This window comes from Nonomuraea sp. NPDC001831, from assembly GCF_042892035.1.
In the GTDB taxonomy this organism is placed as follows: domain Bacteria; phylum Actinomycetota; class Actinomycetes; order Streptosporangiales; family Streptosporangiaceae; genus Nonomuraea.
Genome location: NZ_JBIATU010000019.1, coordinates 107,972 through 198,064 on the forward strand (window position 1 = coordinate 107,972; position 90,093 = coordinate 198,064).

Annotated in this window: 104 protein-coding genes and 1 tRNA gene; 58 read left to right on the forward strand and 47 right to left on the reverse strand. The window is 71.4% G+C overall.

Features of this window, described 5'->3' with window-relative positions; genetic code table 11:
* Position 1: 1 nt before the first annotated feature.
* Together ACFYYW_RS41270 and ACFYYW_RS41275 are read right to left on the reverse strand one after the other, a co-directional pair.
* Positions 2-229: a hypothetical protein gene (locus tag ACFYYW_RS41270; protein WP_352327393.1), complete on the reverse strand. Its 228-nt coding sequence runs from the start codon at positions 227-229 to the stop codon at positions 2-4.
* 41 nt (positions 230-270) lie between these two features.
* On the reverse strand, positions 271-1,158 hold the full coding sequence (locus ACFYYW_RS41275; protein ID WP_387657957.1) for a maleylpyruvate isomerase N-terminal domain-containing protein: 888 nt from the start codon (positions 1,156-1,158) through the stop codon (positions 271-273).
* Between the two features lie 168 nt (positions 1,159-1,326).
* Between ACFYYW_RS41275 and ACFYYW_RS41280 the strand changes: the two genes are divergently transcribed.
* The gene (locus ACFYYW_RS41280) at positions 1,327-2,085 is read left to right on the forward strand and encodes an NAD(P)H-binding protein (RefSeq protein WP_387657960.1); all 759 of its coding nucleotides are present in this window, start codon (positions 1,327-1,329) and stop codon (positions 2,083-2,085) included.
* A 5-nt stretch (positions 2,086-2,090) separates the two neighbouring features.
* Here the strand turns inward: ACFYYW_RS41280 and ACFYYW_RS41285 are convergent, their stop codons facing one another.
* Positions 2,091-2,222, reverse strand: coding sequence for a hypothetical protein (locus ACFYYW_RS41285; RefSeq protein WP_387657963.1), 132 nt, complete (start codon positions 2,220-2,222; stop codon positions 2,091-2,093).
* On the opposite strand from ACFYYW_RS41285, the gene ACFYYW_RS41290 reads away from it, so the two are divergent.
* Together ACFYYW_RS41290 and ACFYYW_RS41295 are read left to right on the forward strand one after the other, a co-directional pair.
* Positions 2,196-2,486 (forward strand): hypothetical protein, encoded by a 291-nt coding sequence (locus tag ACFYYW_RS41290; protein WP_387657966.1) that lies wholly within the window; start codon positions 2,196-2,198, stop codon positions 2,484-2,486. The two genes, ACFYYW_RS41285 and ACFYYW_RS41290, sit on opposite strands and share 27 nt — an antisense overlap.
* A 113-nt stretch (positions 2,487-2,599) precedes the next feature.
* Positions 2,600-3,043 carry a diadenosine tetraphosphate hydrolase gene (locus ACFYYW_RS41295; protein ID WP_387657969.1) on the forward strand — a complete coding sequence of 148 codons (444 nt, stop codon included), beginning with the start codon at positions 2,600-2,602 and terminating at the stop codon, positions 3,041-3,043.
* A 24-nt stretch (positions 3,044-3,067) separates the two neighbouring features.
* Here ACFYYW_RS41295 and ACFYYW_RS41300 read toward each other — a convergent pair whose 3' ends face one another.
* The 3 genes from ACFYYW_RS41300 to ACFYYW_RS41310 form a co-directional block, all read right to left on the reverse strand.
* Positions 3,068-3,874: an inositol monophosphatase family protein gene (locus ACFYYW_RS41300; protein WP_387657971.1), complete on the reverse strand. Its 807-nt coding sequence runs from the start codon at positions 3,872-3,874 to the stop codon at positions 3,068-3,070.
* A 10-nt stretch (positions 3,875-3,884) separates the two neighbouring features.
* Entirely contained in the window at positions 3,885-4,220 is a 336-nt protein-coding gene (locus ACFYYW_RS41305) for a hypothetical protein (protein WP_352327400.1), read from the reverse strand.
* Between the two features lie 122 nt (positions 4,221-4,342).
* Positions 4,343-4,846 carry a hypothetical protein gene (locus tag ACFYYW_RS41310; RefSeq protein ID WP_387657974.1) on the reverse strand — a complete coding sequence of 168 codons (504 nt, stop codon included), beginning with the start codon at positions 4,844-4,846 and terminating at the stop codon, positions 4,343-4,345.
* Between the two features lie 138 nt (positions 4,847-4,984).
* Here ACFYYW_RS41310 and ACFYYW_RS41315 point away from each other — a divergent pair, with 138 nt between their 5' ends.
* The 4 genes from ACFYYW_RS41315 to ACFYYW_RS41330 all read left to right on the forward strand — a co-directional run bounded on the left by ACFYYW_RS41315 (position 4,985) and on the right by ACFYYW_RS41330 (position 8,100).
* The gene (locus ACFYYW_RS41315) at positions 4,985-5,659 is read left to right on the forward strand and encodes a response regulator (RefSeq protein ID WP_387657978.1); all 675 of its coding nucleotides are present in this window, start codon (positions 4,985-4,987) and stop codon (positions 5,657-5,659) included.
* A complete protein-coding gene (locus ACFYYW_RS41320; RefSeq protein WP_387657981.1) occupies positions 5,656-7,038 on the forward strand; it encodes an ATP-binding protein in 1,383 nt (460 codons plus the stop codon). Before ACFYYW_RS41315 ends, ACFYYW_RS41320 begins: the two co-directional genes overlap by 4 nt.
* Entirely contained in the window at positions 7,035-7,481 is a 447-nt protein-coding gene (locus tag ACFYYW_RS41325) for a hypothetical protein (RefSeq protein WP_387657984.1), read from the forward strand. Before ACFYYW_RS41320 ends, ACFYYW_RS41325 begins: the two co-directional genes overlap by 4 nt.
* Positions 7,482-7,578: 97 nt before the next feature.
* Positions 7,579-8,100, forward strand: a complete 522-nt coding sequence (locus ACFYYW_RS41330) for an EF-hand domain-containing protein (protein WP_387657987.1) — start codon at positions 7,579-7,581, stop codon at positions 8,098-8,100.
* Between the two features lie 9 nt (positions 8,101-8,109).
* Here ACFYYW_RS41330 and alc read toward each other — a convergent pair whose 3' ends face one another.
* Genes alc through ACFYYW_RS41385 form a run of 11 tightly spaced genes read right to left on the reverse strand, consistent with a single transcriptional unit; the run spans position 8,110 to position 20,367 of the window.
* A complete protein-coding gene (gene alc / locus ACFYYW_RS41335; RefSeq protein WP_387657990.1) occupies positions 8,110-9,324 on the reverse strand; it encodes an allantoicase in 1,215 nt (404 codons plus the stop codon).
* A complete protein-coding gene (gene allB / locus ACFYYW_RS41340) occupies positions 9,321-10,661 on the reverse strand; it encodes an allantoinase AllB (protein WP_387657993.1) in 1,341 nt (446 codons plus the stop codon). The genes alc and allB overlap by 4 nt, the downstream gene beginning before the upstream one ends.
* Positions 10,661-11,443 carry an aspartate/glutamate racemase family protein gene (locus ACFYYW_RS41345; protein WP_387657996.1) on the reverse strand — a complete coding sequence of 261 codons (783 nt, stop codon included), beginning with the start codon at positions 11,441-11,443 and terminating at the stop codon, positions 10,661-10,663. Before ACFYYW_RS41345 ends, allB begins: the two co-directional genes overlap by 1 nt.
* Position 11,444: 1 nt before the next feature.
* Complete coding sequence (locus tag ACFYYW_RS41350; RefSeq protein ID WP_387657999.1) at positions 11,445-12,710, reverse strand: DUF6986 family protein; 1,266 nt, start codon at positions 12,708-12,710, stop codon at positions 11,445-11,447.
* Positions 12,707-14,161, reverse strand: coding sequence for an amidohydrolase family protein (locus ACFYYW_RS41355; RefSeq protein ID WP_387658002.1), 1,455 nt, complete (start codon positions 14,159-14,161; stop codon positions 12,707-12,709). Before ACFYYW_RS41355 ends, ACFYYW_RS41350 begins: the two co-directional genes overlap by 4 nt.
* The gene (locus ACFYYW_RS41360; RefSeq protein WP_387658005.1) at positions 14,158-14,943 is read right to left on the reverse strand and encodes an ABC transporter ATP-binding protein; all 786 of its coding nucleotides are present in this window, start codon (positions 14,941-14,943) and stop codon (positions 14,158-14,160) included. Before ACFYYW_RS41360 ends, ACFYYW_RS41355 begins: the two co-directional genes overlap by 4 nt.
* A gap of 16 nt (positions 14,944-14,959) precedes the next feature.
* Positions 14,960-15,889 (reverse strand): ABC transporter ATP-binding protein, encoded by a 930-nt coding sequence (locus ACFYYW_RS41365; protein ID WP_387658008.1) that lies wholly within the window; start codon positions 15,887-15,889, stop codon positions 14,960-14,962.
* A complete protein-coding gene (locus ACFYYW_RS41370) occupies positions 15,886-16,686 on the reverse strand; it encodes an ABC transporter permease (RefSeq protein WP_387658012.1) in 801 nt (266 codons plus the stop codon). Before ACFYYW_RS41370 ends, ACFYYW_RS41365 begins: the two co-directional genes overlap by 4 nt.
* Complete coding sequence (locus ACFYYW_RS41375) at positions 16,683-17,615, reverse strand: ABC transporter permease (protein WP_387658015.1); 933 nt, start codon at positions 17,613-17,615, stop codon at positions 16,683-16,685. The genes ACFYYW_RS41370 and ACFYYW_RS41375 overlap by 4 nt, the downstream gene beginning before the upstream one ends.
* Positions 17,612-19,237, reverse strand: a complete 1,626-nt coding sequence (locus ACFYYW_RS41380) for an ABC transporter substrate-binding protein (protein ID WP_387658017.1) — start codon at positions 19,235-19,237, stop codon at positions 17,612-17,614. Before ACFYYW_RS41380 ends, ACFYYW_RS41375 begins: the two co-directional genes overlap by 4 nt.
* Entirely contained in the window at positions 19,237-20,367 is a 1,131-nt protein-coding gene (locus ACFYYW_RS41385) for an amidohydrolase family protein (protein ID WP_387658020.1), read from the reverse strand. The genes ACFYYW_RS41380 and ACFYYW_RS41385 overlap by 1 nt, the downstream gene beginning before the upstream one ends.
* A 76-nt stretch (positions 20,368-20,443) precedes the next feature.
* On the opposite strand from ACFYYW_RS41385, the gene ACFYYW_RS41390 reads away from it, so the two are divergent.
* Complete coding sequence (locus ACFYYW_RS41390) at positions 20,444-21,112, forward strand: FadR/GntR family transcriptional regulator (protein WP_352323932.1); 669 nt, start codon at positions 20,444-20,446, stop codon at positions 21,110-21,112.
* Between the two features lie 68 nt (positions 21,113-21,180).
* Positions 21,181-21,642, forward strand: coding sequence for an NUDIX hydrolase (locus ACFYYW_RS41395; protein ID WP_387658023.1), 462 nt, complete (start codon positions 21,181-21,183; stop codon positions 21,640-21,642).
* On the opposite strand, the gene ACFYYW_RS41400 is transcribed toward ACFYYW_RS41395, so the two are convergent.
* Positions 21,594-22,322 (reverse strand): histidine phosphatase family protein, encoded by a 729-nt coding sequence (locus ACFYYW_RS41400; RefSeq protein WP_387658025.1) that lies wholly within the window; start codon positions 22,320-22,322, stop codon positions 21,594-21,596. The two genes, ACFYYW_RS41395 and ACFYYW_RS41400, sit on opposite strands and share 49 nt — an antisense overlap.
* 138 nt (positions 22,323-22,460) lie before the next feature.
* On the opposite strand from ACFYYW_RS41400, the gene pyrH reads away from it, so the two are divergent.
* The 4 genes from pyrH to ACFYYW_RS41420 all read left to right on the forward strand — a co-directional run bounded on the left by pyrH (position 22,461) and on the right by ACFYYW_RS41420 (position 24,657).
* Entirely contained in the window at positions 22,461-23,174 is a 714-nt protein-coding gene (pyrH, locus tag ACFYYW_RS41405) for a UMP kinase (protein WP_358289523.1), read from the forward strand.
* Between the two features lie 16 nt (positions 23,175-23,190).
* Positions 23,191-23,484, forward strand: a complete 294-nt coding sequence (locus ACFYYW_RS41410) for a hypothetical protein (RefSeq protein ID WP_387658030.1) — start codon at positions 23,191-23,193, stop codon at positions 23,482-23,484.
* A gap of 34 nt (positions 23,485-23,518) precedes the next feature.
* Complete coding sequence (locus ACFYYW_RS41415) at positions 23,519-24,070, forward strand: SMI1/KNR4 family protein (RefSeq protein ID WP_387658033.1); 552 nt, start codon at positions 23,519-23,521, stop codon at positions 24,068-24,070.
* A gap of 332 nt (positions 24,071-24,402) precedes the next feature.
* Complete coding sequence (locus tag ACFYYW_RS41420; protein WP_352323926.1) at positions 24,403-24,657, forward strand: hypothetical protein; 255 nt, start codon at positions 24,403-24,405, stop codon at positions 24,655-24,657.
* Positions 24,658-24,759: 102 nt separating this feature from the next.
* Here ACFYYW_RS41420 and ACFYYW_RS41425 read toward each other — a convergent pair whose 3' ends face one another.
* Positions 24,760-25,038 carry a hypothetical protein gene (locus ACFYYW_RS41425; protein WP_387658036.1) on the reverse strand — a complete coding sequence of 93 codons (279 nt, stop codon included), beginning with the start codon at positions 25,036-25,038 and terminating at the stop codon, positions 24,760-24,762.
* 467 nt (positions 25,039-25,505) lie between these two features.
* Here ACFYYW_RS41425 and ACFYYW_RS41430 point away from each other — a divergent pair, with 467 nt between their 5' ends.
* From ACFYYW_RS41430 to ACFYYW_RS41445, 4 genes are all read left to right on the forward strand, one after another.
* The gene (locus tag ACFYYW_RS41430; protein WP_387658039.1) at positions 25,506-26,171 is read left to right on the forward strand and encodes a hypothetical protein; all 666 of its coding nucleotides are present in this window, start codon (positions 25,506-25,508) and stop codon (positions 26,169-26,171) included.
* A 182-nt stretch (positions 26,172-26,353) separates the two neighbouring features.
* Positions 26,354-27,442 carry a hypothetical protein gene (locus ACFYYW_RS41435; protein WP_387658042.1) on the forward strand — a complete coding sequence of 363 codons (1,089 nt, stop codon included), beginning with the start codon at positions 26,354-26,356 and terminating at the stop codon, positions 27,440-27,442.
* A gap of 318 nt (positions 27,443-27,760) precedes the next feature.
* On the forward strand, positions 27,761-28,045 hold the full coding sequence (locus ACFYYW_RS41440; protein WP_387658045.1) for a hypothetical protein: 285 nt from the start codon (positions 27,761-27,763) through the stop codon (positions 28,043-28,045).
* Positions 28,046-28,140: 95 nt separating this feature from the next.
* Entirely contained in the window at positions 28,141-28,377 is a 237-nt protein-coding gene (locus ACFYYW_RS41445; protein ID WP_387658048.1) for a hypothetical protein, read from the forward strand.
* Between the two features lie 238 nt (positions 28,378-28,615).
* On the opposite strand, the gene ACFYYW_RS41450 is transcribed toward ACFYYW_RS41445, so the two are convergent.
* A complete protein-coding gene (locus ACFYYW_RS41450) occupies positions 28,616-28,852 on the reverse strand; it encodes a hypothetical protein (protein WP_387658051.1) in 237 nt (78 codons plus the stop codon).
* A gap of 163 nt (positions 28,853-29,015) precedes the next feature.
* Here ACFYYW_RS41450 and ACFYYW_RS41455 point away from each other — a divergent pair, with 163 nt between their 5' ends.
* The 5 genes from ACFYYW_RS41455 (at position 29,016) to ACFYYW_RS41475 (ending at position 31,527) form a co-directional block, all read left to right on the forward strand.
* On the forward strand, positions 29,016-29,642 hold the full coding sequence (locus ACFYYW_RS41455) for a DUF6518 family protein (protein WP_387658054.1): 627 nt from the start codon (positions 29,016-29,018) through the stop codon (positions 29,640-29,642).
* A 161-nt stretch (positions 29,643-29,803) separates the two neighbouring features.
* On the forward strand, positions 29,804-29,953 hold the full coding sequence (locus tag ACFYYW_RS41460) for a hypothetical protein (RefSeq protein ID WP_387658201.1): 150 nt from the start codon (positions 29,804-29,806) through the stop codon (positions 29,951-29,953).
* On the forward strand, positions 29,895-30,290 hold the full coding sequence (locus tag ACFYYW_RS41465) for a class I SAM-dependent methyltransferase (protein ID WP_387658057.1): 396 nt from the start codon (positions 29,895-29,897) through the stop codon (positions 30,288-30,290). Before ACFYYW_RS41460 ends, ACFYYW_RS41465 begins: the two co-directional genes overlap by 59 nt.
* A gap of 293 nt (positions 30,291-30,583) precedes the next feature.
* Positions 30,584-31,096 carry a hypothetical protein gene (locus ACFYYW_RS41470; RefSeq protein ID WP_387658060.1) on the forward strand — a complete coding sequence of 171 codons (513 nt, stop codon included), beginning with the start codon at positions 30,584-30,586 and terminating at the stop codon, positions 31,094-31,096.
* Between the two features lie 149 nt (positions 31,097-31,245).
* Positions 31,246-31,527: a hypothetical protein gene (locus ACFYYW_RS41475; RefSeq protein WP_387658063.1), complete on the forward strand. Its 282-nt coding sequence runs from the start codon at positions 31,246-31,248 to the stop codon at positions 31,525-31,527.
* Between the two features lie 410 nt (positions 31,528-31,937).
* Here the strand turns inward: ACFYYW_RS41475 and ACFYYW_RS41480 are convergent, their stop codons facing one another.
* Positions 31,938-32,498: a creatininase family protein gene (locus ACFYYW_RS41480; RefSeq protein ID WP_387658066.1), complete on the reverse strand. Its 561-nt coding sequence runs from the start codon at positions 32,496-32,498 to the stop codon at positions 31,938-31,940.
* 43 nt (positions 32,499-32,541) lie between these two features.
* Between ACFYYW_RS41480 and ACFYYW_RS41485 the strand changes: the two genes are divergently transcribed.
* Positions 32,542-33,060 (forward strand): tyrosine-type recombinase/integrase, encoded by a 519-nt coding sequence (locus ACFYYW_RS41485; protein ID WP_387658069.1) that lies wholly within the window; start codon positions 32,542-32,544, stop codon positions 33,058-33,060.
* A gap of 104 nt (positions 33,061-33,164) precedes the next feature.
* Here the strand turns inward: ACFYYW_RS41485 and ACFYYW_RS41490 are convergent.
* Positions 33,165-33,235 (reverse strand) — tRNA-Gly (locus tag ACFYYW_RS41490).
* A 100-nt stretch (positions 33,236-33,335) separates the two neighbouring features.
* Between ACFYYW_RS41490 and dcd the strand changes: the two genes are divergently transcribed.
* From dcd to ACFYYW_RS41505, 3 genes are all read left to right on the forward strand, one after another.
* On the forward strand, positions 33,336-33,911 hold the full coding sequence (gene dcd / locus ACFYYW_RS41495; RefSeq protein ID WP_352327958.1) for a dCTP deaminase: 576 nt from the start codon (positions 33,336-33,338) through the stop codon (positions 33,909-33,911).
* Positions 33,912-34,147: 236 nt separating this feature from the next.
* Positions 34,148-34,765: a DUF47 domain-containing protein gene (locus tag ACFYYW_RS41500; RefSeq protein WP_106243913.1), complete on the forward strand. Its 618-nt coding sequence runs from the start codon at positions 34,148-34,150 to the stop codon at positions 34,763-34,765.
* A 5-nt stretch (positions 34,766-34,770) separates the two neighbouring features.
* Positions 34,771-35,775 carry an inorganic phosphate transporter gene (locus tag ACFYYW_RS41505; protein ID WP_352327959.1) on the forward strand — a complete coding sequence of 335 codons (1,005 nt, stop codon included), beginning with the start codon at positions 34,771-34,773 and terminating at the stop codon, positions 35,773-35,775.
* Positions 35,776-35,787: 12 nt separating this feature from the next.
* On the opposite strand, the gene mshD is transcribed toward ACFYYW_RS41505, so the two are convergent.
* Entirely contained in the window at positions 35,788-36,696 is a 909-nt protein-coding gene (gene mshD / locus ACFYYW_RS41510) for a mycothiol synthase (protein ID WP_387658073.1), read from the reverse strand.
* A gap of 107 nt (positions 36,697-36,803) precedes the next feature.
* Here mshD and ACFYYW_RS41515 point away from each other — a divergent pair, with 107 nt between their 5' ends.
* Complete coding sequence (locus ACFYYW_RS41515; protein WP_387658076.1) at positions 36,804-38,612, forward strand: bifunctional metallophosphatase/5'-nucleotidase; 1,809 nt, start codon at positions 36,804-36,806, stop codon at positions 38,610-38,612.
* A gap of 109 nt (positions 38,613-38,721) precedes the next feature.
* Here the strand turns inward: ACFYYW_RS41515 and ACFYYW_RS41520 are convergent, their stop codons facing one another.
* A complete protein-coding gene (locus ACFYYW_RS41520) occupies positions 38,722-40,062 on the reverse strand; it encodes a sensor histidine kinase (RefSeq protein ID WP_387658078.1) in 1,341 nt (446 codons plus the stop codon).
* 256 nt (positions 40,063-40,318) lie between these two features.
* Between ACFYYW_RS41520 and ACFYYW_RS41525 the strand changes: the two genes are divergently transcribed.
* Entirely contained in the window at positions 40,319-41,206 is an 888-nt protein-coding gene (locus tag ACFYYW_RS41525; protein WP_387658081.1) for a cytochrome c oxidase assembly protein, read from the forward strand.
* A 54-nt stretch (positions 41,207-41,260) separates the two neighbouring features.
* On the opposite strand, the gene ACFYYW_RS41530 is transcribed toward ACFYYW_RS41525, so the two are convergent.
* Positions 41,261-42,664 carry an MFS transporter gene (locus tag ACFYYW_RS41530; RefSeq protein ID WP_387658084.1) on the reverse strand — a complete coding sequence of 468 codons (1,404 nt, stop codon included), beginning with the start codon at positions 42,662-42,664 and terminating at the stop codon, positions 41,261-41,263.
* A 113-nt stretch (positions 42,665-42,777) separates the two neighbouring features.
* On the opposite strand from ACFYYW_RS41530, the gene ACFYYW_RS41535 reads away from it, so the two are divergent.
* Positions 42,778-44,172 (forward strand): purine-cytosine permease family protein, encoded by a 1,395-nt coding sequence (locus tag ACFYYW_RS41535; RefSeq protein WP_387658087.1) that lies wholly within the window; start codon positions 42,778-42,780, stop codon positions 44,170-44,172.
* A gap of 18 nt (positions 44,173-44,190) precedes the next feature.
* Here the strand turns inward: ACFYYW_RS41535 and ACFYYW_RS41540 are convergent, their stop codons facing one another.
* The 3 genes from ACFYYW_RS41540 to ACFYYW_RS41550 all read right to left on the reverse strand — a co-directional run bounded on the left by ACFYYW_RS41540 (position 44,191) and on the right by ACFYYW_RS41550 (position 45,730).
* The gene (locus ACFYYW_RS41540; protein WP_387658090.1) at positions 44,191-44,472 is read right to left on the reverse strand and encodes a hypothetical protein; all 282 of its coding nucleotides are present in this window, start codon (positions 44,470-44,472) and stop codon (positions 44,191-44,193) included.
* Between the two features lie 35 nt (positions 44,473-44,507).
* Positions 44,508-44,900 (reverse strand): CoA-binding protein, encoded by a 393-nt coding sequence (locus ACFYYW_RS41545; RefSeq protein WP_352319836.1) that lies wholly within the window; start codon positions 44,898-44,900, stop codon positions 44,508-44,510.
* Between the two features lie 65 nt (positions 44,901-44,965).
* The gene (locus ACFYYW_RS41550) at positions 44,966-45,730 is read right to left on the reverse strand and encodes an SDR family oxidoreductase (RefSeq protein ID WP_387658093.1); all 765 of its coding nucleotides are present in this window, start codon (positions 45,728-45,730) and stop codon (positions 44,966-44,968) included.
* Between the two features lie 90 nt (positions 45,731-45,820).
* Here ACFYYW_RS41550 and ACFYYW_RS41555 point away from each other — a divergent pair, with 90 nt between their 5' ends.
* The 3 genes from ACFYYW_RS41555 (at position 45,821) to ACFYYW_RS41565 (ending at position 49,248) form a co-directional block, all read left to right on the forward strand.
* Positions 45,821-46,645 carry a helix-turn-helix transcriptional regulator gene (locus ACFYYW_RS41555; protein WP_387658096.1) on the forward strand — a complete coding sequence of 275 codons (825 nt, stop codon included), beginning with the start codon at positions 45,821-45,823 and terminating at the stop codon, positions 46,643-46,645.
* A 33-nt stretch (positions 46,646-46,678) separates the two neighbouring features.
* Positions 46,679-47,620: a DNA polymerase domain-containing protein gene (locus ACFYYW_RS41560; RefSeq protein WP_387658099.1), complete on the forward strand. Its 942-nt coding sequence runs from the start codon at positions 46,679-46,681 to the stop codon at positions 47,618-47,620.
* A 122-nt stretch (positions 47,621-47,742) separates the two neighbouring features.
* Positions 47,743-49,248 carry a M28 family metallopeptidase gene (locus ACFYYW_RS41565; protein ID WP_387658102.1) on the forward strand — a complete coding sequence of 502 codons (1,506 nt, stop codon included), beginning with the start codon at positions 47,743-47,745 and terminating at the stop codon, positions 49,246-49,248.
* A 37-nt stretch (positions 49,249-49,285) separates the two neighbouring features.
* Here ACFYYW_RS41565 and ACFYYW_RS41570 read toward each other — a convergent pair whose 3' ends face one another.
* A complete protein-coding gene (locus tag ACFYYW_RS41570) occupies positions 49,286-49,894 on the reverse strand; it encodes a hypothetical protein (protein ID WP_387658105.1) in 609 nt (202 codons plus the stop codon).
* Positions 49,894-50,670 carry a MerR family transcriptional regulator gene (locus ACFYYW_RS41575; RefSeq protein WP_387658108.1) on the reverse strand — a complete coding sequence of 259 codons (777 nt, stop codon included), beginning with the start codon at positions 50,668-50,670 and terminating at the stop codon, positions 49,894-49,896. Before ACFYYW_RS41575 ends, ACFYYW_RS41570 begins: the two co-directional genes overlap by 1 nt.
* Positions 50,671-50,844: 174 nt before the next feature.
* Here ACFYYW_RS41575 and ACFYYW_RS41580 point away from each other — a divergent pair, with 174 nt between their 5' ends.
* Positions 50,845-51,786 (forward strand): hypothetical protein, encoded by a 942-nt coding sequence (locus ACFYYW_RS41580; protein WP_387658111.1) that lies wholly within the window; start codon positions 50,845-50,847, stop codon positions 51,784-51,786.
* Between the two features lie 121 nt (positions 51,787-51,907).
* Positions 51,908-52,195: a hypothetical protein gene (locus tag ACFYYW_RS41585; protein WP_387658114.1), complete on the forward strand. Its 288-nt coding sequence runs from the start codon at positions 51,908-51,910 to the stop codon at positions 52,193-52,195.
* 74 nt (positions 52,196-52,269) lie between these two features.
* On the opposite strand, the gene ACFYYW_RS41590 is transcribed toward ACFYYW_RS41585, so the two are convergent.
* The 3 genes from ACFYYW_RS41590 to ACFYYW_RS41600 all read right to left on the reverse strand — a co-directional run bounded on the left by ACFYYW_RS41590 (position 52,270) and on the right by ACFYYW_RS41600 (position 53,970).
* Positions 52,270-53,076 (reverse strand): type II CAAX prenyl endopeptidase Rce1 family protein, encoded by an 807-nt coding sequence (locus ACFYYW_RS41590; RefSeq protein ID WP_387658117.1) that lies wholly within the window; start codon positions 53,074-53,076, stop codon positions 52,270-52,272.
* Positions 53,077-53,194: 118 nt separating this feature from the next.
* Positions 53,195-53,551, reverse strand: a complete 357-nt coding sequence (locus ACFYYW_RS41595) for a hypothetical protein (protein WP_352319816.1) — start codon at positions 53,549-53,551, stop codon at positions 53,195-53,197.
* Between the two features lie 5 nt (positions 53,552-53,556).
* Entirely contained in the window at positions 53,557-53,970 is a 414-nt protein-coding gene (locus ACFYYW_RS41600) for a VOC family protein (protein WP_387658121.1), read from the reverse strand.
* A 92-nt stretch (positions 53,971-54,062) separates the two neighbouring features.
* Here ACFYYW_RS41600 and ACFYYW_RS41605 point away from each other — a divergent pair, with 92 nt between their 5' ends.
* Positions 54,063-54,989 carry a helix-turn-helix transcriptional regulator gene (locus tag ACFYYW_RS41605; RefSeq protein WP_387658124.1) on the forward strand — a complete coding sequence of 309 codons (927 nt, stop codon included), beginning with the start codon at positions 54,063-54,065 and terminating at the stop codon, positions 54,987-54,989.
* Positions 54,990-54,995: 6 nt separating this feature from the next.
* On the opposite strand, the gene ACFYYW_RS41610 is transcribed toward ACFYYW_RS41605, so the two are convergent.
* Both ACFYYW_RS41610 and ACFYYW_RS41615 read right to left on the reverse strand, forming a co-directional pair.
* The gene (locus ACFYYW_RS41610) at positions 54,996-55,442 is read right to left on the reverse strand and encodes a GNAT family N-acetyltransferase (RefSeq protein ID WP_387658127.1); all 447 of its coding nucleotides are present in this window, start codon (positions 55,440-55,442) and stop codon (positions 54,996-54,998) included.
* Between the two features lie 26 nt (positions 55,443-55,468).
* Positions 55,469-55,972, reverse strand: coding sequence for a peroxiredoxin (locus tag ACFYYW_RS41615; RefSeq protein ID WP_387658130.1), 504 nt, complete (start codon positions 55,970-55,972; stop codon positions 55,469-55,471).
* A 167-nt stretch (positions 55,973-56,139) separates the two neighbouring features.
* On the opposite strand from ACFYYW_RS41615, the gene ACFYYW_RS41620 reads away from it, so the two are divergent.
* Positions 56,140-57,030, forward strand: coding sequence for an SMP-30/gluconolactonase/LRE family protein (locus tag ACFYYW_RS41620; protein WP_387658134.1), 891 nt, complete (start codon positions 56,140-56,142; stop codon positions 57,028-57,030).
* On the opposite strand, the gene ACFYYW_RS41625 is transcribed toward ACFYYW_RS41620, so the two are convergent.
* Positions 56,996-57,919, reverse strand: coding sequence for a LysR substrate-binding domain-containing protein (locus tag ACFYYW_RS41625; protein ID WP_387658136.1), 924 nt, complete (start codon positions 57,917-57,919; stop codon positions 56,996-56,998). The two genes, ACFYYW_RS41620 and ACFYYW_RS41625, sit on opposite strands and share 35 nt — an antisense overlap.
* A gap of 79 nt (positions 57,920-57,998) precedes the next feature.
* Here ACFYYW_RS41625 and ACFYYW_RS41630 point away from each other — a divergent pair, with 79 nt between their 5' ends.
* A complete protein-coding gene (locus ACFYYW_RS41630; protein WP_387658139.1) occupies positions 57,999-59,204 on the forward strand; it encodes an MFS transporter in 1,206 nt (401 codons plus the stop codon).
* Positions 59,205-59,222: 18 nt separating this feature from the next.
* Here the strand turns inward: ACFYYW_RS41630 and ACFYYW_RS41635 are convergent, their stop codons facing one another.
* Together ACFYYW_RS41635 and ACFYYW_RS41640 are read right to left on the reverse strand one after the other, a co-directional pair.
* Complete coding sequence (locus ACFYYW_RS41635; protein ID WP_352319799.1) at positions 59,223-60,809, reverse strand: Coagulation factor 5/8 type domain-containing protein; 1,587 nt, start codon at positions 60,807-60,809, stop codon at positions 59,223-59,225.
* Positions 60,810-60,930: 121 nt separating this feature from the next.
* Positions 60,931-61,362 carry a MarR family winged helix-turn-helix transcriptional regulator gene (locus tag ACFYYW_RS41640; protein WP_387658141.1) on the reverse strand — a complete coding sequence of 144 codons (432 nt, stop codon included), beginning with the start codon at positions 61,360-61,362 and terminating at the stop codon, positions 60,931-60,933.
* A 57-nt stretch (positions 61,363-61,419) separates the two neighbouring features.
* Between ACFYYW_RS41640 and ACFYYW_RS41645 the strand changes: the two genes are divergently transcribed.
* The 5 genes from ACFYYW_RS41645 (at position 61,420) to ACFYYW_RS41665 (ending at position 64,760) form a co-directional block, all read left to right on the forward strand.
* Positions 61,420-61,791, forward strand: coding sequence for a VOC family protein (locus ACFYYW_RS41645; RefSeq protein WP_387658143.1), 372 nt, complete (start codon positions 61,420-61,422; stop codon positions 61,789-61,791).
* An 82-nt stretch (positions 61,792-61,873) separates the two neighbouring features.
* Positions 61,874-62,524 (forward strand): hypothetical protein, encoded by a 651-nt coding sequence (locus tag ACFYYW_RS41650; protein ID WP_387658145.1) that lies wholly within the window; start codon positions 61,874-61,876, stop codon positions 62,522-62,524.
* Between the two features lie 171 nt (positions 62,525-62,695).
* Entirely contained in the window at positions 62,696-63,190 is a 495-nt protein-coding gene (locus tag ACFYYW_RS41655) for a sigma-70 family RNA polymerase sigma factor (protein WP_352355860.1), read from the forward strand.
* Positions 63,187-63,894 carry a zf-HC2 domain-containing protein gene (locus tag ACFYYW_RS41660; protein WP_364413879.1) on the forward strand — a complete coding sequence of 236 codons (708 nt, stop codon included), beginning with the start codon at positions 63,187-63,189 and terminating at the stop codon, positions 63,892-63,894. The genes ACFYYW_RS41655 and ACFYYW_RS41660 overlap by 4 nt, the downstream gene beginning before the upstream one ends.
* Before the next feature lie 17 nt (positions 63,895-63,911).
* Positions 63,912-64,760 (forward strand): PHP domain-containing protein, encoded by an 849-nt coding sequence (locus tag ACFYYW_RS41665; protein ID WP_387658147.1) that lies wholly within the window; start codon positions 63,912-63,914, stop codon positions 64,758-64,760.
* 37 nt (positions 64,761-64,797) lie between these two features.
* Here the strand turns inward: ACFYYW_RS41665 and ACFYYW_RS41670 are convergent, their stop codons facing one another.
* Positions 64,798-65,394: a dienelactone hydrolase family protein gene (locus ACFYYW_RS41670; RefSeq protein WP_352319787.1), complete on the reverse strand. Its 597-nt coding sequence runs from the start codon at positions 65,392-65,394 to the stop codon at positions 64,798-64,800.
* A 103-nt stretch (positions 65,395-65,497) separates the two neighbouring features.
* Between ACFYYW_RS41670 and ACFYYW_RS41675 the strand changes: the two genes are divergently transcribed.
* Positions 65,498-66,688, forward strand: coding sequence for an aromatic acid exporter family protein (locus tag ACFYYW_RS41675; protein WP_352319786.1), 1,191 nt, complete (start codon positions 65,498-65,500; stop codon positions 66,686-66,688).
* Positions 66,689-66,751: 63 nt separating this feature from the next.
* Here the strand turns inward: ACFYYW_RS41675 and ACFYYW_RS41680 are convergent, their stop codons facing one another.
* The 3 genes from ACFYYW_RS41680 to ACFYYW_RS41690 form a co-directional block, all read right to left on the reverse strand.
* Positions 66,752-67,120: a hypothetical protein gene (locus ACFYYW_RS41680; RefSeq protein ID WP_352319784.1), complete on the reverse strand. Its 369-nt coding sequence runs from the start codon at positions 67,118-67,120 to the stop codon at positions 66,752-66,754.
* Positions 67,121-67,221: 101 nt separating this feature from the next.
* On the reverse strand, positions 67,222-70,668 hold the full coding sequence (locus tag ACFYYW_RS41685) for a tetratricopeptide repeat protein (protein WP_387658150.1): 3,447 nt from the start codon (positions 70,666-70,668) through the stop codon (positions 67,222-67,224).
* 104 nt (positions 70,669-70,772) lie between these two features.
* Positions 70,773-71,465 (reverse strand): response regulator transcription factor, encoded by a 693-nt coding sequence (locus tag ACFYYW_RS41690; protein WP_352319780.1) that lies wholly within the window; start codon positions 71,463-71,465, stop codon positions 70,773-70,775.
* Between the two features lie 176 nt (positions 71,466-71,641).
* On the opposite strand from ACFYYW_RS41690, the gene ACFYYW_RS41695 reads away from it, so the two are divergent.
* From ACFYYW_RS41695 to ACFYYW_RS41740, 10 genes are all read left to right on the forward strand, one after another.
* Positions 71,642-71,893, forward strand: a complete 252-nt coding sequence (locus tag ACFYYW_RS41695; protein ID WP_387658198.1) for a MoaD/ThiS family protein — start codon at positions 71,642-71,644, stop codon at positions 71,891-71,893.
* 72 nt (positions 71,894-71,965) lie between these two features.
* Complete coding sequence (locus ACFYYW_RS41700) at positions 71,966-72,631, forward strand: DUF2993 domain-containing protein (protein ID WP_387658152.1); 666 nt, start codon at positions 71,966-71,968, stop codon at positions 72,629-72,631.
* A gap of 37 nt (positions 72,632-72,668) precedes the next feature.
* A complete protein-coding gene (locus tag ACFYYW_RS41705; RefSeq protein ID WP_125643242.1) occupies positions 72,669-73,181 on the forward strand; it encodes a sigma-70 family RNA polymerase sigma factor in 513 nt (170 codons plus the stop codon).
* Positions 73,181-73,996 (forward strand): anti-sigma factor family protein, encoded by an 816-nt coding sequence (locus ACFYYW_RS41710; RefSeq protein ID WP_387658154.1) that lies wholly within the window; start codon positions 73,181-73,183, stop codon positions 73,994-73,996. Before ACFYYW_RS41705 ends, ACFYYW_RS41710 begins: the two co-directional genes overlap by 1 nt.
* 27 nt (positions 73,997-74,023) lie before the next feature.
* Complete coding sequence (locus ACFYYW_RS41715; protein ID WP_387658156.1) at positions 74,024-74,482, forward strand: thioredoxin family protein; 459 nt, start codon at positions 74,024-74,026, stop codon at positions 74,480-74,482.
* A 174-nt stretch (positions 74,483-74,656) separates the two neighbouring features.
* A complete protein-coding gene (locus ACFYYW_RS41720; protein ID WP_387658158.1) occupies positions 74,657-75,070 on the forward strand; it encodes a DUF4395 domain-containing protein in 414 nt (137 codons plus the stop codon).
* Positions 75,067-75,906, forward strand: a complete 840-nt coding sequence (locus ACFYYW_RS41725) for a sulfurtransferase (RefSeq protein WP_352319771.1) — start codon at positions 75,067-75,069, stop codon at positions 75,904-75,906. Before ACFYYW_RS41720 ends, ACFYYW_RS41725 begins: the two co-directional genes overlap by 4 nt.
* Positions 75,906-76,208: a DUF1416 domain-containing protein gene (locus tag ACFYYW_RS41730; RefSeq protein WP_352319769.1), complete on the forward strand. Its 303-nt coding sequence runs from the start codon at positions 75,906-75,908 to the stop codon at positions 76,206-76,208. Before ACFYYW_RS41725 ends, ACFYYW_RS41730 begins: the two co-directional genes overlap by 1 nt.
* Positions 76,209-76,312: 104 nt before the next feature.
* Positions 76,313-76,873: a sigma-70 family RNA polymerase sigma factor gene (locus ACFYYW_RS41735; protein ID WP_352319767.1), complete on the forward strand. Its 561-nt coding sequence runs from the start codon at positions 76,313-76,315 to the stop codon at positions 76,871-76,873.
* Positions 76,870-77,622: a methylated-DNA--[protein]-cysteine S-methyltransferase gene (locus ACFYYW_RS41740; RefSeq protein ID WP_387658160.1), complete on the forward strand. Its 753-nt coding sequence runs from the start codon at positions 76,870-76,872 to the stop codon at positions 77,620-77,622. The genes ACFYYW_RS41735 and ACFYYW_RS41740 overlap by 4 nt, the downstream gene beginning before the upstream one ends.
* Here ACFYYW_RS41740 and ACFYYW_RS41745 read toward each other — a convergent pair.
* Entirely contained in the window at positions 77,598-78,152 is a 555-nt protein-coding gene (locus tag ACFYYW_RS41745) for a helix-turn-helix domain-containing protein (protein WP_387658162.1), read from the reverse strand. The genes ACFYYW_RS41740 and ACFYYW_RS41745 overlap by 25 nt on opposite strands.
* Before the next feature lie 225 nt (positions 78,153-78,377).
* Here ACFYYW_RS41745 and ACFYYW_RS41750 point away from each other — a divergent pair, with 225 nt between their 5' ends.
* Positions 78,378-79,619, forward strand: a complete 1,242-nt coding sequence (locus ACFYYW_RS41750; RefSeq protein WP_387658165.1) for a hypothetical protein — start codon at positions 78,378-78,380, stop codon at positions 79,617-79,619.
* Here ACFYYW_RS41750 and ACFYYW_RS41755 read toward each other — a convergent pair.
* From ACFYYW_RS41755 to ACFYYW_RS41765, 3 genes are all read right to left on the reverse strand, one after another.
* On the reverse strand, positions 79,606-80,355 hold the full coding sequence (locus ACFYYW_RS41755) for a hypothetical protein (RefSeq protein WP_387658167.1): 750 nt from the start codon (positions 80,353-80,355) through the stop codon (positions 79,606-79,608). The genes ACFYYW_RS41750 and ACFYYW_RS41755 overlap by 14 nt on opposite strands.
* 595 nt (positions 80,356-80,950) lie before the next feature.
* Complete coding sequence (locus ACFYYW_RS41760) at positions 80,951-81,604, reverse strand: hypothetical protein (RefSeq protein WP_387658170.1); 654 nt, start codon at positions 81,602-81,604, stop codon at positions 80,951-80,953.
* A complete protein-coding gene (locus ACFYYW_RS41765; RefSeq protein WP_387658173.1) occupies positions 81,601-82,269 on the reverse strand; it encodes a hypothetical protein in 669 nt (222 codons plus the stop codon). Before ACFYYW_RS41765 ends, ACFYYW_RS41760 begins: the two co-directional genes overlap by 4 nt.
* Positions 82,270-82,438: 169 nt before the next feature.
* Here ACFYYW_RS41765 and ACFYYW_RS41770 point away from each other — a divergent pair, with 169 nt between their 5' ends.
* Positions 82,439-84,382, forward strand: a complete 1,944-nt coding sequence (locus ACFYYW_RS41770) for a hypothetical protein (RefSeq protein WP_387658176.1) — start codon at positions 82,439-82,441, stop codon at positions 84,380-84,382.
* Positions 84,383-84,455: 73 nt separating this feature from the next.
* The gene (locus ACFYYW_RS41775; RefSeq protein ID WP_387658179.1) at positions 84,456-87,425 is read left to right on the forward strand and encodes an ATP-binding protein; all 2,970 of its coding nucleotides are present in this window, start codon (positions 84,456-84,458) and stop codon (positions 87,423-87,425) included.
* A gap of 45 nt (positions 87,426-87,470) precedes the next feature.
* On the opposite strand, the gene ACFYYW_RS41780 is transcribed toward ACFYYW_RS41775, so the two are convergent.
* On the reverse strand, positions 87,471-87,881 hold the full coding sequence (locus ACFYYW_RS41780) for a YjdF family protein (RefSeq protein ID WP_387658182.1): 411 nt from the start codon (positions 87,879-87,881) through the stop codon (positions 87,471-87,473).
* Between the two features lie 181 nt (positions 87,882-88,062).
* Between ACFYYW_RS41780 and ACFYYW_RS41785 the strand changes: the two genes are divergently transcribed.
* Positions 88,063-89,292, forward strand: a complete 1,230-nt coding sequence (locus ACFYYW_RS41785) for a MurT ligase domain-containing protein (protein WP_352319747.1) — start codon at positions 88,063-88,065, stop codon at positions 89,290-89,292.
* On the forward strand, positions 89,282-89,995 hold the full coding sequence (locus ACFYYW_RS41790) for a glutamine amidotransferase (protein ID WP_352319745.1): 714 nt from the start codon (positions 89,282-89,284) through the stop codon (positions 89,993-89,995). The genes ACFYYW_RS41785 and ACFYYW_RS41790 overlap by 11 nt, the downstream gene beginning before the upstream one ends.
* Positions 89,996-90,093 lie beyond the last annotated feature (98 nt).

Below are 90,093 nucleotides of genomic sequence, written 5' to 3' on the forward strand. Positions count from 1 at the left end.
CTCAGAGTTTGTACAGCTTGTTGAACGGCGTCGTGATCCGTTCCTGCCGGGATCCGAAGTCGACCAGAACGGCGACGTCGTCCTCCACACCGATGACGACACCGAGGCCGAATCGGTCGTGGCTCACCCGGTCGTGCATGTCGAACTGCTCCGCGGGTGGCGCCGGAGGCGGCGGTTTGAAGGGACTTGTGGGCAGGTGACGACGAGAATCGCCGCTGGCTCGCTTCATCTCCTCCAGTATGCGCCCACTGGGTGAATACTTTGTGGCGTTCACACCTGTATGGACTCGGCGCGCGAGCGCGGGACCGTCGTCGTGGGCAGGCGTACGAACCGCAGAAAGGCCGGCAGCAGCCACGGACGCCGCCCCCAGACCGCCACCTTGCCCGTGAGTGCGGCCCGCGTCCTGGACATCCGGCCGAACAGCAACAGGTTCAGCGCCGCCGGGTCGAACCGCACGTGCGCGTCCACCTGCGGCCCCAGCTCGGCCACCGACACCCGCCCGTGGTCCAGCGCCAGCGCCGCCGGCGCGGTGTGCGCCGAGTGGAACCCGACGGTGATCCGGCGGGGCGGGGCGGGCGTCCCGGTGTCCATCAGGCGTCCGTAGTCGTTCCTGATCATCCCGATGAGGAACAGGTCGAAGAACAGCCCGGCGTCCCGCGCGGGCACCGACCAGGGGGTACGGGTCGCGCGGGCGATGTCCCAGCCGTGCAGCAGCAGCTCGTTCAGCAGGTGGGCCAGCACACCCGCGACGGGCACCCGCGCGTCGCCCAGCCAGGGGACCGGGGTCGCCGGATCGACCTCGGCGCCGGCGCGCAGGATCTCCCGGACGTCGCCGCGCAGCCGCTCGGCCAGGACGGCCGGGTCACGCTCGGGGAAGTGCTCGAACGCCAGCTCGTTCAGGGCGCTCACCGTGTCGACGTTGGCCCCGAGTATCGGCTCGGCCAGCCCCGGGAACGGCGTGGTCACGTCGCCGCGCACCACGCAGGTGTAGAGCGAGGCGATCGCGGTGACGTGGGCCGCGGTCTCGGCGACGGTCCACTCCCTGGTCGCCATGGCGTGGGGATCGACGATGGAGACCAGCTTCGCGAACCGGTCGGTGGCCGCCTTGAGCGAGCCGCGCACCGACGCCCATTTGCCGTACGTGATGAGCTCGTCCATGTTCTCTCCAGAGGTCCACGATCACGCTAACCCGGGTGACCTGGGCGGTCTTCTCCGGAAATGCTCCTCTGGGCCCCTCGTGCGCCCGCCGCCCCGGCGAAAACCGGTGGCGTCGCCGGGCGTCCCGGCAGTTCACTTTGAGCACCCGTCCTGATCAGAGGGAGCTTCATGATCGTCATCTCGGCGGCGTCGGGCGCGCTTGGCCGTCTCGTCATCGACCGGCTGCGCACCAGGGCGGACGTCGTCGCCGCCGTACGCGATTCCGCCCGCGCGCCCGAGGGCGTACCGGTGCGGCGGGGCGACTACGACGACCCGGCGAGCCTGCGCACGGCGTTCGAGGGCGCCGCCCGCCTGCTCCTGATCTCGTCGCCGGAGCTCGACCCCGGCCGCCGGATCGGCCACCACCTGGCCGCCCTCGCCGCCGCCGCGGACGTGGGCGTCGGCGCCGTCGTCTACACCAGCTTCCTGGACGCCGACACCGTCGCCACCGGCATGACCGAGGCCCACCATGCCACCGAGCAGGCCCTCCTGCGCAGCGGCCTGCCGTACACGATCCTGCGCCACCCCTTCTACAGCGACGCGTTCGTCCCCCGGGTCTCGGACGGCGAGCTGACCGGGAGCGGCGGAGGGCGCGGCCTGAACACCGCGTTCCGGTCCGACCTGGCGCAGGCGGCGGCTGACGTACTGACCGGCGAGGGCCACGAGGGCCGCGCCTACGACTTCACCGGCCCGCTGTGGACCCACCCGGAGGTGGCGCGGGCGCTGGGCGTGCCCTACCGCGAGGTCCCCGACGCCGCCCCCGGCCCGATGGCCTGGCTGAACGCCCGGATCCGCGCCGGCGCCCTGGAAAGGCAGACCCCCGACCTGGAGAACATCCTCGGCCGCCCGCCCCGCACGATGCTCTCGTACCTCAACGCCACCCTCTGACCGCCCTACTTGCGGCCGCGTGACAGCACCACGGTGATCCAGACGATGGTGGGCAGCAGAATCAGGAACACCATGATTCCGGCGACGACGGCCATGCCCGCGTCGGAGAGGTGCTGAGACGGCAGATCATCTTCCATCCGGCGATTGTCCCCGGCCCGCCAGGCGCTCCGACGGGCGACACCCTGGAAACCTTCTCGGGACGCACGTCCGCCGCCCAGGCGCCCAGCCTGAAGGCCGAGGAACTCACCGCCGTCGATTCCCCGTTCCCCGGTGAAGGCTCCCTCGGCTCCTCCTGGCTGCTGCGCTACGACAAGAGCTTCTCGCCGTACTTCGACGGCGAACTGCGCGGGGTCTACTCCGACGCGGTCACCCAGTGGAGCGGCTCGATCGTCCTGCCGTAGGAGAGGCCCGAGCCCCCGCGGATCCGCGGGGGCTCGTGTGTAGGGTCGGGATCATGAGTGGTGACTGGCGGCGGGACAGGGTCGGTAGTGCGTTGGCGGGGCGGAATCCCACGGTGCTCAGGCGGCTGGACGCCGGCTTCGCCGTGATCGGTGACACTCAGTTCCTGCCGGGATACTCGGTTCTCCTGGCGGACGAGCCCGGCGTGCAACGGCTGTCCGACCTGCCCCGGGCCAGGCGGATGGCCTTCCTGTCGGACATGGAGCTGCTCGGCGAGGCGGTCGAGCGGGCCTGCGGCGCGCTGGACCCGGCGTTCCGGCGGGTGAACCTGGAGATCCTCGGCAACACCGACCCCTTCCTGCACGCGCACGTCTGGCCGCGGTACGAGTGGGAACCGGCCGAGCTGGTCGGCCGGCCGGTGTGGCTGTATCCGCCCGGCAACTGGACCGACCCGCGATACGCCCTCGGCCCGCGACACGACCCGGTGCGTACGGAGATCGACCGGCAGCTCGGCGTCCTGTACGCGGCCCACGGAGCCCAGGACCGCGCCGGCGGCTGACGCGGGGCCCCGGACCGGACGGACCTACTCAGAAGCCTGGGAGAGGGCGGCGGTGAGGAGTTTCAGCAGGTCGGCGGCGAGGGCGGGGCTCGTCGCGATGGTCGCCCGGGAGGTCATGTCGTGGGGGCTGCCGTCGAGGTCGACCACGACGGCCCCGGCCTCGCGGGCGATGACGACGCCCGCCGCGGTGTCCCACGGGTTGTTGCTGAGCATGACGCTGGCGTCGACCTTGCCGTCGGCCACCCACACGAGGTCGATCGCGGCCGAGCCGAGCATCCTGACGCGCTGGACGCGCGCGGCCAGTTCCTGGGTCAGGGCGAAGCGGGGACGGTTGCGTTCCGGCGCGTCCGCGCCCACCGCGTAGTCGCCCAGGGCGACGACGGCGTCCTGGAGTTCCGCGGCCCCGCTGACCTGGACAGGCGAGCCGTCGGCCGTCGCGCCGGCGCCTCGGGCGGCCGAGTAGCGGACGCCGAGGAACGGCAGGCCGACGACGCCGAGCAGCGGCACGTCCCCGTCGACCAGGCCCAGGGAGACCCCGCACAGCGGGATGCCGTGCAGGAAGTTGGCCGTGCCGTCCACGGGGTCGAGCACCCACGTCAGGCCCTGGCCCGGCCGGCTCGCGCCTTCCTCCTCGCCGAGGAAGCCCAGCTCGGGCGTCTCGTTCGAGAGGAACTCGCGTACGGCGTGCTCGACGGCGAAATCGACCTCGGTGGCCATGTCGCGGTCGCCCTTGGCGGTGACGACGCCGGGCGCCCGGGTGGTGATGATCTCGCCGGCGATCGACGCGGCCGCCTCGGCGACGGGCAGCAGCGTCCGGACGTCGATGGTCATGCGGGCCGTCCTAGGGCAGTTCGGGACGCGTCAGGGCCTTGGCGAACGGCTCTCCGGCGGCCCGTGCGTGCGCCATCCGCGCGCGGGCCTCGCCGAGCGTGCGCGGCCGGTAGCCGGGCCCGCCGCAACAACTCTTGTGGAAGCCGACGCCCGCGTGCAGCAGCAGCGACAGCACCCGCCAGGCCGCGGTGTCGCGCCGCCGGGGAGCCGCGAAGGCGGAGCCCACGTGGATCAGCGGCTCGCCGCAGCGCGGGCACGACCGGCCCCGGTCGCCGGGCAGCGGGTAGGGCTGCTTGTACGAGGCCCGGCACGGCAGGCAGACGAACGACGTCTTCGCATGACCCATGCGCCCAGCCTAGCCCCCGTGACCGGCCGGACACCGGGCCCGGCCCGGAGCCCCGCCAACCCTCCCCTCATCCAGCAGCGGGACGGCAGAGGGAAGGGCATGGCCTGGCGGGGGCGGGGTGGCTAGTTCTCCTCGTACGGGGCGGCCGGCCGGAGCAGGTCGCAGCCCTCGAAGACCTGCTTCTCGGCGGCCGAGCCGGGCTTGACCCGCTTGAACCCGGCCGGCATCTCCTCACCCTTGGTGACGGGCTGCCAGACGCCGCCCTTGCGCAGACACTGCGCCCACGCGGCGAACTTGGCGTCCTCCTCCGGCGTGGCCGGCTCGGAGCCGCCGAGCAGCGTCGAGTCCCACTCCTTGCACGCCTTCATGGCGGCGTCGAGCTTGGCCTGGGTGACCTTGCTGACGGCGCTGGTGTCGAGGTCCTGGCCCTTGACCGGGTCCGGGATGTCGATCCCGTTCTCCCGCATGCATCCGGCGAACTTCACCGCGGTCTCGTGCCAGCTGGGCTTGCCGGAGTCGGGCGCGGGGCTGGACGAGCTGGCGAAGCTCTGCGTCCCGCACGCCGCGCTCAGGGCCAGGACGGGCAGGGCGGCCAGGACGGCGAGACGCCGCTTGCTGATCAACACGGTTTCCTCCAATGGGTTCGGCTGGCGGTCAACACCGTGGCCCGCCGTTGTGAGGAGCCCGTCCGCTCCATGTCATGAACGTGTAATAGCTTCCGAAGGCGCACAAACCGGCACGCCAGGCCGCCGATACTGGAACGCATGGCCCGTGTCTTGCTGATCGAGGACGATCCCCACGTCAGGGACGCTCTGACACTCGCCCTCAAGGGCCGGGACCACGAGGTGCGGTCGGCGGCGTCCGGGGAGGACGGGCTGGCCCGGCTGGCCCGCTTCGCCCCCGACGTGGTGGTGCTCGACCTCATGCTGCCCGGCATCGACGGGTTCGAGGTGTGCCGTCGCATCCGCGCGACCATGTCCACCTCGATCGTGATGCTGAGCGCGCGGGGCGACGACTTCGACGTGGTCGGCGGGCTGGAGGCGGGCGCGGACGACTACGTGGTCAAGCCGGTGCGCCCGCAGGTCCTGGAGGCCCGGATCAGGGCGGTGCTGCGCCGTACGGACGGTGTGCCCTCGCCCGTGGAGAGGTACGGCGGGTTGTGCGTGGACCGCGCCTCACTCACCGTGAGCAGGAACGGCCGGGAGGTCGCGTTGCCGCCGATGGAGTTGCGGCTGCTGCTGCACCTGTCGGCCACGCCGGGCCAGGTCTTCAGCAGGCAGCAGTTGCTGGAGTCGGTGTGGGAGCACGACTACCTGGGCGACTCGCGGCTGGTGGACGCCTGCGTGCAGCGGCTGCGGTCCAAGATCGAGGACGTGCCCGCCGAGCCGAGGTACGTGCAGACCGTGCGCGGATTCGGTTACCGCTTCGGGCCGGTATGAACTGGCTGCGGGGGTTGCGGGTCCGGCTGGTGATCACGTTCGTGCTGGTGGGCGGGCTGAGCGCGGTGGGGGCCGCGGGGTTGACGTACTACAAGGCGCGCACCAACCTGCTGGCCGGAGCGCAGGACCGGTCGCTGAAGGACTTCAGGAGCCGGGTGCTGCTGCTGTCCCGCGACGTGGCGCTGCCCGCCGGCGACGAGGAACTGGCCCAGCTGGCCGAGGACCTGGAGATCGGCGACCGCAAGGTCTACGTCGTCAGGGACGGCGCCGTGCCGGGCGACGCGCGCGTCACCGCCGAGCTGCGCGCGACCGTCCTGCGGTGGCCGGAGCTGGCCTGGCAGCGGGTGGAGCGCGACGGCGTGCCGTACCTCGTGGCCGGCGGCAGGGTCATGCTCCGCGCCGGCGGCACGCCGTCGGGGATCAGCGTCTACCTCGTCGAGTCGCTCGGGAAGGCCGCCTCCGACGAGAGGGCCGTGCTGCGCGCCGCGCAGGCGGCGGCCGTGCCCGTCGTGCTGCTGGCGGTGCTGGCCGGGCTGCTGGCCGCGCGCGGCGTCCTGCGGCCGGTCGCCGACCTGGACCGGGCGGCCCGGCAGCTGGGCGAGGGACGGCTGGAGACCCGCCTGCCCGTGCACGGCGGCGACGAGCTGGCCCGGCTGGCCGGACGCTTCAACGAGACGGCCGCCGCGCTGGAACGTTCGGTCGGCGAGCTGCGCGAGATGGAGGCCAGGTCACGGCGGTTCGTCGCGGACGTCTCCCACGAGCTGCGCACGCCGCTGGCCGCCGCCACCGCCGTCACCGACGTCCTGGAAGCGGGCGCCGCCCGGCTGGACGCCGACGCCGGAACCGCCGCCCGGCTGATCACCGCCGAGGTCGCCCGGCTCAGCACGCTCGTCGACGACCTGATGGAGATCTCCCGCTTCGACGCCGGAGCCGCCGCGCTCAACCTCAACGACGTGGACGTCGGCGCCGCCGTCGCGGCCTGCCTGCGGTCCCGCGGCTGGAGCTCCGACGTCGTCGCGGACCTGCCGTCCCCGGACGTCCGCGTTCCCCTCGACCCGCGCCGCCTGGACGTCATCGTCGCCAACCTCGTCGGCAACGCGCTGCGGCACGGCGCGCCGCCCGTCGCCGTCCGGGTGCACGCCACCGGCCGGACGGTCGCCGTCGAGGTCTCCGACCAGGGGCCCGGCCTGCCCGCCGACGTGCTCCCGCACGTCTTCGAGCGCTTCTACAAGGCCGACGTCGCGCGCGCCCGCTCCGAAGGCAGCGGCCTCGGCCTGGCCATCGCCCGCGAGAACGCCCTGCTGCACGGCGGTGACCTCACCGTCGCCCCCGGTCCTGGCGCCGTCTTCACCCTCACCCTGCCGAGGAACCGTCCGTGAGAGCCTGGCCGCTGGCCCTGATCCTGACCGTCTGCACGGCCTGCGGGGTCGGCCCCACCGACGTGATCCGCGCCGGAGAGGCGCCCCGCGGCTTCGTCCAGGGCACCAGCCTGTACTTCGTGCGGCACGGCCGGCTCGTGCCCGTCACCCGCCCGGAGGGCCCGCTGCCGGCCGCCGAAGCCGTCGTGCTGCTGACCGGCGGCCCCACCTCGGGGGAACGCGAGCGCGGCTTCGACACCGGCCTGCCGAAGGGCCTGGTCGTCCGGGCGACCGGCGACGCGTTCGTCCTGGGGGCGCCGGCGTCCCGTCTGCCGCGGATGGCCACCGGGCAGCTCGTCTGCACGATCGCCGCCGCCACCGCCGTCGAGCGCGGCGTGCAGGTGGACGACGTACGGGTGACCGTGCCGGGCAAGGGGCAGGCCCGCTGCGCCGACTTCACCTGACTCCCACACTACGTAACGGATTAGTCACTCAAACGACTATGGTCACGATAAGTGATCACTCGACAGCATTGAGGCTTCCCGAGGAGTGGAGGCAGATGTGGCCAGTGAGTTCCAGCGGAAGAAGGTCGGCGGCGTCTTCCGGGCGATGGACGTCGACGGCGACGGCCGGCTGACCCAGGCCGACTTCCAGGCGCTCGCCCACCGCTGGTCGGCCGTCGCGGGGCCGGCCGACCCCGAGCGGCTGACCTCCGTCATGACCGGCTGGTGGCCGGTGCTCCGGGCCGCCTCCGGCGGCGACGCCGGCGTCTCCCTCGACCAGGTGCTCAGCGTGGTCGACGTGCTCGGCGACATGACCGACGCGGTCACCGGCACCGCCGACGCGATGTTCGAGGCCATCGACCTCAACGGCGACGGCCTCATCTCCCGCTCGGAGTACGGCGCGCTGATCGAGACGTGGAACGGCGCGCCGTCGGCGACCGACGAGATCTTCCCCCGCCTCGACCTGGACGGCGACGGCCACCTGTCGCGCGAGGAGTTCCGCCGCCACTGGACCGAGTTCTGGGCCGGCGACGACCCGGACGCCCCCGGCTCGTACGTGTTCGGCGCGCCGCCCGAATAGACCTCAAGGTCAGAGGGGCGGCCCCACCGGCAGGAGCAGCGCCGGAGGCAGCACGTCGCCGTCGGCGAACGGCCGGCGGCCGACGAGCTCCTCGGCGGTCCCGCCGGGCACGCCGGCCCCGCGCAGCACCTCGACGGCATGCCCGGCCGGCAGCAGGTCGAGCCAGCGCAGCACGGCCGCCCGGTGGGCGTCGGCGTCCAGCTCGCCGTGCACCCTGAGCCGGGCCAGGCCGCCGTCGGGGAAGACGTCGAGGCGGACGTGCGTCACGGGCGCGGACGACACCGGGCGCAGGAAGTGCCGGGTGTCCGGCTGCAACCGGGTCTTCGGGATCAGCTCGAACCACTCCGCGCCCGCACCCGGATCACCCGCGCCCGGATCACCCGCGCCCGGATCACCCGCGCCCGGATGGCTCGCGTCTGGATGGCCCGCGTCCGGATGGCTCGCGTCGGTTCCGCTCAGCGAGGCCCAGCCGGCCGCGTTGCCGACGAAGTACGACGTGTCGATCTCCACCCGGCGCACCCGCCCGCGGCCCGCCAGCCGGACCGTCACGTGGTCGTTGCCGCCGTCGCGGCGGCGGGCGTTCTCCCAGCCGTCGCCCATGATCCGGGCCCGGCCGGGCAGCAGCAGCTGCACCGGGGAGGAGTAGAAGGTGTCGGAGCAGGCCACCACGTCCCCCCCGTGCTCCAGCGCGGCCAGGTCGATCGTGCCGTCCAGGAGGCGCGGGTCGGGCACCGGCTCGCCGTGCACCCGGAACCGGGCCACCCCGCCGTCGGGGTAGATGCTGAGGCGCACGTGCGTCCAGCGCCGCCGGTCCGCGACCTCGAACGCGTTCTCGGCGTCGCCCCTGATCGTGCTCTTCCCGACGATCGTCTCCCAGTTCGCCCGCTCCAGCTCGGCCGGCGACGGCACGCCCTCGACGCTGGTCGCCTCCACCGAGGCGTACGGCGGGTAGTTGCCCCTGAACCAGGCGGTGTCGATCACCACCCCGCGCACCACGCCGGGGACGCCGAGCCGGACGATCGCGTAGTCGTTCCCCGGCTCGCGCCGGCGACGGGTCTCCCAGCCGTCGTACACCTTGCCCTTGTGGCCGAAGTCCTCCGTCGAGAACGTCGCGGGGCCGGGTTTGATCAGGTTCTCCCGCTCGGCGAACAGCTCGTCGTTGGCGTACACGACGCTGCCGGCCAGCGCGCGCGAGGCCAGGTCGGGGAAATGGGTGAAGGTCATGCTTCTCCTCGGTTGAGCAGCCGGCCGCGCGGCGGGCCGTCGATGTCGACGCGTTCGCCGCGCAGCCAGCTCGCGCGGACCACGCCGGCCAGCGTGCGGCCGTGGTAGGGCGTCACAGGGTTGCGGTGGTGCAGCCGGTCCTGGTCGGCCACGAACGTCTCGTCGGGCGCGAACACGCAGAAGTCGGCCTGGTGGCCCGGCGCGATCCGGCCCTTGCCGGACAACCCGGCCACCTGCGCGGGGCGTCCGGCCATCCAGCGCGCCACGTCGGTCAGCGGATGGCCGCGGCGCCTGGCCTCGGTCCACACCGCGGGCAGGCCGAGCTGCAGCGACGCGATGCCGCCCCAGGCGAGGCCGAAGTCGCCGGTGTCGAGCCGCTTGAGCTCCGGCGTGCACGGCGAGTGGTCGGAGACCACGCAGTCGATCGTGCCGTCGGCGAGCCCCCGCCAGAGCGACTCCCGGTTGGCCGCCTCGCGGATCGGCGGGCAGCACTTGAACGGGGTGGCCCCTTCGGCGATCTCCTCGGCGCTGAACGTCAGGTAGTGCGGGCAGGTCTCCACGGTGATCCGCACGCCGTCGTCCCGGGCCGAGCGGATCATCGGCAGCGTGTCCGAGCTGGACAGGTGCAGAATGTGTACCCGGCAGCCGGTCCGCCGGGCCAGCTCGATGACGTGCGCGACCGCGAGGTTCTCCGCGCCGCGCGGGCGGGAGCGCAGGAAGTCGCGGTAACTCGGGCCGCGTGCGGGCGGCGCGTGGTCGATCACGTGCGGGTCCTCGGCGTGCACGATCATCAACGCGTCGAACGCCCGCAGCTCGCGGAGCGCGTCCGCCAGCTCGGCCGGTTCCAGGGGAGGGAACTCCGGCACGCCCGAGTGCAGCAGGAAGCTCTTGAACCCGAACACGCCCGCGTCGTGCAGGCCGCGCAGCTCGCGCAGGTTGCCCGGCACCGCGCCGCCCCAGAAGCCGACGTCCACGTACGCCCGGCCGCGGGCGGTCGCCCGCTTCACCCGCAGCGCGGCCGCGTCGGTGGTGGGCGGGACGCTGTTCAGCGGCATGTCGACGATCGTCGTGACGCCGCCGGCCGCGGCCGCCCGGGTGGCGCTCGCGAAGCCCTCCCACTCGGTCCGTCCGGGGTCGTTCACGTGCACGTGGCTGTCCACCAGGCCGGGCAGCAGCACCTCGTCGTCGCCGAGCCGGACGACCTCGGCGGCCGCCAGGTCGGCCTCCAGCGGCTCGACCGCGACGATCGTCCCGTCCCGCACGCCGATGCTGCGGGCTGCCTCTCCGGCGTCGGTGACCACGCGACGGGCCCTGAACAGCAGGTCCAGCCGGGCCATCAGGCGACACCTCCGTGGCCGCGCCGTCCCGCGCGGACCGGCCGGGCGACGGCCGCGGGGCCGCCGGTGATCGGCCATCCGGTCACGGTCTTGGGGCGCGGCGTCCCGTAGGTGCGCACCTTGCTCGTGGTGAGGCCGAGCCGGACGAGCCCTTCGGCGAGGGCGACCGCGGCGGCCACGCCGTCCACGACGGGCACCCCGGTGGCTGCGGTGATCTTCCGGTCGAGTCCCGCCATTCCACCGCATCCCAGGCAGATCACCTCGGCCCGGTCGCCGATGACCGCCTCGCGGGCCTGGGCGACGATCGCCTCGACGGCCCGGCCGGGATCCTCCTCCAGCTCCAGGACCGACAGCCCGCTGGCCCTGACCGACGCGCACCGGCCGGCCAGCCCGGCCAGCCGCAGCCGGTCCTCGATCTGCGGCACCGCCCGGTCCAGCGTGGTGACCACCGAGTACGTACGCCCGATCAGCATCGCGACCTGCGCGGCCGCCTCGGTGATGTCCACCACGGGGACGTCGAGCAGCTCCTGCAGCCCCTCGCGGCCGTGCTCGCCGTACCCGGCCTGGATCACCGCGTCGTACGGCTCGTCGTAGCGGACGACCCGGTCCATCACGGCGACCGCCGCCAGGTAGCTCTCGAAGTTCCCCTCCACCGACTCCGGCCCGAACGACGGGGTGAGCGCGACGATCTCGACACCCGGCGAGGCGTGCGCCGCCGCCTGGGCGCGGATCGTGTCGGTCATCGACCGGGTGGTGTTCACGTTCACGATCAGGATGCGCACGTCAGCCCCCCGTCCCGGCGCGCATGGCACGCAGCTCGGACGGCGTGACCCCGGCCAGGGCGTCCAGCTCGGCCGCGCCGATCGCGCCGCAGTCGAGGCCGCGGGCGAGGAAGCCGGCCATCGCGCGGGCGGTCGCCGGCTCGTCCAGGAAGCCGGACGTCTCGCGCCGGAGATAGCCGCGCAGCCGGGCCGCGGCGGCCGGCAGCCCCTCCCTGAAGAAGGAGTGGACGGCGGCGTACCGGCTCGGCAGCTGGGCCGGATGCAGGTCCCAGCCCTGGTGGAGGCCGCCCTCCAGGGCGCGCAGGACCAAGCTTGCGTGCGACCGCCAGGCGGCGCGGACGGCGTCGCCGTCGCCGACCGGCAGCACGTTGCTCGACCCGTCGCAGACGCGTACGCCGGTGCCGGCGGCGGCGACCTGCATCACCGCCTTGGCATGGTCGGCGACCGGATGGTCCGCGCTCTGGTACGCCGCCGACACCCCGAGCGCCGCCGAGTAGTCGTAGGTGCCGTAGTGCAGGCCCGTGCAGCGCCCGGCCGAGGCGCGGATCATCGACGGCAGCGGCGAGACGCCGTCCGCGCCCAGGATCGCCTGCGGCGTCTCCACCTGGAGCTCGAACCGCAGGCTCCCGCTCGCCAGCCCGTACGCCGCCTCCAGCCGTCCGGCGGCCAGCGCCATCGCCTCCACCTGCTCGACCGATGTCACCTTCGGCAGCGTGACGACGAAGCCGGCGGGCGGCGGTCCGAGGGTCTCCAGGAAGATCGCCAGGGTGCGCAGGCCGCGCCGCCGGGTCGGCGCCTCGAAGCTCTTGAACCGGATCCCGCAGAACGGCGAGCCGGCGCCGGCGGCGGTGGCCTCGGCCAGGGCCTTCGCGGCGGTCCTGGCGGCGGCGTCCTCGTCGGCGTCCGGGCGGTGGCCGTAGCCGTCCTCGAAGTCGATCCTGAGGTCCTCGACCGGTTCGTGGGTCAGCTTGGCCCGGACCTGGTCGTACACTTCCGCCGCCGTCCGCGGCGGCAGGCCGAGCGCGTCGGCGAACTCCGTGGCGGTCCCGCCGTGCTCGGCCAGCGCCGCCAGCGCCTGCCGGCCCCACGCCGGTACGGTGTCCGGCGTGTAGCGGTCGGCCGGGACGTACACGGTGTGCACCGGCTGCCGGGTGGCCGGCTCCCCGGGATAGGCCGTGCGCAGCCGCTCGTCCGCGGCGGCGAGCCGGACGTCGAGCTCAGCGGCGAGCCCGGAGACGAGCCCGGAGAGGAAGGCCGCGCCGCTCATGAGCCGTCCTCGACGACGCGGAAGGACGCCGGGAACAGCAGCGACGGGTCCCGGCGCAGGTGGTCGCGCTCGGAGTAGGCGGCCTTCATCGTCTCGAAGTAGGTCTGCGCGCGCCGCCGCATCGACTCCTCGTCCACGCCGGGGATCGTCCGGTCGCGCATCACCGGCCGGCCGTCGATCACCACGGTGGACACGTCGGCGCCCGTGCAGTTCATCAGCATCGTCCTGATCGGGTCGTCGACCGGGCCGGTGCGCGGGCCGGACAGGTCCACGACGACCAGGTCGGCCGTGGCGCCGGGGGCGAGCCTGCCCAGGTCGTCGCGGCCCAGCGCGCGGGCGCCGCCCAGGGTGGCGGCCCGGTAGTAGTCGGCGGCCGAGCCCGCGTCCAGCCGGCCGGTGACCAGTTTGGCCAGGTTGTTGCCGTAGTCCATATTGCGGATCATGTCGGGCGGGAAGGAGTCGGTGCCCAGCGCCACGTTCACGCCGGCCGCCCGGTACCGGTCGAAGTCGCGCAGCGCGTCGCCGTACCTGACGAAGGTGAGGGGGCAGTGCACGATCCCCGCCAGCGCCGCGAGCCGGTCCGGCGATCCCTCGAAGGGCGTGCCGGGGTCGCCGAGGTACAGGGCGTGCGGCACCAGCAGCCGCGGGCCGAGCAGGCCCACCTCGGCCAGCACGTCCAGGGGGTGCCGGTCGTACCACTCGCGCAGCAGCCGCAGCTCCGTCAGGCCCTGCATGCAGTGCAGGCGCACCAGGCAGTCCAGCTCCTGCGCGGCCTGGGCGGTGGCGCGCAGCAGGTCGAGGGTGACGGTCTCGATGCGGCACGGCAGCAGCGCCCCCCGGATCCGGCCGTCGTGGGCGCCGTCCACGTCCCGGACGAAGCGGATCGCGTCGGCTAGCCCCCGCTCACCGAGTCCGGGCTCCCAGTGCACGTCCCGGCTGCCGTCGGCGCGCAGCACCGGCACGCCGGAGCGGTAGGACGGCCCCAGGTACATGCGCAGGCCGAGCCGCCCGGCGATCTCCACGACACCGGCCAGCTCCTCGTACGACTCCGCCCACGCGCTGTGCGTCTCGGCGGCGATCGGCATCGCCGTGGTGACGCCGTTGCGGATGAGCTGGGTGAGCGCGTACTCCCGCATGAAGAGCGTGTCCTCCAGCGGGAAGACGGCCCGGCGCCGGTTGACGGCGTAGTCGTGCGACCAGTTCAGCCCGCTGGAGTCGGCGTGCCAGGTGTCGAGGACGGCGTGGTCGATGTCGGCCAGCGCGTCCAGGTCGATGAAGCCGGGCCCGACGATCGCCTCACCGGCGTCGATCACCTCCTCGACCGGGCCTTCGTAGGAACGTCCGACGTGGACGATCCGGTCGCCGTCGTAGACGACGCACGCGTCCCGGTGGATGACGTGGTCGTCGCCGTCGAAGCCGATGACGAACGACGCCCTGATCAGCGTGCTCACTGGGTGTTCCTCCTGGTCGGCTTCCAGCCGGGCCTGGGCACGGCGGCCAGCAGGGCGCGGGTGTACTCCTCCTGCGGCTCGCGCAGCAGGGTGCGGGTGGCTCCGCGTTCCACGACGCGGCCGTGCCGCATCACGACGGCGGTGTCGCTGATCTGGTTGACCACGGCCAGGTCGTGGGAGATGAAGACGTAGCTGATCGAGCGCCGCTCGCGGATGTCGGCGAGCAGGTTGAGTATCTGCGCCTGGATCGACACGTCGAGCGCGGCCACCGCCTCGTCCAGCACCAGCACCCGCGGCTCCACTGCCAGGGCGCGGGCGATGGCCACGCGCTGGCGCTGCCCGCCGGACAGCTGCCTGGGCAGCATCGCCGCGTGCCGTTCGGCCAGGCCCACGGATTCGAGCAGGTCCAGCGCCCGCTTCCGCCGCTCGGCGGAGGTGAGCGGGAACTGCAGGGCAAGGCTCGTCTCGACGACGTCGCCGACCCGCTGCAGCTTGTCCAGCGACGAATAGGGGTCCTGGAAGACGATCTGGATCTCCCGCGCCCGCCTGCGCCGCTCCGCCGCCGACACCCGGCCCGCCGCCCGCGGACGCCCGCAGACGCTGATCGTGCCGCTGGTGGGCGTCTCCAGGCCGAGCAGCATGCGGGCGACGGTCGTCTTCCCCGAACCGGACTCGCCCACGATGGCCAGCGACTCGCCCTCGGCCACGGTGAAGGAGACCTCCTCCACGGCCGTGGCCGGGCCGTACACCTTCCGCAGCCGGTCCGCCTCGATGACGCTCATGCCGCCTCCTCCGCTCTCATGCCGTCTCCTCCGCTCTCAGGCAGGCGACCCCGCGGACGGACGGCGGCCGGCTCTCCCGGCAGCGCGGCTCGGCCAGCTCGCAGCGTGGCGCGAACGCGCAGCCGTCCTCGGCCTCGAAGGCCGCCACGGGCCGTCCGGGGATCACCGGCAGCCGGTGCGCGGTCTGCTCAAGGCTCGGCCGCGACCTCATGAGGCCGCGCGTGTAGGGGTGGCGCGGCTCGCCGTCGAGGTCCTCCACGATGCGGCCCGCGTACATCACCGCCAGCCGGTCACAGGTCGCGGCGGCCAGCTCCAGGTCGTGGGTGATCAGCAGCATGGCCATGCCGCGCTCGCGGCGCAGCTCGTCCAGGATGGCCATGACCTCGGACTGGGTGGTCACGTCGAGCGCGGTGGTCGGCTCGTCGGCCAGCACCAGGTCGGGCTCGACGGCCAGCACGGAGGCGATCATCACCCGTTGCAGCAGGCCGCCGGACAGCTCGTGCGGGTGCTGGCGCAGGCGCCGCTCGCCGTCGGCGATGCCGACCTCCTTGAGGAGCTGGACGGCCCGCGCCGACGCCTGCCGCACCGGCATCCGCAGGTTGTGGACCATGGCCTCGGTGAGGAAGTCGCCGACGCTGCGGACGGGGTTGATGTGCGCCCGCGGATCCTGGAAGACCATCGCGACGCGCTTGGCCCGCAGCAGCCGCAGCGCCCGGCCCGAGGGCACGTCGGCGCCGTCGAAGACGATCCGGCCGGTCACGCGGGCGCCGGGCGGGGTCAGGCCGATGACCGCGCGGGCGGTCATCGACTTGCCCGAACCGGACTCGCCGACCAGCCCGACGGCCTCTCCCGCGCCGATGGTCAGGTCCACGTGCTCGACCAGCGTCCGCCAGCTTCGTTCGTACGGCACGGCCAGGCCGAAGCCCTCCAGCGTCAACAGGCTCACGACTGCCTCCCCAGGCGATCGCCCAACAGGTTCACCGCGGCCACCACCAGCGCGATCAGCAGCCCGGCGCTCAGCGCCTCCAGCGGCTGGCCGCGCAGGGCGCTGTCCAGGCCGCTCTTGACCATCAGCCCCCAGTCGGCGGTGGGCGGCTGCACGCCCAGCCCGAGGAAGGAGACGGCCGCGACGTCGATCACCGCGAAGCCGAGCGCCGACACCGACTGAGCGACGATGATCGGCCGCAGGTTCGGCAGCAGGTGGCGCAGGCAGATGGCGGTCGCCGACCGGCCCTGCACCCAGGCGGCGGCCACGTACGGCAGGCTGCGCTCACGCAGCGCCGCGCTGCGCACCACCCGGGCCACGTACGGCGTGTACGCGACCGCCAGGCCGATCACCACGCCGGGCACGCCGGGACCGAGCACGGCCACGGTGACCAGCGCGAAGACGATGCCCGGCACGGAGAACAGCACGTCCAGCAGGCGGGAGACGACCGCGTCCACCTTGCCGCCCGCCCAGGCGGCGACGATCGCCAGCGTGGTCCCGGCGGCGCTCGCGACGCAGATCACCAGCACCGGGGCGAGCAACGTGGTCCGCGCGCCGTACATCAGCCGGGACAACACGTCCCTGCCCAGGACGTCCCCGCCCAGCGGATGCGCGACGGACGCGCCGCCCAGCGCGTTGAACAGGTCGGGCTGGTCGGGGTCGTAGGGCGCGAGCAGCGGCGCGAGCAGAGTGACCACCACGACGGCGGCCAGCAGGACGGCGGCGGCCACGCCCAGCCCGCCCAGGCGGCGGGTCACTGCCGCGACAGGCGCGGGTCGAGAGCGGAGTAGCACAGGTCCACCACCAGATTGATCAGGACGAAGGCGGTGACCAGCACGAGCACCACCGCCTGGACGATCGCGAAGTCGCGTTGCAGGATCGCGCGGACGAACAACGAGCCCAGACCGTCGAGGGCGAAGATGCTCTCCACCACGACCGAGCCGGCGATCAGCCCGGCGACGTTCAGGCCGACCACGGTCACCACCGGGATGGCCGCGTTGCGCAGCACGTGCCTGCGGACGATGTGCCCCTCGGCCAGGCCGCGGCTGCGGGCGGTCTCCACGTGCTCGCGGCCCAGCTCCTCCGACACCGAGGCCCGCGTGATGCGGGCGAGGAAGGCGGCGCTGGCCAGGCTGAGCGTGATCGCCGGCAGCGTGAGGTGGTGGATGCGGTCGCCGAACCCGTCGCCGGGCCCGAAGACCGGGAACCAGCCGAGTCCCAGCGCGAAGACGATGACCAGGATCACCCCGACCACGAACGGCGGCGTGGCCAGGAACACCGAGGAGACCAGGCTGACCAGCCCGTCGGCCCGGCCGCCGCGCAGCGCCGCGAGCAGGCCCATCGCCACGCCCCCGGCCACGATCAGCAGCGTCGCGTAGACCACCAGGACGACGGTCGTCGTCGCCCGGGACGCCATCAGCGCGGAGACGTCCTGCCGGTAGACCAGGGAGGCGCCGAAGTCGCCCGTCACCGCGTCGCGCAGCCAGGCGGCGTAACGCAGCAGGAAGGGGTCGTCCAGGTGGTACTGCGCGCGGATGGCCGCGACCTGCTCGGGGGTGCCGCTGCGGTTGCCGAGCAGGAACGCCATCGGCCCGCCGGGCACCAGGTAGAGCAGGCCGTACACCAGGAAGGAGGCGACCAGCAGGACCGCGATCAGCCCCGCCAGCCGTTTCGCCAGGAACCTCATGCCGCGCCGAGCCCCGCGGCCCACGGGTAGTACAGGTAGGGGAAGGAGGCGACGGCGCCGGTCACCCGCTTGTTCATGTAGAGGATCACCGGCAGGTTGTTCAGCGGCATCCACGGCACGTCGGTGGTGACCTTCTGCTGGATCGCCGTCACCAGCCCCGCCCGCTCCGCCTCGTCGTAGGCGGCCCGCGCCTTGGCGATGTCGGCGTTCACGGCCGCGTAGTCGTTGAAGTTGGTACGGCCGCCCGCCAGGAAGACGGTGTAGATGTCGAGCGGGTCCGGCACGTTGCCGTACCAGGTGGAGAAGAAGGCGTCGATGCCCTCGCGGGCCTTGGGGTCGCTGTAGAGGTTCCCGTACTGCTCGACGGGGATCACCTTGATCTCGATCTTCAGGCCGAGCGCCTCGCCGGTCGCCTTGATCAGGTTGGCGGTCTGCTCGTGGACGGCCGAGCTGCCCTGGATCCCGATGGTGATCGTCTGGGTGGGGGAGCCGGCCTCGGTGAGCAGCTGCTTGGCCTTGGCCAGGTCGGGCGTCTCCGGCGGGATCGCGTCGTAGGCCTTCTGGAAGGCGTCCCGCTGGTATCCCCAGTACTCGGCGCCGGCGAGGGTGCGCTGCGGCATGGCCGTCCCCTGGAAGACCACCTTGGAGATGGCCGCCCGGTCCAGCGCCAGCGACAACGCCTGGCGGACCTTCGGGTCGGCGTACGGGCCGGACTTGGCGGCGCCGAGCAGCGTCCAGAAGGTCAGCGACTTGCCGAGCGTGACCGAGCCGGTCGGCGACTGCTGGAGCTGGCCGAGCCCCGCCGGAGGCAGGTAGAAGTACTGCCCGTCCACCTCGCCGGAGCGCAGCGCGTTGATGGCGGTGGTCTCGTCGGCGATGAACCGGAAGACCAGCTCCTTGGTCTTCGGCCGCAGCGCGGTGTCCCAGTAGGCGTCGTTGCGGGTGATCGTCAGCGCGTCGCCGGACTTCCAGCTCCCGTACTTGTACGGGCCGGTGCACATCACCCCGCCGGTCGGCGAGCCCAGGTCCTTCTTCCCGGCGTACTCGGCCGACACGATCGCGCCGGCCGCGGTGGCCATCGCCTGGTTGAACAGCACGTCGGGCTGCTTCAGCGTGACGGTGACCTGCATCGGCCCGGTCGCCTTGATCGACTGCACGGTGTGGAAGTAGTCGCCCCACCAGGTGCCGAGCGCGGGGTCGAGGTGGCGGTTGAGGCTGGCCGCGACGTCCTCGGCGGTCAGCGGCGTGCCGTCCCAGAACTTCACGCCGTCGCGGATCGTGTAGACCCACGTGGTCGGGGTGGGGTTGTCGGCCTTCTCGGCCAGGCCGGGCTCGATGCCGAACTCGGGGGTCAGCCGCAGCAGGCTCTCGCACATGTTGGCCAGCACGGTGTTCTCGGCGTAGTTGAACGACCTGATCGGGTCGACCGTCTGCGGCTCGTACGGCAGGTTCCACGTCACCTTGTCCAGTTCCCCGGTGGCCGGGGCGGTGACGGTCCTGAGCTCCAGCTTGGGCGCCTCGCCCGAGCCCTGCTGCTGTTGTTGCGGTGCTGCGGCCTGCTGGCCGCATCCGGCCAGGGCCACCGCGAGTGCGGCGGCCACCGGTAGGGCTCGACGGATCATCAGGAGGACCTTTCGCGAACGCGTCCGTTGCGGACGACGAACTGGGGGATGGGCTTGTCCACGACCGCCTGGGCCATGGAGTCGGCGCGTACCAGGAGGAAGTCGGCGGGATCTCCTGGCCGGAGCCGGGCCTGCTCCAGGCCCAGCAGCGCGGCGCCCCCGTGCGCCGCGATCTCGTAGCACCTGGCCAGCTCCTCGTCGGTGCGGGCGTCGGTGCGGTAGGCGAGCAGGTGGGCGCGGTTGATCATGTCGCCGTCGCCGAACGGCGTCCACGGATCCCGCACCCCGTCGGATCCGAGTCCGACCAGCACCCCTGCCTCGACCAGCGGCCCGACCGGCAGGACCGGGTCGGCGCCGAGCGCGCAGGTGGTCAGCGAGATCTTCGCCTCGGCCAGCGTCTCGGCGAGGTCCGGGCGGTCGGCCAGGCAGAAGGCGTGGCTGATCGTCGTCGGCACACCGCTGGACCTCGCCCTGCGGGCGATCTCCAGCACCTGCGCGACCCCCTCGTCGCCGCCGTCGTGCAGGTGGATGTCGAGCGGGACGGTGTGCCGCTCGGCCAGGCCGTACAGCAGGTCGAGGTGTCCGTGCAGGTCGCCGTCGATGCCCACGGGGTCGAGCCCGCCGAGGATGTCCGCGCCCTCCTTGAGCGACTGCTCCATCAGCTCCGCCGTGCCCGGCCGGGACAGCAGCCCGAGCTGGGGGAAGGCGACGATCTGCACGTCCAGCAGGTCGGCGCGGGCCTGAGCGGCCTCCCGTACGCCGTGCACGTTGCTCAGGCCGTACACCGGGGCGACGTCCACGTGCGCCCGCCAGGCCCGGGTGCCGCGGGCGATCGCGTGGTCCATGAGGGCCATGGCCCGCATGGCGACCGGCGCGGTCATCTCCGCGCGCGCCGCGACGTCGCCCTCGATGAGGTCGCGCAGCGTCCCGGCCGGGGTGCGGCTCAGCCACGGCTGGCCCCAGGTGGTCTTGTCGGGGTGGACGTGCGCGTCCACCGGGGCGGGCAGGGCGAGCAGTCCGTCCGCCGCCACGACCTGGCAGTCTTCCGCCCGGCGTGCCGGCGGGACGACGCGACCGTCTTCGATCAGGACATCGTGGGGGCGTACATCGGTGAACAGAATCTGAGCCATACCGGCTGATCCCCTTAACCCGAGGGCGACAGTGGCATAGAATTATCAGACATCAGATGATTAGAGAAGAGGACAAATGCGGCACGTGGGCCGGACCTCCCTCGTCGACTCCGCCATCCGCGAGCTCCGCCAGGAGATCACCAGCGGCGTCTGGCCGGTCGGGGCCAAGATCCCTACCGAGAGCCGGCTGGCCGAGGCGCTGGGCGTCAGCAGGTTGTCGGTACGCGAGGCCGTACGCGTGCTCGTCCACGCCGGGCTGCTCACCACGCGTCAGGGCGACGGCACCTACGTCACCGCGACCGACGAGAGCGAAGTGGCGTTCAAGCGCCGCCTCGACCGCGCGGCCACCATGGACATCATCGACGTACGACGCGGCCTCGACCTCGTGGCGGCCCGCCTGGCCGCCGAACGCCGCAAGCCGGCCGACCTCGACGACCTGAGGACGGCCCTGGCCCGGCGCACCGCCGCCCACCAGGCCGCCGACCTCGACGCGTTCGCCGACGCCGACGTGGAGTTCCACCTGTCCATCGCCGCCGCCTCGCACAACCCCGTGCTGCTGGACCTGTACCGCGGCATGAGCGAGGCGGTGCGCGAGACGGTCCGCCGCGACCACTGCATGGAACGCGCCGTGCTCGGCTCCGACTCCACCCACGAGGACCTGTACGAGGCCATCGAGTCCGGCGACGCGGCCGGCGCGGCCACGATCGCGCTCACCATCCTCAACGACCAGGAACGCGACCTCTGACGCCCTCCACGCTGCCCGTCCGCCGGAGGCCGGGTCGTGAGCTACGGCCCAATCGTATGATCCGTCTCATGCCGATCCCCCGAGCGGTCGCCGTGGTCGTCGACGGCGCCCGGGTCCTGGTCATCAAGCGGTTCTTCCGGCGCGGCCCCGGCCTCACCTGCGGCATCTGCACCGCCAAAGGCCGGCAAGGGCAGCAGTGTCCCGGGCACCACTACGCGCTGCTCCCCGGCGGCCACGTGGAGGACGGCGAGTCGCCGGAGAGCGCCGCGGTGCGCGAGCTCCACGAGGAGACGACTCTCACCGCGACGATCGACCGGTTGCTCTTCACCGGCTCGCACAACGGCCGGCCCGCCTTCTACTTCCTCATGCGGGACGTGATCGGCGTCCCGTCGCTCTCCGGTGACGAAGCCGTGGATCACGGGCCGGACAACACCTTCGAGCTCATCTGGGCGAGCGCCGCCGAGTTCGGGCAGCTGGACCTCTACCCCGCCGACGTGCGCGCGCCACTCACCCAACTGCTCCACAGCTGACCCCGCGCCCGACCCCGGCCCGCGGTGCGGCGATCATCCCGCAGCCGCAGCGCCGCCAGGGCCGAGGTCTCGTTGAAGCGCACGAGAGTCCACCTGGGCGGCGGCCACTGTGTCGGCTCCTGGTCGGTGATCCATTCCGTCACCGAGGCCGGGCACACCTTGAGGTCGAAGGACCGGTAGACCGGCAGCAACCCGAGGGCGTTGAACGAGATCTCGACCGTCTCGGCGTGCCCGACCACGATGACGGTCTCACCGCGGTGCCGGTGGGCGAGGTCGGTGATGGTGCGGCTGGTGCGGGTCACCATCTCGGCCCAGGTCTCGTTGCCCTGCTGCCAGGGACGGTAGATGCCGCCGCCTTCGATGTCGAGGCGCCGGAACTCCGCGTGGGTGAGCCCGTCCGCCTCCGGCGGGGTGTGCCACGTACAGAGCCCGCAGTCCTGCGACGACGGCCGGCCGGTGGCCGTCGCGATCGCGGCGGCTGTCTGCACGGCGCGGGGCAGGGGCGAGGAGTAGATCGTCGTCGTGTCGTCGCCGATTTCCGCGGTGATTCGCCGTCCGAGCTGTGCCGCTTGCCGATGTCCGGTGTCGGTGAGGCCACGGCATCCTTTCGGGCCGCCTATCACGCCGTCCCGCTTGTGCAGGGAGTCCCCGTGGCGCACGAAGAACATCCGGGTTCGCATGCGGTGGATCATGTCAAAGGTCGGCACTCGAGGCATTCGTGGTCGGGATGCTGCTGGGGAGGTCGCGCCTCGTATTCTTGATCAGGTCGCCGAGGGCGCGGCCGTGAAGGGAACGGGATGAGTCGTTACTCACGGGTCGTGGTCAAGCTGAGCGGCGAGGCACTTGCGGGAGACGCCGGTTGGGGAACCGATCCGGCCAGTCTCGCTCAGCTGGCGGATGAGATTCTCTCCGTCAGTACGTTGGGCGTCGAGGTCGCCGTGGTCATCGGCGGCGGCAACTACTTCCGCGGCCGGATGGCCGACGGCTGGGGGATAGGCCGCGCGGAGGCCGACAACATCGGCATGCTCGGCACGGTGATGAACGCGTTGATGTTGCGTGGGGTGCTCACCGCGCGGTCGCAGACGGATGTGCGGGTGATGACGGCGGTGCCGATGCAGAGCGTCGCCGAGCCGTTCATCCGGCTGCGCGCCGACCGGCACCTCCGCCGCGGGCTGATCGTCCTGCTCGCCGGTGGCATCGGCCAGCCGTACGTCACGACGGACTATCCGGCTGTTCAGCGGGCTCTGGAGCTTGAAGCCGACGCGCTGCTGGTCGCCAAGCGCGGCGTCGACGGGGTGTACGACAGCGACCCGAACGTGAACCCGGACGCCAAGCGGTACACCAACCTCACCTATCGCGAAGCTCTGGCGGCCGGGGTGCGGGTGATGGACGAGAGCGCCTTCGTGCTCGCCAATGAACAAGGGCTTCTCATGCACGTGTTCGACGTGGCGGCGACGGGCGTGATGAAGGCGATCTGCCAAGGAGAGGACGTGGGAACGAGAATCACCCGGGATCCGGATTCCTCCAGATAGCCATTTCAGGTGGGTGATGAACGAGCAGGCGGCGGCTGAGATCGCAGAGGATTACCTGTCACGGTGGCGTCGTGTCGCTGTCCATGACGAACTCGCTCTCATGGAGGAGAACGACGACAAGGACTGGGTGAATGTCACCGGAAAGGACGGGAGCAGCTACAAGATACTTTTCTACGTGCTTCCCGAGGCCGATCGGGCACTCCGCCTGGTCGTCGCGGTGAACGATCGTGTGCCCCGTCCGAATGTCGCTCCCGTGACGCGGACCGCAGTCATGCGCCCGGATGGCACGTACACGGCCGTCCGTCCATGAAGTTCTGTCGTGGGCAGATGGCAGGATCATCGTCGTGACGGACAGCGATGATCTCCTTCGGCGTGTGTCGGCGAAGGCGGGCGCGACCGCGGAGCACCTGCCTCCTCCCGCGACGGCGGAGGACGTGGCACAGGCCGAACGCATCCTGGGCTTCCGACTCCCGCCGGTGCTCACCCGGCTCTACCGCGAGGTGGCCAACGGCGGCTTCGGCCCCGATTACCAGCTTCTCCCGCTCGCGGGAGAAGGACGCACCGTCGTGACCGAATACCGCGAGGCCCGGGAGACGTCAGGATCCGGCGGTGACGCGCACTGGCCGGCGGACGTGCTGCCCGTCCTGGACTGGGGGTGCGGCATGTACGCCGCCGTGGACTGCCGCAGCCCCGAGGGCGCCGTCCTCCTCTTCGAACCGAACGGGATCGGCGATGACTGGCACCACGCCTGGTATGTCGACTCCGAGAGCCTGACCGACTGGCTGGAGACCTGGCTCTCCGAAACGGGCTGGTACGAAGAGGACGCCGACGAAGACGCCGACGAAGACGGCGAGATGCGGCCATGGGAGTCCGCTCAACAGCGGCTGGCAGAATGATGCGCACTTCCCGGAACTGCGGGTGCAACCGTCGGAGGGCTCTGGCCTGGAGACTCGTTCTCCGTACACGTTCGCTGGGTGCCGCCGTCGTTCGTCCGCCGGCTCGGAGAGCAAAGCGGTTGCGCTGCGAGGAACCAGCGGCACATCATCTGAACAGTGGCTGTCCTGCCGGCCCCCTTGCCCCTGTTCCTCGACTGCGGCTGTCCGGACATCTACCACTGCCCGCGAGCCGGGGAAGCCGAGTGTCCCCGGCACAGCGGTTTCGGTGCTTGCTGCGACGCGCTTGAGCAGTACACCTCGGTTCGTGCCACCACCAGCCATGAGGAGACTCCGTGACAGAGGAAAGGGAAGTGCCCGTGGGCCAGGCCCTGAACGGCCTCGACGTCTACCCGCTTCCCGAAGGATGGACCGCTCTGGGGGCGATAGTCCTCGTGAAGTGCCTCGACGAGGAAGGCCATTCCTCATGGGCCTTCAGAACCACGGACGGGCTCAGCGACGAGGAACTCCTCGGCGCCCTCACCGTCCGAACCGACCTCCTCCGCCGCAAGCTGTACGAGGCATACACAGGCGACGAGGACGACGAATAAGCCAGGGCTTCTTCCGGCGACGCGCTATTTCGAGCGTGGCCTTGTGAACTCGCGGTGGAAGCGCTGAAGGCCTCCCGGGACGGGCATCGGCAGGCGATTCGACTACGTCCGCCGACGAAGGAAGGCCAGCGGAACGCAAGTCAATGTGGTGATGGCCATCAGCACCAAGCAGGGGAGTGCGTCGATTCGAATGTTCATCTCCGGCTGGTAGGTGTTCATGTACCACTCGTCCGACGCAGCCAGGAACCAGGCGCCTGCCGGCCACAGGAGATAGTGCGCGTGCCGCTGCGTACGTCGAAACGCCAAGAACAAGGCCACGAAGACGACCTCGCCCACTGTCAGGGGGATCGTCTGATAAAGCATTCCGATCAGCTCGGCCACGTGAGCACCTCAATATGTAGGTGAAGCTCCGCCACTATAGGTATTTGCGACGCCGCGCGCATCTCCAATGTCAGACGCTCCCGTCGGCCGCCGTTCCGCCTCAAGGCGAAGCGGGCCGTCGTCACGGGGGAGAGGTGGAGCGTCCCAGATCTGCTCGGTCTGTCCCCGGACGATGACGGGATGATCCGGCATCTACCTCTCCCACCTACGCCCCCCAGTGACTCCAGCACGTCCTTGCGTCGCTCTGGCCACTGCACCGGCTGTTTGCCCGGATGTCCTTCCTCCATGAGCGCCAAGCTACTGAGGCCTGTCGATGTTCGGGTCTCATGGGCGTGGTGGTCAGCGACGAGGACCCGGTACCGGCCCTTGGCGATCGTCAGTGAGCCGGAGCGCCCGAGTCGGAGGCGCAGAAGGGAGCCAGCGTTTGCCTCTCCCCGCGGTAGGAAGCATCATTTAAAGTGCCTCTTGTGATCACTGTTCGTGCGCTTTTCGCCGCCAGTTTCTTATGCGGAGTGCTCCTCGTACCGGTTCCTGCTGCGGCTGAAAGTTCTCCCAAGCCGCTGTCTCCGGATCGGCTCAAAGCGGCCCTGCTTCTGCCGGAGGACCTTGGCGCCGGCTTCGTACGTTACGCGAGCTGGAAGAGAGCACCGCATCGGTATGACATAGTCACCCGCTCGAAGGCGTGCACCAAGGCGGTCAAGGGCGTTCTTCCCCTCTATCGAGCCAAGGCCGCGACCTGGTTGAGGAAGGAAGACGGGTGGGAAGGGGTGAGCGAGTACATCGTGAGCGGTACTCGCGGCAAGATTGCCGGCTTGGAGCGCGCGGCCAAAGTGATGGTCCGCGACTGCAATGGCGTCACGGTTACTACGGACGCCACCAAAGACACGATCCGCAAGCTATCGGTCGGCAGGCTCGGCGACGCTTCCTATGGGCTAAAGCTCCGCAGTGGGTTCCCGGGCAGGAACTTGGACAAGGAGTCGATGGTGGCGATCGACATCGTGATTACCAGGGTGGGGAACACCATGATCGCACTGGAGCACGATGGACACGTGGGCCAGTTTGATCCCGCGCTCACCAGGTCTGCCGCGCAGACAGCCACGAGCCGCCTCCTGGAAGCTCTAAAGGCTTCCTAGCAAACCTTCCGCGGCGAGGTCACGCAGTGAGGCGGGTTCCTTTGATGTGGCGGGGAGCGCCGCCCTTAACAACCATGAGAACAACTCGGCAGTTTGGCAGCCCGGCAAGTACGCGTGTTGCGCTCAGTCGAGCAGGTCAGGACGGCGGTTAATCCGGGCCTGCGGGCGGTTACGAAACGTTGGTGGAACTCTTCGCCTCGGCGGGCGTGAACTATGCCGAGGTCGATGTGTGCGTCGGCGACTTGCACTGGGGCGTTGGAGGTGCCGTCCGGGCGGGTGAGCGTCTGGATGGTTTCGCGGGCGCGGTCGTCGTCGGCGAGTCAGGTTTAGCAGGTGGCGGCGTAGAAGACCCACATGGCGTGGTCAAAGACGAAGTGATGGCCCGGGTGATCGGGCATGGGCAGACTGGTAAGGACTTCGGCCTCTCGGGTAAGTCCGCGGTCAGCTTCGTGGCGGTCGCCGATGCGGGCCAGCCCGTGCGCCTCTTGCGTGGTGGGGGTGGAGCATGGCGCTGCTGGGGCGGCCTGGCGGCTCGTATGCACTCCGCGCGCTCTACTCGGGCTTTCTATCTCATGGCCCGCCGGAGAGTGATTCGCCATCGAAAAGGTTGGACAGCCCCTCTGTGCGGGCAGCAAGATTTCGGCATGGGAACCGACATCCATGGATTCATCGAGTGCCGCACATGGGCTCCCGGACTCGATGTCGGTGAGACCGCTTGGTGTGCTGCTCTCTCGCTGAAGATGTTGGTTGGCAGAGACTATGAAGCCTTCGATTGCATCTTCGGGGTTCGCAGCTCAGGTCACTGGCGACCGATAGCGGCCGATCGCGGGCTCCCTCAGGATGCGTCGGAGACCACCAAAGCGGGTTTGGCGGAATGGGGGGAAGCCGCCTTCGGTGCCACGTGGTTGAACTGGGATGAGGTCACCGCGATCGACTGGGATGAACCCGCGCTTCACCCGACCAACGTAGCCCAGTATCGGCTGCTTCCCGATCAGAGCCTAGAACTCGTTTACCGCTCAGTATGGAGCCGTAGGTTCGCTCGGGTAAGTGGCGTGGATACCTTGACGGTCGATCCTTGTCAGGTGGCTGTGCTGTGGAATGAAGGCACCGAGTGGAGGGACAAAGACACCGTCTTCCGCGTTGAGCGTGCCACGCGCCGCCAGGCCGTACCGCCTGACAGCCTCTGGCACGGGGTATGGACAGTCATGCGTACGCTCGCGCGCGTTCACGGAGATGATGCTGTCCGCTTGGTGGTCTGGTTCGAGGAGTAGGCGCTCCGGCATGCCGGACAACGCTTTCGTGCTTGGAGCGGGTGACGGAAATCGAACCCGCGCTGTCAGCTCCGGAATAGGCAACTGATCTTGCGGTCCTGAGCTGGATGGACGAGGGTGCAGGCCAAGGCGGGTTGAGTGACCGTGAGTCTCCGTGATTCACCGCCGAGCGCCGCCCGTTCTGGCACGGACCTAACGCGCGATCGATGCCTCTGTGTTCTGGCATTGTCGGTCGAAGCTGGCAGCATGCAGCCCCATGGACATGGACGACTTCAGGCCCTCCTCCAGCGGCCGGCCTCCGCACGGGGAGTGCAGATCATGACCGAGGATGAAATCTTCGAAGCGATAAGGTCAGACGCTGGGCCCGATGTCCCCCCGGTGGCCTCGTCCGAGGCCGTCGCCGAGGCTGAAGACGCCATCGGTTACCCGCTCCCTCCGCTGCTGCGACGGTTGTATCTGGAGGTGGGGAACGGAGGTTTCGGTCCTCGCGGGGGCATCATCGGTGTACGGGGTTATGACTTCTGGCAGAGCGACATCTACGCGGACATCACTGAGTCGGCTCTGGCGTTTCGTACTGATCCTGCGACCCACGGCCGGGCATGATCCAGTTGTTGGACTGGGGATGTGCGATCGCGTCACTTATGGATTGCCGGGATCCCCAAGGGGCGATGTGGGGATGGGACCCCAATCTGTGCTGCTTGGATCATGCGCTCTTTCCTCAGGACATCACCTTCGCGTCGTGGCTCGCCGCGTCGATCGGCCGTGATTTCCCCGAACCGTTCTATGACGGCTACTTCGAGCTCTCGCCGCAAGAGGAGGAAGAGATCGCGGAGAGTCCCATCGGAGAAGAGGGGGCACCGTGCATGTGGTCGCCGATTGTATGGGTGAAGGGCAGGAAGGCCGACATCTGGGAGCGCCGCCACACGTCCGAATGACTGACGGGTTGGTTTCGTAAGGAGCGCGGGGCCCAGTTCAGGAGGGGCGGCTTCCACCGAACTGGGCCATCACGCTGAGAGCGGGTGACGGGAATCGAACCCGCGCTGTCAGCCTGGGAACTGCATCGATCACGGCCTGTCGGGGTGCTGAGCTGGTCCAGAGTCATCGTGGTTGACCCCTCATCACCCCTCTTAGTGGCCCACCCATGGACCGATCATCAGGCTCCGGCCTGTCGCTCTACCACTGCTTCCCCTCCGCCAAGCGCTGGTCCTTCATCGCGTCGATGGAGTCGCTGATGGCGCGCAGCACAGCCCGGGCCTGCGCCGCGCGCACCTCCCCAGTCTGATCATCCTGTCTGCTGTCGACCATCGAGAACGGGAAGTGGCGCTGGTCTGCTCGTCCCTGGGCGATGGTGGGCGGGGGATGATCAGGCACCTCAGCAACCGCGGCCCCAGCACCCGTCGTGGTGATCATGCGTTACGAGCACCTAACAGAACGATGTACATCATCGTGCCGGCTTGTGAGTGGGGATCTTGCGGTGACGAAGTGATCATCGACCAGACACAGCATGTACAGCTTGCATATAGAGTTGCGACCCGCCGGTATCCAGCGAGGGAAGACAGGGGGGATCTTCCTGATGAGCAGCCGCTTCGGGCCGATCGCAAAGCTCAGCGGTTGGTGGACATCCGCACTGTTGGCGGGCCTGGGATTCGGTGTTGTCACCAATCTTGCCCAGGGCTGGCTTCCAGGTGCCTGGAACCAGGTCGCCAACTCCGGTGCTGTCTGGTGTGTCCCGGCGTTCATCGTCGGCGCCCTGCTTGCCGGCCGGGCGTCAGCGCGGTCAGCCGCCGTCGCCGGCCTGTGTGCCTCGGTCGGCCTGGTCGTTGGGTATTACGGGTACGCGGAGTTCGGCCGGGACGGCATGGGCAGCCTCACCTATCCGCTGGTGTGGCTTGCGATGGCGGTCATCAGCGGTCCGTTGTTCGGCGTGGCGGGGATGTGGTGGCGGAACGGACGCACCACCCGTAACCGTGTCATCGGGCTCGCCGCGCTGGGAGGCGTCTTCGGGATGGAGGGCATCTTGTATGCCTTCGTCCTGCATTACGCCCCGCAGGCATGGGTCTGTCTGGCCGTCCTGATCCTTGCGCCGCTGGTGATGGCACGTCGGCAAAGAGAGCGGATGCCGACCCTGCTGACGGCCCTGGCCCTCGCGCCACTGGCGTACTTGGTCGTCGGTTTCCCACTTCAGTACGTGACGACATGAGGTGGAGGTTCTCAGAGGGATCCGTCAACGGCTGCCCGGCAGGATAGACGCGTGGCCGTGAGGAACCGGAGGCGTTGGAACCACAACATCCATCACCACCCCGCATCCTGCGCGCGATCCCTGGTTCCCAGCATGCCCTTGACGTAGGTTGAGGCGAGGGCATGCTCGCCCGCGAACTGCGACGGACCGTGCCGAGCGTCACTGCCATCGACCTCGACGCGCCCAGCATCGACCAAGCCCGCGAGCGCCCCGATGACGTCGACTACATCCTCGGCGATTTCCTCTCCCCCCTTCAAGCCCGCCTCGTTTGACGTCATCGCATTCGTGGCCACCCTGCATCACATGGACGCCGCCGCCGGGTTGGCCCGCATGCGCGAGCTGCTGCGCCCCTGCGGTGGCCTGGCCATCGTCGGCCTCGCCCGTAGCACCATGCCCGACGACCTGCCGCGCGACCTGGCCGGCGTCGCCGTCGGTGCCTTCCACCGCGCCATGAAGGGCCACTGGGAGCATTCATCCCCCACGGTTTGGCCGCCGCCGGTGACGTACCCGCAGATGCGAGCGTTGTCCGGCGAGATGCTGCCCGGCTCCCAGTATCGCCGTCACCTTCTGTTGCGATACAGCAACATCTGGCGCAAGCCGCAGAACTGAGCAAGGTCGGCTGATGGCCTAGACATCATCAGGGCCCGGTCGGGATCCACTCCATGACCTGGGGTGTGGAGCGGGTGACGGGAATCGAACCCGCGCTGTCAGCTTGGGAACTGCACCGATCACGGTCCCTGTAGCAGGGGATTGCTGGTCGCACAGGATGTCGGCAAGGTCATGAGTGAACGTGGTTGACCGCTCGTCACCTTGGTTAATGGCCCGCTAATGGCCCGACGATCAGCCGTCGATCGGGAGCTGGAGTATCCGCCGGAGGGACTTCCTCAAGGATGATGTGTACTGTGCCTGACCTGTTGTGGGATGACGTGAAGGGCCTCTTCGACCCCGACATCAACGGAACGTTGCCCGACGTGGTCGTAGAGGGAACGACTGTCGAGGACTGGCAGGTGCTGCTTGAGCTCGTTCGGTCGCAGGATTGGCAGTACGCCTACTCGATGACTGGTGAGCCGATGGAGCTCACGTCGGCTGCTGACATGGTCGCCGCTGCATCCGCCGGCGCCACGCCTGAATTGAGAGTCTGGCCGATCCCCGAGGTCCTGATGATCTTCCGGCTGTATCAGGCCGAGTCGATTGACTTCGACGTTGACCTCAAAGAATTGCAGGGGCAGGAGCGGTTGGATGTCCTGGTGGCTGCCCTCCGCCTGATCGGACAGCGTCTTGGGAAGTCTGTGCTGATGTCTTCGGAGGGTTCCCCTGGCTATCCGGATCTCGGGTTCGATGTCGAGGCCGGCCGGGTGGTACTGATGGTCGAACCGATTGGTCCGGGGGCAGCGATTGTGAAACCTACGGATTAAGAGATCCAGTTCAAGCTGTTCCAGGTAGTGCAATGCAGGTCAGCGGGCATGGGTGGTCTGCTCTGAACGGGCTGGTACGGGCTTGAACTGCAGGAGGAATTGCAACTTACGGTTGATCCCCAGTGATGTTGGATCGGTACACTCGCGCAGTGTTCAGCGTGCGTTGGCCGGACTACTTCGACGAGCAGGCGCCCCTCATCGAGTCTAAGGGTTGGTTCTCGGATGTCCTGATCGAGCGGGAGGGACAGCTCTACCGCCCGGCATTCTACGATCCGATCCGACTTGGGCAAGAGATCGCCGAGGAGATGGCACGCGGCGCAGGCTTCTTCAGAGAGCCCAACCTGGTCGTGGTCGACCGAGTCACGCGCGCCTATATGGAAGCCGCCATCAGCGCGCTCATCGACAACGGCTTTAACCTGCTACCTGAGTGAGACCAGCCAGGACTGACGGATCACAGGAGACGATTCGATCGAGCTCTAAGGCGCCGGGCTGCACGCATCAGCCGGAAAACGGTCGGCAACCATACTGCTCGGTGGTCCGGGGCTGAGGAACGAAGCCCTGGACCCTCGATCGCCCCCGACCATGCACGATGGCCAGCCACGCCGTGGCGATCGTAGTGCTACATCTGTGCGGCGGCGTGGCAATCCCGGCCGGTGCGTTCGGTTGGGACGGCGCGGCGGGCGGGCGGTGCCCGGCCCGGTGTCCCGCCGCCGTCCGGGACCGGCCCCCAGGCCGCGCGCCCGGACGGCGGGCGGGCGGAGGGCCGGGGGTACGGCGGCGCGCCGCGCCGCCGCTTGATCCTTAAGAGAACAATTCGGCAGTGCTCACGCTGTGTGTCCGCTCAGTGTTTGAGGAGCAGGTTCATCACGTGGGCGAAGCTGGCCGTGAGGGAGTCGAGCACGGCTTTGCTCTTTGCGGCTGTCGCGAGGGATGGGCGGCCGATGACGCCGTTCTTGGTGTAGGCCTGCATGCCTTCGGTCAGGAGGTGTCGTCGTTCGTTGGCGACGTGGTCAGCGTTCTCATGGCCTGGGCGGATGACTTCCGGGTAGGCGTGCAGCAGGATTGAGGTCTCGATCTCTCCAGCGTGCATGTCCTCGTGCATGGAACTGGACAGTTGTGCGGCGGCTCGGGCGTCTTGCCAGTCTTCGCGGGTGGGGAAGAGCGCCATGGCTCGGCCGGCTGCGTTGGCCTCCTGGACGACGTTGCTGACGACATAGTTGCCGCCGTGCGCGTTGACGACGACGAGGGCCTGCGGGCCGTTGAGGGAGTCGTGCACGTCCGTGATGATCGCGTGCAGAGTGCGCGCGGAGATGCTGACTGTGCCGGGCCAGGTGCTGTGCTCGTGGGAACAGGAGATCGTAATGGGCGGGAGCTGCATGACCGGGTAGGCGTCGCTGGCCACCTTCGCGAGCCTGCGCTGGGGCGAGGTCAGTGCGCTACGCCGGATGGACGTGGACCTCGACGCGCGTACGGTCCGAGTACGGGTGGCCTTCATGGAGCGCTCGTCCGGCGGCCTGGTGCTCGGCCCGCCCAAGTCGAAAGCGGGACGGGCAACCGTGGGCATCCCGCAGAGCATCATCCCGATCCTCCGCGAGCACATGGACACCTACGTCAAGGACGAGCCGGGATCACTCATGTTCCCCGGGGCCAAGGGCGGGCCGATCCGTCGTAGTGGCTTCAACAGCCGTACCCGATGGGTCGATGTGGTGTCCGACATGTGCTTGCCTGGGCTGCACTTCCACGACCTGAGGCACACGGGGAACATGCTCGCCGCCGAGTCGGGCGCGGGCCTCAAGGACCTCATGGCGCGGATGGGGCATGACAACGTACGAGCGGCGATGATCTACCAGCACGCGGTCAGAGGGGCGGACGAGGCGATCGCCAACGCCATCGACAGGCAACTCGCGGCCCGTGATGACGACGAGGGGGACGAGGCGGCCGGAGCACTGGTTCTCGCAGGATGATCAACGGCTAATGGCCCGCTAATGGCCCGAAAAGATCGAACAGCCCCGGACGTGATCAAGGCCCGGGTGAGGATCTGATTCCTGACCTGGACCCTCGTAGTGAGAGCGGGTGACGGGAATCGAACCCGCGCTGTCAGCTTGGGAAGCTGATGTTCTGCCATTGAACTACACCCGCACGAACCGGAGTACGCGTCCACCACTGTAGCGGAAACTTGCCCCCCAACAGCAAACCCAACGCCCCACCTTTTCCGGCCGGGACGGTAAGTTGGCTCATCGTGTTGCTATCTGACCGTGACATCCTTGCTGAGATCGACTCCGGCCGGCTCGCCCTAGACCCCTTCCACCAGGACATGATCCAGCCGTCCAGCATCGACGTACGGCTCGACCGCTACTTCCGTGTCTTCGAGAACCACAAGTACCCCCATATCGACCCCTCCGTCGAGCAGCCGGATCTCACGCGGATGGTCGAGCCGTCCGGTGACGAGCCGTTCATTCTGCATCCGGGGGAGTTCGTGCTGGCCTCCACCTATGAGGTGATCACGCTCCCCGACGACCTGGCCTCGCGGCTGGAGGGGAAGAGCTCGCTCGGACGGCTGGGCCTGCTGACGCACTCCACCGCCGGGTTCATCGATCCCGGTTTCAGCGGGCACGTCACGCTTGAGCTGTCCAACGTGGCGACCCTGCCCATCAAGTTGTGGCCGGGGATGAAGATCGGGCAGTTGTGCGTGTTCCGGCTCAGCTCGCCCGCCGAGCACCCGTACGGGTCGGCCAAGTACGAGTCCCGGTATCAGGGGCAGCGGGGCCCGACTCCGTCCCGGTCGTTCAGGAACTTCCACCGGACGAGGATTTGAGTGAACAACAGGTGAACATTTAGGGAACGTCGCGGAAGGATGAGCCCTCCGCGCACCCCACAACAGGCCACGTCACCGGCCGGATTTCCCTGCAAAAAGCGGCCAAACTACTCCGGACGCCGGTGTCGCACAACATACGCAGGGTAGCCAGAAGGCGAAGGAGACATGAAGTTCGCATTTCGCCTGGTAACCCGTACCCTCTTCCACGGACCATCCCCGCACATCTGGAGAACGACGTGCGCCTGCGTCTCACGCCACGTGAGGACAGCTACTACGACCTGTTCGCCGACTCCGCGAACAACCTGGTCACGGCATCCCGTCTGCTGGTCGAGATCATCAGTGACGGATCGGACAGGGAAGCCCTGGCCGAGAAGATGCGCGCCTGCGAGCACGCCGGTGACGAACGCACCCATGCGATCATGAACCGGCTCAACGAGAGCTTCATCACTCCGTTCGACCGTGAGGACATCTACCGCCTCGCCTCCAACCTCGACGACGTGATGGACGCGATGGAGGCCGCCTCCGACCTCATCGTCCTCTACCAGATCGACCATCTCCCCAAGGACGTGGTCCGGCAGGTCGAGGTCCTGGAACGCGCCGCCGAGCTGACCGCCGAGGCGATGCCCCGGCTGCGTTCCATGAAGAACCTCAACGAGTACTGGATCGAGGTCAACCGCCTGGAGAACCAGGGTGACCAGGTCTACCGCAGGCTGCTGGCCAAGCTGTTCAGCGGCGAGTACGACGCGCTCACCGTCATGAAGATGAAGGAGGTCGTCGACGCCCTGGAGGAGGCCGCCGACGCCTTCGAGCACGTGGCCAACACCGTCGAGTCGATCGCGGTCAAGGAAAGCTAGGCCCAGTGGACCTCACGCTCGCCCTCGTCATCGGCGTGGTCGTCATCTCCCTGGCCTTCGACTACACCAACGGGTTCCACGACGCGGCGAACGCCATCGCGACCTCCGTCTCGACCCGGGCGCTCACTCCCAGGGCCGCGCTGTTCATGGCCGCGGCGATGAACTTCATCGGCGCCCACCTGGGCACTCAGGTGGCCCAGACCGTCGGAAAAGGGATCATCGACGCTCCCAACGGTCCGCACGGCCTGGTCGTCGTGGCCGCGGCGCTCATCGGCGCGATCGTCTGGAACCTGATCACCTGGTACTTCGGGTTGCCCTCCTCCTCCAGTCACGCGCTCATCGGCGGCCTGGTGGGCTCCGCGCTGGCCTCGGCCAGCGTGGTGCACTGGGACGGCGTCGTCGACAAGGTCGTCATCCCGATGATCCTGTCGCCGCTGATCGGGTTCAGCCTGGCCGCGTTGATCATGATCGCAATTTACTGGATCTTCCGCAACAGCCAGCCGGGCAGGACCAACCGCGGCTTCCGCTACGCGCAGACCGTCTCGGCCGCCGCCATGGCGCTCGGGCACGGCCTGCAGGACGCGCAGAAGACGATGGGCGTCATCTTCCTGGCGCTCACGGTCGGCGGGTACGCCAGCCCCGGCGAGGGGATCCCGCAGTGGGTCATCCTGAGCGCCGCCGGTGCGATCTCGCTCGGCACGTACGCCGGCGGGTGGCGCATCATGCGCACGCTCGGCCGGCGCATCATCGCGCTCGACCCGCCCCAGGGGTTCGCCGCCGAGTCGGCCGCGGCCACCGTCCTGTACGGAGCCGCGATCGGGTTCGGCGCGCCGATCTCCACCACCCACACCATCACCACGGCGATCATGGGCGTCGGCGCGACCAAGCGGCTGAGCGCCGTGCGGTGGGGCGTGGCCGGCAACATCGTGACCGCCTGGGTGCTCACCATCCCGGCGGCGGCCCTCGTGGCGGCGCTGGCCTACGGCGTCCTGCACCTGATGGTGGAGTAGGACGCCGGGGGGCTATCCGGCGGCGTACATCACGTCCACGTCCCAGCGGGCGAAGCCCAGGGACTCGTACAGCCTGATCGCGGCCGTGTTGGCCTCGTCCACGTAGAGCATCGCGTGGGCGAGGCCGCGCGAGCGCAGGTGGGTCAGACCGGCCAGGGTGAGCGCCCGGCCCAGGCCGGTGCCCTGCTGGGAGGGGTCGACGCCCACGACGTAGACCTCGCCGAGCGGCTCGTGGCCGTGCTCGGACGAGCCGTGGATCTTGGTCCAGTGGAAGCCGGCGAGCCGGTCGCCGCGTACGGCCAGGAAGAAGCCCTCGGGGTCGAACCAGGGCTCGCGCTCGCGCCGGTGCAGGTCGTCGAGCGTCCAGGCGCCCTGTTCGGGGTGGTGGGCGAAGGCGGCGGCGTTCACCTTGAGCCACGCCTCCTCGTCCTGACCGGGGACGAACGTGCGCAGCTCCACGCCCTCGGGAAGCGTGTGGGGCGGCAGCGGGGCGAACAGCGAGCGGCGCATCTGCCACAACGAGCGCACCCGGTCGAAGCCGAACGACGCCGCCAGCGCCCCGGCCCCGGCGTGGTCGCCGTGCGCCCACAGCCGCACCCTGCCGCCGGTCAGCTCCAGGACGGCCCGCAGCAGCCGCGTCCCGTGGCCCTGTCGCCGGTGGGCGGGATGGATGACCAGCTCCGCGCTCGGACCCTCGACCTCGTCGGTCGGGTCGACGTGCGCGTAGCCCGCGGGCGCGCCGTCGTCGGCGTGCAGCAGCAGCGAGCGGGCGCGGGGGTCGCCGCCGTACCGGAGATGGAGCATCACGTGCTCGTTGAGCGGTCGGACCCCGTCCGTCTCGGTCGCCGCCTCGACGATGCGGAGAACCTGGGAGACCTCGTCGTCGTCGAGCCGTTCGCAGATCTTCACATGTGCACCCACATAAGGAACTCTAGGCGTACCAATGGCGAACAATGCCATGGGCTGCCCCGGTCAATCGTTACCTTTGCGACATTCGTTGCATAGGGAGACGTCGTAACGTCCCTCTCATGACGTCACGCACCCTCCTCCGGCTGTGCACGGCCGGCGCCGCAACCGCGGCCGGGATCGCCCTGGCCATGGCGCCCGCGGTCGCCGCGACCAGCGGCTCCGCCGGTCACGGAACCGGCCACGGCGGGCCGACCGTCCCGGTCCGCCTGCTGAGCATCAACGACCTGCACGGCAACCTCGAACCGCCGTCGGGCTCCTCCAGCCGCATCCTCGACCCGGACGGCCCCCTCGTCGACGCCGACGGCTCGCTGACCGGGCTGCCCGGCGGCAAGTACTCGATCGCCGGCGGCGCGTCGTACCTGGCGACGTACGTCAAGCAGGCGCGCACCGAGAACACGCTGCTCGTGGCGGCGGGCGACCTGATCGGCGCGTCCCCGCTGATCTCGGCCGCCTACCACGACGAGCCCACCCTGGAGGTGCTCGGCTCGCTCGGACTCAACGCGACGGCCGCCGGCAACCACGAGTTCGACGAGGGGTACGCCGAGCTGCAGCGCCTCATGAACGGCGGCTGCCACCCGGTGGACGGCTGCTCGCCCGCCGGCCAGTGGAAGGGCACGGACTTCGACTTCCTCGCCGCCAACGTCCTCAAGGAGGGCACCGGCCAGTACGCCCTGTCGCCGTTCTACGTCAAGAAGATCAACGGCGTGCAGGTGGGCTTCATCGGCCTGGTGACGGCGACCACGCCGACCATCGTCACCGCCGAGGGCATCAAGGGCCTGCAGTTCACCGAGGAGGTCGCCGCGGCGAACCGGGCCTCGGCCTACCTGGCGCGCAGGGGCGTCAAGGCGCAGGTCGTCCTGATGCACGAGGGCGACTCGACCACCCCGAACCAGAGCCCGGACGCGTGCTCGGCGAACACCGCCAACGCCGGCTCGCGCATCGCCAGGGAGCTGAACCCGCAGATCGACCTGGTCATCAGCGGCCACTCGCACCAGGCCTACATCTGCAAGACCAAGGACCCGGCGGGCCAGGACCGCTACTACACGCAGGGCTCGTCGTTCGGCCGCGTGCTGACCCAGATCGACCTGAAGGTCGACAAGCGCACCCGGGACGTGGTCCGCTCCTCGGTCACCGCGGACAACAAGGTCGTCGCCCGCACGGTCACCCCGGACCCGCAGGTCGAGGCGCAGATCCAGACGTGGCGGACGCGCAGCGCCGAGGTGGCCAACCGCAGGATCGGCACGATCACCGGTGACATCAGCAACGTCGTCACCAACACCTCGGCCGCGACCACCCGGCCGGAGACGCCGCTCGGCGACCTCATCGCCGACTCCCAGCTGGAGGCGGCCAAGCCGGCGGGCGCGGAGATCGCGCTGATGAACCCGGGCGGCATCCGCACCTCGCTGACGTACGCGCAGTCGGGGGCCGAGGGCGACGGCGTCGTCACCTACGGCGAGGCGTTCGCCGTCCAGCCGTTCAGCAACATCGTGCAGGTGCGCACGTACACCGGCGCGCAGCTCAAGGCGTTGCTGGAGCAGCAGGTCTGGACGCCCAACCCGACGACGGGCGCGATCAACCACCGGCTGCTCCAGGTGTCGTCGTCGCTGACCTACACCTTCGACACCACCAAGCCGGTGGGGTCGCGCGTGTCGGACGTCAAGCTCAACGGCGCCCCCGTCACGGACACGCAGTCGATCAAGATCGCCGCGAACAACTTCCTGATGGGCGGCGGTGACGGCTTCTCGGTGTTCACGCAGAGCACGGACACGTGGAGCGGGCCGGTCGACCTCGACGCGTTCACGGCGTACCTGACCGCGCACTCGCCGATCAGCCCGTCGGCGGCCGACCGCATCAAGATGATCAAGTGATCCCGGGCCGGGGGTCCCGCCGTGCGGGACCTCCGGCTCTTCCTGCCAGGGCACGACAGCGTGCGTCCGAGGGCGGCGGATGATGCACGCGGTGCGGCGGCAGGCGGACTCAGGACCGGTGCGGTGAGTCGGCGGAAGGTTCCTGCTCGCGGTACAGCGGCAGGCTGGCCACCAGACGGGCGCCCGGTTCGTGGTCGGCGACCTTGAGCGTGCCGCCGTGCGAGGCGCAGATCTCGCGGGACAGCGGCAGGCCCAGCCCGCTGCCGCCCTTCTCCTTCCGGCGGGCGTCCTCCAGCCGGGTGAAGCGTTCGAAGACGCGCTCGCGGTCGGCGGGCGGGATGCCGTCGCCGTCGTCGGTGACCGAGACGCAGACGTGGTCGCCTTCCACCCACACCCTGAGGTCGATCCGGTGCGCGGCGTGCCGGGTGGCGTTGTCCAGCAGGTTCGTCAGCAGCCGGTCGAGCTGGACCGGCGAGCCGAGGACGGGGGCGTGGGCGCACATGTCCACGACGATGGGGATCTTGCCGCCCGCGCGGCGGCGTACCTGCTCCTCGGCCAGGCGGCACATGTCCACGACGCGGCGGTCGGGGATGGCGCCGGCGTCCAGGCGGGCCAGCAGGAGCAGCTCGTCGATGATCCCGGTGAGACGTTCGGCGGCGGCCAGGGCGCGGGCGCCGGTGGCCGGCCAGTCGGTCTCGTCGGGGTAGGCGTTGGCGACCTCCAGCTGGGTGCGCAGGGCGGAGATGGGGCTGCGCAGCTCATGGGAGGCGTCGGCGACGAAGCGGCGCTGGGTCTCGGCCGAGCGTTCGAGGCGGTCCAGCGTGTCGTTGGTGGTGGCGGCCAGGTCGGTGATCTCGTCACCGGTCTCGGGGACGGGCACGCGCCGGCTCAGGTCGCGGCCGGTGATCTCGGCGAGCTCGGCGCGGATGCGCTCGACCGGGCGCAGCGCGGAGGCGACCACGACCCAGGTGATGCCGGCGACGATCACCAGGGCGATGGGCGTGCCGAGGAACACCACGGCGTTCAGCCAGGACAGCGCCCGGTTGACGTCGCTGAGGGAGGAGGCGCCGTACACGGTGACGAGCCGGCCGTCGGGGGTGCGCACCTTCATCGCCATGATCAGGTACTGGGCCTCCTTCTCGTCCCTGAGGCCGGTGAGCGTGCTCTCGGCGCTGTAGAGGGTCTCCGGCTTGTCCACCCGCATGCCGGACAGCCGCTGGCCGTGGTGCAGGCCGGGGCTGGTGGCCAGCACGCGTCCGTCGGCGTCGACCACCTGCAGGAGCTGCACCCGGGCCGGGGCCTCCAGCGTCGCGGGCAGCTGTCCGGCGCGGGCCTCGCTGGCCACCCTGCGGACGGCCAGCTCCACCCGGGTCTCCACCAGCCCGTGCAGGTTGTCCGGCCCGAGGGTGAGGGCGAGCGCGCCCGTGACGGCCAGGACCACTGCCGCCACCAATGTCGCGAGCGTGGTCAGGCGCCCGCGGATCGAGCGGGGAAAGAGCCTTTTCGCCATCCCCTGAGACCTACCCATGGAGACCTGAACGGGGAAAACGCCGGATCGAGATTCGGCAAGCGGCCCGCAAAGAGGGGTGTCCCGCCGGGGCGGCCGGGCGTCCCGCTCGAATAGTGGATCACGTGGGAGGCGCCACGAGCATGCCGCCGGACCTCGGCGGGCGGCTGCGGCGACACATGGACGAGGTGATCGATCTGTGCCGCATCATCACCATCTGAGCGGGTTCTGGGCCGTGCCGGCGCTCGTCGTGCTGGTGACGTACGTGGTGCTGGCCGGGCGGACGGCGTGGAGCCGGTGGCGTACCGCGAGCTTCGCCGGGGGCTGCGCGCTGGTGACCGTGGCGCTCACCGATCCCGTCGCCGCGCTGGCCGCGACCGACTTCCGCGGCCACGTGCTGCAGCACCTGCTGATCGGCGTGCCGGCGCCCCTGGCCCTGGCCCTGGGCGCGCCGGTGACGCTGCTGCTGCGCTCGCTGCCGGCCGCGCGGGCCGGCCGCCTGGCCCTGGCGCTCCGCGGGCCCGCCGTCCACCTCCTGGCCAACCCGTGGACGGCGCTGGCCCTCAGCGCCGGCGGCCTGGCGGCCCTGTACTGCACGCCCCTGTACGGGCTCGTCCCCGCGCCGCCGGTGCACGCCTACCTCCTGCTGGCCGGTTACCTGTTCGCCTGGGTCGTCGCCGGGCCCGACCCCGCGCCGCGCCGCCCGCCGGCGCCGGTGCGGCTGGCCGTGGTGGGGGTGGCGATCGCCGTGCACGCGGGCCTGTCCGCGGCCATGTACGCCGGATCGCTGGAGCTGCCGGTGCCGTCCGGCCAGCTCAGGGGCGCGGCGGAGATCATGTTCCCCGGCGGGGGCGCCGCGGAGCTGCTGCTCGCCGTGGCCCTGGCGGCGTCCCGGCGGGCCCGGCGCACCCCAGAGGACGCCGACGTCGAGCTGCTCGCCCCCGGCCTCACCGTCCGGGTGCCGGGGGAGCCCGAGCCCGTCCGGCGGATCCGCGTCCCCGACCGCGAGCCGGCGAGGACGACGCGCGGCCCGCTCACCCCCTCCGAGTACGGCGACGAGGACGGACCCGACCCCGCCGACCTGTAGCCGCCCGGCAGCGGCCCCGTCAGCGGCCCCGGCAGCGGCCCCGTCAGCGGCCCGTCAGTGGGCGGCGCGGGAGCGGAAGAGGTCGTAGAGGGCGGCGGCCAGCGCCAGGACCACGAACCCCAGCACCACCCACAGGCCGTGCCGGAAGGCCGTCGGCCAGCCCTGCGGCAGCGAGCCGAAGAACGCCGAGCCCGCCGCCGCGATGCCGATCGCCGACCCGAGCCGCTGCCCGGTCTGCAGCACCCCGGCGGCGCTGCCGCCGCCCGCGGGAGGCACCTCCGACAACGTGATCGCCTGGTTGGGCGAGATCACCAGGCCGCTGCCGATGCCCGCGACCAGCAGCGGCAGCGCGGTCGCCGCGCCCACGCCGGCCCCCGGCACCAGCAGCGTCGCCACCATGGTCGCCAGCAGGCCCGCGATCACCGTCCCGAGCCCCACCGCGACCAGCTTCCGGCCCGCCCGGCCGACGAGCCTGCCGCCGACCACCGACGACCCGGCCGACCCCAGCGCGAACGGCGTGATCGACAACCCGGCCAGCAGCGCGCTGTAGCCCTCGCCGCTCTGCAGGTACAGGGTGAAGGCGAAGAAGATCCCGGTGAACCCGGCGAAGTAGAACAGGGCGATGGCCGACCCGAGGCTGTAGGAGCGCCTGGCGAACAGCGACAGGTCCACGAGCGGTTCCCGGTGGTACAGCCGTTCCCAGAGCACGAACCCGGCCAGCACGAGCAGCGCGGCCGGCACCAGCAGCCACTTGGCCTCGCCCTTCCACTGGTGCTGCTGGATGAACGGCAGCAGCAGCGTCGCCACGCCCACGCCGAGCAGCAGCACGCCGACCGGGTCCATGCTCTCCCGCCGCCCGGTGCGCACCGGCCCGGGGGCGGGCGCGGGCAGCCACTTCCAGGCCAGCGGCAGCAGCGCGATCCCGATGGGCAGGTTCACCAGGAACACCCACCGCCAGCCCTGCGCCGCCCCGAACCCGGTGACCAGCGCGCCGCCGATCAGCGGCCCGGCGGCGGTGGACACGCCGATGGTCGCGCCGAGCGCGCCGAAGGCCCGGCCGCGTTCGTGGCCCAGGAACATCTGCTGGATCAGGCCGGACACCTGCGGGTTCAGCGTCCCGGCCGCCATGCCCTGCACGAGCCGGGCCGCGATCAGCACCGGCATGCTCCAGGCGAAGCCGCAGGCCGCGCTGGCCGCCGTGAACAGCGCCACGCCCCACATGAACAGCGCCCTGCGGCTCCTGGCGTCGCCCAGCCGCCCGGCCGGGACCAGCAGCAGGCCGAACGTGAGCGCGTAGCCGGACAGCGTCCACTGCAGGCCGTCGTCCGAGGCGTGCAAACCCGCGCGGATGGAGGGCAGGGCCACGTTGACGATGCTCACGTCCAGGCCCGACATGAACGCCGCGACCAGGCACACGCCCAGCGCCCGCCTGCGCGTGTCGGAACCGGGTGCCTGCATCGCGACCTCTCTGCGGAACAGCGGCAGCGATCATGATTCCCCACAGGCTGGGAAATATCGTCCTAGGCGGACAATGATTTCTTTGCCGGGCCCCCGCGAAGGAGCAAGTGATCATGGACGCGATGGCCGTGGAGCGGAACGGCATCAACGCCGTCCCCGACAGCGAGCGGCGCGGAAGACCGTCCGACCTGTTCTGGCCCTGGGCGGGGGCGAACCTGTCCCTGTTCGGGGTGGCGTTCGGCGTGTACGTCGTCGGGCTTGGCCTCGGCGTCGTCCCCGCCGTCGTGACCGGCGCGGTCGGGTACGCGTTGTCGTTCCTGCTGGTCGGCCTGGTCGCCGTCGCGGGCAGCCGGTCCGGCGTGCCGACGATGACGCTGGGCCGGGCGCCCTTCGGGTACCAGGGCAACAAGCTGCCCGCGGTGTTGTCGTACGTGTCGAACGTCGGCTGGGAGATCGTGCTCGTCACGCTCTCCGCGCAGAGCGGCGCCGCCATCCTGCGCCGCGTGGCGCCCGGGATCCCCGAGACGACCGCCACCGCCGGCTGCTTCGCCGTCGCGGCGCTGGTCGTGATCGCCGTCGGCGTGTACGGCCACGCCATGATCATGGTCGTCCAGCGTTACCTGACGTACGCGTTCGTCGTGCTGACCGTCGTCTACCTGATCCTCATGCTGCCCAGGCTGGGCGGCTCGCTGGAGACGACGGCGGGCCCCGGCGGCTGGGTGGGCGGCGTCATCCTGTCCATGACCCTGCTCGGCCTCGGCTGGGTCAACTGCGGCGCCGACTACTCCCGATACCTGCCCGCCGGCTCCCGGCCCAGGTCGGTGGCCCTGTGGACGACGCTGGGCGGCGCGCTGCCGCCGATGGTGCTGCTGGTGTTCGGCGTGCTGCTGGCCGGCGGCGACCCGAAGCTGGCCGAGGCGGCGGGCGGTGACCCGGTGGGCGCGCTGGCGGCGGCATTGCCGACCTGGTTCCTGCTGCCGTACCTGCTGACCGCGATCGGCGGCTTCCTGGCCGGGGCGATCATGGACATCTACTCGTCGGGGTTGTCGATGCTGGCGCTCGGCGTGCCGGTCAGGCGGCACCTGGCGGTGCTGATCGACGGGCTGCTCATGGTGCTCGGCGGCTACTACCTGCTGTTCGTGTCCGACAACTTCTTCGGCACCTTCCAGGCGTTCCTGGCGATCATCGGCGTGGTGATGGCTGCCTGGGTGGCGATCTTCCTGGTGGACATGTGGCGGCTGCGGGACGGCGGCCGCGCCTACGACGAGCGCCTGCTGCGCCCCGGCGCGCCCGCGCTCAACCCGGCCGGGCTGGTCTCCCTGGTGGTGGCCTCGGTCGTGGGCGTCGGCCTGATCACGTCCGCGGACGAGCACATCGCGGCGGTCGTCGGGTTCCTGATGAGCGACGAGCTGCGGAACAGCACGTTCGGGGCGGCCAACATCGGCGTGGTCATCGCGCTGCTGCTGGCCGGCGTGTTGTACTTCGTGCTCACCCTGCGCCGCCGCTGACCTTCTCGCCGGATGAGGTCAGTCGGGGCCGGGCCGGCGCCAGGGCTCGAACGGCATGGGGGAGCTCATGCGCTCCTTGAACTCGCGCGCCCTGGTCAGGCAGTCGGGGCAGACGGGCTCGGGCGCCGACCGGGCCAGGGCCTCCGGGGTCGGCTCGCGCTGGGTGCCGAGCACCGTCCGGTCCGGAGGCAGGCCGGTCTCCGGGTCGATGGTGATCATGGTGACGTTCGCGGTGGTGTAGGGGAACGTGCGCTTGCACGCGAAGCACGTGCCGATCGTGGTGATGTGGTCGTCTTCCATGGATCCGCCCTCCCTCACCGCACCGTACCTCGCGATCAGGGATTGCGGCGCAGCGCCCACTCCACCGCGGGGCAGCGGTCCATGACGACGTCGAGCCCGGCGTCGAGGGCGCGCTGGGCGGCCGCCTCGTCGATCACGCCGATGGGCAGCCACACCGCTTTCGCGCCGGCTGCGATGGCCTCGTCCACGACCTGGCCGGCGAACTCCGAACGCCGGTAGACCGCCACCACGTCGGGCTTGACCGGCACCTCGGCCAGCGACGTGTAGCCCGGCTCGCCCAGGACCGGCCGGCCCGCCGGATGGACCGGGATGATCTTCTTGCCCCGCGCCTGGATGCGCTGGGCCTGGTCGTAGGCCGTGCGCTGCGGGTCGTCGCCGAGCCCCACGAACACCCACGTCCCGGCTTCGTGCAGCAGCTGCCTGATCACGCGCTGATCCGCGAAACGATCGTCCATGCAGGCGTCAACACGCCGGACGCGCGCGGGCTTCCCGCCTACGCCTGGGCGGTCGGCAGCACGACCACCTGGCGCAGGTTGACGTGCCGGGCGCGGCTGACCGTGTAGCCGATCAGGTCGGCGATCTCGTCGGCGGTCAGCGGGGTGAACGCCTCGAACATGCCGGCGAGCTGCGCGCCCAGCTCGGGGTTGTCGATGTGGTCGCCGAGCTCGGTCGCGGTCAGGCCGGGTTCGAGGTTGGTCACGCGCACGCCCCGCGGGCCGAACTCCGGGCGCAGCGAGGCCGACAGGTGGCTCAGCGCGGCCTTGGTCGCGCCGTAGACGGCGTAGTTGGGGAACGTGACGTGCGCGCCGATCGAGGAGATGTTCACCAGGTCGGCCGTCCGTCCGGCGTCGGCGGCGGCCAGCAGGTCGGCCGCGAAGGCGCCGGTGACGCGGAGCACGCCGGCGACGTTGGTGTCCAGCATGCGCGTCCACTCGTCGAGGCGGACGTCCTGGACGGGGTTGGGCAGCATCACGCCGGCCGCGTTGACGACCAGGTCGGCCCGGCCCAGCCCGGTGTGGACGGCCTCCACGGCGGCGGCCACGCTCGCATCGTCGGTGACGTCCACGGTGACGGGCAGCGCGGTGCCGCCGTCGGCGTCGATCTTGGCAGCCAGCTCGGCGAGCCGGTCGGCGCGGCGGGCGAGCAGGGCCACCTTGGCGCCGTTGGCGGCCAGCAGGCGGGCCGTGGCCTCGCCCATGCCGCTGGCGGCTCCGGTCACGACGGCGATGCGGCCCGAGAGGTTCTCGTAGTTCGTCATGGCTCTCACCCTGGCCGAGCCGGACGGACTTACCCAGCGCACGGCTTTTCCTGGTAAAGCCAGTACTACCCTGAAGCGGTGGAAGGTGATTTGGGGCAGTTTCTCCGTTCTCGTCGGGCCCGGATCCATCCGGCGGACGCCGGGCTGCCCGCGTCGGGGCGGCGGCGGGTCAGCGGCCTGCGGCGCGAGGAGGTCGCGCTGCTCGCGGGCGTGAGCGTCGACTACTACATCCGCCTGGAGCAGGAACGCGTCCAGAACGTCTCCGACGCCGTGCTCGACGCCGTCGCCCGGGTCCTGCGCATGGACGACACCGAACGCGCCCACCTGCGCGACCTGCTCCGCCCGGCCAGGCACGTGAGCCGGCCCGTGCTGCGGCCCGGCCTGAGCAGGCTGCTCGACCTGGCCGACGGCATGCCCGCCTTCGTCCTCGGCCCCCGGATGGACGTGCTGGCCTGGAACACGCTGGCCGACCGCGTCAGCGGCTTCGCCGGCGTCCCGGACGGCCGGCGCAACCAGCTCCTCCAGGTGTTCCTGGCGCCGCACACGCGCACCCTCTACCCCGACTGGGCCGAGGTGGCCGCCGACACGGTCGCGTACCTGCGGCTGTATGCCGGCCGCCACCCGGAGGACCCGCTGCTGGCCGAGCTGGTCGCCGAGCTGTCGGCCGACCCCGACTTCGTCCGCCTGTGGGCCGAGCACGGGGTCGCCGAGAAGACGTACGGGACCAAGCGGCTGCGCCACCCCGAGCTGGGCGAGCTGGAGTTCGGGTACGAGACCCTGGCCGTGCCCGGCCAGCCCGACCTGGTGATCGTCATGTACACGGCCGATCCCGACTCGGACACCGGCCGCGTGGTCGCCCGGCTGCGGGAGGAGATCGGCTCCGCACGGGAACTCGCCCGGTCCGGCCGTGGTTGACCCGGGCGCGGGCCAGTGGGCATCGTGGGGCGGGTGACCGCCGATGACGTCGCCCTGACCAACCTCGACCAGCCGCTGTTCGACGGGTCGGGCGCCACCAAGCGCGACCTGGTCGACTACCTCGACGCGGTCGCCGACCGCATCGTCCCGGCGCTGCGCGGGCGCGCGCTGTCGGTGCTGCGGGTACGGCCGGGCCAGGAACCCTTCATGCAGAAGAACCTGCCCAAATACGCCCCCTCCTGGATCAGGACCGTCACCGTGTGGGCCGAGGCGTCCCGCAGGGAGGTGTCGTACGCGCTGTGCGACGACCGACGCACCCTGCTCTGGTTCGCCAACCAGCGGGCCGTGGAGTACCACCCGGCGCTGTTCCTGGACGGCCGGCCCACGCACATGATCCTCGACCTCGACCCGCCCGAGGGCGACGACTCCTTCCCGCTCGCCGTACGAGCCGCCCACCTCGTCCGCCAGGCGCTCGGCGACGCCGGGCTGGCGGGCGCGGTCAAGACCAGCGGCGCCAAGGGCGTGCACGTGTTCGTCCCCGTCCCGCCCGGCACCGCCATGGACGACCTGGCCGCGGCCACCCGGGCCCTGGCCGCCCGCGCCGAGCGGCTCGACCCGGCGCTGGCCACGACGGCCTTCATCAGGGAGGACCGGGCGGGCAAGGTGTTCATCGACTCCACCAGGGCCGGCGGCGCGACGGTCGTGTCGGCCTACAGCCCGCGGGTGCGGCCGGGCGTGCCGGTCTCGTTCCCCGTCCCCTGGGACGAACTCGACCAGGTCGTGCCCGCCGACTTCACCATCCACAACGCGGCCGGGCTGCTCGGCGAGCGCGACCCGTGGACCGAGCTCATGCCGGAGCCGCGCGAGCTGCCCGCCGACCTGGTCGCGGAGGGGCACACGATCCCGGTGGCCCGCGTCCAGGCGATGCACGAGGGCAAGCGTCGCGCCCGCGCCCGGCGAGCCGAGTCACCGTAGTGTCCGGATATTGACGCACTGGCGTAGGCCGGTAGACCTTCTCAGGGCTGCTTCGACGGGCTACCTTGCGAATCATTGCGGCTCGGGGGATTTCTCCGCATCTCACTCCTAGGGGAGCCTGCATGCGCAGAATCATCATCGCTTTGGTCGCCGCTCTCGCCTTACCCGTCGCCATGGCGGTCCCGGCGAGCGCGGGCCCGCTCGACGACGTCTTCGCCAAGCTGCTGGTGAAGCAGGTCAAGGGCGAGAACGTGAAGAAGCACCTGGAAGCACTCCAATCCATCGCCAACGCCAACGGCGGCACCCGCGCCGCCGGCACACCCGGCTACAACGCCTCCCGCGACTACGTGGCGGGCAAGCTGCGCAAGGCCGGTTACAAGGTCACCCTCCAGCCGATCAACTTCGTCGAGAGCTGGACCGAGAACAGCCCGCCCACGCTCAACCGCACCGCGCCGGACGCCAAGTCGTACGTGCCGAACGAGGACTTCTACTCCTTCCAGCCGTCCCCCGCCGGGGACGTGACCGCGCAGGTCCAGGGCGTGGACCTGATCCTGCCCCCGACCCCGACGCCCACCTCGACCAGCGGCTGCGAGGAGTCGGACTTCGCCGGGTTCGTCGCCGGGCGCATCGCGCTCATCCAGCGCGGCACCTGCGCGTTCGCCCAGAAGATCCGCAACGCGGGCCGGGCCGGCGCGTCCGGGATCATCGTGTTCAACGAGGGCCAGCCGGGCCGGACCGACGCGTTCCCGCTGGACATCGGCGAGTGGCGGGCGAACGTGCCCATGGTCTTCGCCGACTTCGCCGTCGGCAACGAGCTGGCCACCGGCTCGCCGACCGTGCGGCTCAAGGTCGACGCCAACCTCGTCCTGGGCACCAACGACAACGTGATCGCCGAGTCCCGGTTCGGCGACCCGCGCAACGTCGTCATGGTCGGCGGGCACCTCGACAGCGTGACCGTCGGCCCCGGCATCAACGACAACGGCTCGGGCAGCGCGACCATCCTCGAAGTGGCCGAGGAGATGGCGCACTTCCCGGTCAAGAACAAGGTGCGCTTCGCGTTCTGGGCCGCCGAGGAGATCGGCCTGCTCGGCTCCGACCAGTACGTCGAGAAGCTGTCCCAGGCGCAGCGCGACCGGATCCGCGTCTACCTGAACTTCGACATGGTCGCCTCGCCCAACTACGCGTACAAGCTGTACGACGGCGACGACTCCGACGGCCAGGGCTCGCCGGCCGGTCCGCCCGGATCGGCGCAGATCGAGCGGCAGCTCGCCGACTTCTACGCCTCCCGCCACCTGCCCACCGTGGGCACCGACTTCGACGGACGCTCCGACTACGGGCCGTTCATCGCGGTCGGCATCCCCGCGGGCGGCATCTTCACCGGCGCCGAGGGCGTCAAGACGGCGCAGGAGGCCGCGCTGTTCGGCGGCGTCGCGGGACAGCCCTACGACTCCTGCTACCACCAGGCGTGCGACACGATCGCCAACATCAACGCGACCGCCCTCGACGTGGACGCCGACGCGGTGGCCGACTCCACGGCCAGGTTCGCCTTCAACCTGAACGGCATCCCGCCGCGGACCGCCGCCGCGGCGAAGAGCAAGGCCGCCGTCACCTCGCAGTCGGCGAGCTGACCGGATGATCCCGGGCGGGCCGCCCGCCCGGGATCGTTCATGTGGGGGTGTGCGTGGGGGAGCGCAGGGCGGCGACCGCGGCGGCGGGGTCGTCGGCGAAGAAGCGGATCGAGGTGACCTCGGCCCGCTTCCCGAGCGGCCGCACCGCGACGACCGGCTCGGTCAGCTCCACCGTCACGTTCGTCCTGGAGGCGACCGCGACGCCGAGCCGCCCGCCGTCCACGCTGATCAGCCGGGCCTCGTTGTAGTTCTGGGCGGTCCGGACGGAGGCGATGAGGGCGCGCGGTACGCGGAGGTCGAAGTAGGCGGCGTACCGGACGCGCAGCTCGTCCTCGGTGACCACGTGGGGCCTGGTGACGGAGGCGGCCGCCATGAGGACCACGAACAGCAGGCTGTACAGGTCGCCGACCAGCACCGGCACGCGGATCGCCGCCGGCACGCCGTTCGCCACCAGCAGCAGGTCCACGACCGCCGTCTCGACGACCATCGCGAACGCGAACAGGCCCAGGGTGAACGCCTGCTCCTTGGCGTACGACACGGCGGTCGCCCCCGCCGGGACGCCGTGCCGCCGTCCGGCCGTCCACAGGGCCACGCTGGTCAGCCCCGCCAGCTCGAACCGGAGGACCGCGCGCACCACGCCCGCCATCACGTCTTCTCCTTGGCGTCGGTCTCCTTGGCGTCGGTCTCCGTGAGTTCGCTGAACAGCAGCCGGAGCACCTCCGCCTGCGCGGGCGACAACTCCCCGATCATCGTCTCCATCCAGGACAGGTCGGCGCCTGGGCCGGCAGGTACCATCGCGGCCAGCTCGTCCGGGATGTGGGCGGCCAGGTCCGCGGCGAGCGGCCCGATCCGGTCGTCCCCGGCCGGCGCGTCCGCCAGCTCGTCCAGCCGCCGGTACAGCTCGTGCCCGGCGGCGAGCGCGCCCGGCTCGGTCATCGGGCGCATCAGCTCGGCCAGCCCCGCCTGGCCCTCCTCGTCGGACAGGACGGCGGCCAGGGTCAGCAGCTCGTGGTCGAACGCCCCGAAGGCCGACCCGCCGCCGCCCAGGTCCCGCAGCACGGCCGCCGCGTCGGGGGACATCATCGAATCCGGGCTCAGGCCGGGCTGCGCGAGCAACGCCGCCAGCCGGGCCCGCCGCGCCGCGATGGCCTCCTGCTGCCTGGCCAGGTCGGCGTCCAGCTCCTGCAACGCCTCCCGGAAGTCCACGCCCCGGTCGTCGGCCAGCGCGTCGCGCAACTCCTCCAGCGACAACCCGAGCCCGGCCAGGTGCCGCACCCGCGCCAGCCGTACGGCGTCGCGCACCCGGTACTCGCGGTAGCCGTTGGGGAGACGTTCGGGCTCGGGCAGGATTCCCAGGTGGTGGTAGTAGCGCACGGTACGGGTGGAAACCCCGACCAGCGCGGCCAGCTCGCCGATCCGCATGCCCTCATTGAACAGTTTGACGCCACGTCAAGGTCAAGCCGGCCTCAGGCGGTGCGGCCGGCGAGGACGTTCAGGTAGCTGGTGAGATCGATGCTTCCCGGCAAAGTGCTCATCGAACGAGCACTCTCCGCACTGCCTGAGGAACGTCCGGTCCGGCCCGTTCGTCGTCATTGCGTGAGCCTCTCCCCGGAACTTGACGAACGGCTGCGCGAGGCGTCGGCCAGGATGCACCGCGCCGAACACGTCCGGCGTCTGCGCAGGAACGCCGCGCAGCAGCTCGCGGAGGTCCGCGAGACCCTGAAGGGCCTGGAGTCCGAGCTGGCCGGCGAGGAGCGCGACGTCGCCCGGCTGGAGGGCGGGCTGTCCGCCGTGCTGGCCCGCATGGTGGGCAACCGGGAGGAACGGCTGGCGCGCGAGCGCGCGGAGGTGGTGGTGGCCAGGGAACGCGTGGACGGTCACCGCGCCCGGCTCGCGCAGCTCGAAGCCGACGTCGCGGTGGCCGACGCCGAGCTGGCGGTGCTCGACCCCGCCTCCCGCGAGTACGCGCGGCTGCTGGCCGAGAAGGAGCAGCAGATCGTCCGGAGCGGCGATCCGCGGGCGCGGAAGCTGGCCGACCTCGGCGCCGCGCTCGACCGGCTGAGCGCCGAGGTGCGCGAGTGCGACGAGGCCCTCCAGGCGGGGCAGGGCGCGCACGACGCGCTGGCCGTCGTGCTGCGCCTGCTCGACTCCGCCAGGACGGCCTCCACCTTCGACGTGTTCGGCGGCGGCCTGATCGCCGACGCCTTCGAGCACGACCGGCTGACCAGCGCCGACAAGGCCGCCTGGCACGCTCAGCGGGCTCTGGACGTCTTCTCCCGCGAGCTGGCCGACACCGGCATCGCGGCCCGGCCGGTGATGCCCAAGGTGGACACGCGGTGGTTCGTGGATGCCTTCTTCGACAACGTCATCAGCGACGTGCTCAAGCATCAGCGCATCGAGAAGACCAGGGCCGAGGTGCGGAGACTGGCGCAGTGGGTGCGCGAGACCAGGGCTCACCTGAGGGGGCGGCGCGGCCAGTTGCTGGCCGAGCAGTCGCGGCTGCTGACCAGGCGCGAGGAGCTGCTGCGTCCCGAGTAGCCGTTCGTCGAGCGCCACCGATCACTGTCGTCACGGACAGTAGTCATAAGACTGCGTTAAGTGAATGATGGCGAGGACGCCGGCGCCCCGGCGCCGTACCTCAAGGGACAGGAACGCGCTCATGCTCCGTACCACGACCAGCCTGACCGGCCTCGCCTCCGCCGCCGCACTCGTCCTGAGCCTGGCGGCCCCCGCCTCGGCCGCGACCGGCACCCTCTACATCAACCGGGCGCAGTACGACGACCCCAGCGGCTGCTACAGCTCCGACAGCGCGAACCCCTTCGTCTACAACCGGACCGACGAGGTGGCCATCGTGTTCCTCCGGCCGGGCTGCGAGGGGCCGGTGACCGGGACGGTGCCGCCGAACGACGGCCAGGAGGTGTTCGGCACCAGCGTGTTCATCCGGTAGGGAAACTCGTCCGGCCACGGCCCCGCAGCGTTGTGCGGGGTCGTGGCCGTCGTCGTTCCAGGGAAGGGGGCCTCTCACATCGAGGCCGCGCCGGTGGCGAGGGCGATGATGCCGACGACGGTCATCAGGAGCGTCGTGCCGGGGTGCATGGTGATCGAGATGCGGATGTCCTGCTTCTTCCAGGCCAGCCAGACGCCGGGGTAGAGGAAGACGAGCTTCGACAGGACCGTCCAGGGGGCCCAGAAGTGGTACACGGAGAACAGGAGGGTGTTGAAGATCGGGGCCCACTTGCCGAGCTGCGGCAGGCGGGGCAGCAGGAAGCCGCGGAAGTAGTACTCCTCGATCAGCGGCAGGGTGAAGCCGGTGAACGGCCCGCAGACGATCAGCGTGGTGAGCACGACCGCCTGGGGGTAGCCCTGGAGGTAGGTGGTGCCGTCGGGGCCGGCGCCCTGGTAGTCCACCCAGGTGAAGAACCAGTCGTAGACGAGGTTGTCCAGCGGGGTCAGCGCGAGCGAGACGACGGTCATCCACACCAGGCACGCGCCCCCGAGCCACATGACCTTGCGGCGCGTGAGCGGCTTGCCGCGGTAGCGGACGACGCCCTCCAGCGTGAAGCGGCCGGTCTGCTTCCTGCCCAGCCACAGCAGGAACAGCTGGAGCGGGAAGAGCACGATAGCGAGGGCCATGGCCCAGGCCGCGAAGATCGGCGCGCCCATCGCCCGCACCAGCGGGGCGGCGACGAACGCGTACACGGCGACGATGGCCGCGCCGGGCACCAGGTGCAGGGCGATGGAGAGCGGGACGGAGTGACGGTCCGCGAGGAGCTTCGCGACGAAGCCTGTCGGGTGGGCGCCGGCCGGGGGCCGCGTTGCTGTGTCCATGCCGGCAATCGTGGCCGGGCGGCCCGACACGGCCCTGACATGGTTCTGACACGGCTTCGAGCCCCGTGAAAGGCGCACGTCACGAGGGGCCGGAGCGTCCCCGCCGGGCGGGCAGGCGTCAGGCGGGCCACCGGCCGGTGGTCTTGGCGCTCTCGATCGCGGCGTGGCCCGCCGGGCGCATCCGGCCGGCCGCCGTCAGCGCCTCGGCCTTGGCGACGTTGATGGCGGACCAGGGGCTCCGGCGGGTGCGCGGCGAGTAGCGCTGGAGGTAGTAGTCGCTGTCGAAGGCCCTGCGGTGGCTGTCGATCCAGCCGTGGCACAGCGCTTCGTCCAGGGCCTCGTCGAGGGTGACGGTGGTCGCGGCGCTGTTCTTCTTGGCGATCAGCAGCCAGACGTCGGCGGCGGTCCCGTGGTGCTCGGCGAGCCAGGACTGCCAGGCGGCGGCGTCGTGCAGGATCAGGGCGTCGTCGGTCATCGTGGTCAGCCCTTCCGGCTCGCGAGGACGTTCAGGTAGTGGTGGTTGATCATGATGCCGAGGATGTTGCCGAAGGGGTCGCGGACGGAGGCGGTGGTGAAGCCGGGGCCGCGTTCGGTGGGCTGGTCGTAGGGGGTGGCGCCCATCTCCAGCAGCTTCTTCCAGGTGGTGTCGAGGTCGTCGACGGCCCAGTAGGCGATGGCTCCGTCGTCTTCGGTGCTCCAGCCGTGGGGGGCGTAGCGGGCGTCGATGATGCCGAGTTCGTGCTGGTAGTCGCCGACGCGGAACTCGACGTAGGCGGGGTCGCCCTGTTCGGGGCGCTGGAAGTAGGCGGGGGTGTCGAGGAGGTCGGCGTACCAGTCGCGGGCGGCGGCGACGTCGTGGGCGTAGAAGCTGATGGTGGTGAGTCCGCGGAGCATGTTCTGTGGCCTTTCGCGTGGTGGCTGGTGAGATCGATACTTCCAGGCAAAGTGCTCATCGAATGAGCACTTTTTCTGGCATCGTCGAAGACATGAGAGCGGATCGACTGGTGGCCGTCCTGCTGCTGATGCAGGCGCGCGGGCGGGTGACGGCGGCGGACGTCGCCGCCGAGATGGAGGTCTCGGTCGCCACGGCGCGCCGTGACCTGGAGGCCCTGTCGGCGGCGGGCATCCCCGTCTATCCGCAGGCCGGGCGCGGCGGCGGGTGGGCTCTGCTCGGCGGCGCCCGCACCGACCTGTCCGGGCTCAAGGCCTCCGAGGCCAGGGCGCTGTTCCTGCTGCTCGGCCCGGCCGCGGCGATCGCGCCGGAGGCCAAGGCGGCGCTGCGCAAGCTGGTCCGCGCCCTGCCGTCGACGTTCCGGCAGGAGGCCGAGGCGGCGGCGGACGCCGTCGTGGTCGATCCGGCCCGCTGGGGCGAGCACCGCCGTACCCGGCCCGTGCTCGTCAACCTGCTGGAGGACGCGGTGGTCCGGCGCCGGAAGGTCCGCCTCACCTACTCCGGACGGGAGCGCGTCGTCGCGCCGTACGGCCTCGTGGACAAGGACGACACCTGGTACCTGATCGCCGGCACCCCCGACGGGCAGCGGACCTTCCGCGTCGACCGGGTCACCGACGCCGAGGTCACCGAGGAGCCGGCCGAACGCCCGGCGGACTTCGACCTCGCGGCGGCCTGGGACGAGGTCGTCACCGCGATGGAGGCCCGGCGCGCGACGACCACGGCCACCGCGACCGTCGAGGCCCGCTACCTGCGGGTGCTGCGCGACCGCTTCGGCCGCCACTGCGAGGTGGTCTCCCACGGCGACCGGGTCCGCGTCAGGCTCACCGCGCCGACCGCGCTGGACATCGCCCGCCAGCTCGCGGGCTGGGGCGACCTCGTCGTCGTGGAGGGACCGGAGCCCGTCCAGAAGGAGCTGACGAAGCTGGCCGCCCAGATCGCGGCGCTGTACGGGGGCGTCTGACAGCCGCTACCGGGCGGCGTCGCGCCGGTAGGTGTAGAGGACGAGGCCCTCGTGGAACCTGCCGATCTTGTCGTACAGTGCGCGGGCCTGGGCGTCTTCGAGGGTGTTCCAGTAGAGGCTCGGGTAGCCGTGGGCCTCGGCGTCGCGGGCCACCCACTCGATCACCGCCGTCGCGATGCCCCGCCGCCGGAACCCGGCGTCCACGAACAGGTCCGCCATGTAGCACCGCCCGGCGTACCAGACGCTGGCGTGGAACAGGTAGTGCGCGATGCCCACCATCTCGCCGTCCAGGCGGGCGGTGATCCCGCGGGTCTGCTCGTCGTCGATCAGGCGTCGCCAGGTCCGTTCGTAGGCGTCGTCGTCGCGTTCGGTGTCGAAGTAGGCGTCCTGCCCGCGGGCCAGCACTTCCCAGCGGGCGCGGTCGGGTTCGGTCAGGAAGTCGATCTCCAGCATGGCGCCATCCTGCCGTAGGCCGCCGGTCAGCGGTCGCGGACGAGGGCGAGCATCTCGTCCACCGACCCGGCCGGATCGCTGATCGGGAACTGCACGGCCCGGACGACCGAGCCGGGGTCGACCAGCAGGGTGAGGCGCTTGAACCGGTCGACGCCGGCCGCCCGGAAGGTCGGCAGCAGCAGCCCGGCGGCGAGCCGGTCGTTCTGGTCGGACAGCAGGGGATAGGGCAGTTTCGCGTGCGCGACGAACGCGGCCAGCTGGTCGGGACGCTGGGTGCTCACGCCGCGGATCGTGGCGCCCGCCGCCTCGAAGTCGGCGAACCGTGACGCGTAGGCGAGGGCCTCCAGGGTGCAGCCCGTCGCCCCGGGGATGTCGGCCCAGCCGGGCGGGTGGTCCTGGGCGCCCGGGGCGAACGCGCCGGGGAAGAAGTAGAGCACCGTCCAGACGCCCGGCGCGCCGGGGGCGTCCGGCTCGCCGTCATGGCGTTCCAGCAGGACGTCGGGGATCCTCCGGCCGACCAGCTCGTGCACGCGACGGCTCTCGGCGGAGCCGGTCTCGCTGGTGGCGGTCAGGGCGGCTGCGGGACCTCACCGACCATCAGGGGAGCACCGCAGGCTCGCAGGGCGTGCCGATCACATGATGATTCGCGGAAGCGGCGGTGACGTCACGGCGATCTTGCGGCGACAGGATCACAGCCATGAAGCGCATCCCCCTCTTCCTCTCCACCGCCGCGCTGCTGACGCTGGTCGCCACGCCGGCCCAGGCCGCCGCGCTGCGCCCGATCGTCGTGCAGCCGTACGGCGACCTCACCGAGGGCGTCACCGTCGCCCCGGACGGCACGATCTACGTCGGCCTGCTGACCAAGGGCGAGATCAGGAAGGTCGACAGCACCGGCACCGACAGCCTGCTGGCCGCCCTGCCCATCGGTGAGGGCAAGCTGAACGGCCTGGCCACCGACCGCCAGGGCAACGTCTACGCCGCGCTCAACTCCGGTGCAGCGGCCACCAACGGCATCTGGCGGATCACCCCCTACGGCGAGGCCAAGCTCTACGCCGCGCTGCCGATCGGCTTCGCCAACGGCCTGGCCTTCGGCCCCGACCGCGCGCTCTACGTCACCGACACCACGAACAGCGTCGTCTACCGCGTGACCGACGGCAAGGCGGCGGTCTGGGCCAAGTCGTCCCTGTTCGTCGGCTCGGACGGCACCGGGGCGAACGGCATCGCCTGGCGTTCGGGCGCCTTCTACGTGGCCGTGTCCGACGAAGGACAGATCGTCCGCGTCCCGTACGGCAAGGGCGGCAAGGCGGGCGTGCCGACCGTCTACGTCAAGGACGCCAAGCTCGCCGGCGCCGACGGCGTGGCCTTCGACGTGCGCGGACAGCTCTACGTGCCGAGCTACACGGGCAACACCCTCAGCATCGTGCGCACCGGCGGCGGCGTGGAGGTGCTGGCCGACAAGCTGGACAGCCCGGCCAGCCTGGCCTTCGACGGCAAGGCGCTCTACTTCGTCAACATCGGCGGCAACGGCGCGCCCAGCCTGATGAAGACCAAGGTCAAGCTCCCCGGCCAGCCGCTGCTGCGCGGCTGACCCCGCTCCCGCTCCCGCCGCCGTCGGCCGGCGGGCCGATCAGGCCGAGGAACGCCGCGGCCGCCGCGGACGGGTGGGCGCCCCAGATCAGGTGCTCCACCCGGGCCGGGGCGTCGCGGAGGCGGACGAGGCCCAGGTTCGGGAAGCGGGGGGCGTACGCGGCGGGGAGCAGGCCCACGCCGAGGCCGTGCCGGACCAGGTCGACCATGAACTCGGCGGAGGTGACCTCGAAGGCGACCTCGCGGTGGACGCCGGCCGCCGCGAACGCCACGTCCGACTGGATGCGCCCGGCGTGACCGGCGCGGAAGTCGATGAACGGCTCGTCGGCGAGGCCGCGCAGGTCGCTCTCGCCGCCCGCCAGGGGGTGGTCCGGCGCGACCACGGCGACCAGCTCGCCCCTGGCCAGCGGGCGGCTCTGGACGGCCTTCGGCTCCGCGCGGGTCGGCAGGCCGAGGAAGGCGACGTCCGTCTCGCCCCGCCGGACGCGTTCGATCAGGTCTTCGCTGCCGGCGGAGACCAGCGTGATGCGCACCCGCGGGTGCCGGCGGCGGAACTCCTTCAGCACGACCGGCAGGTCCACGGCGGAGACCGTGGGGATCGAGCCGACCGCGAGCCGCCCGCGGATCTCCCCGCTGGCCGCCGCGACGTCGGTGCGCGCCCGGTCGGCGGCCTCCAGGCAGTCGCGGGCCGCGGGCAGGAACGCCTCCCCGGCCGTGGTCAGCCGCACCCGGCGGCTGGTGCGCTCGAACAGCCGGGCCCCCAGCTCCCGCTCCAGGGCGGCGATCTGGTGGCTGAGCGCCGACTGCACGACCCGGCAGCGCTCGGCGGCGCGGGTGAAGTTGCTGGTCTCGGCGACGGCGAGGACGTACCGCAGCTGCTGAAGCTCCATGGACCAATCGTGTCAGACGATCGATCGTGATGAAAACTATGTGTTGGACTCATCGATGGAGTGTCGGCAGGCTGGTCGCATGACGCAAACTCTTTCTCCGCAGGCGACGCGCTCCGCCTTCCGGGCGTGGGCGGGGGTCGCCGCGATCACGGCCAGCCTTTTCGTCTTCCTCACGACCGAGTTGATGCCGGTGGGGCTGCTGACCCCGCTCAGCGAGGATCTGGGCATCTCCGTGGGCGCGGCCGGGTTGATGGTGACGTTGCAGGGCGTGTCGGCCGGGCTGGGCGTGCCGTTCATCGTGGCGTGGTCGCGGCGGGTCAACCGGCGGGTGTTGTTGTCGGTCCTGCTGGCGGTGCTGGCCGTGGGCAACCTGGTGACCGGCATCGCGCCGAACTACGGCGTGATCCTGACGACGCGGCTCCTGCTGGGCTTCGCCAGCGGCGTGTTCTGGGCCATCGGCGTGAGCATGGCGATGCGGCTGGTCGAGGAACGGCACGCCAACCGGGCCGCCGCCATCGTGATGTCCGGCATCTCGATCGCCACCGTGGTCGGCATCCCGCTCGGCACCTTCCTGGAGAGCCTCACCGACTGGCGCACCACGTTCCTCATCTGGAGCGGGCTGAGCGGGCTGGTGTTCCTGGCGGTCGCCTTCGCGATCCCGTCGCTGCCGTCGGCGAACGCCGTCTCGGTGCGCGAGGTGTTCGGGCTCCCGCTGCGGAACGTGCCGCTGCGCATGGTGCTGTTCACGGTGGTGCTGTTCGTGCTCGGCCACTTCGGGGCCTACACCTTCGTCCGGCCCTTCCTGGAGGCCAACGCGGGCGCCTCGCCGCTGCTGGTGACCGGGGTGCTGATGGTGTTCGGGGTCGCCGGCGCGATCGGCAACTTCGTCGCCGGGCACACCGTGAGCCGCAGCCTGCGGGACAGCTTCGTCGTCGGCGCCGCGGGGCTGGTGGCGGCCATGCTGCTGCTGCTCGCGATCGGCGGCAGCGCCACGGGGGCGATCGTGGCGCTGGTCGTCTGGGGGCTGTCGTTCGGGGTGGTGCAGCTCGCCCAGGTCAACATGACGCTCGCCGCCGCGCCGGAGACCTTCGAGGCGGCCATGTCGCTCAACACGATGGCGTACAACACCTCCATCGCGCTCGGCGCGCTCTTCGGCGGGCTGTTCGCCGACAACGCCGGCGTCACCAGCGTCGTGTGGTTCGGCGTGGCGCTGACCGCGGCCTCGCTGCTGCTCAACCTCGCCACCGGCCGGCGGACCTCGCGGTCCGTCCAGCCGGTCGCGTGAACGACGGGGACGCCCGCCTCACGGCAGTCGCCGCGCGGCGGTCGCCTCCCAGGTCCGCAGGTACGATTCCGCGCCGCCCGCCAGGTCACGGACGATGTCCTGACCGGCGAGCAGGCGCATGTCCTCGATCCAGTCGGGGACCAGGCCGTAGTTGGCCACGCCGTCGACGTTGACGTCCCAGACCCGCTGCCCGGTGCGCTGGCGGTCGAGGCGCACGCTCCCGTCGAAGGACGTGAACGGGTACGTCACCGGGTTCGCGGCGTTGCCCGCGCGCGGGGCGGGCAGGCGGCCCATGCCGTTGACGTCCAGGCCGTAGCCGTATCCGGGGACGTTGTACTGCTGCCGCAGCGGCGCGGTGCGCCGCCACTCCGCGACGAAGTCCGGGGAGTTGTGGCCGTACTGGGTGATCATGCCGCCGAGCGCGTAGATGCGGCCGAAGAAGCCCGGGTCGGCCCAGCTGTGGGAGGAGATCACGCCGGGGTAGCGGGCCGCCTCCAGCAGGCCGAGCGTCTGGGCCGCGGCCTTCACGCTCATGTGGTCGATCTCCACCATCATGCCGCGCCGGATCAGCCCCTGGACCATGTACGTGCCGAGCGAGGTCAGCCCCCGGGTGTTGCAGTGGGGCGCCGGCGGATACAGCGGCAGCGAGACGCCCGGCGGCAGCAGCCGCGCGATCTGGTCGGGCAGCACGCCGGCCGGGTCGATGGTGTTGTCGTGCTCGGGGCCGGTGCAGGTGCGGGCCTGCCAGAACGAGCCGGTGGACAGCAGGTTGCCGACGTTGACGATCGCGCCCTGGGTGCCGGAGTCGAAGCGCACGCCGCACAGCGCGTTGTCGTACTTGTGGCAGACGAACATGCTGCGCACGCCGAGCGCGTACATCTCGTCCAGGCCCCGGTCGATCTGGGACTTCGTGCACTGCGGGATGCCGAGGATCTGCCGGCAGCCGAACGGCTCCGACGTCTCGATCCCGAGGACGACGGCCAGCTTGCCGGCCGCGGCCACGCTCCTGGCCTCCGCGGGGTCGTTCACGAGGCGGAACCAGCCGCGTCCGGGGCCGCCCGACTCGGCGTCGATGTGGTCCTGCAGCTCGCGGGCGCGCTGGGCCTGCAGGCGGATGGACGTCATCTCGTCGCAGGAGTACTTCTTCAGCGGGTAGATCGCGCACAGCTGCCGGTTGGCCACCAGGTCGTTGACCAGCACCCGGAGCCCGCCGCGCCAGGCGCGCTCGACCCAGGTGTAGTACGCCTGCTGGTGGGTCAGCGAGTCGTGGGCCGGCCAGTCGCGGAAGGTGGGCCAGCCCACCGGGTCGTGGGTGCCGGTGGGCTTGCCGGTCCTGGTGAAGTTCTCGTACCAGGCCAGCTCGCCGTTCGGGTAGTGGTCGGGGCAGTCGGTCAGCGCGTGCTCGATGCCGTCGGGGTCGAACGGCTTGCCGCACATGAGCATGCCGCCGAACGTCTCGTAGGAGAACAGGTGGCTGTGGCCGTCCACGAAGCCGCTCACGGCGGCGGCGGCGTGCGCGGCGGCGGTCGGGACGGACGGCGCGACCAGCGCGCCGGTCAGGAGAAGGACGGCTGCGGCCGCCCGGCGGATGAGACGGTGGAACACGGGACCACCTCCCAGGCTGCGGTACCGGGGTCGCCGCAAGCATCCACCGCCGGAAGGGCCCCGGCAAGACCGAACATGAGCTGATCTCATCTAAATCTGCTCTAAATCCGTGACCGAAATGTCAGGCGCCCACGTCGTCGGCCAGGCGGCCGAGGTAGGCGCCGAACCGCCGCCGGTCCGGCTCGTCCCAGGACGCGGTCAGGTCGTCGAAGACGTGCCGCTGCCATTGCCGGGCGGCGGCCAGCAGGGCCTCGCCGCTGCCGGTGACCCGCAGCGCGGCCCGGCGGCGGTCGTGCTCGCTGGTCTCGCGGACGAGATGGCCGGCGGCGACGGCGTCCCTGACCATGCGGCTGGCGCCCGAGTGGTCGAGGCCGAGCTGGTGGGCCACGGTGGCGACGTCCGCCTCGCCGGGGGAGCTGCGCACCGCCTCCAGCACCAGGACGTGCTGGACCTGGCCCGGCTCGCCGGCCGCCTGCCCGGCCCAGCGCCGCGACCAGAAGCGGACCAGCCGGAAGAGCGCGGGGCCGCCGTCGGCGGAGAAGTCGTCGTTCACGGGGACAGTCTATGCGGATAATGTATGCGTATCGCATACAACTCAGAGGAGAGCGCCATGGGCATCACGCTCGACCACCTGATCGTCCCCGCCGCCGACAAGGACGTGGCGGCGGCCTTCCTCGCCGGGCTGCTGGGCCTGGCGGCGGGCGCGCCGTCGGGGCCGTTCACGCCCGTCCGGATCAACGACGACACCACCCTCGACTTCGACGACCGCCACCACGCCCAGCCCGGCCACTACGCCTTCCTGCTGGACGACGACGCCTTCGACGCGCTCCTGGCCCGGCTCGCCGCCGACCCGGACGTCGAGTACGGCTCGGGCCCCTGGAACGGCTGGGACCGGCGGACCAACGACCTGGGCGGCGGCAGGGGCGTCTACGTGCGCGACCCGAACGGCCACAGCTACGAGTTCTTCACGGCCGTTCCATGAGTTTTCCGCATGGGAGCCGTTGAACCCGGGCCGCGCGGGACGGCGTACACCCTGACGACGAGCACCGAGCCGGAGGACGGCGATGGACAGTCAGGGATGGGGTGGCGGGCTGGCCCTTCGGCCGCGCGACTACCTGGGGATGGGCGAGCCGCTGGCCGACGTGGTCGCGGCGGCGGGACCGTACGAGGGGGAGGCGCTGCACCGGCTCGCGCTGGGCACGGCCGCCACCATGGCCAGGCTGCATCTGACCGGGATCGCGGGGCTGCGGCTCGGGCCGCACAACGTGCTGGTCGGGCCGCTCGGCGAGGTGTCGTTCGCGCCCGGCCCGAGGAGCAGCGACCTCCCGCCGGCCGACGTGCGCGAGTGGGCCGACGTGATCGTCTTCGCCGCGGCCGGGCACGCCGGGCACGTTAGGGGCGGGGCGGGCCTCGATCGGTTGCCGCCCGTGCTGCGCGGCCTGGTCGACCGGTGCCGCCGGCCGGACCCGGCCGCCCGGCCGACGGCCATCGAGCTGGTACGCGTCCTGCTCGGGCACGCGGCCTCGGCCCGGCACGCTTCGGTGCGCGACCTGCTGCGCGAGGCCGAGGCATGGGCCGGCCCGCACGAGCCGGCGCGTCCGGAGGCACATACGGAAGCACGTACGGAGGCGCGTCCGGAGGCGCGTACGGAGGCGCGTCCGGAGGCGCGGTCGCGAGCGGCGGGGCGGCACGGGCGGGCGTCATCGGGTGAATGATCAGCTTTATCGTTGAATGAACAGGTGGGGCGATTGATGCAAATCCCGTATCTTGTTCCTCGCCCGTGCTAGGGCAATAATTCAATATCAGTAGTTATCCGGGCGACATTTCATGATGTACGCAGCGCGAGGAGTCGCCGCGTGAATCATCGTGTGACCGACGAGGCCATGGTGCGGGCCCTGTACCGCGAATACGGGTCCCCGCTGATGGCCTTCGCCGTGCGGCTGACGGGCGGCGACCGGCGCTGGGCGGAGGACGTCGTCCAGGAGACGCTGGTACGCGCCTGGCGCAACCTCGGGGACCTGCGGACCGACAACGGCTCGTTGATGCCCTGGCTGGCCACCGTGGCCCGCCGGGTCGTGATCGACGACCGGCGCCGGGCCGGCACGCGTCCCCTCGACACCGTGGAGGAGGTCCCGGAACGGGCGAACGCCGTGGCCGCCGAGGACGACCGCCTGCTGCGCGAGATCGTGGTGACCGACGCCATGCTCTCGTTGTCGCCGGCGCACCGCCAGGTGCTCACGGAGACCTTCCTGCGCGATCGTACGCTGCAGGAGGCCGCGGAGACGATCGGCGTGCCCGTGGGCACGGTGAAGTCCCGCGTGTACTACGCGATGCGGGCGTTACGCATCGCATTGGAGGAAAGGGGGGTGGGGCTCCCGTGAACGAAGTGCACCACGAGGACGTGGCGGCGTACGCGCTGGGCCTGCTGGACGACGACGAGCGCAACGCCTTCGAACGCCACCTGCACGGCTGCCCGAGCTGCGCCGGCGAGGTCGGCGCGTTCGCGGCGATGGGGGAGCTGATGCGCGGCGTCGACCCCGACGACCTGCGCGCCGGGCCGGTCGAGTCGGAGCTGGAGTCGCCGGTCGAGTCGCTGCTGGTGCGCCGGGCCGCCGTGGAGCGCCGCCGCCGTGCCCTCCACCGGGGGCTCATGTCGGCCGCCGCGTGCTTCCTCGTCGCGACCGGCGTCTTCCTCGCCGTCAACGCGGCGACCTCGGGCCCCGACCCCGACAGCGTGCACAGCCCCGCCCGCGCCCTGCTCATGACCGGCCGCACCTACCCGGTCAACGACCCCGCGACCGGCGTGTCCGGGGTGGTGGGCGTCGAGGACAAGGGCTGGGGCACCCACGTGGCGCTGGAGCTCAAGGGCGTCAAGGGGCCGCTGAAGTGCCGGCTGGTGGCCTTCGGCGACGACGGCCGCTCGGAGACCGTGGCGAGCTGGGGCGTGCCCGACAAGGGGTACGGCGTCCCGGGCGCCCCCGACCCCCTGCTGCTGCACGGCGGCACCAGCCTCACCCAGGACGATCTCAACCACTTCACCATCGAGACCCTGGACGGCCGCATCCTCGCGACCGTGCAGGTGTGACCGCCTACCATCGAGCGATGCGCATCGACCTGCACAGCCACAGCACCGCCTCCGACGGCACGCAGCCGCCGGCCGACGTGGTGCGCCGCGCCCGCGAGCGCGGCCTCGACGTGCTCGCGCTGACCGACCACGACACCGTCGCCGGCCACCGGGCGGCCGCCGAGGCGCTCCCCGAGGGCCTGACGCTGGTGCCGGGCATGGAACTGTCGTGCCGGCGGGCCGGGCAGAGCATCCACCTGCTCGCCTACCTCTTCGACCCCGCCGACCCCGAGCTGCTGGCCGAGTGCGAACGCATCCGCCGGGCCCGCGAGGAACGCGGCAGGCTGACCGTCGAGCGGCTGGTCGAGCTGGGCGTGCCGATCACCTGGGAGCAGGTGTCCGCGGTGGCCGGCGACAGCCCGGTCGGACGGCCGCACATCGCCCGCGCCATGGTCGCCGCGGGGGCCGTGGCCGCGCCGGAGGAGGCGTTCACGCCCGAGTGGATCGGCGCGGGCGGCCGCGCGCACGTCACCCGCTACGCCCTCGACCCCGTACGCGCGGTCCGCCTCGTGCGGTCGGCCGGCGGGGTGCCCGTGCTGGCCCATCCGAAGGCGGTCCGGCGCGGTGAGGCGGTGCCCGACGAGTGGATCGCCGAGCTGGCCGCGGCCGGGCTCTTCGGCGTGGAGGCCGACCACCTCGACCACGACGACGAGGCCCGCGCCCACCTGCGCCGCCTCGCCGCCGGGCTCGGCCTCGAAGTGACCGGGTCGAGCGACGACCACGGCGAGCTGACCGGCCACCGCCTGGGCTGCGAGACCACCGACCCCGAGGTCTACGCGCGCCTGCTCGCCGAGGCGAAGGGCGCCGCACCGATCACGGGCCGTTGAGAGCGGCCCGATCAGGGGCCGTTGAAGGCCGCACCGATCACGGCGCGCTGAAGTACGTGGTGAACCAGTCGCGGGCGTGTTCGGCGACGCTCTCCAGCGCGCCCGGCTCCTCGAACAGGTGGGTGGCGCCGGGCACGACGGTCAGGCGGTGCTCGGCGCTCAGATGCCGCTGCGCCTCCTCGTTCAGGTCGATCACGATCGGGTCCCGGCCGCCGACGATGAGCAGCGTGGGCGCGCGTACCGCGGCCAGCCGCTTCCCGGCCAGGTCCGGCCGCCCGCCGCGGGAGACGATCGCCGCGATCCGGTTGTCCGGCTCGGCCGCCGCCCACAGGGCCGCCGCCGCGCCCGTGCTCGCGCCGAAGTAGCCGATCGGCAGCCCCGCCGCCTCCTCGTGCCCGCGCAGCTCCTCCGTACGCTCCAGCAGCCGCCCGGCCAGCAGCCCGATGTCGAACACGTTGGCCCGGTCGGCCTCCTCCTCGGGCGTGAGCAGGTCGAACAGCAACGTCGCCAGGCCGGCCCTGTTCAGCACCTCGGCCACGTAACGGTTGCGCGGGCTGAGCCGGCCGCTGCCGCTGCCGTGCGCGAACACCACCACCCCCCGGGCGGCGTCAGGGACGACCAGGTCGCCGGTCATGCTTCACCTCCGACGGGCGCGCTGCCCCGCTGCGCCACAACCTTGCCGCTACCCAGGCACGGCGACCTCTATCCACCGCTCGAATGGGCATTGACCTGGGAGTATGAACAAAGAGCCGGGGCGCAAGCAGCAGAGCGCCGGCGCGCCGCTCGGGCGGATCGTCTCGGGCGCGGCGGCCGGGCTCGCGCGCCTGCGCGCCCAGGGGTTCCGGGAGTGGCTGAGGGCCGAACGGGAGGCGTTCGCCCAGACGGTCAAGGTGACGCTGGCCTGCGTGTTCGGGTGGTGGCTCGCCACGTTCGCGCTGAAGGTGCCGCTGCCCGTGCTGGTGCCGATCGGGGTGCTGCTCACGGTCTCGGCGACCGCCTACAGCACGGTCGTACGCGGGTTCCAGCAGGTCGGGGCGGTCGTGGTGGGGGTGGCGGCGGCGTCGGGGCTGATCTGGCTGATGGGCGTCAACGCGCTGACGCTGGGCGTGCTGGTGGCGGCCGGGCTCGTGCTGACCCGGCTGCTCAACCTGCCGGCCCAGAACGTGCAGATCCCGATCACCGCCCTGCTGGTGCTCTCGCTCGGCCGCACGTACGGCTTCGCGCGCCTGGCCGACGTCCTGCTCGGCGCGGCCATCGGCATCGCGGCGAACCTGCTCATCCTGCCGCCGCGCTTCGTCGAGCACGCCGCCAGGCAGTTGTGCGACATGTCGGCCGAGCTAGCCGACCTGGCCCAGGACATGGCCGACGGGCTGAGCGGCCACTGGACCGAGGACATGGCCCGCGACTGGCTCGACCGCGCCCGCGAGCTGTCCCAGCGCCTGGAGGAGACCAAGGACACCGCCGACCAGGCGGCCGAGTCCCTGCGCCTGACCTTCCGCCGGCGGCGCCGCTACGACCGGCGCCTGCGCCAGTCGGCCGAGGCCGCGACCTGCCTCGACCACGCCGGGCACCAGCTCAGGAGCATCGCGCGCGGGCTGGTGGACCTGATCGCCGGCGCCCGCGGCCTGCCCGGCGAGAAGGCCGCCGACCTGCCCGAACCCCTGGCCGGCGAGCTGCGCGCGCTGTCGCGCATCTTCCGTGACTTCGGCCTGATCCAGGTGGGCAAGGCCGCGTCCAGGGACATGGCGAACCTGTGCGCGGCCCTGCGCGAGGGCGAGCACCAGCAGCGCCACCTGGCCGCCGAGCTGGCCGGCTCCCCGCCCAAGGGCCCCCTGTGGCCCCTGTACGGCGCCCTGCTCGACGATTGCGCCAGGATCCGCCACGAGTTCGACCCCGACACCGGCCCCCACCAGTCCGCCTTCCCCTGACCCCGCCCCTGACCCCGCCCCTGCCCCCCACCGCCCGCGGGCCCGGCTCGCCGCGCCCCCCGTTCAGGCCAGGAGCAGCGCGGTGACGAACTGGAGCAGGTGCCAGGCCACGTACGCGGCCAGCGAGCAGAACGCCCACTCCTTGCTCCTGCTCACCCGCGCCACCCAGACCAGCACCTCCACCGGTTCGGACCGCGGCCTGACCGCCCGTGCCGCGAAGTAGGCCGCCATCAGCCAGGCCGCCCCCGACGCGGTGAGCAGCCCGACCGAGAGGGCGACCAGCACCCCCGGCCCGGCCGGCGGGTCACCCGGCGAGAGCTGACGGGTCCAGGCCGCCAGCACCCCGGCCAGCAGGCCGAGCGTGACCCGCCGATCCCTGCGCGCCTGTCGCTTGAGTGACTGCAGGTCTCGGCGCATGTGGTGCTTGAGCATCCGGATCACCTCCGTGTCGTCGCTGGTGGCACCAGCTAACGAGAAGGCGCGGAGAAGATCTGCGACCTCACTTCCGAGATTTCCCGACTTTTAGCGGCTTTTCAGGAGAGCTCCCGCAGCTCCTGCGCCGCCCGCCGGCCCTCGAAGACGTCCCCCACCTCGTCCAGCGTGCGCACCGCCTCGGCCAGATGGGCCACCGCCGCCGCGCGGTCCCCGAGCCTGGCGGTGATCAGGCCGAGCGCCCTCAACGCGCACCCCAGGTCGCGCCGCGTCCCGCACTCCAGGTGCACGTCCCTGGCCTGCTTGGCGTGCACCAGCGCCTCCTCGGCCCGGTCCAGGTCGAGCAGCACCATGGCCAGCGTCGTGAGCGCCGCCCCCCACCGGTCCCTGGTGCCGGTCTCGTTCTGCAGCTCGGCAGTCTGCCTGGCGTACTCCAGGGCCGCCGCGGGCTCGCCGCCCGTGTGCAGGGCCTGCGCGATCGACAGCAGCGCGCTGGCCCTGTTGTCGCCCGTCTCCTCCCTGAGCGCCAGCGAGGCCCGCGCCGCCCGCAGCGCCTGCTCGTGCCACCCCAGCGACAGGTACGTGTACGCCAGCGTCTCCTGCACGTCGGCCTCGGCCCGCCGGTTGCCCAGCCCCTGGACCAGGTCCAGGGCCTCCAGCGCGTACACGAAGGCCACCTGCGGCTGGCCCTGGCGGCGGCGCACCCGGGCCAGCCGGTTGAGCATGCGGGCCTCGACGGGCTCGTCGCGGATCACCCGGCTGATCCCGAGCGCCTGGTTCAGGTAGTCGTCGGCGCGCAGGTAGTCCGACAGCCGCCAGTGCACCAGCCCGATGTCGCCGAGCGTCTCGGCCTTGCCCTGCTCGTGGTGGAGCTCGACCTGCACCGCCAGCGCCTGCTCGTAGCAGGCCAGCGCCTCGTCGTAGCGCGAGCCGTTGCGCGCGATGCGGCCCAGGGCGCACAACGCCCGTCCGCAGCCGTGCTGGTCGCCGGTGGCCGTGTACCCGGCCAGGGCGCGTTCGGCGTCGCGGCGGGCGTCCTGCTGCAGCCGGAGCCGGTCGTAGATCTCGGCCAGGCAGAGCAGCGTCTCGGCCTCGGCGTGCTCGTCGCCCAGCTCGTGGCAGATCGACAACGCCTCCAGGCCCTCTGAGAGCGCCGCGTCCGGCTCGCCCAGGCTCTGCCGGACCCGGGCCGAGACGATCAAGCTCTGCGCGGTGCCCCTGCGGTCACCCAGCTCCTCCCGCACCCGCAGCGCCTGGCCGGCGTACCGCAGCGCCAGGTCGTGCCGTTCCCGCGACAGGTGCAGCAGGGCGAGCGTGTGCAGGCAGGTGGCCACGCCGGCCAGGTCGCCGATCTCCTGGTACACCTCCAGCGCCTCGCCCGCGCGGCGCAGCGCCGCGTCCCTGTTGCCCGCGATGCCGTGCACCTCGGCCAGGTCGTTGAGCGCGCGGGCCAGCCCCGCGCGGTCGCCCAGCGAGGTGAAGTCGGCCAGCGCCTCGCCGATGAACCTGGCCGCCAGCGTGGACGGCCCGATGTCGCGGTGGATCGAGCCGAGATGGCTGCGCATGAGCGCGACGGCCCGCCGGTTGCCCACCTGGATGGCCGAGGTCAGCCCGGCCTGCTGCACCTCCAGGTTGTTCTCGTAGTACCGCAGCCTCCTGAACGGCTCGAACACCGCCTCGGCGAGCTGCCAGGCCATCCCGTACGCCCCGCTCTCCTCGGCCAGCCGCACCGCCGAGACCAGCGACCGCCGCTCGGCCTCGAACCACTCGCGCGGCGTGTCCGGCCCCGTCGCGACCGCCAGGTAGTGGTCGAGCAGCCGCACCCTGGCCTCGCGCACCCCCGCCTCGGCGTGCCGGCCGAGTTCCCTGGCCTGCCACTTGACCAGGTCGTGCACCCGGTACCGCGACCCGGGCAGCGGCTCGACCAGGTACGCCCGATGCAGCCCCTCGACCGCCGCCACCGCCTCGCCCACCGGCACGCCCAGCGCCGCCGCCAGCACCTCCGGCGCGAAATCCCGTCCGGGAAGCAGCCCGACGTGCCGGAAGGCCCGCCGCTGGGCGGGGCTCAGCGACTCGTACGCCAGGTCCAGCGCCGACCTGAACGCCTCCTCCGGGTCCCCGGCCAGCGGCCGGTCCGGCGTACGCAGCTCCGCCGCCCGCGCCCGCACGCTCAGCCCCGGGTCCTCGGCCAGCTTGGCCGCCGAGATCCGCAACGCGTACGGATGGTACGAGCACACCCGGGCCAGCTCGGCCAGCGCGTCCCGGTCGGCGGCCCGCGGCGAACCCTCGCCGAGCACCGACACCAGCAGCGCCACCGCGTTGCCCGGGTCGAGCACCGACAGGTCCATGAGGTCGGCGTGCCCGGTGGCGCGCAGCGGCGCCATCCGCGTCCTGCTGGTCACCAGCACCACGCAGTCCTTGCCGCCCGGCAGCAGCGCCCGCACCTGGGCCGGGTCGGCCGCGTTGTCCAGGACGAGCAGCAGCCTGCGCCCGGCGATCCTGCTGCGATAGAGCAGCATCAGCTCGGCCTCGTCGGAGGCCGGCATGTGCTCGCCGACGCCGAGCGAGCGCAGGATCTGCCCGAGCGCCTCCGCCGAGCTCATCGGCGGCTGGGTCGGCGAGTGGCCGCGCAGGTCGATCATGATCTGGCCGTCGGGGAACCGGTCGGCGTGCAGGTGGCCCCAGTGCGTCACCAGCGCGGTCTTGCCCACGCCGGTCAGGCCCTGCACGACCATGGTGTTCGTCCGCCGCGGCCGGTCCAGCCAGGCCGTGAGCAGGTCGAGGCTCTGCTGGCGGCCGGTGAAGTCGGACACGTCGGCGGGCAGCTGGCGCGGCTTCGGCAGCTCGCCGACCGGCAGCGGCCCGGCCTGCGCGCCCGGCCGCGTGAGGAACGGCGTCACCCGGCCGCGCCACGGCTCGGACAGGTGCTCCCAGGCCCCCGCGGCCTCGCGCAGCGCCACCGGGTCGGCGATCCGCAGCCTCCGGTACCCCGGCCGCACCAGCCAGCCGCGCCTGACCCACTGCGTGAGCTGCCGCTGCACGACGTCGGGCGCGCTGCCCACGAGGTCGGCCAGCGTCTCCATGGACAGCGGCGGCGCGGCGGGGGAGGCCAGCTCGTACCGCTCGTCCAGGTGCAGCAGCCACACGGCCAGGCGGGCGGCGACCGGGGCCCGCGCCAGCGCCTCGTGCCTGCGGGCCGCCAGGTTCCTGGCGAACAGCTCCTGGACGAGCGCGGTCGCCACGGCCGGGCCCGCCGAGGCGTGCTCGCGTAACCGCCGCAGGTCGATGGGCCAGGCCCGGACCTCGGTCAGGGCGTCCACCTTGACGCGCTCGCCGGGGCTCCAGAAGGCCAGCTCGCCCACCAGGTCGCCGGGGCCGCGCAGGTCGTGCACGACCTCCCGGTCGCCGCCGGGGACGTGCTCGCGGGCGTACCCGTGGTCGATCAGGTGGACGCGGTTGACCGGCCGGACCGGCGAGCAGATCAGCTCGCCGCGGCGGAAGAGGCGAAGGCTCGCGCCCTCGTCGACAAGTGACCTGAACAGACCCACGCCGCCACCACCACCAATCTTGGGGACGGCGGTGTCCTCGACATGACAGGTTGGAAACAGTCCCAACGACAAAGTGTCACATCAGGCGAACACGGGTCAACGGATCACACGTGCGCCGAATCGCTGCGATCGGGCACGAACCGGTAGCCGACGTTGCGGACGGTCCCGATCAGCGACTCGTTCTCGGTGCCCAGCTTGGCGCGCAGCCGCCGGACGTGCACGTCGACCGTCCTGGTGCCGCCGAAGTAGTCGTAGCCCCAGACCTCCTGCAGGAGCTGGGCGCGGGTGAAGACCCGGCCGGGATGCTGGGCCAGGTACTTCAGCAGCTCGAACTCCTTGAACGTCAGGTCGAGCACGTTCCCGCGCAGCCGCGCGGTGTAGGTGGCCTCGTCGATCGACAGGTCGCCGCTGCGGATCTCGTCGGGGACGTCCTCGGCGGCGGCCTGCGACCTGCGCCCGGTCGCCATGCGCAGCCGCGCCTCCACCTCGGCGGGCCCGGCGGTCTCCAGCAGCACGTCGTCGACCCCCCACTCGGCGGTCATCGCGGCCAGGCCGCCCTCGGTCACCACCACCAGCAGCGGGCAGTCGATGCCCGTGGTGCGGATCAACCGGCACAGGCTCTTGGCCTGCACGAGCTCCTTACGCGCGTCCACGACGACGGCGTCGGCGGGCGGCGTGTCGATGAGCACCGACGCCTCGGCCGGCGAGACGCGGACGGAGTGGAGCAGCAACCCCAGCGCCGGCAGCACCTCGGAGGACGGCTCGAGGGCGTTGGTCAGCAGCAGCAGGTTGCTCATCACGGCCTCCTCTAACACACAAGGACCCGGAGGCGACGTCGCCCAGGTCCTGTACGCGAGGATATCCCACGGCTTAGTCGCGTCCATTGCGCGTCCACCAGATGAACAGCGGGCCCTTTGAAACAGGCGTGTTAAGGGCGACGCACAATAGAGCGAAGGCGATTGTGAGGCAACGCGTGGCCACAGGAAAAGTACGTTATTGGGCGGCGGCCAAGGAGGCCGCCGGAGTCGCGGAAGAGTCGTTCGAGGCGGCGACTCTTGAGGAACTGATGACCAAAATCACACAGAACAGGGCCGAGCTCGCCCGGGTGGTCGGCCGTTCGTCGTTCCTCGTGGACGGCGCGCCCGTGGGCCGGCGCGCCCACGACACGGTGGTGCTCGGCGATGGCGTCACGGTGGAGGTGCTGCCGCCCTTCGCCGGCGGGTGATCGACGGCTCCGGCGGGGAAGGAGACCGCCGGATCGATAGGCTCGACACCCCCGCCGACGACAGGGAGCCCCATGCGCAAGCTGATCATCTTTCTGATCGTGCTGGTCGTCCTCTTCGTCGTGGTCGACCGCGTCGCCGTCGCCGGGGTGGAGCGTGACCTGTCCAACCGGATCGCCGCCGCCACCGACCTCAGCGGCACCCCCAAGGTGACGATCGAGGGCATCCCGTTTCTCACTCAGGCCGTCTCGGGGCACTATCCCGAGGTACGGTTCGATCTCGGCACCCTCACCTACGGAGGCGTGCCGGTGAAGAACCTGCGCGGCGTCGCCTACGACGTGACCGCCCCGCTGTCCGACGTGCTGCAGAACCGTGCCGACGTCCGGGCCGGGCGGGTCACCGTGAGCGGCGTGCTCACCCGGGCCACGATCGACAAGTACGCGCCCCGGGGCATCAAGATCAGCGGCAACGGGCGGCGGCTCGTGGCGTCGGGAGAGGTGACGGTGGGGGTGCAGAAGGTGCAGTTCACCGCCGAGATGCGGGTCGACGTGGCCGACGGCGCCATCAGGCTCCAGGCGGAGAAGATCCAGGGCGTGCCCGACCAGCTCGCCCGCTTCGTCACCTACACGATCCCGTTCAAGGGCGGCCTGCCCTTCGACGTGAAGATCACCGGGGTCCAGAACGTGGCCGACGGATTGGAGTTCTCGGCCGAAGCGTCTGACGTGCCGATCCGTGGATGAGCCTGAACCGCTGCGGCCCCCCGTACGTGATGAGGGCGTGAGCGCAGCAGGCACCGCGGACGAGGAGCTCGTACGCACCCTCTTCGACGAGCACGCCGGGCCACTCTACGGGTACGTGCTGCGACTCACCGGTGATTCCGGACGTGCGGAGGACGTGGTGCAGGAGACGCTGCTGCGGGCCTGGCGGCACCCCGACGCGCTCTCCGGCCGTCCCATCCGGGCCTGGCTGTTCACGGTGGCGCGTAACCTCGTGGTCGACCAGCACCGCGCCAAGAAGGCCAGGCCGCAGGAGACCGGCGACGAGGCCCTCGCGGTGCTGCCTGCCGACGACGAGCTGGAACGGGCGGTCGAGTCGTGGGCCGTGGCCGAGGCGCTGGCCGCGCTGCGGCCCGAGCACCGCGAGGTGCTGCTGGAGGTCTACTACCGGGGGCGATCGGTGAAGGAGGCGTCGGCGACGCTGGGCATACCGCCGGGCACGGTCAAGTCGCGCACCTACTACGCGCTGCGCGCGCTCAAGCTGGCGCTGGAAGAGCGGGGGCTGGCGCCGTGATGACCTGCGAAGAAGTGCGCATCGCCATGGGCGCGCACGCCTTGGGCGCGCTCGAACCCGACGAGGCGCTGGAGATCGACAACCACCTGGCCACCTGCGAGAGCTGCGGCGCCGAGCTGCTCGAACTCGAAGGCGTCGCCGCCTTCCTCGGCAAGGTGTCCGAGCGCGACGTCGAGCTGGTGGCCAGCCCGCCGCGCCAGGTGCTCGACCGGCTGCTCAACGCCCGCGCCCGGCGCCACCGGCGCGGCCGGGTCATGCTGGCCGTGGCCGCCTCCGTCGCGGTGATCGCCGTCGGCGGCACGGTCTGGAGCGTCACCCGGCAGGACGTCACGCAGCAGACCGCGGCCGCGCCCGCGGCCGCCCCCCAGTCCTCGGCGGCCGAGAAGTCGCCGGAGACCGAGGGCTTCGTCGCCAGCGACGCCGCGCCCGACGCCCAGCTCAGGAAGGCCGTCCCGTCGCCGAGCGCGATGCCCACCACGGCCCTGAGCACCACCGGCGACGGCCGGGCGTTCAAGGGCGAGAACCGGGTCAGGGACTACTACGCCACGGTCTACGCCCTGCCCGGCGACGGGCGCACCGAGCTGCTGGTGACCGTGCGGAACGTGCCGGTCGGCACCGCCTGCAGCCTGGCCGTCTACGACGACAGGGGGCGGCGCGAGGTCGCCGGGAGCTGGACCGTCAGCCGCGAGAGCTACCGGGAGGAGACCGTCTTCCAGATGGCGACGCCGGTGCCCATGCGGCGCATCGACCGCTTCGAGGTCGTCGACCGGCGGGGACGCGTCCTGGTGAACGTCGCCGGCCCGGCCAGGAAGTAATCGCGGCCGCCCGTGGTTGGCCCTGAGGTGACGGGTCTGTGGATCGCGCTGGCAACGCTGGCGCTCGGCACGGTGATCGGGGTGGTTCGTCTGCGCCGCGACGGACGGGTGCGCGCGGCGGCCGGGGAACGGCTGACCGCGGACATGCTGGGCGCCGCCATGGGCGAGCGGGCCACGCTGGTGCAGTTCTCGACCGCGTTCTGCCAGCCCTGCCGGGCGACCAGGCGGGTGCTGGCCGACGTGAGCACGCTCGTGCCCGGGGTGGCGCACGTGGAGATCGACGCCGAGTCCCGGCTCGATCTGGTAAGGCGATTCGACGTCATGCGCACGCCCACTGTGTTTGTGCTGGATCCGTCAGGCAATGTGGTCAAAAAGGCCTCTGGCCAGCCACGGAAGGCCGACGTGCTGGCCGCGCTGGCAGCCGCGATCCCCTCCGGGGAGTCACGGCCGTCTCACGAACTGTCTCAGAACTCGGACGAGATGTGACAGATGGCGAGACGACGAGTAGGGTCGTCGCTATGAACCCGTCGACAGAGCTGCTCACGAAGCGGCGCGCGGTTGATTTCTGCCGCGTGGCCACCGCGCTCTGTCGCGCTGCCTGAGGACGGTCACCGCGGACATCTGGTCCGCCCCAATCGACCCCTTCAGGAGCATCCTGCGATGCGTGCTGATCCCAGAGCGCTGCGCTTCGGCGCGGCCGTCACCACCTTGGTCCTCGCTCTCGTCCTCGTGACGGGGAGCGCGTGGCTGCTCGCCGTCCAGGCGGTGGTCTTCGCGCTGGGAGTCGCGCGCCGCTCGCCGTACACGATGCTCTTCAAAGCGCTCGTCAGGAGCGCGCCGAAGGAAACCGAAGACGCCCGCCCGCCGCGGTTCGCGCAGGGGGTGGGGCTGCTCTTCGCGGTCGCGGGGCTGGCCGGGTTCGCCGTCGGGATCACACCGCTGGCCCTCGGGGCCACGGCCGCGGCTCTCCTCGCCGCCTTCCTCAACGCAGCCTTCGGATTCTGCCTCGGCTGCGAAACGTACCTGCTCATTCGCCGTCTACTGCCCGCCGCCAAAATGGAGGTTTCCCAATGAGCCGCTCCGCCGCCCTGGTGGACGCCGACTGGGTCGAGGCCAACCTCGACACGCCCAACGTCGTACTCGTCGAGGTCGACGAAGACGTCAGCGCCTACGACAAGGGCCACATCCGTGGCGCCGTGAAGGTCGACTGGCGGCAGGACCTGCAGGACCCGGTCCGCCGCGACTTCGTGGACAAGACCGGTTTCGAGGCTCTGCTGTCGGACCGCGGCATTTCCAACGATGACACCGTCGTGCTCTACGGCGGCAACAACAACTGGTTCGCCGCCTACGCGTACTGGTACTTCAAGCTCTACGGCCACCAGGACGTCAAGCTGCTCGACGGCGGGCGCAAGAAGTGGGAGCTCGACTCCCGCGAGCTGGTCCGCGACGTGCCCGAGCGCGCCAAGACCCAGTACGTCGCCCAGGAGCAGGACACCGCGATCCGCGCCTTCCGCGACGACGTGGTCGCCGCGATCGGCAAGCTCAACCTGGTCGACGTGCGCTCGCCCGACGAGTTCACCGGCAAGCTGCTCGCCCCGGCCCACCTCCCGCAGGAGCAGGCGCAGCGCGGCGGCCACGTGCCCACCGCCCGCAACATCCCGTGGTCCAAGGCCGCGAACGACGACGGCACCTTCAAGTCCGACGACGCGCTGCGCGCCCTCTACGGCGAGGCCGGCGTCGACTTCGGCAAGGACACCATCGCCTACTGCCGCATCGGCGAGCGCTCGGCGCACACCTGGTTCGTGCTGCACGAGCTCCTCGACCAGGGCAACGTGAAGAACTATGACGGTTCGTGGACGGAATACGGCTCGCTCGTGGGCGTGCCGATCGAGCTGGGGGAGGCCCGCTGATGACCGCTGCACAGGGTTGCGGAGCGCCGGAGCAGACCATCGCGCTGCCGGCCGGGATCGATCTGTCCAACCAGGCCGTCATCCAGGGCGTGGTGACGGGCGCCACCACCGCCTACGCGCGGCTGCTCGACCACTCCGGCGAGTTCACCGGTGAGGTCGTCGTCTCCGACGACGGCGTCTTCCGCTTCTTCGCCGCGCCCGGCGACTGGACCGTCCGCATCATCGCGGGCGGCGGCGTCACCCGCGACGTTCAGGTGGAGGCCAGGCTGGGTGAGGTCTCCCAGCTCGCGGTCGCCGTCTGAGCCCAGACAGCGCCGAGACGGGGCCCGTGTCCACACCGGACACGGGCCCCGTTCCCGTTCCGGGCGAGCGCAACGAAACCCGGCGCGGCGGTGTTGTAGAGGGCGTGAGTGGAACCGACTGTCTCGACCCGGTGCGCAAGGCGCTCCTCGACGACCTCGACGAGGGCTTCGCCGAGCTGTACGCCGCCCACCGCGGCCTGGTCTTCTCGACCGCGCTGCGGCTGAGCGGGCGCTGGGCCGACGCCGAGGACCTCACCGCCGAGGCGTTCCTGCGGGCGTACCGGGCACTGGCGGGCTACGAGCCCGACCGCCTGGCCGCGCTGCAGCCGCGGGCCTGGCTGATGACGATCCTCATGAACATCTGGCGCAACTGCGCCAGGGCGAAATCCCGCAAACCGCCACCCGACCTGCGTGACGAGCCCGTCGACGAGCCCGACCCCGCCCAGGACGTCGAGGAGGCGGCGGTCCGCAGGGAGACCGGCGACGAGCTGTCGGAGCTGCTCGGCCTGCTGCCCGACGAACAGCGGGCCGCCGTGGTGCTCAGGCACGTCGTCGACCTGCCGGTCAGCGAGATCGCCACCGTGCTCAGGATTCCGCAGGGCACGGTCAAGTCGCACGTGTCGCGAGGGCTGCGGCGGCTGCGCGAACTGGGAGGTGCCCGATGAACGACGATTCACTGCTGGCCGGGCTGGCCGCGCTGGCCACCGACGCGCCCGCCGGACTGCTCGACCGGATCGCCGCCCGCTGGGTGAGCGTGCCCGCGCCGATCGGCGAGCTGCGGGTGGCCTTCACCGACCAGGGCGTGGCGTACGTGCACACCGGCGACGACTTCGCCGCCTCGTTCAGGAAACGGTTCGGCCGGCCGCTGCTGGCCGCCGACCGGCCGCCCGCGGGGCTGGTGCCCGCGCTGCGCACCGGCCGTCTCGGCAAGGTGCCGCTGGACCTGCGCGGCGTCAGCGGCTTCCAGCGTGACGTGCTCGACGCGGTCAGGACGATCCCGAGGGGCGAGGTCAGGCCGTACTCGTGGGTGGCCGAGCAGATCGGGCGTCCGCGGGCCGTACGCGCGGTGGGGACGGCGCTCGGCGCCAACCCGGTGCCGCTGCTCGTGCCGTGCCACCGGGTCGTCAGGTCCGACGGCGTGACCGGCGACTACGTGTTCGGCCGGGCGGCCAAGGAACGGCTGCTGCTGGCCGAGGGCGTCGACCTGGACCGGGTGCGCGCCCTCGCCGGGGAGCGGGTGTTCTACCTGGCCAGCGACACCACCGGCGTGGTGTGCTTCCCGACCTGCCACAACGCCCGCCGGATCACCCCCGCGCACCGGCACGGCTTCCGCAGCGTCGCCCAGGCCAGGGCGGCCGGCTACCGGCCGTGCCGCACCTGCCGGCCGGCTCAGGCGGGCGGCTTGGCCGGGTAACGCATCAGGAGGGTGGCGCGCACGACGTCGGGGCCGTGCGCGCGGTAGCCGTGGGGGACGTCGGCGAGCCAGGAGATGTGGTCGCCCGGCCCGGCCGTGAGCGGCTCGTGGATCGGGCCGGCGCTGAGCGTGCCGGTGAAGACCGTGACGTGCTCGCTCACCCCCTTGTGGTGGGCGGGCGAGGTCTGGGTGACGCCCGGGGGCACGCGGACGCGGTAGAGCTCGTAGGTGACGCTGTCGTCCTCGAAGACCTCCAGCAGGTCGGCCTCGATGGCGGCGCCGCGCATGGTCCGCGGCTCGGGCGGCGAGTCGAGTATCGCCCCGATGGGCACGCCGAGCTGCGCGGTGATCGCCCAGAGCGTCTCCAGCGTGGGGTTGCGGGTGCCGGTCTCGACGCCGGACAGCGTGGCCTTCCCGATGCCCGCCCGCTTGGCGAGCTCGGACAGCGAGACTCCGCGCGCCTGGCGCAGCCGTCGCAGCCGGTCGCCGACGACGGCGGGGTCCTGGTCGAAGGCGGGCAGCGGGTCCATAACGCCATCGTGCCGCACGGCTCGTCCGGTGTGACCGCCTCGCGGGGACCGAATCGTCGTTTCCCGCCTTCGCCACTGCTCAGGAGTGGCCTGGAAACACCCTGGCCACAGGCTGTCCACGGGTTGCTGCTGCGGCGTAAGGGACGGACCGCTACGATTCAGCAGATGTCCGGATCGACAGGTGTGATGGCGCCGCCCCGACCTGGGCCTACGCCGGCTCAGCGGATGCCGTCGCCGTACTCGCTGCCCCTGCACGCGCTGCGCCTCGCGGGGAAATGCGCGCTGCCGCTGATCCTCTGGTACGCGGCGGGCCAGGTCGTGCGCTTCGTCCTGCTGTACGCCGCCACCGAGCTCGCCTACGGCGACCTGCGACAGCTCCGGCTGGTGGGCACGGTCACCTTCCTGACCCTGATCGTCCTCGCGGCGATGACGGTCACCACGGGCATGCTCTACACCCTGCGCGGCGCGCTGTGGGAGATGCGCGCGAGGAGGGAGGAGGGCGTCGAGGACGAGCGCTTCTTCCGGGTGCTGGACCGGGTGGCCCCCGCCTTCGCCGTGCTCTACCTGTCGTGGGGCTGGCACGTGGAGGACGCCCGCGCCCTGCAGCGCATGGACCTGAACCACCACTTCTACGACATGCAGTCGGCGGCCTGGTTCGGCGAGGAGACCCAGGTCGGCAAGGGCCTCACCGACCTCGACTGGCGGGTCTCGCTGGGCGCGATGGTCGTGCTGTTCGGCCTGAAGTGGCTGTTCGCCAAGCTCGTGGAGCAGGGCAAGGGCAAGCTGTACGGCTTCGGCGCCGCCTTCTCCGAGTTCGCCTTCGTCTTCTACGGACTGAACGCCACCGTCGCCATCGCCGGGCTGCGCTCGGAGTGGGTGGAGCACCGCAGCGTGGTCGCCGGCACCAACGACCTGCTGGAGCAGGCGGAGAAGAGCGTGCCGCTGTGGAAGACGGTCACGGACGCGGTGAGCGACTTCTGGCCGTTCTTCATCGGCGGCGTCGCCGTCCCGCTGGCCTGGCTGACCGTGGCGATGCTGGTGTTCGGCGCCTACTCCGACGAGACCCGCAGCCTGGTCAAGGGCACCCGGCTCGAACGGGGCGTGGACCGGCTGGAAGACAGCCACGACCTCACCAAGAGGACGTTCGACCAGCTCACCGGCGGCTTCCGGGACCGCTGGCTGCCGCTGGCCAACTCCCTGCGGATGATCGCCAAGGGTGGCGCGCCGCTGTTCGGCATGATGTGCCTGAGCTACGTCGCCCTGACCGTGGGCGCCGAGTACGCCGAGCGCGCCGTGGTGACGCTCGTCGGCGCGCAGGCCGACTGGGTGTGGGCGTACAAGCAGGGGCCCCTGGCGTTCGTGAGCGGGCTGGTCGTGACCGTGCTCACCATGGCGCTGCTGGCGGCCACGTACGACCTGGCCGCCACGCGGGCCCGGCTCAAGGGCGAGCCGCTCACCGACGTGTGAACCGCAGCGCGTCCACCTCCGCTTTGCCGACCTTCTCCCGTTTGAAGAAGTCCGCCGTCGGGGTGTCGGAGCGGTAGTCGCTGACCCTGAAGGAGAGCTCGACCTCGTTCGCGACCGGCGTCGGCACGATGGCCATGCCCTCGAACTTGTACTCCTTGCCCAGCTCCAGCCGGTCCGTCGGGCGGTCGCCCGGGGTGAACTCCACCGTCCAGGTCCGGCCGGAGCGGTCCTCCAGCTTGGCCCGGTCCGGCGGGGCGGTCATGGTGGCGCTGGACTCGTCGAGGAGCTTCTGGGTGATGTCCACCTTCAGCCAGGTGACCTCGGGGCCGTGCTTGCTGCCCTCGGGGGCCTGGACGGCCTTCAGGGCCGCCTTCCACTCGATGTGGTGGACCTCGCCCGACTGGCCGGGGGCGACGGCGACCTCGTTGACCTTGACGCCGCCGGTGATGGTCGTGTCGTAGAAGCGGTAGCCGTCGTAGGTGTTGAGGCCCATCGCGACGACGGACGCCACGGCGGCGCCCACGGCGACCAGGATCACTCGGCCGCGCCTGGGCGGGCGGGCGTCCTGCGGGCTCGCCGGCGGCTGCTGCACGGGGGGCGCCGCGGCTGCGGCCGCGGCCGGGGAGCGCTGCGGGGACGGCGGGGCCATGCCGGGCCGGATGGCGGGCAGCGGCTGGGTGCTGCGCCCTGAGGACTCGCGGGGGGCGGGCGGCCACACCTGCTGGTCCGGATGCACGAACCGCCCCCGCCCTGGCCCACCGGGCATCCCCTGGCCCCCGGAAGCCGTGGGCCCACCGGGCATCCCTTGGCCGCCGGGAGCCGTGGGGCCGCCGGGCATCCCGGCGCCGGCGGGTGCGGCCGGTCCGCCCGGCGTTCCAGGGCCGGGCTGCTGCGCGCCGCCACGGCCGGGAGGCCGCGCGTCGTGACCGGGAGGCGCCCCCGCGGGGCCGGGCGGGGGAGCCGCGTGGCCGGCGGGGACGGGGCCCGAGGGGTCGGGGCCGTAGCCGGGAGGTGGCGTGGGACGGGCCGGCGGCGGGGTGGCGCGGTCGCGTGGCGAGCCCGTACGGCGGCGTCGGGGCCTGGCGGGCAGCGGCGCCTGCGGCGACGGCGGCATCGGCCCGGCCCCAGGCTGCGGCGCAGGCGGCACCGGTCCGGCCCCAGGCTGCGGCGACGGGGGCATCGGTCCGGCTCCGGGCTGCGACGACGGCGGGTCCGCGGGTGCGGGGGGAGGTGGGGGAGGCGGGAAGGCCGAGGGGGCCGGGGCGGGGTCCTCGGGGTGGTGGTCGGTCCTGGGGGCGAACCAGTCGCGCTCGTTCGTGCTCACAGTGCGATCACTTCTTGACGGTGGAGTAGACGGCCTGCGGCGAGGCCGCGAGCTTGCGCGCGGCCTCCTCGTCGAGCCCGAGGTCGATCTCGACCTCCGGCTGGAACGGCTCCTCCACCGTCTCGGCCGGCAAGCCGAAGATCACCCGCGCCCCCGGCAGCGCCGATGAAGGAACCTCGAAGAAGAACCGCCCGCTGACCCAGATGTCGGGCTGCACCCACGTGTTCGCCAGCGTCAGAGTGCTCGCCACGCGGTCGGTGGCCTGGAACTTCTTGCCGTCCGCGGTCAGCAGCTGCGGCTGCCCCAGGTGGTACGGCTTGAGGCTCGACTTGGCCGAGGCGTTGACCACGAGGAACAGGTTGTCCGTCGTGATGGTCTGGTCGCTGTTCTGGATCGTCCTGGTGGCCAGGAACGAGTCGAGCCGGACGGTGAACCGCCGGGCGTCCACGTCCTCGCCCTTGGCGCCCGTGTAGGTCGCCTTGGCTCTCGCCTCGTTGGCGGACAGGTGGAACGTCTGCAGCCCGACGGCGGCGGCCGCCAGCAGCAGCCCGGCGCAGGCGTTGAGCACCTTGGAGCCGCCGCCCGGCCCGCGTCCGGCACGGCGGCCGGGCCGGCCGGGACGCTCGGGGACGGCCGAGGAACGCGGCTGGGTGGCGGTCATGCCCCCTCACCCGCCTTGACCGGCAGCGTCACGCGGGCCTTCACCTCGGGGTAGAACTTGTCGTCCTTCTCCTTGGAGACCATCTGCCAGCGCAGCTGCTCGTCCTCGAAGCCGGAGACGTACTCGAAGGTGGCCACGTCGAGCGTGATCTTGTCCGGAGGGCGTTCGGTCGCGCCGAGCCGGTACCGGACGAGCACCTGGCTGGTCACGCCTGGGTGGAGCTGCCGGGTCTCGTCGCCCTTGTCGAGGGCGTAGACGAAGGGCCCCGACTCCTTGGGGAACTTGGGGCTGATGGCGACGAGCGAGTCGGCGAAGAACATGCCGAGCCACGCCTTGTCCGGCTTGGCGGGGTCGGGGGGCAGGCCGACGCTGGAGGTCTCGTCGCCCTTGTTGGTGACCTCGAAGACCAGCTCCACGAACCGCTTGTCCTCGTCGAACTGCGTCTTGGCCCGCTCGACCTTGACCCGCGACTCGACGAAGCGCGTGGAGTAACGGCCCTGGTCGAGCGTCGCGCCCTGGCCGAGCAGGTCCGGGCCCTTGTCGGGGGCCTCGTTCAACCCGCCCAGCAAGGCCGTGATGCCGACGGCCGTGACCGCCACGAGAGCCACGATGGGCACCGCCACCGGGCGTCTCGGCCTCGTGCTGTCGCCGGAGGGTTCCGTCATGGGTATGGATGGTAATAGGTCACGGTTGCCCCATCTGCCGCAATGGTCCCTTCTGGCGGGGGGAATTGCCGCGAACCCTGCCGCTACGGGGGTGGAAGCTCATACGCTGTCACGGAGCGGAAAAGGGCTGGCCCCTGCAACTAACGACATATCGCGGCCGGAGGGTCACGTGGCGGACGTGCATCCCGAGCATGCCCAGCTCCAGGCGGACCGCATCTACCTGGGGTGGCAGTACATCCTGCTGCATCCCGACCCGGGGCCGCCGCCCAAGCGTCCCTCGCCCGAGAAGGAGCCGGCGCCGGACGCGGAGTCGTCCGGCCGGCGGACGGCCGAGGCGCTGCGCCGCGAGCGGCTCCAGGAGGACATGCTCAACCGGCCCGTACGCGCCATCCGGGCCATCAGCCTGACCATGTCCGCGCTGATCCTCGTGGCCGCGGTCAGCGGCTACCTCGGGTGGTCGTTCGCGCTCCTCGGGCTGGTCGCGGCCGGCGGCGTGGCCGGCATCTGCACCTACGCCCTGCTCCAGGGCGACCGGGCGGTCCGCTACCGAGTGCTCGAACAGCAGGCCAGGGACGACCGGCAACGTCAGGAACGTGACAAAGAGCTGTTCCGCGCCCAGGAGGAGCACGCCCGGCGCTACCGCGACTGGCAGGAGTCGAAGGAACGCCACGAACGCCAGCTCACCTGGTACGCCGTCGCCGTCCCCGACGAGATCGACCGCATCGACGTGGCCGGCGGCACGCTGCCCGGCTGGTCCGCGCTCATCACCCTGCTCGGCGCCACCCGGCTCTACAGCGGCGGCCACCTGACCGTGCTCGACCTGTCGGAGGGCGCGATCGCCAAGGACCTGATCGAGCTGGCCCGCAAGGGCGGCGACGACCCGCTGGTCTGGGTGCTGCCGGTCGACCTGCCGAAGCTCGACCTCGGGGCCACGCTCAAGCCGGAGGCGTTCGCCGACGTGCTGGCCCACGTGGTGAGCGTGAGCGAGGAGCACCGCACCACCCGCGACCTCAGCTTCGACAACGCCATCCTGGAACGGGTGCTCGAAGTGCTCGGCGAGAACGCCACCATCAGCCAGGTCACCGCCGCCCTGCGGGCCCTGGCCCAGGTCGGCGACCCGCGGGACGACCTGCGCTTCGGCCTGATCACCGCGACCCAGCTCGAACGCATCGGCACGCTGTTCGGCCGCGGCGTGAGCGACCGGGTGGTGATCGAGCGCGCCTGGGCCCTCGAGTCGCAGCTGCGCAAGCTGGAGACGCTCGGCACCCAGGCGGTGCGGCTGCCGCCCGCCCGGCTGCGCGTGGTGAGCATGGACCGGCAGGCCGGCGTGTTCGGCAACCGGGTGCTCGGCACGTACGTGGCCACCGCGCTCACCCACATCCTGCGCCAGTCGCCCGCCTCCGACCGGCCCTGGTACCACACGATCATCGTGGCGGGCGCCGACAAGCTCCGCGGCGACGTGCTCGACCGGCTCATGGACGCGTGCGAGACCTCGCGTACCGGGCTGGTGCTGACGTACCGGAGCCTGACCCCCACCGTGAAGGAGCGGCTGGGGCGCGGCCACGCGGCCGTGGCGTTCATGCGCCTCGGCAACGCCGAGGACGCCCGGGTCGCCAGCGAGCACGTCGGCACCGAGCACCGGCTGGAGCTGGCCCAGCTGACCGAGACGATCAGCGACGCCCTGCCGGGCCTCGACGGCGGCTACACCTCCACCATCTCCCAGGTGGACGATGCCCGCCACGACCGCGGCGACGGCCACGCCGACCTGGTCGAGGACATCACCGAGTCCACCGAGTGGGGCCGGACGGCCGACAAGATCTCCGAGACCGAGCGCGTGCTCCACCGCTCGCGCGAGTTCCTGGTCGAGCCGCACCAGCTCCAGCAGCTCCCCACGACGTCCGTGATCGTCACCGACGCAACCGCCGAGGGCAGGCGGGTGCGGCTGGCCGACGCCAACCCGGCCATCCTCACCTTCCCCAAGACCACGCTCGGCGACCTGGAGGAGGTGCGCGAGGCCGTGCTGGCCCTGGAGGCCAAGGACGAGGGCGAGGAGCCGCCACCCAACCTCGGGCCACCACCGCCACGCCTTGACTGGCGCAAGGGCAGGCAATGACCTGGTCAAGGGCGTGGTGAGGAGCTGACGATCAGCGGGATTTTACTGAGAACCGACTGTGGGGGAATTGAAGATGCAGCCGAGTGTCTCGCTGAGCGGGCCCTGGTATCGGATCCAGTCGATCGCCGCACCCTCGCGAAGCTCGTCGGCGGAATGGGATTTCGTCACCGTGCTGCCCGCCGTGTTGTCGGCGGCGCAGCGTGACCGGCCGTTCGTCATCGGGTGGCTGTCGCGGGGTTCCGGCGCGCCGCTCGAACTGATCACCAATGCCGGCCCGCTCTCGCCGCCGCGCCAGCCGCGCCGGGCGACCGACGTGCCCGGCCTGCCGACCGGGCCCCAGCCGCTGCTGTTCCCGGGCGGCGCGCGGGGGATCGAGCTGGACGAGGAGTACCTGGCCGACCTCGCCGACCTGGTCTGGACGCCGTGCCCCGGCCGGCAGGCGCCGCCGCTGGGCGGGCGGGGGCGCGAGTTCGCCGGGTCCGACCCCGACGAGCTGAAGCGGCCCACGTTGTTCGAGTCGACGCTGGTCACGCTCATGTCGCGGCCGTTCGCCTGGCTGGTGGTGGCCGAGCCGACCGACCTGCTCGACGCCGAGGTGGCGCACCTGCGCACCCAGCTCAACGTCCTGCGGCAGTACGGCGACGCCTCCGAGCGCTCCCGGTTCGACGCCGAGCGGGCCGAGCGCCGCATGCAGGAGCTCGACGCCTTCCGCGAGGCCGGCCTGTGGAACGTGCGCGTGCTGGCCGGCGGGGCCACCGCCGAGGAGCTGCGGCAGATCGCGCCCGTGCTCGTCGGGTCGGTCGAGATGAGCCACCACCCGTACCGGCTGCGCAGCGCGCACGGCGCGGTCTACGCGCTGTCGGAGGCCCTGGCCATCACCATGCAGGACCCGGCCGACGGCGCCGCCGCGCCCTTCGCGGCCACCGCCGGGGCGCTGGCCGCGCTGGCCGGGCTGCCCAGGCGCGAGGTGCCCGGCGTACGCGTGCTCGACTCCGGCTTCTTCGACGTGACGTCCGAGGCCGACGGCGGCGAGCTGGAGCTGGGCGAGATCCTCGACGGCCAGGACAGAGGCGTGGGCAGCTTCCGGGTGCCCCTGGCCACGCTCAACAGGCACGCCTTCGTCACCGGCGCGACCGGCTCGGGCAAGTCCCAGACCGTCCGGCACCTGCTGGAGCAGCTCAGCGAGGCGCGCATCCCGTGGCTGGCCATCGAGCCGGCCAAGTCCGAGTACGCGGCCATGGCCGGCCGCATCGCCGACCCGGTGACGGTGATCAACCCTTCGGCCCCCGAGGGCGTGCCGCTCAGCGTCAACCCGCTCGAACCCGAGCCCGGCTACCCCGTCCAGGCGCACATCGACATGATCAGGGCGCTGTTCATGGCCGCCTTCGACGCCGAGGAGCCGTTCCCGCAGATCATGTCGCTGTCCCTGCAACGGGTCTACGAGGCCACCGGCTGGGACGTCGTGACCGGCGGCGCCGTGCCCGGCTCGAACGTCCCGCCCAGCGTGCCGACGCTCGAACAGCTCCAGCAGCACGCCATGGACGTCATCAAGGAGATCGGCTACGGCCGCGAGGTCCAGGCCGACGTCGAGGGCTTCATCTCGCTCCGGCTGCGGTCGTTGCGGGTCGGCTCGGCCGGGCGCTTCTTCGAGGGCGGCCACCCGGCCGACATCGGCGGCCTGCTGGAACGCAACGTCGTCCTGGCCATCGAGGACGTCGCCAACGACGAGGACAAGGCGTTCCTCATGGGCACGCTGATCATCCGGATCGTCGAGCACCTGCGCATGCGGGCCAGGAAGGAGAAGTCGGCCGGGCTGCGGCACGTCATCGTGATCGAGGAGGCCCACCGGCTGCTGCGCGACCGCGGCCACGGCCGGGCCTCCACGCACGCCGTCGAGCTGCTGGCCGGCCTGCTCGCCGAGATCAGGGCGTACGGCGAGGGCATCGTGGTGGCCGAGCAGATCCCGACCAAGCTCGTCTCCGACGTCGTGAAGAACACCGCGCTGAAGGTCGTCCACCGGCTGCCCGCCGAGGACGACAGGAAGCTCGTCGGCGCGGCCATGAACCTCAGCGACGAGCAGTCCAGGCACGTCGTCTCGCTCCAGCCGGGCTCGGCCGCGGTCTTCGCCGACGGCATGGACCGGCCGCTGCGGGTGCGCGTCCCGCTGGGCGAGTCGCGGGAGAAGCCGCTGCCGGGCCCCCAGCCGCCCATCCGCGGGCGCAGGTCGGCCGCGTGCGGGGCGCAGTGCCGTACCGGCCAGGCGTGCACCCTGGTGGAGCTCAGAGAGGCCGACGTGCTCGCCGACGGGCCCGACTGGGCCTGGCTGCGCATCTGGTGCGACACGGTCGTGCTCGCCTTCGTCAGCAACCGGCCGCTGCCCGGCGTGCCGCGCGCCCTGTCGGCCGCCTGGGGCGAGCTGCCCGCCCGCCGCCGCGAGTGCCTGCTGGCCACGCTGGTCGAACGCGCCGTCCAGCGACGGGCCTGGTCGTTGCGGAGCTGGTTCGACCCGGCGCTGCTCACCGAGAAGGCCGCCGAGGTCGCCGCGCGGCTGCTGTCGGGGGCCGAGCCCGGCGGCGACCGTCCCGGCGCGTCGTGGGTGATCCCGCAGGTGCGCTGGCTGCACGAGGTCGACCGGCTCTTCCCGTACGGCCAGCCCGCCCCCAACCTGCGCAGCCCGGCCCCGCCCATGGAGTACGCCCTGTTCCGCCAGTCCAACGGCAACGGCACGGCCGACCTGGTGCACGCCGAGCTGCTCGGCCACCGCGCCAAGGCCCTGCGCCACCACCCGCTGTCCATGGAGGTGGACCACAACCGGGCCCTGGCCTGGCGGGTCATCCTGGGCGACGACGAGAACGAGAGCGTGCAGCGCGACATCACGAACGTGGCGATCGGCATCGAGGCGTCGGCCAGGATCAGGCACGTCGGCCAGACGATGGGCGCGGGCTGGCTGGAGGGGGTGTTGTCGTGGCCGCAGCGGTTCGTCCTGCCGTTCGACCACGGGGGCGCCCCGGAGATCGCCTTCGTCGACGCCCCCTCGGCCTGACGCCCCCTTCACCCTGGAGCCCCCTGGAGCTCGCCCGGGGGCGGGTCAGCGGTCGCGGCGGCGTTCGAGGCGTTTGCGGCGGGCCACCTCGCGCTTGTGCTCGGCCAGCTCGCGCCGCCGCTCCCGCCGTCCCTGCGCGGCCTGCTGCTTGCGGCTCTCCAGCTCCAGCCGCATCGCCTCCTGCGCGGCCGTGCTCCGTACGGACACCTGGGCGGCGGCCCGCGCCGCCAGCTTGGCCGCCCGCTTGGGGTTGACCCGCCGCTCGCGCTCCCCGCCGGCCACGGCGGGCGCGGCATGGGCCTGCTCCAGCAGCGAAACGCCATGGCGCATGAGGTACGCGTGCAGCTCGGGATCGGTGGGCTCGGACCCGAGGGTGAACCGGGTCGCCCGCAGCCGCCCGCCCTCGGCGACCTCCAGCACCCCGACCCAGAACGGGCCGTCCAAATAGACCGACAACGTGACCATCTTCTCCGCCCTTCACCAGACATGCCGGGAAAGCGACCTGGACAGGCCGCTTCCGGCACACCGGACATCCCAGGAAAGGCGGATACGTGATGCTTCGCCCGGGCTACCAACCGGGCCGCGTTTTCGTGTGCAACTCCAGAGTAGGACTCAACGGCGACTAGGATCCATGTGCATGACCCAGCTTCCTCTGCGGGCTCAGCTCGCCAGCGCCCTGGGACGCAGTGCCGCCACGCTCTCGCGGATGACCGGGCGCGGTGACGGCTCGGTGATCGGCGGCAGGGTGGGCCTGATGCTCGAGCCCGACCTCCTGCGCAAGCTGGCCCGCGACCGCAAGCTGGCCCTGGTCAGCGCCACCAACGGCAAGACCACTACGACCAGGTTGATCACCTCCGCGCTGCTGGAGATGGGCGAGGTCGCCACCAACGCCTTCGGCGCCAACATGCCGGCGGGCCACGTCTCGGCGCTCTCCCAGCACAAGGGCGCCCCTTACGGCGTGCTGGAGGTCGACGAGAAGTACCTGCCGGAGGTGCTCGACACCACCGGCGCCGGCGTCGTCTGCCTGATGAACCTCAGCCGCGACCAGATGGACCGCGCGGCCGAGATCTGGCTGCTCGCGCAGAAGTGGCGCAGGGCGCTGTCGGGCAGGCCCACCCATGTCATCGCCAACTGCGACGACCCCCTCGTCACCTGGGGGGCCTCCACGGCCGCCAAGGTCACCTGGGTCGCCGGCGGGCAGCGCTGGAAGGAGGACTCCTGGTGCTGCCCCGAGTGCGGCGGCCCCCTCGACCGCAAGGACGCCGACTGGTCCTGCCGTGAGTGCACCTTCCACCGTCCAGAGCCGCAGTGGGTGCTCGACGACGACGTCGCCATCGACCCGCGCGGGCAGCGCTGGCTGCTCGACATCCAGCTCCCCGGCCTGGCCAACCGCTCCAACGCGGTGATGGCGCTGGCCGTGGCCGAGGCGTTCGGGCTGCCCGCCGACCGGGCGCTGCCCCGGCTGCGCGAGGTCACCTCGGTGGCCGGCCGCTACACCACGGTCGAGCGCGAGGGCCGCCACGCGCGGCTGCTGCTGGCCAAGAACCCGGCGGGCTGGCTGGAGGCCTTCGACGTCGCCGACCCACAGTTGCCGATCATCCTGTCGGTCAACGCGCAGGGCCCCGACGGCCGCGACACCTCGTGGTTGTGGGACGTCGACTACCGCATCCTGCGCGGCCGTCCGGTCTTCGTCACCGGTGAGCGGCGGCTCGACCTCGCGCTCCGGCTCGACGTGGCCGACGTGCCGTTCACGTTGTGCAGCTCGTTCTCCGAGGCGCTGGCCATGCAGCCGCCCGGCCGGGTCGACGTGATCGCCAACTACACCGCCTTCCAGCAGATCCGATCGGAGTTCGGACGTGCCGTCTGACAGCGCCCTCAGCATCGTCTGGATCTACCCCGACCTGCTGAGCACCTACGGCGACCAGGGCAACGTGCTCGTCCTGGAGCAGCGTGCGCAGCGCCGGGGCATCGAGGTCGAGACCGTCTACGTCCGCTCGGCCGACCCCGTGCCGGAGACCGGCGACATCTACCTGATCGGTGGCGGCGAAGACCGTCCGCAGATCCTGGCCGCCCAGCGTCTGCGCCGCGACGGCGGGCTCCAGCGGGCCATCGCGCGGGGCGCGGCGATGCTGGCCGTGTGCGCCGGCTACCAGATCATGGGCAGCACGTTCGGCGGCGAGGAGGGCCAGCCGGTCGACGGCATCGGCCTGCTCGACATCGCCAGCTCGCGCGGCCCCGCCCGGGCCGTGGGGGAGCTGGTCGCCGAGGTCGACGCCGCGCTCAACCTGCCCACGCTGACCGGCTTCGAGAACCACATGGGCGTCACGCACCTCGGCCCTGGCGTGCGGCCGTTGTCCAAGACGGTCGCCGGGGTCGGCAACGGCGACGGCTTCGAGGGCTGCTACGCGGGCCACGTGGTGGGCACGTACCTGCACGGCCCGGCCCTGGCGCGCAACCCGGCCCTGGCCGACCTGCTGCTGTCGTGGCGCGTGGGCGAGCTGACGCCCCTCGACGACTCCCGCTACGAGGCCCTGCGCCAGGAGCGGCTGAGCACCGTCCTGTCCGGCTGACGGCCTAGTGAGCCGGTTTTGAGATTCGGTCGCAGTAGTGGCAGATGCGGTCGAGGATCTGGTCCGCAGTCTTGGTCCATCGAAACGGCTTGGCGTTG

Bases quoted from the DNA above. Each gene is read 5' to 3' on its own strand.
- ACFYYW_RS41270 (WP_352327393.1), bottom strand. From the start codon at position 229: ATGAAGCGAGCCAGCGGCGATTCTCGTCGTCACCTGCCCACAAGTCCC.
- ACFYYW_RS41275 (WP_387657957.1), bottom strand. From the start codon at position 1,158: ATGGACGAGCTCATCACGTACGGCAAATGGGCGTCGGTGCGCGGCTCG.
- ACFYYW_RS41280 (WP_387657960.1), top strand. From the start codon at position 1,327: ATGATCGTCATCTCGGCGGCGTCGGGCGCGCTTGGCCGTCTCGTCATC.
- ACFYYW_RS41285 (WP_387657963.1), bottom strand. From the start codon at position 2,222: ATGGAAGATGATCTGCCGTCTCAGCACCTCTCCGACGCGGGCATGGCC.
- ACFYYW_RS41300 (WP_387657971.1), bottom strand. From the start codon at position 3,874: ATGACCATCGACGTCCGGACGCTGCTGCCCGTCGCCGAGGCGGCCGCG.
- ACFYYW_RS41305 (WP_352327400.1), bottom strand. From the start codon at position 4,220: ATGGGTCATGCGAAGACGTCGTTCGTCTGCCTGCCGTGCCGGGCCTCG.
- ACFYYW_RS41315 (WP_387657978.1), top strand. From the start codon at position 4,985: ATGGCCCGTGTCTTGCTGATCGAGGACGATCCCCACGTCAGGGACGCT.
- ACFYYW_RS41320 (WP_387657981.1), top strand. From the start codon at position 5,656: ATGAACTGGCTGCGGGGGTTGCGGGTCCGGCTGGTGATCACGTTCGTG.
- alc (WP_387657990.1), bottom strand. From the start codon at position 9,324: ATGACCTTCACCCATTTCCCCGACCTGGCCTCGCGCGCGCTGGCCGGC.
- allB (WP_387657993.1), bottom strand. From the start codon at position 10,661: ATGGCCCGGCTGGACCTGCTGTTCAGGGCCCGTCGCGTGGTCACCGAC.
- ACFYYW_RS41350 (WP_387657999.1), bottom strand. From the start codon at position 12,710: ATGAGCGGCGCGGCCTTCCTCTCCGGGCTCGTCTCCGGGCTCGCCGCT.
- ACFYYW_RS41360 (WP_387658005.1), bottom strand. From the start codon at position 14,943: ATGAGCGTCATCGAGGCGGACCGGCTGCGGAAGGTGTACGGCCCGGCC.
- ACFYYW_RS41375 (WP_387658015.1), bottom strand. From the start codon at position 17,615: ATGAGGTTCCTGGCGAAACGGCTGGCGGGGCTGATCGCGGTCCTGCTG.
- ACFYYW_RS41380 (WP_387658017.1), bottom strand. From the start codon at position 19,237: ATGATCCGTCGAGCCCTACCGGTGGCCGCCGCACTCGCGGTGGCCCTG.
- ACFYYW_RS41385 (WP_387658020.1), bottom strand. From the start codon at position 20,367: ATGGCTCAGATTCTGTTCACCGATGTACGCCCCCACGATGTCCTGATC.
- ACFYYW_RS41390 (WP_352323932.1), top strand. From the start codon at position 20,444: ATGCGGCACGTGGGCCGGACCTCCCTCGTCGACTCCGCCATCCGCGAG.
- ACFYYW_RS41395 (WP_387658023.1), top strand. From the start codon at position 21,181: ATGCCGATCCCCCGAGCGGTCGCCGTGGTCGTCGACGGCGCCCGGGTC.
- ACFYYW_RS41400 (WP_387658025.1), bottom strand. From the start codon at position 22,322: ATGCGAACCCGGATGTTCTTCGTGCGCCACGGGGACTCCCTGCACAAG.
- ACFYYW_RS41410 (WP_387658030.1), top strand. From the start codon at position 23,191: ATGAACGAGCAGGCGGCGGCTGAGATCGCAGAGGATTACCTGTCACGG.
- ACFYYW_RS41440 (WP_387658045.1), top strand. From the start codon at position 27,761: ATGACCGAGGATGAAATCTTCGAAGCGATAAGGTCAGACGCTGGGCCC.
- ACFYYW_RS41450 (WP_387658051.1), bottom strand. From the start codon at position 28,852: ATGATCACCACGACGGGTGCTGGGGCCGCGGTTGCTGAGGTGCCTGAT.
- ACFYYW_RS41455 (WP_387658054.1), top strand. From the start codon at position 29,016: ATGAGCAGCCGCTTCGGGCCGATCGCAAAGCTCAGCGGTTGGTGGACA.
- ACFYYW_RS41460 (WP_387658201.1), top strand. From the start codon at position 29,804: ATGCTCGCCCGCGAACTGCGACGGACCGTGCCGAGCGTCACTGCCATC.
- ACFYYW_RS41465 (WP_387658057.1), top strand. From the start codon at position 29,895: ATGACGTCGACTACATCCTCGGCGATTTCCTCTCCCCCCTTCAAGCCC.
- ACFYYW_RS41485 (WP_387658069.1), top strand. From the start codon at position 32,542: ATGGACGTGGACCTCGACGCGCGTACGGTCCGAGTACGGGTGGCCTTC.
- ACFYYW_RS41515 (WP_387658076.1), top strand. From the start codon at position 36,804: ATGACGTCACGCACCCTCCTCCGGCTGTGCACGGCCGGCGCCGCAACC.
- ACFYYW_RS41530 (WP_387658084.1), bottom strand. From the start codon at position 42,664: ATGCAGGCACCCGGTTCCGACACGCGCAGGCGGGCGCTGGGCGTGTGC.
- ACFYYW_RS41535 (WP_387658087.1), top strand. From the start codon at position 42,778: ATGGACGCGATGGCCGTGGAGCGGAACGGCATCAACGCCGTCCCCGAC.
- ACFYYW_RS41540 (WP_387658090.1), bottom strand. From the start codon at position 44,472: ATGGAAGACGACCACATCACCACGATCGGCACGTGCTTCGCGTGCAAG.
- ACFYYW_RS41550 (WP_387658093.1), bottom strand. From the start codon at position 45,730: ATGACGAACTACGAGAACCTCTCGGGCCGCATCGCCGTCGTGACCGGA.
- ACFYYW_RS41565 (WP_387658102.1), top strand. From the start codon at position 47,743: ATGCGCAGAATCATCATCGCTTTGGTCGCCGCTCTCGCCTTACCCGTC.
- ACFYYW_RS41570 (WP_387658105.1), bottom strand. From the start codon at position 49,894: ATGGCGGGCGTGGTGCGCGCGGTCCTCCGGTTCGAGCTGGCGGGGCTG.
- ACFYYW_RS41575 (WP_387658108.1), bottom strand. From the start codon at position 50,670: ATGCGGATCGGCGAGCTGGCCGCGCTGGTCGGGGTTTCCACCCGTACC.
- ACFYYW_RS41585 (WP_387658114.1), top strand. From the start codon at position 51,908: ATGCTCCGTACCACGACCAGCCTGACCGGCCTCGCCTCCGCCGCCGCA.
- ACFYYW_RS41590 (WP_387658117.1), bottom strand. From the start codon at position 53,076: ATGGACACAGCAACGCGGCCCCCGGCCGGCGCCCACCCGACAGGCTTC.
- ACFYYW_RS41595 (WP_352319816.1), bottom strand. From the start codon at position 53,551: ATGACCGACGACGCCCTGATCCTGCACGACGCCGCCGCCTGGCAGTCC.
- ACFYYW_RS41600 (WP_387658121.1), bottom strand. From the start codon at position 53,970: ATGCTCCGCGGACTCACCACCATCAGCTTCTACGCCCACGACGTCGCC.
- ACFYYW_RS41605 (WP_387658124.1), top strand. From the start codon at position 54,063: ATGAGAGCGGATCGACTGGTGGCCGTCCTGCTGCTGATGCAGGCGCGC.
- ACFYYW_RS41610 (WP_387658127.1), bottom strand. From the start codon at position 55,442: ATGCTGGAGATCGACTTCCTGACCGAACCCGACCGCGCCCGCTGGGAA.
- ACFYYW_RS41620 (WP_387658134.1), top strand. From the start codon at position 56,140: ATGAAGCGCATCCCCCTCTTCCTCTCCACCGCCGCGCTGCTGACGCTG.
- ACFYYW_RS41625 (WP_387658136.1), bottom strand. From the start codon at position 57,919: ATGGAGCTTCAGCAGCTGCGGTACGTCCTCGCCGTCGCCGAGACCAGC.
- ACFYYW_RS41630 (WP_387658139.1), top strand. From the start codon at position 57,999: ATGACGCAAACTCTTTCTCCGCAGGCGACGCGCTCCGCCTTCCGGGCG.
- ACFYYW_RS41645 (WP_387658143.1), top strand. From the start codon at position 61,420: ATGGGCATCACGCTCGACCACCTGATCGTCCCCGCCGCCGACAAGGAC.
- ACFYYW_RS41650 (WP_387658145.1), top strand. From the start codon at position 61,874: ATGGACAGTCAGGGATGGGGTGGCGGGCTGGCCCTTCGGCCGCGCGAC.
- ACFYYW_RS41665 (WP_387658147.1), top strand. From the start codon at position 63,912: ATGCGCATCGACCTGCACAGCCACAGCACCGCCTCCGACGGCACGCAG.
- ACFYYW_RS41670 (WP_352319787.1), bottom strand. From the start codon at position 65,394: ATGACCGGCGACCTGGTCGTCCCTGACGCCGCCCGGGGGGTGGTGGTG.
- ACFYYW_RS41675 (WP_352319786.1), top strand. From the start codon at position 65,498: ATGAACAAAGAGCCGGGGCGCAAGCAGCAGAGCGCCGGCGCGCCGCTC.
- ACFYYW_RS41680 (WP_352319784.1), bottom strand. From the start codon at position 67,120: ATGCTCAAGCACCACATGCGCCGAGACCTGCAGTCACTCAAGCGACAG.
- ACFYYW_RS41690 (WP_352319780.1), bottom strand. From the start codon at position 71,465: ATGAGCAACCTGCTGCTGCTGACCAACGCCCTCGAGCCGTCCTCCGAG.
- ACFYYW_RS41700 (WP_387658152.1), top strand. From the start codon at position 71,966: ATGCGCAAGCTGATCATCTTTCTGATCGTGCTGGTCGTCCTCTTCGTC.
- ACFYYW_RS41710 (WP_387658154.1), top strand. From the start codon at position 73,181: ATGACCTGCGAAGAAGTGCGCATCGCCATGGGCGCGCACGCCTTGGGC.
- ACFYYW_RS41720 (WP_387658158.1), top strand. From the start codon at position 74,657: ATGCGTGCTGATCCCAGAGCGCTGCGCTTCGGCGCGGCCGTCACCACC.
- ACFYYW_RS41725 (WP_352319771.1), top strand. From the start codon at position 75,067: ATGAGCCGCTCCGCCGCCCTGGTGGACGCCGACTGGGTCGAGGCCAAC.
- ACFYYW_RS41730 (WP_352319769.1), top strand. From the start codon at position 75,906: ATGACCGCTGCACAGGGTTGCGGAGCGCCGGAGCAGACCATCGCGCTG.
- ACFYYW_RS41740 (WP_387658160.1), top strand. From the start codon at position 76,870: ATGAACGACGATTCACTGCTGGCCGGGCTGGCCGCGCTGGCCACCGAC.
- ACFYYW_RS41745 (WP_387658162.1), bottom strand. From the start codon at position 78,152: ATGGACCCGCTGCCCGCCTTCGACCAGGACCCCGCCGTCGTCGGCGAC.
- ACFYYW_RS41750 (WP_387658165.1), top strand. From the start codon at position 78,378: ATGCCGTCGCCGTACTCGCTGCCCCTGCACGCGCTGCGCCTCGCGGGG.
- ACFYYW_RS41760 (WP_387658170.1), bottom strand. From the start codon at position 81,604: ATGACCGCCACCCAGCCGCGTTCCTCGGCCGTCCCCGAGCGTCCCGGC.
- ACFYYW_RS41765 (WP_387658173.1), bottom strand. From the start codon at position 82,269: ATGACGGAACCCTCCGGCGACAGCACGAGGCCGAGACGCCCGGTGGCG.
- ACFYYW_RS41775 (WP_387658179.1), top strand. From the start codon at position 84,456: ATGCAGCCGAGTGTCTCGCTGAGCGGGCCCTGGTATCGGATCCAGTCG.
- ACFYYW_RS41785 (WP_352319747.1), top strand. From the start codon at position 88,063: ATGACCCAGCTTCCTCTGCGGGCTCAGCTCGCCAGCGCCCTGGGACGC.